We start from the raw sequence: 115,343 nt of genomic DNA on the forward strand, positions 1-115,343 counted from the left end.
GATCCGAACCCGTAGACCCTGCGCACCGACCGCAGTTCGAGTGCTGGCGTACCAGTCACCTTCACGCTCCCATCCATGTCGCGGGCACAAGTGCCCGATCCTGGAAGTCGGAGAGCGTGCGTAGCGAGTGCGACTGACTGCCACGCGGAAATCCGCTTAGGTGCCCCCGACCGTAGGAAGATTGTGTTTCGGTATGGCGCAGTTGACTGTTACGGGCGTTTTACGTCTGGCCGCGGCAAAGGCCGCAGCGGGGCGACCGCGCTGCCGTCGTACACGTGGATCTCGATCCCGAGGTCCGCCGCCGCGCGCGCCACCCAGCCGCCGAGGGCCTGCACGATCAGCTCGCTGACCAGCAGGATCGCGCGTTCGGCGGTCGGTACGGACTCCCGCAGCCAGAGCAGTTTGAACATGTCCGCCATGACCTTGTTGCGGTAGGCGGGCTTGTAGGCGCCCTGGTTGCCGACGAGTTGGACGAGGACGCGGCAGGCGGGGTCGATTCCCTCGACCTCGACGCGGCTGCCGTCGGGCAGCATCAGCGGCTTCGGGCGCAGCGGGGTGCCGAGCAGGTCGCCGAGCGCGAGCAGCATGCGGCGTTCGACGGAACCCTCGGCGAAGCGGCTCCACTCGGTGGAGGCGTCAAGGACGGTCAGGTGCACCCGCCGCATCCTAAGAAGCGTCCGTTTCCCCCGTGTTGCTTAGGGTGGACCACCATGAGAGCAGGCGGAGCGACAAGGACACCCGACGAGGGTGCGGGCACGACACGTCTGGACGGCCGGGTCGAGCGGGGCAACCGCACGCGGCGGCTGGTCCTGCGCCGTACCGTCGACATCGCCTCCGTCGAGGGCCTGGAGGCGCTGTCCGTGGGCCGGTTGGCGACCGAGTTGCGGCTCAGCAAGAGCGGGGTGTTCGCGCTCTTCGGCTCCAAGGAGGAGCTGCAACTGGCCACCGTCCGCGAGGCCGCCCGCATCTACACCGAGAAGGTCATCGGGCCCACCGCCGAACTCCCCGCCGGGGTCGGTCAGGTGTGGCGGCTGTGCGACCTGTGGCTGGAGTACTCGCGGGGGCGGGTCTTTCCGGGCGGCTGCTTCTTCTACGAGGTCGTCGCCGAGTTCGACGCCCGCTCCGGGGCGGTGCACGACGCGGTGGTCGGGGCGCAGCGCGACTGGACGGCGTTCGTGGAGGGGACGATCGCCGGGGCACGGGACGCGGGCGAGCTGCGGGCCGACACCGACATACCCCAACTCGCCTTCGAGCTGGTCGCGTTGATGGAGACGGCCAACGTGGTCTCCGTGCTGCACGACGAGGAGACCGCGTACCTCCGGGCGCGCGTCGGCATAGCGGCGCGACTGCGGGGAGCGGCCACGGATCCTTCGCGGGTGCCGCAAGTCCCGTAGCTCTCAAGGCACTTCAGTCCCTTCGGCCTGCGCGCCACTTCGGCCGAAAACAAGTAGCACGATCGTTCGCATAGTTTTAGGGTCAGGTCCCATGACTGCCACCGGAACGGACATCGTCGAGCTCGACCGGATCGCCGTGTACGAGGCCCTGCGCGTAGTGGAGTTGGCGCAGGAGGAGGACTGGGAGCGGGACACCCCCTGTGCGGGGTGGAACCTGCGGCGGCTCGTGGCGCACATGGCCGCGCAGCATCACGGGTTCGCGGCCGCCGCGCGCGGCGCGGGCCAGGACAGGGTGTACTGGCGGGAGCCGGAGGACATGGGCGAGCCGGCCCGGACCCATCGAGCGGCGGCCACGGCCGTGCTCGCCGCGTTCGCCGAACCCGGTGCCACCGAGCGGGAGTTCGCCCTGCCGGAGCTGGGCATGAGCTTCCCCGGCCGGACCGCGATCGGCTTCCACTTCATCGACTACGTCGTCCACGCCTGGGACGTCGCCGCGACGCTCGGCACAGCGCTGGACCTGTCGGACGACGTCCTGGACATCGCGCTCGTGGTGGCCCGACTGGTGCCCACGGACCCGGCCGGACGTGGCCCCGGGTTCGCCTTCGCCCCGGCGCTCGACGTACCGCCAAACGCCGGTCCGCTCGACGAGGCGCTACGGCTGCTGGGCCGGACGCCGGAGAACTGGCCGGTCAAGAGCCGCTGAACTCGCCTCCTTTGCCTGGCCTTTGAGGAAAGCTGCCCTCCCCTTGAACAAGGAGCACGTCCCGCGCGTACCTCCAGGCACTGGCCACGCGTCAACTTCTCCAACGACCAGTTGGTTCCCCCGGGAGGCTCCCTTGCGTCGTATCAACGGCACGACCGTGCTCATCGCGGCTATCTTCGCCACCACCGGCGCACTCGTGTTTCCCGTGTGGTCGTACGCCGACCGTGCGGGCACCGGTCAGGCGAACGTGGCGGCGGGCACCGTGAACACCCAGTGGGGGCCGCTGACGGCCGCCGACCGGGACCTGATCGTCCGGGTGCGGCTGGCCGGGCTGTGGGAACTGCCCGCCGGGCAGCAGGCGATCGAGCGGGCGCCCAGCGCGGCGATCAAGGAGGCCGGGGACCATCTCATCGTCGGCCACACCGACCTCGACAAGCGGGTGCGGATCGTCGCGGCCCAGCTCAATGTCGCGCTTCCGAACGTGCCGAACGAGCAACAGCAGGGCTGGCTGAACGAGATGAGCGCGGCGACCGGCGCGGAGTACGAGTACAAGTTCGTCAATCTGCTGCGGGCCGCGCACGGCAAGATCTTCCCGGCCATCGGCGCCGTACGGAACAGCACGCGCAACACCCTCGTGCGGCAGCTGGCCTCGGACACCAACCAGACCGTGCTCGACCACATCACGGTGCTGGAGAAGACCGGGCGGGTCGACTTCGACGCCATCGCCAACGGGGTCGCGAACGCCTCCACCGCCAGCCCGACCGGTCCCGCCGCGCCCGTACCCGGCCAGGTGGTGCCCTCACCACCGGCCGCCGTGGCGAGCCCGAACATCGGGACCACCTCACGGCCGTCCCCGGGCGCGCCCGGAACGGTCAACACCGGGCGACCGGATCCGGTCGACTCGAACGGAGTGCTGGGCTAGCCGGCCAGGACCCGCCCCGAACCTCAAATGTTGCTCTGAAGGTGACACGGCCGGGGTTCGGGGCCCGGCCCCGGGGCGATACCTCCGTCACACCGAACAGCGGTCTTGTGGAGTGGATGCGTTTCAACGAGGACAACGAGGACATCGAGAACGGGGACGGGCGATGGAACGACTGGGGACGGGCATCGGATGGCGGCCGGAGATGGCGGACGCCGTGGAGCACCTGCCGGGCATCGACTGGGTCGAGGCCGTGGCCGAGAACCTCTGCCCCGGCCATCTCCCCGACTCGCTGCTACGGCTGCGCGAGCGCGGCGTGACCGTGATCCCGCACGGCGTCTCCCTCGGCCTCGGCGGCGCCGACCGGCCCGACCCGGACAGGCTGACGGCCCTCGCCGAGCGGGCCGAGGCCCTCGGCTCACCGCTGGTCACCGAGCACATCGCGTTCGTCCGCGCGGGCGGCCCGCTGACCGCCTCCCCGCTCCTCGAAGCCGGCCACCTGCTCCCCGTACCACGCACCCGCGACGCCCTCGACGTGCTCTGCGAGAACGTCCGCATCGCCCAGGACGCGCTGCCCGTACCCCTCGCGGTGGAGAACATCGCCGCGCTGCTCGCCTGGCCGGGCGAAGAGATGACCGAGGGCCAGTTCCTGTACGAGCTGGCCGACCGCACCGGCGTACGCCTCCTCATCGACGTCGCCAACCTGCACACCAACCACGTCAACCGCGGCGAGGACCCGGCCAAGGCCCTCGCCGAACTCCCCGTCGAGGCCATCGCCTACGTCCATGTCGCGGGCGGCGTCGAACGCGACGGCGTCTGGCACGACAGCCACGCCCACCCCGTCCCCGCCCCGGTCCTCGACATCCTCACCGACCTGGCGTCCCGCGTCTCCCCTCCGGGAGTGCTGCTGGAGCGCGACGACAACTTCCCCGAAGCGGCCGAACTGGAGCGGGAGTTGACGTCGATTCGCGGGGCGCTGGACAGGGGGCGGCAGCGGGCGGCCGACGAGGAACAGCAGGCGCCTGCCGCGACTCCGGCAGCCGTACCGCAGGCCCCGGCACCGCGGGCCTCCGCACCGCAGACCTCCGCACCGACGGCCCCCGCCCCCGCCCGCCAGCGTCTCGCGCTCGCCCAGGCCGCCCTGCTCTCCGCGCTGGTCGCCGGTACTCCGGTGCCCGAAGGGTTCGACCGGGTGCGGCTCGGCGTGCAGGCGCGGGCGCTCGGGGCGAAGCGGGCCGACGTCGTGGCGAAGGTGGCTCCCGAACTGCCGGAGATCCTCGGGGCGGCGTACCGGCCGGCCTTCCTCGCGTACACGCACACGCACCCGATGACCGGCGGCTACCGGCGCGACGCGCTGGACTTCGCCGGGCAGCTGCTGCTCTCGGGCGGACCCGAGAACGCCGAGGTCAGGCGGGAGTTGCGGGCCTGGTGGCTGGAGCGTTCGGGACCGGCCCCGCGTTCGGCGCGGCCCGCGGTCCGGCTCGCCCGGGCCACCCGGCGGGTGCTGCTGCGCCGTTGACGGGTCGCGGTTGGGCCGGGAGGGGCCTTGGAAGGTGACAGTGACTCCAAAGTAATATTGCGGTTCCGCACGAGAAGCGCACTTACGTGCGGTGCCGTCACAGGAGGCACCCCATGCGACCGCGACCCCCCGTCAAGGGCCGAGGCATATTCAGTGGTACCGGCGTCATCATCATGGGCCTGACCGCGACCCTGGCAGCGCTGATCTTCCCGGTCTGGTCCTACGCCGACCGGTCCGGGACGACCGCTGCCAACGTGCTCAGTGACCAGACCGTGGCGACGCAGTACGGGCCGTTGTCCGCGCTGGACAAGGACTTCGTCACGCGGGTACGGCTGGCCGGGCTGTGGGAGCTGCCGGCCGGGCAGCAGGCCGAGGAGAAGGGCACCACCGCGGCCGTACGGACGGCGGGGCAGCATCTGATCGAGGGCCACACGTTCCTCGACGAGCGGGTGCGCGATGTCGCCGCGCGGCTCGGGCTGCCGCTGCCCAACCAGCCCAACGCGCAGCAACAGCAGTGGCTCGCCACCCTCAACGCGGCATCGGGCGTGGACTTCGACCGCAAGTTCGCCAACATCCTGCGCCTCGCGCACGGCAAGGTGTTCACGGTGGTCGCCCAGGTCCGGGCCACCACCCAGAACTCCCTGGTCCGCGCCCTCGCCGACGACGCCAACACGACCGTCCTGGACCACATCAAGGTCCTGGAGGCCACCGGGTACGTCGACTTCGCCGCGCTGGCCCGGGACATGGCCGCGAGCAGCACGCCCGCACCCAGCACCTCCCCGGCCGCGTCCGCGCCCTACGCCGACCCCGGCCAGGTCGTCCCGCTGACCCCGTCGGTCTCCCCGACGTACTCGCTGCCGCCACCCGCTTCCAGCCCGCCGCCGTCGACACAGCCGTAGCCGTAGAACCGTTTCGGCCGTGGGCTGTTTTCGGACAAGCGGAACGTCACAGGCAGACAACGCTCCGTCCGGATTGTGAACAAGGCATGGCGTCCTGCTGGGCCTTTGGCATAGAAACTTGGCATGTTCTGGGTCCTTCTCCTGCTCATGGCCTGGGCCGTCGCCGGCACGGCGTGCACGCGGCTGTGCCTGGCCGCCGTCAGAGCGGCGGGCGTCGACGGGGACGACGCGGGCAAGGGACACGATCTGACGCTCTACGAAGCGGCGTTCCTCTCCGGCGGTCCCGCGCGGGTCGCGGATCTGACGCTGGTCTCCATGGCGCGCCAGCACCGGCTGCTGCTCGCCCACACCGGCTGGGCGACCGTCGTGGACCCGCGCGGCCGGGACCCCATCGAGCGGTCGGTGATAGGCGCCATCGGGCCCGAGGGGCAGTCCCGGATCGCTCCGGTGCGGGCCACCGCGGCGGCCACGGACGCGGTGCGCGACGTCGCGGACCGGCTCGTCGACGCGGGTCTGGCCGTACCGGACGGGACCCGTACGACGGTCGCCTCCGGGGTACGGCAGGTGCGGGCCGCCGCGCTCGTCGTGCTGGTGCTGGGCGCGACCGCGCTGCTGACGCCGGGGGCCGAGATGCCGCGCGGGCTCGTCGCGCTCTGGTTCGCGCTGCCGCTCGCCCTCACGCTGAGCTGCCTCGCCATCGCCCGGGTCGAGGTGCACCCGTACTCGCACTGGGCCTCCCCGGCCGGTCAGCAGCTGCTCGGCACGCTGGCCCGGCACGCGGGCGGCGGCGCCGACGACCGTACGTATCTCACCTCCGTCGCCGTACGCGGCATCCGCGCGGTCGGCGAACCGGATCTGCGGGCGGCCTTCGCACACCGCGAGCAGTACCGCGAGCACTTCGACGCGTGGCGGCGCTGACCTACGCGTAGCGGCGCCGGCCTCGGCGTGAGAGCGCGCCGAGGGGGCGCACAGGGGTCATTGGGGCCGACACCGCCCGACGGTGCTTGCCTTCGCCAACCAGCGAACGAAACATCCCTTTTGTTGCAGCCGTGCTCCGAAGGGATACGCCACCATGCGAGCCGCCGCCCTGTACTCGGCCGCCGGGTCCTTGCTCCTGACCAGCCTCGCCGCCGCCCCGGCCAGCGGTGCCCCGGGCGCCGTCGAGTCGGCCGGCACCGCGCTCGCCGCCGCGCACGCCCGCGCGAAGGGCATCGACTTCGGGAAGTGCCCCGACGCGCAGGACATGCCCGGCACCATGGAGTGCGGCACGGTCTCCGTCCCGCTCGACTATGCGCACCCGGGCGGCAAGCAGATCAGACTGACCGTCAGCCGGGCCGTCGCCACCCACAAGGACCCGCACAACAGCAAGCGCAGGGTCCCCCGCCAGGGCTCCCTGGTCTACAACCCGGGCGGCCCCGGCGCCTCCGGCCTCTACTTCCCGCTCATCGGCATGCTCCCCGAGTGGAAGCGCATCGCGTCGGCCTACGACCTCGTCGGCTACGCCCCGCGCGGTGTCGACAAGTCGGCACCGCTGTCCTGCGAGGACCCCAAGCACTTCTTCAAGGCGCCCTCGCAGTCGCCCACTTACCCCTCGGAGTCGTACAAGAAGGAGCGCATCGCGGAGGCCAAGGCCTACGCGCGCGGCTGCGCCAAGCGCTCCGGCGGCAAGCTGCGGTTCTACAACTCCCTCAACAACGCCCGCGACCTGGACGTCCTGCGCGCCGCCCTCGGCGAGGACAGACTGACGTTCATGGGCGCGTCCTACGGGACCTACTTCGGGGCGCTGTACGCGACGCTGTTCCCCTCGCACGTGCGGCGGATGGTGTTCGACTCGGCGGTGAACCCGGACCCCGAGCAGGTCTGGTACCGCAACAACCTCGACCAGTCGGCCGCGTTCGAGGGCCGCTGGGCGGACTACCGCGAGTGGATCGCCCGGCACGACGACGTGTACGGGCTCGGCGACACGGCCGCGAAGGTGCTGCGCAGCTACGAGAAGGCCTCCGCACGGCTCGCCGAGAAGCCGGCGGGCGGCAAGGTGGGGCCCGCGCAGTTGCAGGGCGCGATCCTGTCGGCCGGGTACTACGACGACTACTGGCCGCACACCGCGGCGGCGCTGTCGGCCTACCTGAAGGGCAACTCCAAGCTGCTGGTGCAGCAGGCGGGGCCGACGCCCCAGGCGGCCGTCGAGGCGGAGAACGGCAACGCGGTGTACACGGCCGTCGAGTGCAACGACGCGGCCTGGCCGACCGAGTGGAGCGTCTGGGACCGGGACAACACGCGGCTCGCGCGCGTGGCTCCGTTCGAGACGTGGGACAACGTGTGGATGAATCTGCCGTGCGCGTACTGGCCCGCGCCGCGTCAGCAGCCTCTCGATGTGCGGACCGGGCCCGGTGAGTTGCCGCCGGTGCTGATCATGGCGGCCGAGCGGGATGCGGCCACTCCGTATGACGGCGCTCTCGAACTGCAACGGCGGTTGTCCGACTCGGTGCTGGTGACCGAGCGGGACGCGGGGACGCATGGGATCGCGGGTGGGGCCAACAAATGCGTCAACGGGTATCTGGACGCTTATTTGTTGGAGGGACAGCTGCCTGAGCGGCATGCGGCCTGTGCTCCGCATGCTGCGCCGAAGGCTGCGCGACCAGGCCGTGATTAGTCCGCGGGCCGGTGGGGGCTGGTCGCGCACACGCGGCGGAGCCGCATATCGACACAGCCCCGCGCCCCTGAAAAGCCACTAGGCCAGGCTTGCTACCAGCTCACCGATGTCCTTGCGGCGGCCCGTGTAGAACGGGACCTCCTCGCGGACGTGCATGCGGGCCTCCGACGCGCGCAGGTGGCGCATGAGGTCGACGATTCGGTAGAGCTCGTCGGCCTCGAAGGCCAGGAGCCATTCGTAGTCGCCCAGCGAGAAGGAGGCGACCGTGTTGGCGCGGACGTCCGGGTAGCCGCGGGCCATCTTGCCGTGGTCGGCGAGCATGCGGCGGCGGTCCTCGTCCGGGAGCAGGTACCAGTCGTAGGAGCGCACGAACGGGTACACGCTGACGTAGTTGCGCGGGGTCTCGTCGGCCAGGAAGGCCGGGATGTGCGAGCGGTTGAACTCGGCGGGGCGGTGCAGCGCCATGTTCGACCAGACCGGCTCCAGGGCGCGGCCGAGCTTGGTTCGGCGGAAGAGGTTGTACGCCTCCTGGAGCTGGTCGGCGGTCTCGGCGTGCCACCAGATCATGAGGTCGGCGTCGGCACGCAGGCCCGACACGTCGTACGTGCCGCGGACCGTGACGTCCTTCGCGGCGAGCTGGTCGAACAGCTCCTGGACCTCGTCGGCGTATCCGGCGCGGTCCTCGGGCAGTACGTCCTTCAGCTTGAAGACGGACCACAGGGTGTAGCGGATGACCTCGTTGAGGTCCTTGGCCAGCTTGCCCTTGTTCGGGATACGGCCGGACTCGGTGGTGGGGGCGTCGTCGCTCATGGGGCTATTCTCCCGCTCCGCCGGACGCGCTCGGCACCGGGTCGCCGGTCAGCCGCTCCACGGCCGCGTACGCGCTCGCGATGGTGGCCGGGATGCCCACGCCGTCGTATGCCGCGCCGCAGACCGCCAGGCCGGGCAGCTTCGCCACGTGTTCGCGGATCCGGGCCACGCGCGCGTAGTGGCCGACCGGGTACTGGGGCAGGCCGTCGGTCCAGCGGGTGACGCGGGTCTCCAGAGGCGTGGCGTCGAGGCCGGTGGCCTCGCGCAGGTCGTGGCGTGAGACGTCGACCAGGCCGGTGTCATCGCGCTCCAGGATCGCCGTCTCGCCGTAGCGGCCCACCGAGGTGCGCAGGACCAGTACGTCCGGGTTCTCGTCGGCGATCCAGCCCCACTTCTGGGAGGCGAAGGTCGATGCTTTGATCGTGCGGCCGTCGACCGGCGGCACCAAGAAGCCGCTGCCTTCCGGGAGTTCGACGTCCGCTCGGCGGTAGGCGAGGGTGACCAGGGCCATCGAGGCGTACTCGACGGCGGTCAACTCGGCTGCTGCGCCGGGTACTTCGGCCCGCAGCAGCTGTGCGGCGACCGGTGCGGGTACGGCGACGATCACGCCGTCGGCGTCGAGGACGCGGTCTCCGGCGACGACCCGCCAGCCGGCCGCTCCGCTCCGGCGCAGCTCGGTGACCGGCGTCCCGGTGAGGATCTCGGCGCCCCGCGCGCGGACCGACTCCGCGACGGCGAGCGGGAGTCGGCCCACTCCGCCCTCGATGCCCATGAAGACCGGGCCGGTCTGCTGTGCGGCGGCGGCTCGCTCCTGGATACCCCGGACGGCCTCGGTGAGGGAGTCGTGGGTCTTCGCGGCCTGGAAGAGCTGGGGGACGGCGGAGCGCATCGAGATGCGGTACGCGTCGCCCGCGTAGACCCCGCCCAGGAGGGGTTCGACGAGGCGGTCGACGACCTCGCGGCCGAGGCGGGCCGCCACGTACTCACCGACCGCCACGTCCTCGCCGACCTCCGTGCGGGGCAGGTCGACGTCGCGCTCGATGCGGTGCAGGCCCTCGTCCGAGAGGACGCCGGAGAGGGCGGAGGCGGTGCCGGGGACGCCCATGACGTGGCCCTTGGGCATCGGGCGCAGCGCACCCCGGGTCCAGAGCGAGGCGGTGGCTGTGGCTGGCGCCTGGAGGCGATCCGTGAGGCCGACCTCGCGGGCGAGCGCGACGGCCTCGGGGCGGCGGGCCAGCATCGACTCGGCGCCGAGGTCCACGCGGGCGCCCGCGATCTCGCCGGGCAGCAGCTTGCCGCCGACCCGGTCCGAGGCCTCGACGACCGTGACGCGCACGCCTGCGTCCAGCAGCCGGTGTGCGGCGGCCAGCCCGCCGATCCCGGCGCCGATGACGACGACATGCCCTGTGCCCGTACGAGTCTCCACTTCGCGCATGCCCCCAGCCTCTCAGACCCCACTGACAGTCCGACTCCGGGCCGGTGTCCGGCACGAGTCCCGACCGTGACCGCATCGGGACCGTTTCAGGCCAACGTCTCGCCGGGTCCGGGCGTCGAAGGTGCGTCAGTCGTCACGACGAACCTCGGGGGTACCCACCCATGCGCACACGACACTCCGCCCGGCCCGTCCAGGCCCTGGCCGGGCTCCTGCTGGCCTCGGCCCTCGCGCTGACCGGGTGCAGCAGCAGCTCGGACAAGTCCAGCGCGAGCGACGCGGGCGCCAAGGCCGCGGTTCCCGGCACCGCCCGGCAGGAGGGTGCCTCGGGCAGCGGCAACGCCCGGAGCACCAAGTCCGTGCCGAAGCTCACCGCGAGCAGCATCATCCGTACGGCCTCGCTGTCCGTGCGGGTCAAGGACGTACCGAAGGCCCTCGACGAGGCCCGGACCACGACGGAGAACGCGGGCGGGTTCGTCGGCAACGAGACGACCACCCGTGACGGGCAGGGGCATGAGCGCACCCGGGTGGTCCTGCGGGTGCCCACGGACAAGTACGACGAGGTCCTCGCCGATCTGGAGGGCGCGGGCAAGCTGCTCGACCGGACCGCGAAGGCGCAGGACGTCACCGACCAGGTCGTGGACGTGGAGAGCCGTATCGCCTCGCAGCGGGCCAGCGTGGCACGCGTGCGTGAACTGATGGACCGGGCCACCAAGTTGAGCGACGTGGTCGAGCTGGAGGGCGAGCTGAGCACCCGCGAGTCCGACCTCGAGGCGCTGCTCGCCCAGCAGTCCTCCCTGAAGGACCGCACCAGCCTGGCCACCATCACCCTGTCCCTGTCGCAGACCCCGGTGGCGAAGGCCGCCGCCAAGGACGACTCCCCCGGCTTCGTGGACGCGGTCGCGGGCGGCTGGCACGTCTTCGTGACGATGCTGCGCTGGCTCGCCCTGGCGCTCGGCGCGGTGCTGCCGTTCGCGGCGGTGGCGGCCCTGCTGGTCGTCGTGTGGCTGCGTCTCGTACGGCCGCGCCGGGCCGCGTCCGTGCCCGTGGCCACCGCGGTGGGACCGCTGCCGGCCGCCCCGCCGGTGCGCGAGGAGGAGCAGGGCGGACAGGACTGAAATCATCGGTCCCCGTAGCGTGTTCGCATGGACATGAGCCGTGCGAGGGGTACCCGGGAACGACTGGTCGTCATCGGAGGCGACGCCGCGGGCATGTCCGCGGCGTCGCAGGCACGCCGCCTGAAGGGGCCGGACGAGCTGGAGATCGTGGCCTTCGAGCGGGGCCACTTCACCTCGTACTCGGCGTGCGGGATCCCGTACTGGGTGGGCGGTGACGTCTCCGCTCGGGAGGAGTTGATCGCCCGTACCCCCGAGGAACACCGGGCGCGGGACATCGACCTGCGGATGCGCACCGAGGTCGTGGAGCTGGACGTCGCGGGCGGGCGGGTACGCGCGCGTGACGTCGATTCCGGGACCGAGTCCTGGACGTCGTACGACAAGCTCGTGATCGGGACCGGGGCGCGGCCGATCCGGCCGGACATGCCCGGGGTCGACGCCCCCGGAGTGCACGGGGTGCAGACGCTCGACGACGGGCAGGCGCTGCTGGACTCGCTGGCACGCACGCGTGGGCGTCGCGCGGTGGTGGTCGGGGCCGGGTACATCGGGGTCGAGATGGCGGAGGCGTTCGTCAACCGCGGGTATGACGTCACCGTCGTCAACAGGGGCAAGGAGCCGATGGCGACGCTCGACCCGGACATGGGGCGTCTGGTGCACAAGGCGATGGAGGGCCTGGGCATCACCATGGTCAACGACGCCCATGTCACCGAGCTGCGTACCGGGGACGACGGGCGGGTGCGGGCCGTGGTCACGGAGGACGCGGAGTATCCGGCGGACGTGGTGGTGCTGGGGATCGGTGTTCGGCCCGAGACGACCCTCGCCGAGGCGGCCGGGCTGCCCCTGGGGCAGCACCACGGGCTGCTGACCGACATGGCGATGCGGGTGCGCGGGCACGAGAACATCTGGGCCGGGGGCGACTGCGTCGAGGTGCTCGACCTGGTCTCCGGGCAGGAGCGGCACATCGCCCTGGGGACGCACGCCAACAAGCACGGGCAGGTCATCGGGACGAACGTGGGCGGCGGTTACGCGACCTTCCCGGGGGTGGTCGGTACGGCCGTGAGCAAGGTGTGCGATCTGGAGATCGCGCGCACCGGGCTGCGGGAGAAGGACGCCCACCGCGCGGGGCTGCGGTTCGAGGCGGTCACCATCGAGTCGACCAGCCGCGCGGGTTATTACCCGGAGGCCTCCCTCATGACGGTGAAGATGCTCGCCGAACGCCGTACCGGCCGTCTCCTGGGCGTGCAGATCGTCGGCCGGGAGGGCGCCGCGAAGCGTGTCGACATCGCGGCGGTCGCCCTCACGGCCCGTATGACGGTGGAACAGATGACGGCCCTGGACCTGGGTTACGCGCCGCCGTTCTCCCCCGTGTGGGACCCGGTCCTGGTGGCGGCCCGAAAGGCGACCGCCAAGGTCCAGGCGGGCCCGCGGTAAAGCGTTTACGCCGTCCCGTTGATGCGGTCTATGGCCTGCCGAGCCTGCTCGGCCGGGGGCCTGGCCGGCAGCGAGGACACCGACGCGCTCGGCGGCATCATCGCGGCGGGCTGCGCAGCCGCCGCGGGCTTCGCGTGGGCGCCGAGCGCGTTGGTCCGCAGCCGGTTGCTCACCGCCTCGTCCAGGGTCACCGGCCGCTGCATCTGCGCGGCCAGGCGTCCCGCTTCCTGGCCGAGCCTGGCGACGTCCTCCCAGGGGAGGCGCACCACCAGGGAGATCTCGGCCTCGCCGTCGGGCGTGGCGGTCATCTGAGGGGAAATCCGGTCGGTCATCGCCTGTTCCTCACGTCGTCCCCGCGACACGCCTTCCCCGCACCGCGGGCGGTTGAGGAGTCATACGCACAGGCGGACGGCGGTGTTCACCGGTTCGCCGCGCGGATCGGGGGCACTAATCCCTTGTGGTGATCCCCGTCCATGACGTGAACCCGGTGCGCCGCACCCCCTGGGTGACGTACGCGCTCATCGCCACGAACGTGCTCGTCTTCCTGGCCACGCCCGGAATGGCGGGTTCCGTGGCGGGTGGCAGCGACCTCTCGCAGTTGTGCCATCTCCAGGCGTTCCTGGACCACTACGCCGCTGTGCCACGGGAGTTGATCCACCATCAGATGCCGCAGCTGGTCCCGACCGGTGCCGTGCAGAACGGCCCGGGCGGCGCCGGCTGCGCGGTCGCGCCACCGGGCTACGACAAGTCGGCGTCCCTGAGTGTGTTCACCGCGATGTTCCTGCACGGCAGCTGGATCCACCTGCTGGGCAACATGCTGTTCCTGATGATCTTCGGCAACAACGTCGAGGACCGCATGGGCCACATCCGCTTCACGCTGTTCTACGTGGTGTGCGGTTACGCGGCGGGCTACGGCTTCGCGCTGCTCAACGCCGACTCGGGCGACCCGCTGATCGGTGCCTCCGGGGCGATCGCCGGTGTCCTGGGCGCCTATCTGGTGCTGTACGCGAAGGCCAGGGTGTGGGTCCTGGTGCCGTTCCTGTTCTTCCTGCCGCTGCGCCTGCCGGCCTGGCTGGTGCTGGGCTTCTGGTTCGTGCTCCAGGCGTTCTACTCGGCCGGCGAGGGCGTCTCGGAGGCCGGCACCGTGGCGTACGCGGCACACGTCGTCGGGTTTCTCGCGGGCATGCTGCTGGCCTGGCCGCTCAAGGCGGGCACTCCCCCGCCGCCGGAACCGCGCGGTCTGCTGTTCGGCAGGCGGGCGCGGCCCCGGCACACGTGGTGAGCGGGGTCAGCGGGCCGTCTCGGTGTGGACGAACTCGGTGAGCCGGGTGAGCGCGTCCGGGTCGGTGGACGGCATCACGCCGTGCCCGAGGTTGAAGATGTGGCCCTCAAGGTCCTTCGCGTCGTGCAGGACCTCGCGGGTCTTCGCCTCGACGGCCGCCGTGGAGGCGAACAGGACGGCCGGGTCGAGGTTGCCCTGGAGCGCCTTGCCGGGGCCGACCCGGCGGGCGGCCTCGTCCAGCGCGACGCGGTAGTCGACGCCGACGACGTCCGCGCCGGCCTCGCCCATGAGCTGGAGCAGCTCGCCGGTGCCGACGCCGAAGTGGATGCGGGGGACGCCGTAGCCCTCGACCGCCTTGAGGACCTTCGAGGAGGCGGGGAGGACCGAGCGGCGGTAGTCGGCGGGAGCGAGGGCGCCGGCCCAGGAGTCGAAGAGCTGGACGGCGCTGGCGCCCGCCTCGATCTGGACCTTGAGGAAGGCGGCCGTGATGTCGGCGAGGCGGTCGAGGAGGTCGGCCCACAGCTCGGGGTCGCCGTACATGATCGCCTTGGCGTTCTCGTACGTGCGGGACGGGCCGCCCTCGACGAGGTAGCTCGCGAGGGTGAACGGCGCGCCGGCGAAGCCGATGAGCGGGGTGGGGCCGAGCTCGGCGGTCAGCAGGCCGATGGCCTCCGTGACGTAGGAGACGTCCTCGGGGGTGAGGTCGCGCAGCCGGGCCAGGTCGGCGCGGGTGCGGATCGGCTTCTCGACGACCGGGCCGACGCCGGGCTTGATGTCGAGGTCGATGCCGATGGCCTTGAGCGGGACGACGATGTCGCTGAAGTAGACCGCCGCGTCCACGCCGTGCCGGCGCACCGGCTGGAGGGTGATCTCGGCGACCAGCTCGGGCCGGGTGCAGGACTCCAGCATGGGGATGCCCTCGCGCACCTTGTGGTACTCCGGCAGCGAGCGCCCGGCCTGCCGCATGAACCACACGGGTGTGTGCGGTACGGGCTCGCGCCTGCACGCCTTCATGAAGGCGGAGTCGTAAGTGGCGGTCGGCTGCTGGCCCGTGGGGCTCTGGTTGGCACTCACGGGGCAAGTCTCGCACGGCGGCAGGAGGCGATTACACGGGGTGCTGAAGGCAAGAGCGGGTGTCTAGTCCCGCACGATGCCTCCGTTCCCCTTAATCTTCCCGCATGGCTGCGGCTCAGGGACGACTGTCGGACGGCGCTGACGGAATGGACGACTCCAAGGAGGGGGACCGGGATGGGGGCGGTACGGCACCGCCGGCTTTCCAGGCCGCGGTCCAGGCCCTGCGGAACAGTCGGCTGCGACCGCAGATCGAGATCGATCCGACGCCGGCGCCACAGCGCCTGGCCCCCTTCGCGTACGCGCTGGAGGCCGCGGTCGTAGACGGCGACCAGGACCTGGCCGACGGCCGGCTGGTGCTGCTGCACGACCCGGCCGGGCATGACGCCTGGCACGGCACGTTCCGGCTGGTGACGCTGGTGCGCGCGGAGCTGGAGCCGGAGATGGCGGCGGACCCGCTGCTGCCCGACGTGTGCTGGTCATGGCTGACCGGCGCGCTCCAGACCCGCGGACTGACCTATGGCGAGCCGAGCGGCACGGTCACCCGGGCCAGCTCCCACTACTTCGGCGGCCTCTCCGAGCGCCCGTCGGCCTCCCAGATCGAGATCCGCGCCTCGTGGACGCCCCGTGAGGGACTCGGCGGTGTCCCGGACACGGCGGCGCATCTTGCCTCCTGGTGCGATCTGCTGGCCCAGGTCGCGGGCCTGCCGCCGGCGGGTCCGGGCGACGCGTCCATCGTCACGCTGCCGCAGCGCCGGGGTCCGCAGTCACGCTGAGCCTTACCGCAGGCACACCGAGGTCTTACCCGTCGCTTGCGGTGTCTTTGTCGATACGGCCACTTTCAATCACGAGTGACCCCTCGAACGAACCGTTTCGTGCACCGAACGATCGACAGCGTGTCCGAATTGCACTGATTGCTACTCACTAAATCGTGATCTTTCTCTAAAGGACCGCGGGTTTGCTGCCGAAGACGACTGTGACCTTGAAAGTCGTCCCACACCCCAGGAGGCCTGGTGTCCGTTCTCCTCGAGCAGCCCGCAAGCCTGGTCGCCTACCGCCCGAACAAGCCGACCGCCATGGTGGTCGTGGCCGACCCGCGCGTCCGCTCCACCGTCACCCGCCACCTGTGGGCGCTCGGTGTGCGCGACGTCATCGAGGCCTCGTCCGTCGCGGAGGCTCGTCCCCGCATCGGCAACCCCCGCGACATCTGTGTGGCAGACGTCCACCTTCCCGACGGCTCCGGACTCACCCTGCTCTCTGAGACCAGAGCCGCAGGCTGGCCCAACGGCCTGGCCCTGTCCGCCGCCGACGACATCGGTGCCGTGCGCAACGCCCTCGCGGGCGGCGTCAAGGGCTACGTCGTCACCGGCACCCGCACCAACGTCGGGCTCCCCACCCGACCCGGCGCCGCTCCCATCGGCTCCGCCGCCGCCCGTATGCACCGCCGCCCCCCGGGTGCCCCGAGCCACCCGGGCGGCTACCGCGAACTGTCCGGCCGTGAGGTCGAGGTCCTCCGTCTGGTCGCGGAGGGCCAGTCGAACAAGGCGATCGGCGTCTCCATGGGCCTGTCCGCACTGACCGTCAAGAGCCACCTCGCCCGCATCGCCCGCAAGCTCGGCACGGGCGACCGCGCCGGCATGGTCGCGGTGGCCCTGCGCACCGGAATCATCCACTGACCCTGTCCCGGAACCACGTCCTCCACTCCCCTGCCGAGCCGTGAACCGGATCTTTCACTTACCTGACTGGTTTACGACCCCCAGACGCCCGTCGACGGAACGTTCCGTCGGCGGGCGTTGTCCATACCCGGATACCCTTGACACGTGACCGACGCCCAAGAAACCGCAGCAGACAGCTCACTGCGAACCACCGGAGGCGCCCCTCCGGACGACGTCGAAACGGCGCCGATCCCCTTGCTCGAACCCCGGGAGGGCATTCCGCCCGTGATCGCCGACGAGGACGCCCTCGCCGAGGCGATCGCGGCCTTCGCCGCCGGCACGGGCCCCCTCGCCGTCGACGCCGAGCGCGCGTCCGGCTACCGCTACGGACAGCGCGCCTACCTGGTGCAGCTGCGCCGGGAAGGCGCGGGCACCGCGCTGATCGACCCGGTCGCCTGCCCCGACCTGTCGGGCCTGGGCGAGGCCGTCTCCGGAGTCGAGTGGGTGCTGCACGCCGCCACCCAGGACCTGCCGTGCCTGCGGGAGATAGGCATGGTGCCGACGCGGCTCTTCGACACCGAGCTGGCGGGTCGGCTCGCCGGATTCCCGCGGGTCGGCCTGGGCGCGATGGTGGAGAACGTCCTCGGTTTCGTCCTGGAGAAGGGGCACTCCGCCGTCGACTGGTCCACCCGCCCGCTGCCCGAGCCGTGGCTGCGGTACGCGGCCCTGGACGTGGAGCTCCTCGTCGACCTGCGGGACGCCCTGGAGAAGGAGCTGGACCGGCAGGGCAAGCTGGAGTGGGCCCGCCAGGAGTTCGACGCGATCGCGGCGGCACCGCCCGCCGAGCCCCGCAAGGACCCGTGGCGCCGTACGTCCGGGATGCACAAGGTACGGCGGCGCCGGCAGCTCGGTGTCGTCCGCGAGCTGTGGCAGACGCGGGACCGGATCGCGCAGCGGCGGGACGTGTCGCCGGGCAAGGTGCTGTCCGACGCGGCAATCGTGGAGGCCGCGCTGTCGCTTCCCGCGGATGTGCAGGCGCTGGCCGCGTTGAACGGGTTCGGGCACCGGATGGGGCGGCGGCAGCTGGAGCAGTGGCAGGCGGCGGTCGATCGGGCCAAGGCCCTTCCCGACTCCGCGCTGCCGCAGCCCGGGCAGCCGGTCACCGGGCCGCCGCCGCCCCGGGCCTGGGCGGACAAGGATCCCGAGGCCGCGGCTCGGTTGTCCGCGGCGCGCGCTGCGGTTTCCGCGGTTGCCGAGGGGCTCAACATGCCTCAGGAGAACCTGATCACTCCGGACACGGTTCGGCGGGTTTGCTGGGAGCCGCCGAAGAGCGTGGATGTTGAGTCCGTGGGTGCGGCGCTCGCCGGGTATGGGGCTCGGCCCTGGCAGGTGGAGCAGGTGGCGCCTGTTTTGGTGGAGGCTTTGTCCGCGAAAGCGCCGTAGCGGCTGTTGTTGTGTGGCGGGTGCGGGTCGGTTGTGACTGGTCGCGCCCGCGCGGCGGAGCCGCACATCGATGCAGCCCCGCGCCCCTGAAAGCCTGAAGCTGAAGCGGCTATATCGCGCCAAGATCCTTGAAGTCTGCGAACGGGTCACACGCGGCGGAAGCTGCTGCGAGACTCCCCCTCGATGAGCACAACTCGCGTCACCATCAAGGACGTTGCCGCCCGCGCCGGTGTGTCCAAGGGGGCGGTGTCGCTCGCCTTCAATCGCAAGCCGGGGTTGTCGGACGCGACGCGGGAGCGGATCTTCGGGGCCGCGCGGGAGCTGGGGTGGGCGCCCCATCCCACCGCGCGGTCGCTGGCCGGGGCGCGGGTGGATGTCGTAGGGCTGGCTGTGTGTCGGCCGGCGCGGCTGCTCGGGCTGGAGCCGTTCTACCTGGAGTTCGTGGCCGGGGTGGAGAGTGTGCTGGTCGAGCACTCCTGTGCGCTGCTGCTGCGGCTTGTGCGGAGTGCGGAGGACGAGGTCGGGCTTCAGGAGTCGTGGTGGCGGGCCCGGCAGGTCGGCGGGTCGATACTCGTGGATTTCCGGGCCGACGATCCCCGGGTCGAGGTGGTGCGGCGGCTGGGGCTGCCGGTGGTGGCCGTGGGGCATCCGTCGTTGACCGGAGGGCTCACCTCGGTGTGGACCGACGATGCCGGCGCCGTGACCGAGGCGGTGCGGTATCTGGCCGGACTCGGGCATCGGCGGATCGCGCGAGTCGGTGGGGTGGCGGCGCTCACGGCGATCCGGACCGCCGCCTTCGGTGCGGCGGCTCGGGCGTTGGGGCTGTCCGGGGCCCGGCAGCTGGCCACCGATCGGTCGGGGGAGGCGGGGGCGCGGGCCACGCGGTCGCTGCTGACGGGGGCGGCGGCGGAGCGGCCGACGGCCATCGTGTACGACAACGACGTCATGGCGGTGGCGGGGCTCGCGGTCGCCGCCGAGCTGGGGCTCGCCGTGCCGGCCGATGTGTCGGTGCTGGCCTGGGACGACTCCGAGTTGTGCCGGATCACGTATCCGACGCTCTCCGCGATGAGCCATGATGTGCACGGATTCGGCGCGGACGCGGCACGGACGCTGTTCGGGGTGATCACCGGGGAGGGTTCCGGTTCGCACCCCGTGCCCGCTCCGGTGCTGACCCCGCGGGGGTCGACCGGACCGCCCGGGGCGTGATCGCGAGGGTTCCGGGGTGTGACGTTCGCCGCTTGGGGCTCCGGGACTGGGCAGCCTGGTTACTCACAAGTAGCATGGTTCCTGAGCGCGCGCTCAGCGCATCGCAGCAGTGCAGATCCCGCACCCTGGAGGAGAGCCAATCGTGCCTCGTACCGTCAGGGACGTCGTCTTCGTAGACGGCGTCCGTACCCCGTTCGGCAAGGCGGGCCCGAAGGGCATCTACCACGAGACCCGGGCCGACGACCTCGTCGTGAAGGCCATCCGGGAGCTGCTGCGCCGCAACCCCGGTCTGGACCCCGCGAAGATCGACGAGGTCGCGATCGCCGCGACCACGCAGATCGGTGACCAGGGGCTGACCCTGGGGCGGACCGCGGGCATTCTCGCCGGGCTGCCGCAGTCGGTGCCCGGTTACTCGATCGACCGCATGTGCGCGGGCGCGCTGACCGCCGTCACGACCACCGCGGGCTCCATCGCCTTCGGTGCCTACGACGCCGTCATCGCCGGTGGTGTCGAGCACATGGGCCGCCACCCCATGGGCGAGGGCGTGGACCCGAACCCGCGGTTCGTGAGCGAGAAGCTGGTCGACGACTCCGCGCTGTTCATGGGCATGACGGCGGAGAACCTGCACGACCGCTACCCGCACATCACCAAGCTGCGCGCCGACGAGTACGCGGTGCGCTCGCAGGAGAAGGCCGCCAAGGCGTACGCCAACGGCAAGATCCAGCAGGACCTGGTGCCGATCTCGGTGCGCAACACCAACGAGCAGGTGGGCGAGACCGGTTGGGGTCTGGTCACCGCCGACGAGCCGATGCGTCCGGGGACCACCCTGGAGAACCTGGCCGGGCTCAAGACGCCGTTCCGGGTGCACGGCCGGGTCACCGCGGGCAACGCGGCCGGTCTCAACGACGGTGCCACCGCGTCGATCATCGCCAGCGAGGACTTCGCGCGCGAGAACAACCTGCCGGTCAAGATGCGGCTCGTGTCGTACGCCTTCGCGGGCGTCGAGCCGGAGGTCATGGGCTACGGCCCGATCCCCGCCACCGAGAAGGCGCTCGCCAAGGCGGGCCTCGGCATCGGTGACATCGGCCTCTTCGAGGTCAACGAGGCCTTCGCCGTACAGGTGTTGGCCTTCCTCGACCACTACGGCATCGCGGACGACGACGAGCGCGTCAACCAGTACGGCGGCGCGATCGCCTTCGGTCACCCGCTCGCTTCCTCGGGCGTCCGCCTGATGACGCAGCTGGCCCGCCAGTTCGAGGAGCAGCCGGGCGTCCGCTACGGCCTGACGACGATGTGCGTCGGCTTCGGCATGGGCGCGACGGTCATCTGGGAGAACCCGCACTTCGAGGGGGACAAGTGAGCACCACCACCGAGCTTCTGAAGGGTGCGGCCGAGCTGTTCCCGGACGAGGTCGTGACGTCCGCGCACGTCCGCCACCTCGAACTGCCGTACGGCGCCGGGCGGTTCGCGCTCATCACGCTGGACAACGGCTTCGACCACACCAAGCCGACCACCTTCGGCCCGGCCTCGCTGGCGAACCTGAACACCGCCATCGACCAGGTCGAGAAGGAGGCGGCGGCCGGCGAGATCGTCGGTGTCGGCATCACCGGCAAGCCGTTCGTCTTCGCCGTCGGCGCGGACCTGAAGGGCGTGGAGCTCCTCAAGAACCACGACGACGCGCTCGCCATCGGCAAGGGCGGCCACGAGGTCTTCAAGCGCCTCGCGGACATCGCGGTACCGACCTTCACGTACTACAACGGCGCGGCCATGGGCGGTGGCGTCGAGGTCGGTCTGCACTGCGAGTACCGCACGGTGTCGAAGCACATCGCGGCGTTCTCCCTGCCCGAGGTCTTCCTCGGTCTGGTCCCGGGCTGGGGCGGCTGCACGCTGCTGCCGAACCTGATCGGCGCCGAGAAGGCCGTCTCGGTGATCATCGAGAACAGCCTGAACCAGAACAAGCAGCTCAAAGGCCAGCAGGTCTTCGACCTCGGGATCGCGGACGCGCTCTTCGAGGGCGCGGACTTCCTTGAGCAGTCGCTGATCTGGACGGCGAACGTCCTCAAGGGCGACATCAAGGTCGAGCGTCCGGCGATCGACCGCGGCGAGGCCTGGGACCAGGCCGTCGCCAAGGGCCGGCTCGTCGCGGACTCCAAGGTGCACGGCGCGGCCCCGGCCGCCTACCGTGCGCTCGACATCATCGAGGCCTCGAAGAACGGCGACCTCCAGCAGGGTTACGACGCCGAGGACCTGGCGCTCGCCGACCTCATCATGGGTGGCGAACTCCGCGCCGGCATCTACGCGTTCAACCTCGTGCAGAAGCGCGGCAAGCGTCCGGCGGGCGCGCCCGACAAGTCGCTGGCCCGTCCGGTCACCAAGGTGGGTGTGGTCGGCGCCGGTCTGATGGCCTCGCAGCTCGCCCTGCTCTTCCTGCGCCGCCTCGAAGTGCCGGTCGTCCTCACGGACATCGACCAGGAGCGCGTCGACAAGGGTGTGGGCTACGTCCACGCCGAGATCGACAAGCTGCTGTCGAAGTCCCGTATCAACCAGGACAAGGCCAACCGCCTCAAGGCCCTGGTCACCGGTGTACTGGACAAGGCCGAGGGCTTCTCCGACGCCGACTTCATCATCGAGGCCGTCTTCGAGGAGATCGGCGTCAAGCAGCAGGTGTTCGCGGAGGTCGAGGCGGTCGCCCCGGCACACGCGATCCTCGCCACCAACACCTCGTCGCTGTCCGTCTCCGAGATGGCGTCGAAGCTGAAGAACCCCGAGCGGGTCGTCGGCTTCCACTTCTTCAACCCCGTCGCGATCCTTCCCCTGTTGGAGATCGTGCGCGGCGAGCAGACGGACGACGCCTCGCTCGCGACCGCTTTCGCGGTGGCCAAGAAGCTGAAGAAGACAGCGGTGTTGGTGAAGGACGCCCCGGCGTTCGTCGTCAACCGCATCCTCACCCGCTTCATGGGCGAGATCCAGAACGTCATCGACGAGGGCACCCCGGTCGCGGTCGCCGAGAAGGCCGTAGAGCCGCTCGGTCTGCCCATGTCCCCGCTGGTGCTCCTGGAGTTGGTCGGTCCGGCCATTGGTCTGCATGTCTCGGAGACCCTCAACCGGGCCTTCCCGGACCGCTTCACGGTCTCCCCGAACCTCGCGGCCGTCGTCAAGGCGGGCAAGCGCGGCTTCTACGTCTACTCCGCCGAGAACGGCTTCAAGCCCGAACTCGACCCCGAGGTCGCCGCGTTGCTCCAGCAGGGCGACTCCGTGCTGACCGAGGAGCAGGTGCGGGACCGGGTCCTGGACGCGGTGGCGCAGGAGATCGGGCTCATGCTCGACGAGGGCGTCGTCGCCGAGGCGCAGGACATCGACCTGTGCCTGATCACGGGCGCCGGCTGGCCCTTCCACCTGGGCGGCATCACGCCGTACCTGGACCGCGAGGGCGTCTCGGCGCGGGTGAACGGCAAGCCGTTCCTGGCGCCGGGTGTGGCGAGCGTTCCGGCGTAACTCCCGTCGTACGTACGTGAAGAGGGCCTCCGCTTTCGGGCGGGGGCCCTCTTCCGTTCCGTGGACTTCAGGCCGCGTCGATCCAGCGGGAAGCGGCCGGGAGGGCGCCCACCGGTCCCGCGGGGGCGAGTTGGGCCGCGGAGGCGGTGCCCAGGGCGTCGATGGCCTCGAAGACGCGCTGGCAGTTGCCGCCGCCGCGGTGCACGAAGAACTCCTCGACCCGGTACCGGTGTTGGGGTTCGACGGTGAAGCCCCGGCGGATGGCCGCGATGATCTCGTCGACGGCCTGGTCGACGGTCCGGCAGACCGGGCCGAAGCCGTCCTCGGCGAGGTTGAAGTAGCCGCGCTTGTAGTGCCGTCCGTAGAAGTCCTCCTCGTCGAAGGGGACATAGACGAGCGGGATGCCCATGTAGGCCACGTCGAAGAACACCGAGGAGTAGTCGGTGACCATCAACGAGCACTCCTTCATGGCCTGTTGGACATTGCGGGTCCGCGGGTCGGCGACCTCGACGGCGGGCGAGGAGAACTGGAACGTGTGGAGGTAGGGACGGATCTCGTAGTGCGGGAAGAACTCCAGGTCGACGCCGAAGTGGTCGAGGGCGCGGCCGAGGCGGGGGTCGGAGAGCAGGGTCTTGTAGAAGCGGTAGTACTCGGACTGGGTGAAGCCGGTCTTCGCGGGGCCGGCCGACTTCTTGTAGGAGGCGGTGACGATCCACTGGCGCCAGGTCGGCATCAGCAGGATGCGCGGCTTGTCCCGGGGTTCGCGCTCAAGGGCGTCGAAGCGCGGGAAGCCGACGGGCTGGGCGCGGTCGCCGTAGCCGGCCTCCAGGGCCATGAAGTCGCGTTCCTGGCGGCCTGCGGTGACCAGCAGGTCGTAGCTCGCGATGCGCTGGTCGGCGCCGGAGGTGACGTCGTTGTAGGTCACGCCGTGCTGGAGGAACACCCTTTGGTACTTGACCAGTTCGCCGAAGCGGTGCAGGAAGAGCGCCTTCTTGTAGCCCTCGGGGACGAGATAGGACTCGGAGTCGTAGGAGCCGATCAGTTTGGTCGCGTGCAGCAGATACGTGCGGTGCTTGAAGGAGCCCAGCTTCAGGACGTTGCCGTACGGGGCGATCTTGGCGTGGTCGGCGGAGGACGGGTCGATGACGTAGTACGCCTTGCGGCGTCTGCGGTTCTCCCGGATCCATTTGAAGAAGTGGTACGAGTTGTCCTGCGCGGTGTCGGAGCGCTCGCCGATCAGCCAGATCTCCTTGCCGTTGAGGAAGGGATACGTCAGCCAGTAGGCGAGGCGCATGCGCCAGCCGGGGTTGCGGGTGCGCAGGATGCGCAGTTCGCGGCCCGCCCGCCACATCGTGTGCCGGATGCGGGCGGCACGGCCGGCTCCGACAAGTCGTAGGTGCAGGGCGTCCTGGGCGCCGATCGTGAGCATGTACGGGTGGCGGCCGACCTTGCCCGGGCCCTTGAGGCGGTGCAGGGCGAGGCGGGCCTTCATGATCACGTTGCGGTGGCGGGTGCCGTCGGCGCGGTGCACGCGCAGCCTGAAGTCGCCGACGCCGAAGCCGCTTTCGGCGAGTTTCGCGGCGGGGATCTCCGCGTACCAGCCGGCGTACAGGTCGCGTTCGCCGCGGGCGTTGTAGAGGTCGCGGCGGTAGACCTGGGTGAGCGGCACGGTGATCTTGGTGTCGCGGACCTGGTGGACGAGTTCCAGGCGGTTGCCCATCGGGCCGCTCAGGTCCAGGCCCGGGAAGGACATACAGCCCTCCAGGACGAGGACGTCGTCGCGGGTGCGGACGCTCTCGACGACCACGTTGGGGTCCTTCACGCGGGCCGCGCTGCTCGGCAGTGTCCCGCCGGGGAAGGTGCGGTAGAAGCCGTCGTCGTCGACGTCGACCACCGGCGGGGCGGCGGCGAGTGCGGGCTCCGGGTCGCAGAACAGCGGGAAGTTGGCGGTCTTGGCCGCGTAGTGGTCGAGCTGCTGGGCGGGGCTGGTGACGAACTCGGTGAGGACGTCGTCGGGGATCTGCGCGTAGTGCCGGTGCAGGTCCGGGAACATCTCGGCGAGTTGCGAACGGCCCATCACATTGCGGGCGTTGCAGAGGAAGCCCTTGTAGGTGCGGGTGGCGTAGCGCTGGAACATGCGGCGGATCTCGGGGCGTTCGCCGGCGCCGAGGTCCAACAGGAAGTGGTTCAGGCGCAGATGGTCCCGGTAGTTGGCGGGCTTGCTCCACAGCGAGTCCATGATGGACGAGCCGTCGGGGCGGCCCCGGTACCAGTAGACGGGCCGGTCGACGATGCTGAGCGCGTTGGCACGCAGCATCGCGGGCAGGGTGAGCCAGGCGTCCTCGAAGTGCACGCCCTCGCCGAAACGCAGGCCGAGGCGGCGCAGCAGGGCGGTGGAGAAGAGCTTGTTGCAGGCCGAGCCGCTGAAGATCATGTCGGGGATCTCGGCGAAGTCCGTGACCAGGCGGTCGCCGTGGCCGAAGTACTCCTTCCACGGGCCGTAGGGCCGGTCGGGGAAGTTGACCAGGTCGCCCATGACGACCTCGGAGCCGTCGCGGTGGGCGGCCTCGACCAGGGCGGCGAGGGCGTCCTCGCCGAGGATGTCGTCGGAGTCGAGGAAGGTGACGTAGGGGGCGAGGACCTGGTCGAGGCCGGTGTTGCGGGCGTTGCCGAGGCCGCCGTTGCGCTGGTGGACGACGGTGACGTTGGCGTAGAAGCGGGCGAAGCGTTCCAGCATCCGGGGCGTCTCGTCGGTCGAGCCGTCGTTCACCAGGATGATCTGGGTGGTGGCGAAGCCGCGCTGGGCGGCGAGGGAGGCCAGGCAGTCGTCGAGGTACTTGGCCACGTTGTAGCAGGGGACGACGACCGCGAGGTCGAAGGGGGCGGTGAGCTGCCGTACCGGTGGGTGGATCCGGTCGCGCCACCACATCCAGGGGGCGTTCGGGTCGTTCTGCTCGGTCTCGAAGGTGCGGCGGCCCGCGGTGGCGGAGCGCAGGGCGAGGTTGCCGCTGACGGTGCGGTAGCCCTCGTACTGCTCGCCGTCCCGGTCGAAGGTGAGGCCCTCCAGGGCGATGTCGCGGACGTTCAGCGCGGAGCGGGAGCGGCTGCGGTTCCATTCGACGACGACCGAGACGTTCCACACGGTGCTGTCGGCGAGGTCGTCGCCGAGCAGCCGGACCAGGTCGGCGGTGCCCTCGAAGGTCACCAGGCGCTCGCCGACCGAGACCTCGGAGACCGGCACCAGGACGTCCTTCTTGGTGTGCCGGTTGCGGACGGCCAGGGAGAGGGAGACGGAGTCGGCGGCGGTGATCCGGCCGAAGCGGTTGACGAGTTCGCCGGTGTACGTCAGCTCGGTGCCCGCCACCCGCCAGGTGTCGAGCTGGGCGAAGAGCGGGAGCTGGGTCACCGGGGCGGCGGCCAGGCCGAGTTCGGTGACGTCGAGCATGCGGCGGGCGTCGGGCAGGTGCAGATGGTCGGCGGACCAGTAGACCCGGCCGTCCTCCTCCATCAGGTGGGAGGAGAACACGCTCTTGCGCTGGGTGTAGTCCAGCGTGGTGAGGGCGGCCTCGATCTCCTCGTACATCAGGAAGTAGGCGCGCACCCGGTCGACCGGGCCGCACAGGTCGAAGGCCTCCTCACCGAGGGAGAAGAGGTAGGAGCTGACGAGGTCGGCGAAGCCCTGCTGGAAGTCGGCGTCGCCCTCGGCCAGTGCGCGCATGTACAGACGCAGGTCGTGGGTGAGGAACTTGGCGTCCTTGCGGACCTTGAGCTGCCACAGGCCGCGCTCCAGCAGGAAGGCGTCGGTGGCCCGGTGGACCGCGATCCGGTCGCCGATGCTGCGCAGTTCGCCGGTGCGGCCGGTGATGGAGGTGCCGCCCTCGGGCTCCCACATCCAGCGGTAGACGGGCTCGGTGAGGACGGTGATGCCCCGGGCGAGACAGCCGGCGACGGTGGAGAAGTAGGTGTCCTCGTAGAACACGCCCTCGGGGAACCACACTCCGGAGGAGCGCAGGAACTCCACGCTGTAGAGCTTGGCTGCGGCGATCGGGTCGGAGAGCAGGAGCGGGAACTCCTCCAGGCCGGGGACCGTGCGCGCCATCGCGTAGACCTCGGGCGCCCAGGGCTCGGCGTCGCCGGTGGTCCGGTTGACGCGCAGTGCCTTGCCTGCGGTGATGTCGCTGCCGGTCTCCAGGGCGGAGGCGACCAGCCGTTCGCAGGCGCGGGGCGGGAGTTCGTCGTCCGCGTCGAGGAACATCACCCAGCGGCCGGCGGCCTGGGCGATGCCCCAGTTGCGCGGAGCGCCGACGCCGCCGCTGTTCTGCCTGCGGCGCAGCACGCGCACGCGGGGGTCGGTGCCCGCGAAGTTGGCGACGACCTCGACGGTGCCGTCGGTGGAGGCGTCGTCGACGACGATCACCTCGACCGGTTCGTAGGTCTGGTTCAGGGCCGACTGGAGGGCCTTGCCGATCGTGGTGGCCGCGTTGTACGCGGGGATGACCACGGTGACCCAGAGGTTGTCGCCGTCGTACGTCCGCTGCGTCGGGTGGTGTCCCGCGCCTGCTCTCATCAGGGGTTCTCCCGGACTCCCGGCACCGGCCGCCCGTACTGGCGGATCGGCATGGTGTCGCCGTGCGGCCGGGGGATGTGCGCGAGCCCGTGGGTCGGTTCGGAAACGTCGGACGCGTGGGGGGTGTTGGGGCGGGGGTAGGGCTGGAAGAAGGGGTCCTCCTCCGGTCCGGGCGCCCGGTAGCGCTCGTCGGCGAGCAGGGCCTCCTGCTCGGCGCGGCGCTGGCGGTGGCGGCCCCGGTGCAGCTGCGGGGCGATGGTGCCGCCCGGGTCCGCGTCGGGGTTCAGCTCCTCCATGACCCGGGTGAAGTCACGGGTGGAGAGCCAGAACTTGTACATGATGACGAGCTCGAAGGCGACCAGCAGACCGGCCGAGACCGCGGTGGTCATAAGGATCTCGCCGATCAGCGGGCCCACGATGAAGACGAACATCTGGAACTCGATGCCGCTGATCAGGTGCGGGCGCACCCTTGTGCGCAGCATCGCCCGGCGGATCCGGGTGTACCAGGGGAACTGGCCGCGGAACTGCTCGTGCAGGTCGACCACGTTCGAGGCGCCGGCCTCCGCGCGCAGGTCCTCGGTGGAGGTGTGCGGGTTCTCCCGCAGCAGGTCCTCCATGAAGACGACCTGCTTGTCCGCCGCGGCCTGCTCGGCCTCGCGCTCCGCCTGTTCGGCCTGGGCGCGGCTTCTGGTGACCTTCTCGATCTTGGTCCGCATCGACATGCGCATCTTGTAGATCTGGAGCGCGTCGACGTAGCGCAGCATGTCGAGGAAGACCACGACCAGGGCGGCCACCAGGTAGCGCTCGTCGTCCTGGGGCAGGAACTGGCCGCCCATCAGGGCGAGGGCGCAGAACAGCACGCGGATGCGGTCGAAGACGTAGTCGAGCCAGCCGCCGAAGACGGTGCCGGTGCCCTTGAGGCGGGCGAGCTTGCCGTCGATGCAGTCGAGGATGAAGCTCAGGTGGTAGAGCAGCGCCCCGATGATCAGCGACTGGCGGTCGCCCTTCAGGAAGAAGCCGCCGGCCGCGAGGCCGATGAACAGGGCGGCCCAGGTGACCCGGTTCGGGGTGATGAACCGGAACCGGGCGACCACGAGCAGCAGTCGGGTGGCGACGGGGTCGACGAGGAAGACCGTCCACCAGGCGTCTCGTTTCTTGCAGGTCAGTTTCTGGACAGCCCGCAGCGAAAGCCTGGCCATGGCCCCCCGTCATTCCTTGATCGGATCCACTAATCGCTTCACAGTTCAATCACATGAGCGACCCGAACTTTAACAACCCTTCACCTAAGAGTCGACGCGCGTTGACCTGCGATTGACCGCGACTTTGATCACAGTCGGCCCGCACAACCTTTTGCGATCTTCACAGCGGAGAACCAGGATCCGCGCCTGGTGACGCCTTCCTGCGCCCTTGTGTTCGCTGGGTGAAATCAAGCCACGGGCCGCCAGTCGCCCAGGGCGAGACCGTCCCGGTTCTCGTCCCGGCGCGCGACCAGCAGCCGTCCGCCGGGCAGCCGGACCGCCACGGCGAGCCGCCGCTCCCGGCTCACGGCCGCGGCGGGAGTGCCGTACGACGGTGCTCCGGTGTCCTGCCACCACACCCCCGTGTCGGGCCGGGCGGCCGGGTGGGCGCCCAGCGCGCAGCCGCCGTCCGCGCTCCGGCCGAGGAGCACGGAGTAGCCCCAGCCCGCCAGTTCGACGCCCCGGGCCGTGGCCGTGGGGCCGTCGGCCCCGGTGTCCGGCGCCGGGTCGTCGAGCGGGTACGCGGCCGGGGCGCCCGGCCGCCAGAAGCAGGTGCGGCCGGTGCGGGCCTCGCGGAACAGGACCGCGCCCGGCTCGGCGGCCGGCGCCAGACTGCCCGGACGTGCGGCGAACGGGAGCGTCCGGTCCTCGGTCCAGGCCCCGCCGGGTCCCGGGTACCAGCGCACCACGGCCCCGGTGTCCCGGGCCCGGGCGAACAGTTCGACCCCGCCGTGCTCGCCGGTCACCGCCACCAGTTCGTCGGCGACCCGCAGTCCGCTCAGGTGCTGCCACGGGGTCCAGGTGCCGTCGCCCGACCGGCGGCGGTGGCTGACGCTGTGCCCGAAGTTGCGCACGAACACGAAGAGGTCACCGGCCGCGTCGAACGCCGCGGCGGGAAAGCCGAGTTCACGTCCCTTGCGCCAGGCCGCCGTGTTGGGACCGCCGAGCGCGAGCCAGGGTGTGAGGGGGCGGCCGGTGCGGTACTGGGCCGCGTGCACGACCTCCACGTCCACCCCGCCGTCGGCGCGCGCGGTCCTGCGCAGCGCGAGGAGATGCGGCAGCCCGTGCGGGTCGCGGATCACCAGCAGCCCCGGCAACAGCCCCTGCCCTTCGAGGAGTTCGGGTCCGCGCCAGCGTCCGCCCGGTGTCTCCTCGTACCAGCGCACCACGCCGGCCGCCGTCGGCAGGAAGGCGGTGAGCCGGCCGTCGAAGCCTGCCGAGAGCCAGTTCACGGGCGCCGGGTGGCGCGGGCCGCCGTCCTCGCCGGGTCCCGGTGCCCGCTCGGCGCGCAGGCACTCGACGTACAACGGCCGTCCCGTCGCGGCCTGTTGGGCGCGCGCCGCGGCGAGGGCGAGGGCGGCGGTCTCGGCGTGCGCGTCCGGGACGCCGTAGGAGAGGGTGCCGGTCGTCTCGTCGAGGCCGGTGTGCACGGGGTCCGGGTCGAGGGTGTGCAGCCGGTCCGGGTCGATCGCGCGCAGCTCCGCCGCGAGCGCCGCCGAGGCGTCGCGGGCGTCGGCGTCCAGCACCCGGAGCCCGCCGTGCGTACGGCAGCCCCGGGCCTCGGCGGCGGCGAGCGCGCGGTCGAGCGCCGCCCGGCCGTCCTTGCCGCCCGGCCGCAGACAGACCACGGCGATCCGGGCGCCGGGTGCCGCCCGCTCCACCGGCGCCACCGCGTCGCGGGGTTCCGGTACGACGACGGCGACCACGTGGCCGCGGTCCTCCGGCGGCCGGGCGGCCTTGCGTGTCATGCCCTCACGTCCTTGTCGCGGTGACCGCTCACAGCGGTCTCCAGTCGCCCAGGGTCAGCCCCGGGCCGTCCAGTTGGCGGGCCAGCACGAGCCCGCGGTCCTCGGTCACGGCCAGCAGTACGACCCGGCCGTGACCGTCGCGGCCCAGCACGGGATCGCCTGCGCAGCCGGTACCGGCGTCGGTCCACCACACGCCGTTGTGCTCGTCCTCTGCGCCGCACACCCCGAGCACGACCCGGCCTCCGGTGTCACGGTGGGCGAGCACCGTACAGGGGTGGCCGTCGATCGTGGTGGCGAGCGCGGTGTGCCTGCCGTCGCCCGGGTTCCCGCCGACGGGCACCGGCCAGGCGCCGGGGCGTACGGCGACGACACCGCCGCCGACCAGGTCGGTCAGGTAGTACGTGACCCGGCCCGGCGAGGTCTCCACGCCGGTCGCGGAACCGGGCAGCGGGACCACGCCGAGATCCTGGCCGCGCTCCGGTTCCGCGCCCGGTCGCGGCTGACACCAGGTCAGGGCGCCGGTGCCGGTGGGGGCGAGGAGGTGCAGCTGCCCGGTGGAGGTGGCCACCGCCGCCGGGGTGTCCAGGACCGACGCGACCTTGAGGTCGCGCCAGGGTTCCCAGCGACCGCCCGCGCCTTCACGTCGTACGGCCAGATGGCCTTCGGCCGTGGGCGCGAGGATGTGCAGGGCGCCGGAGGTGTCGACGGCGGCGGTGGGGGTGCCCAGCTGGGCGGTGCGTTCCCGCTTGGCGTGCGGGTTGCCGACGGAGCGCCACTCGCTCAGCGGGCGGCCCGCCTGGTACTGGATCGCGTAGACCAGGTCGACGGCCGGGTGCGCGTCCCCGGTGCCCCGGACGCGGCGGCCGATGAGATGGGCGTAGCGGTTGGCGCCCTGGGCGACGGTGAGTTGGGTCACGCCCTTGACCGGCAGGACGTCCGGGCCGAGCCAGTCGGGGCCGCCGGGACGGCTCTCGGTCCAGCGCAGCACGGCGTCGTCGGTCTGCGCGTAGACGATCAGCCGGCCGTCGTGGCCGGTGAGCAGCCACGGTCCGGAGCGCACGCCGAGGTGTGCCGGGGTGCCGCCGAGGGGCCGGTCCGTGACGGCGCCGTCCACCACTGTGCCGGCCACCACCGTGCCGGCCATCAGCGGCGGGCCTCCGGGTGGCGGTGGCACCAGCCCGCCCAGGCCGAGGCGACCATCGCGCGGACGTCGTGGCGCGCGGTCCAGCCGAGTTCGGCGCGGACCCGGTCGGCCGAGGCGACGACCCGCGCCGGGTCGCCGGCCCGGCGGGGCGCGGTCACCGGCGCCGCCGCGGGGCCGTACCCGGTGACCTCGGCGATCAGCGTGATCATCTCGCGGACCGAAACCCCTTGTCCGCGGCCGATGTTGACCGTCAGGTCGCTGCCCGGCTCCCGCGCGGACAGCGCCCGCGCCGCGGCCAGGTGGGCGGAGGCGATGTCCTCGACGTGGACGAAGTCGCGTACGCAGGTGCCGTCGGGGGTGTCGTAGTCGTCGCCGAAGATCACCGGGGCGCCGCCGCGGGTCAGCTTCTCGAAGACCATCGGGACGAGGTTGGAGACGCCCGAGTCCGCGAGGTGTTCGTCGGCGGCTCCGGCGACGTTGAAGTAGCGCAGGCAGGCAGTGGTCATGCCGTGTGCCCGGCCGGCCGCGCGCACCAGCCACTCGCCGGCGAGCTTGGTCTCGCCGTAGGGGTTGACCGGGGCGCAGGGGGTGTTCTCCGTCACCAGGTCGACGTCGGGCATGCCGTACACGGCGGCCGAGGAGGAGAACAGGAAGTCCCGTACGCCGGTGTCGGCGGCGGCCTGCAACAGGGTCTGGAGGCCCTGGACGTTCTCGCGGTAGTAGTGCAGCGGCCGTTCGACCGACTCGCCGACCTGCTTCTTGGCCGCCAGGTGGACCACGCCGGTGACGCTCAGTTCGGACAGGGTGGTCCGCAGCAGTCCGGGGTCCAGCACCGTGCCCTTCACGAAGGGCACGTCGTCGGGGACGCGGGCGGGGTCGCCCGTCGAGAGGTCGTCGTAGACCGCGACGCGCTCACCTGCGGCGACCATCGCGCGGACGACGTGGAAGCCTATGAAGCCCGCACCGCCGGTTATCAGCCAAGTCATGGCGCGCATACTATTTCTTTGGCTGCTGTTTACAAATACATCACCGGTTGTGCATGATCGTGCGATCGTCCGCCCTTGGGGCGGGTTCGACCGGACAGCAGCACTGGGACCGGCCTCACCCCCCACCCGAGTCCTCACGCCACACCACCGCCCCACCGGGGCACGACCCACGAGGACTCGAAGCAGGATGAGCCATGTCTCGACGCCCCGGCACAGCGACACCGACGCGCCCGCGCGGCGCGGCGGCGGGCGAGGACGCAAACGCGGACGCACCGGCAAACGCCGTACCGGCCGCTGGATCCTGCTCTCGCTGGCCGTGCTGCTGCTCGCCGGAGCCGGTACCGCGTACTGGCTCTACAGCGGTATCGACGGCAACATCAAGGGCGTCGACATCGACAGGGCGATCGGCGACAACCGCCCGACAAAGCTGCCCACTTCGGGACAGAACATCCTGGTCCTGGGCTCCGACTCACGCGCCGGCGCCAACGCGGAGCTGAACACCGGCAAGGTCTCCGGGGCCCGTTCGGACACCGCGCTGGTGATGCACATACCCGAGGGCCGCAAGAAGGCCGTGGCGGTCAGCATCCCGCGCGACACCCTGGTGACCCGCCCCGAGTGCGTCAAGGCGAACGGCTCCACGGTCGCCTCCGCGAAGCGCGTGATGTTCAACTCCATCTACTCCCAGGTCGGTCCGGCCTGTGTGGTGAAGACCGTGGAGCAGCTGTCCGGGGTCCGCATGGACCACTACGTCGAGGTCGACTTCGCCGGCTTCAAGGACCTGGTGGACGCGATAGGCGGGGTGACCGTCACCGTCGACCAGGACATCCACGACAGCTCCAGTGGCCTGAATCTGACCAAGGGCACCCACAAGCTGGACGGCACGCGGTCTCTCCAGTTCGTCCGCACCCGGCACGGTGTCGGCGACGGCAGCGACCTCGGGCGGATAGGCCTCCAGCAGCAGTTCATGCTCGCGCTGCTCACCGAGATCAAGAAGCAGGACCTGCTGGGCAGTCCGGTCAAGGCCTACAGGATCGCCGACCAGCTGACCGCGGCGCTCACCACCGACTCCGGGCTCGCCTCGCTCACCAAGCTCGCGGAGTTCGGCCGCAGCCTCAACGGCGTCGACCCGTCAACCATGGAGACGATCATGCTGCCGGTGGCGTACGACAAGGCCGACCCGAACCGCGTGGTGGCCGCCGAGCCGCAGGCCTCGACGCTGTGGAAGGCGATCCGCAGTGACTCCACCATCCCCGACTCGGCGAAGAAGTCCCCGGCGACGGGCGGCAGTTCGTCCTGAGGGTCACACCTCCCGCCAGGCCTCCAGCGCCAGGCCCGGCTCGTCCTTCCGCCGGGTGAGAAGGAGTTGGCCGGTGGACGGGGACAACGTCGCGGCGGCGACCCGGTCGTTCTCGTCCAGAGCGAGCGAGACCTCGGCGTCCGCCGGGAGTTGGGGGCCCGACTCGGTCCACCAGGCGCCCGCCGACTCCTGCTCCGTGGGATACGCGGCGAACGCGACCCGGCCGCTGGCCGAGCGCTGGGCTAGCAACGTGCAGTCGTGGCCGTCGAGTTCGCAGCGGACGACGGAGACCGGACCGGGGCCCGCCGAGGGCAGCAGGGTGAGCGGCTTGCCGCCGGGGCGCCAGACGCAGAGGTCGCCGGAGTCGTCCGTGTAGTAGAGGGTGGTCGTCTCCGGGGAGGTGGCCAGCGCGCGGAGCGTGCCCGGTCTGATCCCGGCCTCCATCGCCTCCTCCAGGACCGGCTGCTCGCCCGGCTCCGGCTGGCGCCAGTGCAGGATCGCGCCGGGCACCGCCGCGTACAGCTCGACCCTGCCGGACTCCCCCGTCACCGCGGCCAGGTCCTCGTGGACGTCACTGCCCTTGAGGTCGCGCCAGGGATCCCAGCCGCCCTTCTCCCGCTGGGCCAGCATGCTCACCCCGCCCGCCCTGTTGCGCACGAAGAGATGGGCCCGCCCCTCCGCGTCGACCGCGACCGCCGGGACGCCGGTGCGGTCGCCCGTCCGGTCCGGGTGGCCGACCGGGGTCCAGTCGAGGGCGGTGAGCCGGGGCCGGAAGTGCGTGGAGTGGACCAGTCCGGATTCGCCGGGCACCGTGGGCCGCCAGGACACCAGGTGGGCGTAGCCGTCCGCGCCCTGCCCGATGCCGAGCAGCCCCGGGTGCAGCTTCTGGTCGCCGCCCACCGTGCGCGGGGCGCCCCAGAGGCCGTCGGGGCCGCGTTCGGCGCGGCACAGGACGGCGTCGCCCGAGGGCAGATAGACACTGAGCCGGCCGTCACGGCCGCGTAGGAGCCAGTCGCCGTTCACCGGTTCACTGTAATTGGGGCGGGTGCTTTCCGGCCGGGCGGGTCCTTTTCACGGGGCGAACGCTCCCCGCCCCCATGGGAACCTGTCCCCATGGACGAGGACACTCCCCCGCCGGACGAGGACACTCCCCTGCTCGTGATCGTCGACGGCGCGAACGTCGTCGGATCGGTGCCCGACGGCTGGTGGCGGGACCGGCGGGGCGCTGCGAAGCGACTCCGGGACCGGCTGGCGACGGACGGCGTACCTGGGCACCCGGACCCCGTGGAGATCGTCCTCGTGGTGGAGGGCGCGGCCCGTGGCGTGGAGTCCGTCCCGGGCGTACGGGTGGACTCGGCACCCGGCAGCGGGGACGACCGCATGGTCGAACTGGTCGCCGGGGCGGACGGCCGGACCTGTCTGGTGGTCACGGCGGATCGTGAACTGCGGCGCAGGGTGACGGAGTTGGGGGCGGAGGTGACGGGGCCTCGGGCGGTGCACGGTCCTGGCCCCTCTCGCTGAGTCCCGCTTGTCCCCGGGTCCACGGTGCCCGTCGGGTCGGCCCCGTGGATTCCGCCGGAGCAGGACCCACGGGGCCTATGGGGCAAGGCAGTTGGTTACGGCTTCGGGCCGGCCGGTGGCTGTGCGCCCCCGCTCGCCTCCGCCGCCTGCTGTCGGCCGAGGCGGCTGTGGGAGCGGCCGTAGAAGAAGTAGACGACGAAGCCGATCGCCATCCAGATGGCGAAGCGGAGCCAGGTCTCGGCGGGGAGGTTGAGCATCAGCCAGAGGGAGGCGAGGACCGAGAGGATGGGGAGGGCCGGGACCAGGGGGGTGCGGAAGGAGCGGGGCAGGTCGGGGCGCTTGTTCCTGAGGATGATCACGCCGATCGCGACCACGATGAAGGCGAACAGGGTGCCGATGTTGACCAGTTCGGCGAGTTCGCTGAGGCTGGTGAAGCCCGAGACGATCGCGATGACGACGCCCAGGAGGATGGTCGGGCGGTACGGGGTGCGGAAGCGCGGGTGGACGTGCGAGAAGAAGCGGGGCAGGAGGCCGTCCCGGCTCATCGCGAAGAAGACGCGGGCCTGGCCGAGGAGCAGGATCATGCACACCGTCGTCAGGCCGATGGCCGCGCCGAAGCTGATCAGGCCCGCGAACCACGGGTGTCCGGTGGCCTTGAACGCGTCCGCGAGGGGGGCGTCGATCGACAGCGAGCTGTACTTCTGCATGCCGGTGACGACGATCGACACGGCGACGTACAGCGTGGTGCAGATGATCAGTGAGCCGAGGATGCCGCGCGGGACGTCGCGCTGCGGGTTGCGGGTCTCCTCGGCCGCGGTGGCGACGACGTCGAAGCCGATGAAGGCGAAGAAGACCACGGAGGCGGCCGTGAAGATGCCCATGACGCCGAAGTTGGAGGGCGCCCAGCCGAACATCAGCTGGATGAGCGGGGCCTTGAGGTTGCCGCCCGCCTCCACGGCCTGCGACTTGGGGATGAACGGCTTGTAGTTGTCACCCTTGATGAAGAAGGCGCCCGCGACGATCACCACGAGGACGACGGCGACCTTGATGGCGACGACGACGGAGGTCACGCGCGCGGAGAGCTTCATGCCGAGGACGAGGATCGCGGTGAGGACCAGGACGAGCGCGGCGGCGAGGATGTCGAAGCCGAAGCCGTGGGCGCCGTCCCGGCCGCTGAGCGCCTCGGGCAGATGCCAGCCCGCGTTGTCCAGCAGCGAGTGGATGTAGCCGGACCAGCCGACCGCCACCACCGCCGTCCCCAGGGCGAGTTCGAGGACGAGGTCCCAGCCGATGGTCCAGGCGGGGAGTTCGCCGAGGGAGGCGTACGAGAAGGTGTACGCGGAGCCCGCCACCGGGACCGTGGAGGCGAACTCGGCGTAGCAGAGCGCCGCGAGGGCACAGACGACGCCGGCCACGACGAAGGACAGGGAGACCGCCGGGCCGGCGTTGTTCTTGGCGGCGGTGCCGGTGAGGACGAAGATGCCGGTGCCGATGACCACTCCGACGCCGAACACCGTCAGATCCAGGGCGGAGAGGGACTTTCTGAGCGCGTGCTCCGGTTCCTCGGTGTCCTGGATGGACTGTTCGACTCTCTTCGTCCGGAAGAGGGTGCTGCTCACGGGTGTACCTCCCACGCTTGGCGTCCTCGACATGATCGAGAGGGGGCGTACTGCGTATGCCCCGGCGCGAGGGGATTCACGCGAACGGGCCGCTTTCACCACTGCAAAGAGTGGTGGAAGCGGCCCGTCCGGCGGTGTGGCCGTGCCTCAGTCGCGGGCCGACTCCACCGAGTCGACCTCCGCCGTGGGCCGGTCGAAGCGGCCGTCCAGCTTCGAGACTAGGCCGGTCACCTGGCGGGCGATGTCCGGCGCGGTGAGGCCGATCTCCGTCATCACCTCGGCGCGCGAGGCGTGGTCGAGGAAGCGCGGCGGGATACCGAAGTCGCGGAGCGGAACATCCACGCCCGCGTCGCGCAGGGCCTGCGCGATCGACGAACCGACGCCGCCGACACGGGAGTTGTCCTCGACGGTGACGACCACGCGGTGCTGCTCCGCGAGCGGGGCCATGGCCTCGTCGACGGGCTTGACCCAGCGCGGGTCGACGACGGTGGTGGTGATGCCCTGCTTGTCGAGGAGGTCGGCGATCTCCAGGCACATCGGCGCAAGGGCGCCGACCGAGACCAGGAGGACGTCCGGGGCGTCGGTGCCCGGGGCGCGCAGCACGTCCATGCCGCCGATCCGGCCCACGGCCGGTACGGCCGGGCCGACCGCGCCCTTGGAGAAGCGGACCACGGTCGGCGCGTCCTTGACCTGGACGGCCTCGCGGAGCTGGGCGCGGACCTGGTCGGCGTCGCGCGGGGCGGCCAGGCGCAGGCCCGGGACGACCTGGAGGATCGACATGTCCCACATGCCGTTGTGGGAGGCGCCGTCGGTGCCGGTGACGCCGGCCCGGTCCAGTACGAAGGTCACACCGCACTTGTGGAGGGCGACATCCATGAGGACCTGGTCGAAGGCACGATTGAGGAATGTGGCGTACACCGCGAACACCGGATGCAGACCGCCCGTGGCGAGGCCCGCCGCGGAGACCGCGCCGTGCTGCTCGGCGATGCCGACGTCGTAGATGCGGTCCGGGAAGGCGTCGGCGAACTTCTTGAGGCCGACCGGCTGGAGCATGGCCGCGGTGATGGCGACGATGTCCTCACGCTCCTGCCCGAGCGCGACCATCTCGTCGCCGAAGACGGAGGTCCAGTCGGCACCGGCGGCCTTGATCGGGAGGCCGGTGTCGGGGTGGATGGGGCCGATGCCGTGGAAGCGGTCGGCCTCGTCCTGGAGGGCGGGCTGGTAGCCGCGACCCTTCTCGGTGAGGATGTGCACGATCACCGGGCCGCCGAAGCGCTTGGCGCGGGCCAGCGCGGACTCCATCGCCTCGATGTCGTGGCCGTCGATGGGGCCGACGTACTTGAGGCCGAGGTCCTCGAACATGCCCTGCGGGGCGATGAAGTCCTTCAGCCCCTTCTTCGCGCCGTGCAGCGTCTCGTAGAGGGGCTTGCCGACGACCGGGGTGCGTCCCAGGAGGTCCTTGCCGCGGGCCAGGAAGCGCTCGTAGCCGTCGGTGGTCCGCAGGGTCGCCAGGTGGTTCGCGAGGCCGCCGATGGTCGGCGCGTACGACCGCTCGTTGTCGTTGACGACGATGACGAGGGGGCGGTCCTTGGCGTCGGCGATGTTGTTCAGCGCCTCCCAGGCCATGCCTCCGGTCAGCGCGCCGTCACCGATCACGGCGACCACGTGGTCCTCGCGTTTGAGCACCTGGTTGGCCTTGGCGAGGCCGTCGGCCCAGCCGAGGACCGTGGAGGCGTGCGAGTTCTCGATGACGTCGTGCTCGGACTCGGCCTGCGAGGGGTAGCCGGAGAGGCCGCCCTTCTGCTTCAGCTTCGAGAAGTCCTGGCGGCCGGTGAGCAGCTTGTGGACGTAGGACTGGTGGCCGGTGTCCCACAGCACCCGGTCCTTCGGGGACTCGAACACGCGGTGCAGGGCGATGGTCAGCTCGACCACACCGAGGTTCGGGCCGAGGTGGCCGCCGGTCTTGGAGACGGCGTCGACGAGGAAGGTCCGGATCTCCTCGGCCAGCTGGTCCAGCTGCTCCAGGCTGAGCCGGTCCAGATCGCGCGGTCCCCTGATGCGGGTCAGCAGCGGCACCCGTGCCTCCTTGCGAGTAGAGCTGATCGAGCTGTTGCCGGGCTTGTCGAGTCTAATGTTCCGCCTTTGCGGACCGCGCCCGGGCCGTGCGTCATTCGTCACGCGATCGGCTGTACCCAAGAACAGCCTTTCCTACGACCTTTCCTGTGACATGACTGTGCCCGGTACCGCGATCGGTACCGGGCACTGGTCCGAAAGGACGCAGGTCAGCCGCGACCTGCCGCCTTCTGGCTCTTGCGGGACACGGAGTCGATGACGACCGCGCCGAGCAGAACGCCACCCGTGATCATGTACTGGATCGACGTGTTCATGTTGAGCAGGTCGAGACCGGTCTGGATCGACTGGATGACGAGCATGCCCAGGAGGGCGGACCAGACGGAGCCGCGACCGCCGAAGAGGCTCGTACCGCCGATGACCGCGGCCGCGATGGCCAGCATCAGCGTGTTGCCGCCGCCCGCGTTCAGCGTGGCGCTCTGGGTCTGACCGGCGAAGAACATACCGCCGACCGCCGCGAAGCCGCCGGAGATGGCGAACACGGTGATGCGGATCATGGACACGTTGATACCGGCACGGCGCGCGGCCTCGATGCCGCCGCCGACCGCGAAGACCTTGCGGCCGTACGGGGTACGGCGCAGCACGAAGTCCACGATCACCAGGGAGGCGAGGAAGATCACCAGCGAGTTGGAGACACCGGCCGAGGAGTTCAGCACGGCCGCGGTGACGAACGCGGCGACGGCGAGCAGGACGACCCGCAGGGCGATCTCGCTGGTGGGCCGGAAGGGCACTCCGGCGGCCTTGCGGCGGCGCTGGTCGACGAGCGAGCCGTAGGCCAGGGAGGCGGTGCCGAGGGCGGCGAGAATGTAGGCGCCGGCGATCGACTGGTCCATGAAGAACGAGCTCTGGCCGAGCAGGTGCACCGGACCCTCGTCCGGGATGTTGATGGTGCCGCTCGAACCGAGCAGCCACAGCATCAGACCGTTCCAGCCCAGGAAGCCGGCCAGTGTCACGACGAACGCCGGTACGCCGATCCTCGCGAAGAAGAAGCCGTGCAGGGCGCCGATGCCGATACCGGTGACGATGGTCAGGATCAGCGCCAGCCAGCCGTTCATCCCGTGGTTGACCACGAAGACGGCGAACAGGGTGGACGCCAGACCGCTGACCGAGCCGACGGACAGGTCGATCTCGCCGAGCAGCAGCACGAAGACCAGGCCGATGGAGAGCATGCCGGTGGCCGACAGGTAGTAGCTGATGTTGGACAGGTTGTCCGCGCTCAGGAACCGGCTGTTCTGGGACTGGAAGATGATGCCGATGACGATCAGGCCGATGACGACCGGCAGCGAGCCGAGTTCACCGCCCTTGACCTTGCGCTTGAACTCGGTGATGTAGCCCTTGAAGCCCTCTTCGCGGATCAGCAGCCGGGGGTCGACGACCGTGGCGGCGGCACTCGCGGCCGTGGGGTCGTCGGCGGGGGCCGGGGCGGTCGGTTCGACCGCGTCCTTCTTCACGGTGCCTGACGTGTCGCTCACTTTGCCGCCTCCGTGCTGCGCACCGCACGACGGGTCACGGCGTTGTCCGTGGCACCGGTGATCGCGGCGATGATCGTTTCCTGACTGGTGTCCTTCACCGGGAAGGAGCCGTTGTTCTTGCCCAGCCGCAGCACGTTGACGGTGTCCGCGACCGCCTTGACGTCGGCCATGTTGTGGCTGATGAGGATGACGCCGAGGTTGCGCTCGCGCAGCCGCTCGACCAGGTCGAGGACCTGGGCGGTCTGCTCGACGCCGAGGGCGGCGGTGGGCTCGTCGAGGATGACGACCTTGGGGTCACCGATCAGCGCGCGGGCGATGGCGACGACCTGTCGCTGGCCACCGGAGAGGCTGGCGATCGGGATCCGCACGCTCGGGATGCGGATGGAGAGGGTGCTCAGCAGTTCGCGGGAGTTCTTCTCCATCGTGACCTCGTCGATGACACCGCGGCGAAGCAGCTCACGCCCGAGGTACAGGTTGCCGACGACGTCGAGGTTGTCGCACAGCGCGAGGTCCTGGTAGACCGTCGCGACGCCGAGTCCCTGGGCGTCGTGCGGCTTGTTGATGCTGACCGGGTTGCCCTCCCATTCGATGACTCCTTCATCGATGGGGTGCACTCCGGCGATCGTCTTCACCAGGGTGGACTTTCCTGCGCCGTTGTCGCCGACCAGTGCGACCACTTCTCCGGCGTGAACCTCCAGCTCTACGTCGGTGAGGGCCTGCACCGCACCGAATCGCTTGGAGACTCCGCGCAACGCCAGCACGGGCGTAGCGGACACGTGAACCATCTCCTTCGCCGCCTGACCGGCGGGGATGCCGCGCTTGTCAAAAGACGCGGAGGGTTGTGCCTAGGCACAGATTTACAAGATGAACATGCGCGCGGCCGGTGCCAGTTGGCAACGGCTGCGTTCGCACGGGTTCCGATCGGCGCCCGCCCCACAGCGGGGTTTGAAGGTGGGGCGGACGCCGAAGGGGCTTTGTCACCGCTGGGCGGTGGTTACGACAGACCGGCCGCCTTGCACGCCGCGGCGTACTCCGAGGTGCAGATCTGCGCGACGGTGTAGAGACCGTCCTTGACGACCGTGTCCTTGATGTTGGCCTTGGTGACCGACACCGGGACGAGCAGCTGCGAGGGGACCTTGTCGCCGGAGCCGCTGGTCTGGGTCGTGGTGGCGAGCGAGGAGATGCTCTTGCCCTGTGCCAGGTCGACGGCGAGCGTCGCGGCGGCCTCGGCCTCCGGCTTGAAGGCCTTGTAGACGGTGCTGGACTGGGTACCGGCGACGATGCGCTGGATACCGGCGAGCTCCGCGTCCTGGCCCGTCAGCGGGATGCCGCTGATCTTCGCGCCCTTGAGGACGGTGGCGATGCCACCGGCCATGCCGTCGTTGGCGGAGTAGACGCCCGCGATGTTCTTGGCACCGAGCTGCGTGATGGCCGCGGACATCTTCTGCCCGGCGACGGTGTCCTTCCACAGGCCGGACTGCTCGTACGCGATGTCGACCTTGCCGTCGAGGGCCTCGTGGGCGCCCTTCTTGAACATCGCGGCGTTCGGGTCGGCGTCGTCACCGTTGATCATGACGATCTTCGACTTCGTGGTGGCCTTGGAGCCCAGCGCGGTGAGGAGCGCCTCGCCCTGGAGCTTGCCGACCTGGACGTTGTCGAAGGAGACGTAGGCCGAGACCGGGCCCTGGGCCAGACGGTCGTACGCGACGACCTTGATGCCCTTGTCGACCGCCTGCTGGATCGAGGACTTGATCGCGGCGGAGTCCTGGGCGCTGATCACGATGACCTTGACGCCCTTGGTGATCATGCTGCTGACCTGCTGGGCCTGGGTGGCCGCGCTGGCGTTGGCGTTGTTGTACTCGACGGTGCAGCCGGAGCAGAGCTCCTTGACCTTGGCCTCGAAGTACGGCTTGTCGAACTTCTCGTACCGCGTGGTGACACTGTCGGGCAGGAGCAGGCCGATCTTGGCGTTGGTACCGCCCGAGGAGCTGGAAGAGCTGCTGTCGGACTTCTTGTCGTCGCCGGCCTTGCCACAGGCGGCCAGCGAGACGGCCATCGTGGTGGCGATGACAGCAACGGCGGCACGACGCATACGCGTGTTCACTTCAGAAACCTCCCTGACGAGGCCGCGACGTTGCGGCCGAGGTGGCTGGAAGTCAACTCGGCCACGCGTGCGACGTCAAGAAGTAAATACTTAACGAGATGGCAACGGCGTCGTGCGTTCTCTAAGTGAAGACAGGTGTCGCCGCGGTCAGCGACCCGTCCAAAAGTGTCGAATCGCCCATCTCGCTGAGCGCGAGAGCGAGTGCTCCGAGCACCTCCGCACGGCCTCCAAGTGCCCCCGGGAGAACGGACAGTTGACGCGCCGCACTGGGGATCGCATAGCGGCCGACAGACTCCCTGATCGGCCCGAGCACCAGCTCACCGGCCTCGGCGAGATCGCCACCGAGGACCACTCGGCTCGGGTTCAGCAAATTGCAGAGATTGGCGACTCCACTGCCGATGTGTCGGCCGACGTCGGCGATCACCCGACGACAGCCCGGGTCTCCGTCCCGCGCCAGCCGTACGACTCCCTCCATGGTCAGATCGGTGCCGTGGCTGGGCTGGAGGAGCGGCAGCACATAGCGCGCGGCCGTGAAGGTCTCCAGGCAGCCCCGGTTTCCGCAACGGCAGACAGGGCCGGACTCATCAAGAGTAATATGCCCGATTTCTCCCGCTGTGCCACCCGGGCCCCGGTAGATCGTGCCGTTGATGACCAGTCCCGCGCCGACCCCGCTGGCGACCTTGATGTACGCCAGGTCCCTGACCCCGCGCCCACTGCCCCAGACCAGCTCACCGAGGGCGCCGAGGTTGGCGTCGTTGTCCACGTGCACCGGTACGCCCAGACGGCTGCCGAGCTCCTCGGCGGGTCTGGTGCCGGTCCAGCCCGGGAGGATGGCGGTGGAGCCCAGGGTGCCCGATTCCACGTCGATCGGCCCGGGTACTCCGAGGCCTACCCCGGCGATCTTGGAACGGTCCACTCCGGTCGCCGCGATCAGCCGGTTGACCAGCTCTTCCGCCCGGTCGAAGCCCTGTGTGGAGGAGGCGTCCACGTCGACGGGCTCGGACTCCTCGGCCAGCACCTGGTGGGCGAGATTTCCGACCGCGACGCGCAAATGCGTGTGCCCGAAGTCGACGCCGATCACGATGCCGGCGTCCCCGCTCAGCGACACGCTGCGGGCCCGGCGGCCGCCCGCCGAGGTCGGTGTGACCTCGACCGTTCCGCCGTCCTTGAGCTCGCGCACGATGTTGGAGACCGTCGCGGCGGACAGACCCGTCGTCCTCGCGATCTCCGCCTGCGTGAGCGACCCGGCCAGCCGCACCGCTCGCACGACCCGCTCTAGATTCGCTCGGTGCAGCGACGACTGCGACCCCGGAGTCTCCACGACGACCTCCTGCGCGCGGGACCGCATCGATGAGGCCCCGTCTATGTCCAACTAGTGAACTCTAAGCTGAGCCGTTCGGGTCGCCTCCCGTCAAGAGGTTGAACCGCATCGAGGGTCCAGGACACATACGTGGACACCGCTCCCGGCCTGCCGGGAGCGGTGGCGGAACGATCTCTTCCTGTCGCGTCGCCCAGGCGGGTTACTTCAGCGTCGCCGATGTCAGACCGGACTGCACCTGGCGCTGGAACGACAGGTAGACGACCAGCATCGGGATCATGGCGATCGTGACCCCCGCGAAGAGAACGGGCAGGTCGGAGGCGTAGCCCTGCTGCTGCTGGAGTTGGATGAGCCCCTGGGTGAGGACATAGCGCTCCGGGTCCGAGCCGCTCTGCGGCTGCATCAGGACCGTCGGCAGGATGAACTGGTTCCACTGGCCGAGGGTGTTGAAGATGCCGACACTGATCAGCCCGGCCTTGGCCATCGGCAACATCACTTGGAAGAACGTCCGGGTGTGCGAGGCGCCGTCGAGGATCGCCGCCTCGAAGACCGCCGTGGGCAGCGTCCGGAAGAACGCGTGCATGAAGAACACCGTGAACGGCATCGAGTAGGCGATGTAGACCAGGATCAGCCCCTGGTACGTGTTCAGCATGTCGAGCCGCTTGACCATGAAGAACAGCGGGACCAGCGCGAGGAACACCGGGAACATCGCGCCGGCGACGAAGAAGTAGTACAGCAGCCGGTTGCCCCAGAACCGGTAGCGGGCCAGCACGTACGCGGCCATCGAGCCGAACAGCATCGTCAGCGGCACCGAGAACACCAGCACGATCAGGGTGTTCAGGAAGTAGTCGCCGATGCCCTTGCTCCAGGCCCGCCGGAACACGTCGAACGACCAGTTGTGCGGCCAGCCGAAGGCCGAGTTGCCGATCTGCACGTCCGTCTTGAACGAACTGAACACCAGCCACAGCAGCGGCAGCACGATCAACAGGGCCCACAGGGCCAGGAAGCCGTGCGAGAAGACGTTCAGAACCACGCCCTCGCTGCGTGGTTCACCGGGCCGGGCGCCGGCCTTCCGGACCGACGGCTGCGGCGGGACGGTGCCGCCCGTGGGGGCGGTCTCCTTCAGGGGTGCGCTCATCGTCGTATGTCTCCCGCTCAGAACTCGATGCGCTCACGGCGGGTGGCGCGCAGCGTGACCACGGACAGGACCAGGGTGAGCAGCAGCATGACGACGCCCATCGCGCAGGCGTAGCCGCTCTTCCCGAAGTAGAGGAAGTTGCGCATCATCACGGTCGACATGACGTCGCTGCCGTGGTCGGGACCGCCTCCGTAGGCGCCCATGTTCGAGGTCATGGAGGAGACCAGGACGAACATGTCCATCGCGATGATGCCGAGGTACACCCAGGCCGTCTGGACGGTCTCCCAGAGCAGCGGCAGGGTGATCCGGAAGAAGGACTGGGAGCGGTTCGCGCCGTCGATCAGGGCGGCCTCGTAGATGTCCCGCGGAATGGACTGCATGGCCGCGGAGAAGAGCACCAGATAGAAACCGACGCCGTGCCAGACGACGACCGCCATCAGCGCCCAGAGCACCATGTTGGGCTCGTTGAGCCACTCCACCGGATTGTTGGCGTCCACCAGGTGGAGTTTGATCAGAAAACCGTTGAGCAGACCGCCGCCGTCACTGCGGTACACGGCGTTGAACAGGACCGCGAGAATCGCCAGCGACAGCACCTGCGGGAAGAAGTAGACGATTTTGTAGAACCCGCTGCCGGCGACTCCCTGTACGCCACCGGCTTTGCTGCGTCCTCCCGCGTTCACCATGAAGGCGAAGAAGAGGGCGAGCAGAATGGTGATCACGGGGATGAACACCAGGAACAGGAGGTTGTGCCAGATGGCCTCCTTGAAGACGTCGTCGTGGAGCAGCGCCCGATAGTTGTCCAGTCCGACGAACTTGAAGGTCTGTGACTCACCCTTCCAGTCGGTCAGCGAATAGCCGAACGTCTGGATGTACGGCCAGATCACGAAGATCAGATAGAGCGCCACGGGGACGAAGAGAAATCCCGCGACGAACCTGTACTGCCCTTTGCGCATTGGCGTTTCCTGCCCCTGGTGTCCCGAGCGTGATCAGGTGGTGCGATCAGGCGTTGTGATCAGGAGTGCACGTTCTTCTTGGACGCCGGGTCCTTTGCCTGCTTGTCGACGGCGGCCTGACAGCGCTTCAGCCACTCCGCGGGCTGGATGCGCTTGGCCATCAGCTCGTTGGACGCGTTCTGGATGGAGGTGTCCATCTCGCTGTACCAGTCGGGGTAGAGGTAGCGGAAGGTGTTGGCACCGGCCGCCTTGGACGCCTCGACGGTGGACTGGGTGCCCGGGCGCAGGGTGACGCTGGAGTCGACACCGTCCTTGAGGATGGTGAGGGAGTTGGCCTCCTTGGCGAAGAGCGTCGACCACTCCTTGGAGAGCATGTGGCGCATGAACTCCTGCGCGCCGGGGAGGTTCTTGGCCTTCGCCGGGATGATGAAGGGTTCGCCGGAGCCGGCCCGGATCGCCTCGAACGGCATCTTGCTGCCGGGCAGCAGCGGCATCGGCAGGAACTTCATGTCGAAGTCCGTGGGCGTCAGCTTGAGCTGCTCGTTCTCCAGCCAGGAACCACAGGTGATGAAGGCGGCCTTGTACTGGTTCCAGCGGGTCTGCGACTCGGTGTGGGTCAGGCCGTTGGTGCCGGGCATCAACAGGCCCTTCTCCACCACCTCGTAGATCGCCTCGACGCCGGCCTGCGCGGCGGCCGAGCCGACGAAGGCCTTCGGGTCGAGGTTGTCGATCGCCTTGACGGCGTCGATCCCGCCCTTCTTGGCGATGAGGTCCATGATGGCGACGTTGATGTAGTACGGGTACTTGCCCTGGTGGGCGAGACCGCCGATGCCGGCCTTCTTCGCCTGCTGGCAGACCGCGATGAACTCGTCCCAGGTCTTCGGCGGCGTCCAGCCCTTCTCCTTGAAGAGCTTGCCTGAGTACCACAGACCCCAGACCGTGTAGATGTAGTTGAGGGCGACGACCTTGCCCTCCTGGACACCCGGGTCGAGGGTGCCGGGGATCAGCAGATCGCGGACCTTCTTGGTCGGGTCGTCGATCGCGGGCGCGTCCAGTACCGCGGAGAGGTCGAGCAGCTGGCCGTTCTTGTACAGGACGTCGACCTTGATCTGCTGGGCGCCGGAGTCGTCGACGATGTCCGGCGGGTTGCCCGCGTTGAAGCGGGGCTGGAGCTTGCCGGTGATCTCCTGCGTTCCGGTGTGGGTGGAAGTGACGCCGATCTTCGTCTTGAAGTTGGCTTCCCACGCCTTCGCGTAGTCGTCGCCGTAACCGCCCTTGAAGACGACGACGTCGAGCTTGCTGCCCTTCTTCACACCGAAGGGATTCGACTTCGACGTGGTGCCCTTGGTGCTGTCGTCACTGCTGCTGTCGTCCCCGCCACCGCTGGCACAGGCGGACAGGAAACTCATCGTGGGTACGGCGATCAGGCCGAGTGCGGCCGACCGCTTGATCAGATCACGGCGGCCGACGCCATTGGAACCGTTGTTCTCGGCTGAAGTGGATCCCATGCTCAAGTCCTCGCCTTCAACAGGACTCAGGCGGTGAACCGGATCCTCCCCGGCACCGCGGTCAGGTCGAGCTTGGTCGTGCAGAGGTACTTCGTGCGTACTGCTGTGAGAGCGGTGTCGAACGCGACAGGTATAGTCCACTTCCGGCCGACAGAGCAAGATCGAATGCAGGGTAGGTTGTCGGTCTTTTCCGAAGTGAGACCTCGCGGAAATATGAAGGCCCTGTGTGTTCGATGCCGGAGAAATCCCCGCTATTGCGCTCGAATGCCGCACTCAACACCCTTGACATCCCTGGTCACTTGACTCCCTACTGTTGCTTGCGCGTCGAAATTGACAACGTTGTCCCACGTGCAGGGAGGATGCCCTCGTATGCATCACAGATGGTGGGGTCCGGCGGCCGTCTCGGTGGCCGCCGTCGCTCTGGTGGCGGGCTCGCAGGGGGCGGCCGTCGCGCTGCCCGTCAAGGCTCCCGCTCCGGCCGGGGAGTTCGCCTCCTCCTTCGAGACGGGTGATCCGGCACCGGACTGGCTGAACACCGTGGACACCGCGCCGGACGGCTCCAAGCGGGCCTCCGGCGTCGACGGGGGATACACCAGCGGTATCCCCGGCAATGTGGACGACCACGTCACGGACCTGCGGGCCAGCGGCGAGAACACCGGCGCGGGCGAGGTGAAGGAGAACCTCGTCGACGGCGAGTCCGGCACCAAGTGGCTCACCTTCGCACCCACGGGCTGGGTCGAGTTCGACCTCGACAAACCGCTCAAAATAGTGACGTACGCGCTGACTTCGGCCAACGACCACGACGAGCGCGACCCGCAGGACTGGACCCTCCAGGGGTCGACCGACGGCAAGGACTGGAAGACCGTCGACACCCGCTCCGGCGAGTCGTTCTCCGCCCGCTTCCAGACCAAGTCGTACGACCTCGCCGAGCCCGCCGAGTACCAGCACTTCCGGCTGGACGTGAGCAGGAACAACGGCGGCGACATCCTTCAGCTCGCCGACGTCCAGTTCTCCACCGGCTCCACGACCGCCCCGATCCCCGAGGACATGCTCTCGCTGGTCGACCGCGGCCCCAGCGGCTCCCCCACCGCCAAGGCGGGCGCCGGCTTCACCGGGACGCGCGCGCTGCGCTACGCGGGCCGTCATACGGCGACGGGGCGGGCGTACTCGTACAACAAGGTCTTCGACGTGGACGTGGCCGTCGGCCGCGACACCGAGCTGTCGTACAGGATCTTCCCGCAGATGGCCGACGGCGACCTCGACTACGACGCCACGAACGTCTCCGTCGACCTCGCCTTCACCGACGGCACCTATCTCAGCGGCCTCGGCGCGGCGGACTCGCACGGCTTCGCGCTCTCCCCGCAGGGGCAGGGCGCGGCGAAGATCCTCTACGTCAACCAGTGGAACAACGTCCTCTCGCGGATCGGTTCGGTCGCGGCCGGCAAGACCGTCGACCGCATCCTGCTGGCCTACGACTCCCCGAGCGGGCCGGCGAAGTTCCGCGGCTGGCTCGACGACGTGAGCATCAAGAGCGTCGCGCCCGAGAAGCCGAAGGCGCATCTGTCCGACTACGCGCTCACCACCCGCGGCACCAACTCCAGCGGCAGCTTCTCGCGCGGCAACAACTTCCCCGCCACCGCGCTGCCGCACGGCTTCAACTTCTGGACCCCGGTGACGAACTCGTCGTCGCTGAGCTGGCTCTACGACTACGCGCGGGCGAACAACGACGCCAACCTGCCGACGCTCCAGGCGCTCAGCCTGAGCCATGAGCCGAGCCCCTGGATGGGCGACCGGCAGACCTTCCAGGTGATGCCCTCGGCGGCCTCGGGCACGCCCAACACCGACCCGAACGCACGGGAGTTGGCGTTCCGGCACGAGAACGAGACGGCCCGCCCGTACTACTACGGCGTCACGTTCGAGAACGGTCTCAAGGCCGAGATGGCCCCGACCGACCACGCGGCCTCGCTGCGCTTCACCTACCCCGGCGACGACGCGAGCGTCATCTTCGACAACGTCACCGAGCAGGCCGGCCTGACCCTCGACAAGACCGACGGGACCGTCACCGGCTACTCGGACGTCAAGTCCGGTCTGTCCACGGGCGCCACGCGCCTCTTCGTGTACGGCGTGTTCGACGCGCCGGTGACGGACGGCTCGTCCACCGGGGTCAAGGGCTATCTGCGGTTCAAGGCGGGCGCCGACCACACGGTCACCCTGCGCCTGGCCACCTCGCTGATCAGCGTCGACCAGGCGAAGGCCAACCTGAGCCAGGAGATCCCGGACGGCACCTCCTTCGACACGGTCAAGGACCAGGCCCAAAAGGTGTGGGACAAGCTGCTCGGCAAGGTCGAGGTGGAGGGCGCGACCCCCGACCAGCTGACCACGCTGTACTCCAGCATGTACCGGCTGTACCTGTACCCCAACTCCGGCTTCGAGAAGGTCGGTTCGACCTACCAGTACGCCTCGCCCTTCTCCCCGATGCCGAGCCAGGACACCCCGACGCACACCGGCGCGAAGATCGTCGACGGCAAGGTGTACGTCAACAACGGCTTCTGGGACACCTATCGGACCACCTGGCCCGCCTACTCACTCCTGACGCCCGGTCAGGCGGGCGAGATGGTCGACGGGTTCGTGCAGCAGTACAAGGACGGCGGCTGGACCTCGCGCTGGTCCTCCCCCGGCTACGCGGACCTGATGACCGGCACCTCCTCGGACGTCGCGTTCGCGGACGCGTACGTCAAGGGCGTGCGGTTCGACGCCGAGTCGGCCTACGACGCGGCCGTCAAGAACGCCACTGTCGTGCCGCCCTCCTCGGGCGTCGGCCGCAAGGGCATGACCACCTCGCCCTTCCTCGGCTACACGAGCACCGACACCGGCGAGGGCTTCTCCTGGGCCATGGAGGGCTACAACAACGACTACGGCATCGCGCGGATGGGCCTGGCCCTCTACAAGAAGACCGGCGAGAAGCGCTACAAGGAGGAGTCCGAGTACTTCCTCAACCGCGCCCAGGACTACGTGAACCTCTTCGACCAGCAGGCCGGGTTCTTCCAGGGCAAGGACGCCAAGGGCAACTGGCGGGTGGACTCGGCGAGTTACGACCCGAAGATCTGGGGCTACGACTACACGGAGACCGACGGCTGGGGCTACGCCTTCACCGCCCCGCAGGACAGCCGCGGCCTCGCCAACCTCTACGGCGGTCAGAAGGCCCTCGGCGACAAGCTCGACGAGTACTTCGCCACCCCGGAGAAGGCCTCGTCCGCCACCGTCGGTTCCTACGGCGGCGTCATCCACGAGATGACGGAGGCGCGGGACGTCCGCATGGGCCAGTACGGCCACTCCAACCAGGTCGCCCACCACGTCACTTACATGTACGACGCGGCCGGCGAGCCCTGGAAGGCGCAGAAGGACGTGCGCGAGGTGCTGTCGCGGCTCTACACCGGCAGCGAGATCGGGCAGGGCTACCACGGCGACGAGGACAACGGCGAGCAGTCGGCCTGGTACCTCTTCTCCGCGCTCGGCTTCTACCCGCTGGTGATGGGCAGCGGCGAATACACCATCGGCTCCCCGCTGTTCACCAAGGCGACCGTCCACCTGGAGAACGGCAAGGACCTGGTCGTCAAGGCGCCGAAGAACAGCACGAAGAACGTCTACGTCCAGAGTCTGACGGTCAACGGCAAGCCCTGGACGTCGACTTCGCTCCCGCACTCGCTGCTGGAGAAGGGCGGAGTGCTGGACTTCTCGATGGGCTCCAAGCCCTCGGCGTGGGGCAGCGGCAAGAACGCGGCTCCGGTGTCGATCACCAAGAACGACAAGGTGCCCACCCCCCGCAGCGACCAACTCGCCGCCACTGGCGCCCTGTTCGACAACACGTCGGCCACGGCCGCCACGGTGACCTCGGTGGACCTGCCGGTCGCCAAGGCCGTCAAGGGCATCCAGTACACGCTGACCTCGTCGACGGACCACACGCAGGCGCCGACCGGCTGGACCCTCCAGGGCTCGGCCGACGGCACCAAGTGGAAGACGCTCGACAAGCGCTCCGGCGAGTCCTTCACCTGGGACAGGCAGACGCGCGCGTTCTCGGTCGAGTCACCTGGCTCGTACGCCCATTACCGCCTGGTCCTGGACGGCTCCTCGACGCTCGCGGAGGTGGAGCTGCTGGCCTGAGGCACCGTCACGGCACGGGGAGGCGGGGCAGCAGTCTGCGCAACGCCTCCGCGTGCTGGTGGACCCGTCTGAGCACGCCTCTTCTGGTCGACGCGAAGACGGGGACGTCCTGGGCCGGGCCGCACGCGGCGGCCTTGTACAGGTCGTCCAGCCAAGCGCCCTTCCCCCTGGTGCCGTCCGGCGCCAGGGGGATCAGCCGTGTCAGGACCTCCGACTCGGCGCCGCCCAGGAACCAGACGCGCACCATCAGATCCGCGCGCAGATAGCGCAGCCCGCCCTCTATGTCCTCCGGCGGCGCGAAGCCCTCGCCCTCGACCAGGAAAGCGAAGGCCGAACGCGCTTCGGCCCGGAACTCCTCGGGCAGCTGCGGCCGTTTACCCATCTGCGGATGCTCGCACGCGCCACTGTGCCCCCGCCACCGGAACGGACGAGGGCACACATTGTGGACGTCAGTTCACCGCAAGGGTGAACACATGGAGATCCGGGTCGTCCGGAAGTGTCACGCTCTTGATGGTCTTGCCCGTCGGTGCCGCGAACGGCTTGGTGGCGAACACATAGGTGACGACCGGGTCCTTGTCCGCACCCGCGACATTGCGGTACGTGGTCCGCGCGACGATCTCGTTGCCGTACTGCACGGTGCCGCCGCCCCCGCCGACCGTCCAGTCCGTGAAGGACAGGTCGATCACGTCGGTGCTGCCGTCGGTGTAGGTGACGGTGGCCTTCGTCTGCTGGTTGCCGTTGACCGCGCTGCCGACGAACGACAAGTCGGCTGCGGGCTGCGGGAGTTGGAGGGTCTGGCCGGCCGCCGAGACATTGTCCGGGCGCCCGTTCGGCGAGCCCGGCCAGGTGAAGCCGAGCCCGTCCACCGTGCCCGTGCCGCCCGGGGTGAGCCCGGCCGCCGCGAGCGCCTGGAGGGAGTAGCTCCAGCCGCCCCCGTCGTAGTCCGCCTCGTCGTGCTCGCCGGTGTCGTCGGAGACGCCGGTGTTGTTGTAGGCGGCGAGCAGGGTGCCGGGCGCGGCGACCGTGAGGGACACCGGCTGCTCGTACGACGTGTCGCCCGAGGTGACGGTGACCTTCACGTCGTAGAAGCCCTGCTTGACGTCGGTGGCGGCGCTCAGGGTGATGTCCTGGGAACCGTCGACGACCGTTCCCTGCGCGGGAGTCGCCGTGACTCCGGCGGGCGTCTCGACGCTGTAGCGGACCTCGGGTCCGGTGCCGCCGCTCAGGGAGAGGGCCTTGATGTTGACCTTGGTGGTGTCGCCGGGCGCGAGGGTCGCGGCGGTCGGGCCGACGCCGATCTGGTACGGCTGTTCACCGGTGCGGAAGGACGGCGGGGCATCGGCGGGGGCGCTGCCCCAGGTGCGGTTCGGGGTGGTGGAGAGGGTGTAGTCGAGGGTGCCGCCGTTCCTGACGATCGAGGAGGAGAGCCAAGGGCGGTCGCTGCTGCGGCCGTTGACCTTCAGGGACTGGATGTACGGGGCGTCGGTCGCGGCGCCGTCCGCGCGGATGGAGATCTCGTTGCCTTGGGGGCGCTTGATCTCGATGCGCTCGAACAGCGGTGAGGCCAGGGTGAGTTCGGCGCGCGAGGGGACCTGGGGGTACATGCCGAGCGCGGAGAAGACGTACCAGGACGACATCTCGCCGAGGTCGTCGTTGCCGGGGATGCCGGCGGGGTCGGTGGTCCAGAGCTGCTTCATGGCCGCCCTGACCGTCTCCTGGGTCTTGTAGGGGGCTCCCGCGTAGTCGTAGAGGTAGGGGACGTTGACGGACGGCTCGTTGTCGAGCTCGGACTTGTCGCCGCCGCTGCCCGTGAAGGCCCAACTCCCGTCCGCCTCATGGAAGAAGGAGTCGAGGCGAGCGAGGGCTTTGTCGGTGCCGCCCATGGCCGCGAACAGCCCGGCGGGGTTGTGCTGGACCATCCAGGTGTACTGGGCGGCCGTGCCCTCGACGAAGCCGTTGCCGGTGCCCGGGGTGAAGCCGGTGACCCAACTGCCGTCCGCCTTGCGGTTGGCGATGTAGCCGCCGGTCGGGTCGGCGGCGATGTCGAAGTTGTTCTGCCACCACTGGGCACGCTGGGCGAAGTCGGCCGCCGTGCTCTTCTTCCCAGCAGCCGTGGCGAGTTGGGAGAGCGCGAAGTCCGCCGTGGACATCTCCAGCGTCTCGGCGGCGCCGCCCCAGGCGTTGGAGACGGACGGCATGTAGTGCAGGTTCAAGTACTTGTCCAGGGACGGGCGTTGACCGACGGACAGCACCGGCTTGCCGGACGAGGACAGGTCCTGCGCGGTCGGGACCGTCGCCGCCCGGACGAGGGAGGCGAGGGCCCCCTTCAGGTCGAAGTCCGTGCCGCCGAAGGCCCGGATGCCGGCCAGGGCGGTGGGCGAGGGGTCGCCGTTCATGACGTGGGTGCCGCTCGCGCCGTGCAGCCAGCGGTCCCAGATCCCGCCGTTCTGCCGGGCGAGTTCGTAGAGGGACTGGGCGATGTCCGAGCCGGTGCGGGGGTTGAGGAGGGTGAGGAGCTGGACCTGGGAGCGGTAGACGTCCCAGCCGGAGAAGGTGCCGTACTGGGCTTGATGCCCTCGGCTGACCTTGTGCACCTTGCCGTCGCTGCCCGTGTAGCTGCGGTCGGCGTCGCTGATGACGTTGGGGTGCAGGAGGGAGTGGTAGAGCGCGGTGTAGAAGGTGGTGCGTTCGGTGTCGGTGCCGCCGCCGACCTTGATCGCGCCGAGCTGGTCGCGCCAGGCGCGGTGGGCCGCGTCCTCGACGGCGTCGAAGGTGCGCTTCGGCGGGTTCTCCGCCGCGAGGTTGGCCTCGGCGCCGGCCTGGCTGACGTACGAGACACCGACCTTGACGCCGACCGGGCCGGTGCCGGGCTCGAACTCGACGTAGCCGCCCGCGCCCTTGCCCGCGACGGGACGGCCGCCGTTGGTGAAGCCGCCCGTGCCGCCGGTCGCGGAGGTCGACCCCGGGGTCAGCCTGTCGTCCTGCCAGGTGCCGGTGGTCTTGAAGGCGCGGTCGAAGGTCGCGGTGAAGTACAGGGTGTAGTAGGCGCGTTGGCCCTCGGGGTCGAGGTAGCCGCAGAAGTTGCCGGAGGTGACCGAGCCGGAGACGGTACGGGTCGCCGGGTCGATGGTGACCGACGAATCGGTGGAGCCCACCTCGGAGTTGGCGGTGCGGATCAGGAGTGAGGCGGGCTTGTCGGCCGGGTAGGTGAAGCGGCCGGAGCCGGTACGGGCCGTGGCCGTGAGGTCGGCGGTGACGCCCGAGGCGAGGCCGACCTTGTAGTGGCCGGGCTCGGCGGTCTCGGTGGTGTGGCTGAAGTCGGAGGCGTAGACGGCGTCCTTGGTGTCGCTCGCCGGGGAGGAGGTGACCTCGCCGGCGTACGGGAAGAACGGGATGTCGCCGCTGCCGCCCGCGCAGCCCGTGCCGGACATGTGGGTGAGGCTGAAGCCGCGGATGCGGGTGGCGTCGTACTGGTAACCGCCCGGTGCGGCCGTGCTGGTGGCGCTGCCTCTGGTGTTCTCCGGGCTCCAGGAGAGCATGCCGAAGGGCACCACGGCGCCCGGGAAGACATTGCCGCCGTTCTTGGTGCCGATCAGCGGATCGACGTAGGCGCTGGGGTCCTTGACGAGTTGCGGCGGGGCGGCGGTGGCCGCCAGGGCGGGGGTGGCACCGCCTACCGCGAGAGCGGCGGCCAGTGCCGCGGCAGGCAATTTTCGCCCACCAAGGAGCGGCGTCCGGTGCGTGCTCTCGGCGTGCCGGCCGGAAGCCCTCGTACTGGACGTGCTTGGGCTTTCGGCCGGTGCGGCGAGTGGGGGCACCTCCCAGGCCCTTGAGGCACTGGGGGAGCGTGCCGGGCGCCGTGACGGGGCGGACATTGCCTGTCGCGGTACTGGCAGCAGGGACGTGGGACGGAAACGCATAGTGCGGCCCCTCCTCCTTCGGACGGGTCGCGCACCACAGGTCGCACAAGCCGCAGGGACAGTAACGTGCGCCACCCGTACCACGGAAGAGCGCGTGGGCCGGCGAGGGCGCGCGCGTCGGCCACTCGGACGGCGTCCGCAGGCCAACTGGGTTGACATCGTTGTCCGTTGGCGCGGTAGAGTCGTATGCAGACCATTAGACAACGTTGTCGCATCGCAGCGTCGCCCAAGCCACGCACCACCCGGGTGGGCTCATCCCCCATCGCCCATCCGGCTCGCGGACCCGGTGGCCCCCGTCCACCGGGTCCGCCCCGAGCAAGGGGTCAACCGACCTGGCAGGGAAGGGCAGTTGCCGGGTCACCTCCGTCGCCGTTCACGACGTAGCCGAAGGTGGTGCTCTGTCCCGGACTCAGCGAACCGTTCCAGTCGGCGTTGTGGACCATCACGTCCTGGCCGGTGTAGGTCGGGTTGCCGTTCCAGAGGCTGGTGACCGACTGGCCGCCCGGGAGCGTCCAGTCGACCATCCAGCCGAGCATCGGGACGTCGCCGGAGTTGGTGACGGTCACCTCGGACTGGTAGCCGCCGGGCCAGCTGCCCGTCGTGCGGCGGGTGGCCGAACAGACCCCGGGTACCGGGTCGGTGGGGTTGCCCGGGTCGTGAATACCCGTCACTTCGCCGTTGCCGCCGTCGAATACGACGTCGGAGCAGGAGTAGAAGGTCTCGGTGCTGTCCGAGCGCTGCCACACCATGTAGATGATGTGCCGCCCCGACTTGTTCGCCGGAAGCTGCCCGGTCCAGGAGTAGTTGGCCTCGACCGTGCCGGGAGTGCCGTTGAGCGGCGGGTGGTCGACCGTGAGGAACGGGGTGGCCTCCATGTCGTCCCAGGTGAGCGTCTTCGTCGGGTCGAAGCCGTCCTTGGTGATGTAGACGTAGAACCAACCCGGGTGCGCCGCCCAGGCGTTGTACGAGAAGTCGACCGTCGCGCCCGAGGTGAGGTGGGTGAGCGGCCAGTCGTCGCGCGGGAGGTCGAAGCCGGTGAAGTTGGGGTTGCCGCCGCTGCACAGCTGACCGTCCGGCACGAAGCCGCGGGTGCGGCCGGCGCCGTCGGAACGCAGCACGGAGAACCAGTTGTAGAACGGCGTTGTGCCGCTTACCTGTTGGGCCGCCTTGCACGCCGGGTTGATCGGTTTGATCTCGCCGGTGGTGGTCAGCGCGTCCTGCCAGCAGAGGAAGGTGCGGCTGCCGGGTTTCATGGGGGTGCCGTGGGCCTCCGCCCGGCCGCCGGCGGCGAGGATCAGGGCCAGGGCGGGGACGGTGGTGAGCAGGGCCAACAGGACGAGGAAGAGGGCTCGTTGGGGGGTGGGGCGCGGTAATCGGGGCTCGGTTCCCGGGATTGTCATATTCATGACAGGTCTACCTTCGCTCGGCGGTCGTGCGGAACGTGCGGAGGTGAAGGCATGGGGTGGGGCGACCCGACCGCACCCGGCGGGTTCCGGACCGCCGGGCGGGTGGGAGCGCTCCCACCCCACTGTCCGTGAAGTTAGCGCGGAGTGGGGAGGCTGTAAACGGCGGGCGGCGGTCGAAGTGGCGCCCGGGGCGGGCCCGTTCAGGAACCGAGCCCCATACGATCCCGTCATGATCGCAGTCGTCGTCACGGTCACACTGACCTTCGCCGGATACGTCGCCACGTACCTCAACGGCCTGCGGCTGGCCCAGCGGCAGGAGCGGCTCGCCCGGGTCGGTCGCCAACTCGGCGACTTCTACGGGCCGTTGTTCGCACTGACGGAAGCCAACGCCCGTACGTTCGCCGCGTTCACGGAACGCCATGCCCGGCCCGGGGGCGTCTCGCCCTTCAGCGACGGGGCGGCCCCGCCGACCGACGAGGAACTGGCCGACTGGCGGCTGTGGGTGACGACCGTGTTCCTGCCCGTCCTGCGCGAGATGCGGGAACTCGTCGTCGGCCGGGCGGATCTGCTGCGGGAGCCGGAGATGCCGTCGCTGCTGCTGGAGCTGTGCGCACACACGGCCGGGTACGAGATCACGGTCGAGCGCTGGGCGCGGGGCGACTTCTCGGAACATCTCTCGCTGGTCTGGTTCCCGGGCCCGGAGTTGGCCGCGTACGCGCGACACGGCTTCGGCGAACTGAAGCGGGAACAGGCGCGGTTGCTGGGCGGCCGCCCGGCCGACGGCAGCTGAGCGCCCCGGCCGATCCGGCCGACCGGGCTCTCGTCGCCGCAACACGCCTGAGCCTTCTCGGCGTTCAGAGGCAGGACATGGATCCGGAACTCTGGACCGAACGCAACACATCGCATCCGCCCCTGCGCTGAGTTCGGTTCCTCGATCAGCGGGAGAACCCTCCGGGAAACAGCGCTAGACCGGCGCCGTACGAGCGCGCAGCTGTGTTTCCGCGGGCGGGAGTTCGGCCGCCGGGAGTTCGATGGTGAACTCGGTGCGGCCGGGGACGCTGGTGACGTCGATGCGGCCGCCGTGGGCGCCGGTGATCGCCGTGGCGATGGCCAGGCCGAGGCCGGAGCCGCCCTCCTTGCCGCCGGAGCGGGCGCGGGAGGCGTCGGCGCGGGTGAAGCGTTCGAAGACGGTGGGGAGGAGGGCCGGGGGGATGCCGGGGCCGTCGTCGCGCACCCGGATGACTACGGTGTGGTCGGCCGTGGCCTCGACGCTCGCCGTGACCGTCGTGCCAACAGGTGTGTGCATACGCGCGTTGGCCAACAGGTTGGCCAACACCTGGTGCAGGCGGGCCTCGTCGCCGATCACCAGGGCGGGGGCGTCCAGGGAGAGGTGGAGCTGCCACTCGTGGCCGGTGCCCGCCGCGCGCGCGTCCCACACCGCCTCGGCGAGCACGGCCGCGAGGTCCACCTCGGCGGACTGAAGCGGGCGGCCCTCGTCGAGCCGGGCGAGCAGCAGCAGGTCCTCCACCAGGCCCGTCATCCGCGCCGACTCGGCGGTGACCCGGCGCCAGGCGAGCCCGGGTTCGATGCGGTCGGTGCCGCGGTTCATCAGCTCGGCGTAGCCCGCGATGGAGGCGAGCGGGGTGCGCAGTTCGTGGCTGGCGTCGGCGAGGAAGCGGCGCATGCGTTCCTCGCTGCGGCGCACCTGCTCCTCGCTGCGCTGGCGTTCGGCGAGCGAGGACTCGACGTGGTCGATCATGCGGTTGAGCGCGGCGCCGACCTGTCCTGCCTCGCTGCCCGGGTCGGTGTCCCGCTCGGGCACCCGGGTCAGCGCGGTGACCTCGCCGTGGCCGAGCGGTGAGCGGGAGACCTCGACGGCGGTGGCGGCGACCCGGCCGAGCGGCCGCAGCTGCCGTCGTACGACCGCGGCGCACAGACAGCCCGCCGCGGTCAGGCCGACGAGGGCGACGCCCGCCTCGACCGCCACCAGACCGCTGATCATGTGCTGTACGTCGTCCATCGGGAGGCCGGTGAGGACCCGGATGCCGTCGGTGTCGAGGGCCGTGAGCCGGTAGGTGCCGAGGCCGGGCACGGACCGGGTGTGCTTCGCGCTGTCGGCGGTGATGCCCGTGAGGGCCGTGCGCTGGGCGGCGGTGAGGTTCTGGGGCGGGGCGTCCTGCCTGACGACGGCCGCGGCGATGATCCTGCCGTTGGCGTCGAACCGTGCGGCGAGCGTCCCGACGGCATGGCCGTTCTCCATGAGGAACCCGAGGTCTCCGTCGAAGCTCGGGTGGTGTTCGGCCCCGCCGAGGCTGCGCTGGGCCGCGTCGCCGACCCGGTCGTCCAAGTCGCCCAGGAGATAGGCGCGTTGGACGAACACGGTGGTGAGGGTCATCGCGGTGCAGACCACCACCAGCGTGGCGCTGATGAAGAGCAGCAGGCGGGTGCGGAGTGAACGGCCGTGCAGGCGGCCTCGGTTGCGGGTCAGGAGGTTCATCTGCCGTCCTCCACGGGCCGTATGGCGTATCCCATCCCCCGGACGGTGTGGATCATCGGCGCCCGGCCCCGGTCTATCTTCCGGCGGAGGCTGGAGATGTAGACCTCGACGAGGTTGCCGCCGCCGTCAAAAGTGGTGCTCCACACGTGGTCGAGGATCTGGGCCTTGCTCAGCACCTGGCGGGGATGGTCGAGGAGCAGGGTGAGCAGGTCGAACTCCTTGGCGGTGAGCTGGATCGGCTCACCGGCGCGGCGCAGTTCGCGGGTCTCGCCGGAGAGTACGAGGTCGCCGAGGACACGTACGGAGTCGTCGGTCGGGAGCCGTTCGCTGCCCGCGCGGCGCAGCAGTCCGCGCAGCCGCAGGACGACCTCCTCCAGGGAGAAGGGCTTGGTGACGTAGTCGTCGGCACCCGCCTCCAGGCCGTCGAGACGGTGCTCGATCGCGTCGCGCGCGGTGAGCATGAGGACGGGCAGCCTCGGGTTCTCGTAGCGCAGCCGGCGCAGCACCTGGACGCCGTCGAGGTCGGGCAGCATGCCGTCGAGGACGACGGCGTGCGGGGCGCAGCCGCGGGCGATGCGCAGCGCGCTGTGCCCGTCCGGCGCGGGGTAGGGCCGCCAGCCGGCCTCGGTGACCGCGACGGAGAGCAGCTCGGTGAGCGCGGGCTCGTCGTCGACGATGAGCACACGGACGCGGCTGCTGCGGGACCCGGTGGTGCCAGTCATGTCCGGATTCTGTCCCGGCCCGCTGAGGGAATCCTGTGTTCCACCTGAGGCGCAGCCGTGCGAGCGGTTGGGTTTCCGGGAGCGGGTGAGGGACGACAGCCCTGGTCCGCCGACCGGTTTCTTCGCCAACTGCCTTGACCGAAGGGGGCGTTGGCACTCTCCGGCCACGTGATTCCCTTGAGCCGCCGTAGCCCCGGCACTCACTCTGATGGCTGGCTTCCGCTCACCGGGCGGAAGCGTTTCCGCGTTCAGGGGAGGACGTCCACCCATGCGAAGACTCCACGCCCTGTGGGCCGTGGCCTCGGCGGCCGGACTGCTCGCGGGGGCCATCACGCCCGCGACAGCCGCTGCCGGTTCCACGGTCTCCACCGACCTCACGGGCTCGAGCACCGCCCCACCGCAGACCGTCACCCTCATCACCGGCGACACCGTGACCCTCACCGTCGGACCGGACGGCAAGAACGCCGTCGACGTACGGCGCGGCAAGGGCCGCGAGTCCGCCACCTTCCTGTCGAGCGAGCAGAACGGCGAGATCAGCGTCGTGCCGGCGGACGCCATTCCGCTCATCAAGGCGGGACGCCTCGACCCGGCCCTGTTCAACGTCACCCAGCTCGTCAAGCAGGGCTACACGGACGCGAGGACCGGCTCCACGCCCGTCATCGCGACGTACAGCAAGGGCACCGAGACCCCCGAGGGCACGCGCCGGACGCTGGCTCTGCCCGGGATCGACGGCGCCGCGCTCAGCGCGAGGAAGTCCACGGCCTTCTGGTCGGACATCGCCCCGGCACTCGGCACCGCGCCCACCGCCAAGGCGGCGAAGCAGCTCGGCGACGGCATCGACAAGATCTGGCTGGACGCCAAGGTGAAGGCGTCCCTCGACGTGAGCGTGCCGCAGATCGGCGCGCCCGAGGTGTGGAAGGCGGGCTACGACGGCACGGGCGTCGAGGTCGCGGTCCTGGACACGGGCGTGGACCTCGGCCACCCGGACCTGGCCGGGAAGATCGCCGGCTCCGAGAGCTTCGTACCGGACGAGACCGTGCAGGACGGCTTCGGCCACGGCACGCATGTGGCGTCCACGATCGTCGGCTCGGGCGCGGCCTCGGGCGGGCGGTACAAGGGAGTGGCGCCGGGCGCGCAACTGCTCGTCGGCAAGGTGCTGGACAACACCGGCAGCGGCCAGGCCTCCTGGATCATCGCGGGCATGGAGTGGGCGGCGAACTCCGGCGCGAAGATCGTCTCCATGTCGCTGGGCGCCACCGCCTCCGGGCCGTCCGACGTGCTCAGTGAGACCGTCGACGACCTGTCCGCGTCCACCGGCACGTTGTTCGTGATCGCGGCCGGCAACGCGGGCCCGGGCGAGCAGACCGTGGGCACCCCGGGCATCGCCGACTCCGCGCTGACGGTGGGCGCGGTCGACAAGTCGGACAACTTGGCCTCGTTCTCCAGCCGGGGGCCGCGCATCGGCGACTACGCGGTCAAGCCGGAGATCACCGCGCCGGGCGTGAACATCACGGCGGCCCGCTCCGCCGGCACCAACATGCCCGGCAGCACGCCGGTCGACGACTACTACACGACGGCGAGCGGCACGTCGATGGCCACCCCGCATGTCGCGGGCACGGCGGCGCTGGTCGCCGAGGCGCATCCGGACTGGACGGGCGAGCAGATCAAGGAGTCCCTCGCCAGCACCGCGAAGACGAACACCGTCAACTCCGTGTTCGAGCAGGGCGACGGGCGGGTCGACGCGGTGCGGGCGGTCGAGCAGGGCGTCTTCGCGACCTCGGCGCTGAGCTTCGGCAGGTTCGAGGACGGCGACAACGGTGTCGTCGGCAAGGACATCACGTACACCAACACCACTGACAGTCCGGTGGAGTTGAAGCTCTCGTCGTCACTGACCGACCTCGCTCTGGGCGCGGACACCCTGACCGTGCCCGCGCGGGGCACCGCCGGCGTCTCCGTCGGCGTCGACCCGGCGCGGGAGGCCGTGGGCCGGTACACGGGCCATGTCACGGCAACCGCCGACGGTGGCGTCCAGGTCACCACGGGCGTCGGTTTCGAGAAGTCGCCGAAGACGTACAACCTCAAGGTGTCGCTCGTGGACCGGGAGGGCAACCCGTCCGCCGGGGCGTCGCTCTACACACTCCAGGAACTGAACGGCGCCTACCCCAACGAGTACGGCTTCCTCGGCACCGGCTGGACCTGGCAGGTACCGGCCGGCACCTACTCGATCGCGACCTGGATCCCGGACCGGGACGCGGGCGGGCTGGCCGTGGGCACGTCGATCGTCGGCAACCCGGAGATCAAGGTCGACGGGGACACCGCGGTGGTGCTCGACGCCCGCAAGGCGGTGGAGATCAAACCGAAGACGAAGGAGAACTCCGAGTTCCAGGGCTTCAGCACCAGTTGGCACCGCACCGGGCCGGCCGGTTCCTGGGGTCTCACCTACAGCCAGGGCTTCTGGACCGACCACGTCTATGTGGCGCCGACCCCGCAGGTGACCGTGGGCACCCTGGACTTCTACGCCAAGTTCCGCCTGTACGCGAAGGACTTGACGGCGAGCGTCACCGGTTCGCAGAAGACGTCGCTGTCCTCGCTCTACTACTGCCAGACGTACGACGACTTCCCGTTGAAGATCAGCGGTGAGCACACGGTCCAGGCGGTGGACGCGGGCGGCGGCACCGCGGCCGACTTCGCGGGGCTCGACGTCAAGGGCAAGGTGGCGGTGGTCGCGCTCGGCGCAACGGAGCGGGCACAGTCCGCCCTGGACAACGCGACCAAGGCCGGGGCGGGTTACCTGATCGCCTACCGCAAGACCCCCGGCTTCTGGATCGAGGCGGTGGACCGGGCGACCACCGTCCCGCTGATGATCGCCACCGGCGAGCAGGGCGCCGCGCTCGGCAGCCTGCTGAAGACCGGCAAGAAGGTCACGCTGAAGCTGAACGGCACGCCGAACAGCCCCTACGTCTACAACCTGCTCGCCGCACAGAGCGGCGCCATCACCGCGGACCAGACCTACCGTCTGGACAAGTCCAACACCGTGAAGCGGAAGGCCCGTTACTACGGCGCCACGGCCGGTGACATGGCCGCGGACACCCTGTACACCTTCCGGCCCTGGCAGCGCTTCGGCATCGAGACCAGTGTGCCGACGCAGTTGGGCACGGAACGCGACGAGTACTACTACGTCGACCCGGACACCCGCACCTGGCACGTCGTCTACCCGAAGTGGGACACGCTCAAGGGCGAGTGGAGCCCGCTGCGCACCTTCACCGAGCCGGGAACCGACCCCGCCGAGGACTGGCTGCGCCAGGTCGTCCGGCCGGGCAGCAGCACGGAGTACGGGCTCTCCACGCGCGACGGAGACAAACTCACCTTCAGGATCCCGGAGTTGGCCGACTCGACGCCGGGCCACTACGGAGCGATCGACGGCATCGACAACACCGCGCAGGGCGCGCTCTACGCGGACGGTCAACTGGTCGGCAACTCCACGCTCGGCGGCTACGGCACCTTCACCGTGGCGGCGGACAAGGCCTCGTACCGCTTCGATCTGGACGTGCAGCGCAAGGCGGCCTGGGCGAAGTACTCCACGAGCACGCACACCGAGTGGACCTTCGCCTCGGCGCACACCGACACCGCGACGGCACTGCCGCTGCTCACCGTCGGCATCGCCCCGAAGGACCTCGACCTCCTCAACCGGGCCGACGCCAAGCGGGAGTTGACGGTCTCACTGCCGGTCGCGAACCAGTCGGGGAGCGTCCGGGCGAGCAGTCTGAAGGCCTGGGTCTCCTACGACGACGGCGCGTCCTGGAAGTCGGTGCACGTCGAGAAGGGCGAAGCACGGTTCAGGCCCGCGAAGGGCGCCGCGTCGGTGTCGCTGCGCGTGCGGGCCACCGACCGGGACGGCGACGCGATCGACCAGACGGTACTGCGGGCGTTCGGCCTGAAGTGACCTGACGGGAGCGAATGGGCCGAGCCATGGTAAGGGTTCTTAACAAAGAGCCCCTACCGTGGCGAGGCATGGTGAACACGGCGCAGGATCCCGTACGACAGACCCCTGCCGCGAGCCCTTGGGCAGCGGTGGGGGTCTCCGCCTCCGACGAGCTGGTGTACCAGTCGATTCTCCATCAGCCGGACGCCGGCGCGGTCGGCTGGGCACTGCTCAGCGGGGCGACCCCGGCCGAGCTGCGCGAGGCCTGCAACCGGCTGCTCGCGCTGGGACTGCTCCAACCGCCGGACTCCATGGGCGGGTTGCGGGCGGTCGACCCTCGGGTGGCGATCCGTGCGCTGATCCGGCGGCGCGAGACGGAGTCCGAACTGCTCGCCTCCACCGCCGAGGAGATGGCCACCGCGTACGAGGCGGGGTTACTGCGCGAGGAGCCGTCCCGGCTGGTCGAGGTCGCCTCCGGCGAGGGTGCCATCGCGGCCCGCCTGGAGGAGATGTACGCCCGCGCGGAGCACGAGGTGTGCCTCTTCGACACCCCGCCCTATCTCGCCCCGCCCACATCGCAGTTGGACTCCCAGGCCGATCTGCTCAAGCGCGGGATCGTGTCACGCGGTATCTACGCGGCGAGCGGTCTGGAGGATCCGGACGTCCTGTCCCGCACCTGGAAGATGGTTGAACTCGGCGAGCAGGCCCGGGTGTTGCCGTCCGTGCCGCTCAAGTTGCTGGTGGTCGACGGTCGTCGGGCGATGCTCCCGCTGACCTCGTCGGCGGCGGGCGGCTACTGCGCGGTCGTCGTATGGCACTCGGCGGTGACCGAGGCGCTCCAGAAACTCTTCGAGCTGGCCTGGCAGCAGGCGACTCCGCTCGGCCGGCCCGCCGGGAACGCCGAACTCTCCGAGGAGGAGCAGGCGTTGACGCGACTGCTGGCGGCCGGGCTGAAGGACGAGGCGGTCGCCCGTCATCTGGGCATCAGCCTGCGCACGCTGCGGCGGCGGGTGAGCGACCTCCAGGAACGGCTGGGGGCGGCAAGTCGCTTCCAGCTCGGGATGCGGGCGGCGCAGCGGGGCTGGCTGTAGCGAAACGGCGGAGGGCCGCACCCCCGTCGCCGGGGATGCGGCCCTCAACTGGCCTGCCGGAGCCGCTAGTTGCGGATCAGGTTGCGCAGGACGTACTGGAGGATGCCGCCGTTGCGGTAGTAGTCGGCCTCGCCGGGGGTGTCGATGCGGACGACCGCGTCGAACTCCACGCCGGTGTCGGTGGTGACCTTGACCGTGGCGGGGGTGGTGCCGTCGTTCAGCTCGGTGATGCCGGAGACGGAGAAGGACTCCTCGCCGGTGAGACCGAGGGACTCGGCGGACTGGCCCGCCGGGTACTGGAGCGGGATCACGCCCATGCCGATGAGGTTCGAGCGGTGGATGCGCTCGTAGGACTCGGCGATGACGGCCTTGACGCCGAGGAGCGCGGTGCCCTTGGCGGCCCAGTCGCGGGACGAGCCGGAGCCGTACTCCTTGCCGGCCAGGATGACCAGCGGGATGCCCTGCTCGATGTAGTTGCGCGAGGCGTCGTAGATGAACGCGACGGGGGCGTCGGCCTGCGTGAAGTCACGCGTGAAGCCGCCCTCGGTGCCGGGCGCCACCTGGTTGCGCAGGCGGATGTTGGCGAAGGTGCCGCGGATCATGACCTCGTGGTTGCCCCGGCGGGAGCCGTAGGAGTTGAAGTCACGCCGCTCGATGCCGTGCTCGGTGAGGTACTTGCCGGCCGGGGTGTCGGCCTTGATGGCGCCGGCGGGCGAGATGTGGTCGGTGGTGACCGAGTCGCCGAGCTTGGCGAGGACCCGGGCGCCGGCGATGTCGGAGACCGGGGTGGTCTCCATCGTCATGCCCTCGAAGTACGGGGGCTTGCGGACGTAGGTCGACTGCGCGTCCCACTCGAAGGTGTTGCCCTCCGGGATGGGGAGCGCCTGCCACTGGGCGTCGCCCGCGAAGACGTCCTGGTAGGACTTGTTGAACATGTCCTCGCCGATGGCGTTCGCGACGACGTCGTTGACCTCGGCCTCGGTGGGCCAGATGTCTTCGAGGTAGACCGGCTTGCCGTCCTGGTCGGTGCCCAGCGCGTCGCGGGTGATGTCCACCTTCATGGAGCCCGCGAGGGCGTAGGCGACGACCAGCGGCGGGGACGCCAGGTAGTTCATCTTGACGTCCGGGTTGATCCGGCCCTCGAAGTTGCGGTTGCCGGAAAGCACCGACGTCACGGCCAGGTCGTGGTCGTTGACGGCCTTGGAGACCTCCTCCGGCAGCGGGCCGGAGTTGCCGATGCAGGTGGTGCAGCCGTAGCCGACGAGGTTGAAGCCGACCTTGTCGAGGTAGGGGGTGAGCCCCGCCTTGTCGAAGTAGTCGGTGACGACCTTGGAGCCGGGCGCGAGGGTGGTCTTGACCCAGGGCTTCCGCGTCAGGCCCTTCTCCACGGCCTTCTTCGCGACGAGCGCGGCGGCGACCATGACGTACGGGTTCGAGGTGTTGGTGCAGGAGGTGATGGCCGCGACCGTCACCGCGCCGTGGTCGATCTCGTAGGTCGAGCCGTCGGGGGCGGTGACCGTGACCGGGTTGCTCGGGACGCCGTTGGTGGCGGCCGGGGCGTCGGAGGCCGGGAAGGACTCCTTGCCCGCCTCGTCGTCGTCCGAGACGTAGTTGCGTACGTCCGACTTGAACTGCTCGGCGGCGTTCGCGAGGACGATGCGGTCCTGCGGGCGCTTCGGGCCTGCGATCGAGGGGACGACCGTGGCGAGGTCGAGCTCCAGCTTCTCGGAGAAGTCGGGCTCGGCGGCCGGGTCGAGCCAGAGGCCCTGCTCCTTGGCGTACGCCTCGACGAGCGCGACCTGCTGGGCGCTGCGGCCGGTCAGCTTCAGGTAGTTCAGGGTCTCTTCGTCGATCGGGAAGATCGCGGCGGTGGAGCCGAACTCCGGCGACATGTTGCCGATGGTGGCGCGGTTCGCGAGGGAGGTGGCGGCGACGCCCTCGCCGTAGAACTCGACGAACTTGCCGACCACGCCGTGCTTGCGCAGCATCTCGGTGATGGTCAGCACGAGGTCGGTGGCGGTGGTGCCCGGGGTGAGCTCGCCGGTCAGCTTGAAGCCGACGACGCGCGGGATGAGCATCGAGACCGGCTGGCCGAGCATCGCGGCCTCGGCCTCGATGCCGCCGACGCCCCAGCCCAGCACGCCGAGGCCGTTGACCATCGTGGTGTGCGAGTCGGTGCCGACGAGGGTGTCGGGGTACGCCTGGCCGCCCCGGACCATGACGGTGCGGGCGAGGTGCTCGATGTTGACCTGGTGGACGATGCCGGTGCCCGGGGGTACGACCTTGAACTCGTCGAACGCGGTCTGGCCCCAGCGCAGGAACTGGTAGCGCTCGCGGTTGCGGCCGTACTCCAGCTCGACGTTCTGCGCGAACGCCTCGTGGGTGCCGAACTTGTCCGCGATGACGGAGTGGTCGATGACCAGCTCGGCCGGCGCGAGGGGGTTGATCTTCGCCGGGTCGCCGCCCAGCTCCTTCACGGCCTCACGCATGGTCGCGAGGTCCACCACGCAGGGCACGCCGGTGAAGTCCTGCATGATCACACGGGCCGGCGTGAACTGGATCTCCTGCGACGGCTGGGCCTGCGAGTCCCAGGTGCCGAGGGCGCGGATGTGGTCGGCGGTGATGTTCGCGCCGTCCTCGGTGCGGAGCAGATTCTCCAGCAGGACCTTAAGGCTGTAGGGGAGCCGGGCCGAGCCCTCCACCTTGTCCAGGCGGAAGATCTCGTACGACTCGTCGCCCACCTGCAGCGTGCTGCGGGCGTCGAAGCTGTTCGCCGACACGACAGTCTCCTTCATTGATGTGCGCGTTCCCACCGCATCCTGCCGTCACGACGCCTTGGCCGATCCGCTAAGGTCAGGCTAAGTTAGGTAAGCCTTACTGCTGGGATCGGCGGAGTGTGCGGCTGCGGTGCACCTCGGCAGATATCTCGATGTCGAGATAACTCTAGTACACGGGGGCGGATTGGTCATGCCCGGCCGCCCCCACCCCCTCACAACCGGACGATCCCGTTCGCCTCCCCACCTCAATCGAACGTGCGTACGATTCAGCGAGGGCCTCGGGAGATACCCGTACGGCTCCGCACGAGGGGGTACTTTGTCCAGGATTTCGAGACGGTCTCTGCTCGCACAATCCGGAACGACGGCCGTCGGCGCGATGGTCGGCGGCGCGGCGGCAGCGCAGCCGGCCCAGGCAGCGGAGGCCGCCGCGGACACCACACCGGCCGACTTCCCCAAGGGAACGCTCTTCGCGGGGACGGCCCTCCTGGGCGACAACCCGGAGAATCCGCGGCTCACGATCAAGTTCAGCGTCGCCGCGACCGAGGCACCGCCGGAGGCCAACGACATCACGCCCACGGACCTCGCCGAGCTGCTCAACGACTTCGCCGCCGCCCGGGGCTGGCAGTCGTTCACCTTCTACGGCACCCCGGCGCCCGCCCCGCTGAACTGACGCCATATTCACGGGACTTCGGGGTACCCGGTGCGGGACGAAAGGGGGCGGGAATGCCGCTCACGTTCCGCAAGAGTTTCCGGATCCTTCCCTGGCTCCGGCTGAACATCAACAAGGGCTCCATGTCGTTCACGACGGGGGGCAAGCACGGTCCGCGCTACACGCGCAGTACGTCTGGACGTCGTACGACATCGATGGATTTGCCCGGACCCTTCGGGTGGCGCAAGACACGGACGAAGAAGGACGACTGACCGGGCGTCACCCGAATGGACCCACCAAGAGGCGCCATCTCATATCTGAGATAACCTCGGCCCCATGGCAGACGACTACCTCGTACGTATCGGCAAGCTCATCCGTGACGCCCGCCAGCACCGGGGCTGGACACAGACGCAGCTTGCCGAGGCACTCGGCACCAGTCAGAGCGCCGTCAACCGCATCGAGCGCGGCAACCAGAACATCAGCCTTGAGATGATCGCTCGAATCGGTGAAGCGCTGGACAGCGAAATCGTCTCACTGGGCTATGCCGGCCCGATGCATCTGCGGGTCGTCGGCGGTCGTCGGCTCTCCGGTGCCATCGACGTGAAGACCAGCAAGAACGCGTGCGTGGCACTGCTGTGCGCCTCGCTCCTCAACAAGGGGCGCACAGTGCTGCGCCGGGTCGCGCGGATCGAGGAGGTGTACCGCCTTCTGGAGGTACTCGGCTCGATCGGCGTCCGCACCCGCTGGATCAACGACGGCGTCGACCTGGAGATCGTGCCGCCGGCCGAGCTGGAGATGGACTCGATCGACGCGGAGGCGGCCCGCCGCACCCGCTCGATCATCATGTTCCTCGGCCCGCTGCTGCACCGCATGGACAGCTTCAAGCTGCCGTACGCGGGCGGTTGCGACCTCGGTACGCGCACCATCGAGCCGCACATGATCGCGCTGCGCCGCTTCGGCCTCGACATCGCGGCGACCGAGGGCCTCTACCACGCCCAGGTGGACCGGTCCGTCACCCTCGACCGGCCGATCGTGCTGACCGAGCGCGGCGACACCGTGACCGAGAACGCGCTGCTCGCCGCCGCCCGCCACGACGGCACCACGGTCATCCGCAACGCGTCGTCCAACTACATGGTCCAGGACCTCTGCTTCTTCCTGGAGTCGCTCGGCGTACGGGTCGAGGGCATCGGCACCACCACCCTCACCGTGCACGGCGTGCCGACCATCGACGTCGACGTCGACTACTCCCCCTCCGAGGACCCGGTCGAGGCGATGAGCCTGCTCGCCGCCGCCGTGGTGACGGAGTCGGAACTGACGGTACGACGCGTCCCGATCGAGTTCCTGGAGATCGAGCTCGCGGTCCTGGAGGAGATGGGCCTCGACCACGACCGCACCCCCGAGTACGTCGCGGACAACGGCCGTACGCGCCTGGTCGACCTCACGGTCCGGCCCTCCAAGCTGGAGGCGCCGATCGACAAGATCCACCCGATGCCGTTCCCCGGCCTGAACATCGACAACGTCCCGTTCTTCGCGGCGATCGCGGCGGTCGCGCAGGGCCAGACCCTCATCCACGACTGGGTCTACGACAACCGCGCGATCTACCTCACCGACCTCAACCGCCTCGGCGGCCGCCTCCAACTCCTCGACCCGCACCGCGTGTTGGTCGAGGGCCCGACCCGCTGGCGCGCCGCCGAGATGATGTGCCCGCCGGCCCTGCGCCCGGCCGTGGTCGTCCTGCTGGCGATGATGGCGGCGGAGGGCACGTCCGTGCTGCGGAACGTGTATGTCATCAACCGGGGTTACGAGGACCTGGCGGAGCGGCTCAACTCGATCGGGGCGCAGATCGAGATCTTCCGGGACATCTGAGGCTTCGGCCGGGGGTGCCGCCGTGCCCTTACGGGTGCGGCGGCATCGGCGGTCAGCGCGTGCTCCACTTCTGGTTGTCCTGGCCGTTGCAGTCCCAGAGTTGGAGCCGGGTGCCGTTGGCGGTTCCCTGGTCCTTGACGTCCACGCACTTGTTGGCCTGCGGATTGACCAGGTCGTTGCTGGAGTTGAGGCGGAACTGCTGGGCCGGGTTGCCGCTGCACACCGCGATCTGGATCACCGCGCCGTTCGCCGACGAGCCCCAGGCGACGTCCATGCACAGGCCCATCGAGCGAATCGTGCCGTCCGAACGGAAGTCCCACTTCTGCCAGTTCTTGCCGGTGCAGCTGTTGATCTGCAGCGGCGAACCGTCGGCACCCTTGTGGCCCACCATCTCGATGCACTTGTTGGAGGCGTGGCTGTAGATGGTGGTGCCGGGCGCGGTGGTCACCGTCTTGGTGGCCGTGACCTTGGTCGTGGACTTCTTCGAACTCCCGCCGGAGGACGCCTTCTTGGGGGCCTCGGCGGAGCTGCCCGCGATCACTCCGGAGCCGGAACCGGCACCGGCGGCCACGGCTCCCCCGCCCTTCTTCACCGTGTTGTTCTTGCCGCCGCCCACCGTGTTCGAGGCGGTCGGCTTCGGTGAGGTGGGGTCCGGGCTGGCCGAACCGTAGGCGCCGGCACCGATGTTCGCCGACGCGCTGTTCAACACGGTTCCGGCGTCGGCCACTTGCTCCGACGGCTTGTCGTCCGAACCTGACTTGCCGAGCATCCCGGACACCAGGAACGGCACGCCGACCAGCAGCGCGCCGGCTATCGCGGCGCCGGCGAGGAGCCCCCTGGAGGGGCGGCCGAAGGCGGGAGCCGCGGCGGCAACGTCCTCGCCGGTTCCGGATCCGGCCCCGGCTCCGGATTCCGACGAGGCTCCGGTGGCCGTGGCCGTGGCTGTGGCGGCCTCAGGGCCGGGGTCTGGGTCGGAAGCGGATGCGGAGGTGGGGTCCGCGTGCGTGTCGGGGTCCGCTTCCGGGCGTGCGGCTTCGTCGGTTCCGACGGCGGCTTCCGGAGTCACTCCCCCAGTGGTGGACGGGAGTTGAGCCGGTGCCGTGAGTGCCGCCTCCGCCTGTGCCGCGGTCGCCGAAACGGCGGCGGCCGTCGTCTCGCCGCTCGTCGGCGGGAGTGCCGTCGCGGTCTCGGGGGTGCCGCCCGTGGTGGTGTCCGGGGCCGGGGCGGGCTCCGTCCCGCCCGTCGCCGCCTGGTGCTGCGGGTTGTTCTTGCCGGACATGATGTTCCTTCCAGGAAAATGGTGGGGGGACGACCGGTCAGTCGTCGCCCGGGGCGGGCGGGGTGACCGAGAACCGGTTGCCGTCGAAGTACAGGGTCAGCGGGGTGCCGTCGGCCGGGCCGAACCGGTCGGTGCGGCCGTCTGGGCCGAGCACCTGGACCGGCCGGCCGGTGTTCCGTGCGACCAGGGCCGCCAGGGTGGACGTGTAGCCGAGGGTGTCGTCGGGGCGGGCCAGCACCAGGGCGAGGCGCGCGGGGTCGTCCAGTCCGGCGTCGGCCACGGTGACCGTGCCGTTCTGGAGGATCGACTGGATGCTCAACTCCGGGGTGAGGGCGCCGATTTCCGCCAGCGCCTCGGTCGGCACCGAAGTGCCCGGGGCCGGGAGTGCCGCGTCGTCGGGTGCGCCGTGAGCCGCTACGTCGGCTTGGGCCCAGGTGAGGAGGGCGGCGTGCGGGTCGCGGGCGCGGGGCCAGGTGGGGGCGGCGGTATCGGATGCTGTGGTGCCGGGGGCGGGGGCTGCGAGCAACTGGGCCAGTGAGCGGGCGAACGTCTCGGGGCCCTGCTCCCGGGACACGGCGACACGACGACGGCCCTCTTCGGGTTCCTCGTCGGTCCCGATCTCGGCCCCGATCTCGGTCCCGGTCTCGGGCCCAATCCCGGCTCCGTCCGGCCTGAACTCCGGTTCCTGGCGCGCTGCTTCAGGCTCCGCCTCGGGCTCGACCTCCGGTTCGTTCCGCGGTTCGTTCGCCGGTTCCTCCGTCGGCCGGGGCATGCGGGCCGCCGCCCGCTGTGCCTCCAGGACGGCCACGACACCGCCGAGGTCCCGTTCCGCGTGGCGCTGCCGGTCCGCCTGCCGGGCCTGCTCGGCGAGCGCGTCGGTGACCGCGGCGAGCGCGTCCCTGTCCGTGCGGTCCAACTCGTCGTGCTCCTCCGCGCCCGGCGTCCCCTCCAAATCGCCGTTCATGTCGAACCGCCGGAAGCGCACGCCCTCCCCGTCCCTCAGCGCGAGTTCGACAGGCCGCCGTAGCAGCGCGGCCGTACCGGAAGCGGCGTACAGGGCACGGGCCGTCTGGGACGGGCCGCCGTCCGTGGCCAGCCAGAGTCGGAGCATGAGGGTGGTGTCAGGCGAAAGAGCCTGCGCCGCCTCGATGCCGCCGGCCAGCAGGGTCGGAAGGTCCCGGAGCGGCACCGTGCGCCAGTCGCGCAGGACGTCGGGCGCGGGGTCGTCCCGGTCCGGGGCATCGGCCGCGCGGCCCTCCTGAGCCTGCGCATCGGCCGCCGCGCGGGTCAGGGACGCGCCGTCGTAGACGCCCGGGTCGGTGCGCGGGGCGGTGACGCCGTGGCCGAGGAGGTCGCGCTCCAGGGGGCGCAACCGGACCGTGCCGGTCACGTGCCGGGGGCCGTTCAGGCCGTGGACGGTGAGCAGAGCGTCGGCGAGGATCCTGTGGCTGGGAGTGCCGCTGGCGGGCCAGGTGGGGGCGGTGTCGGTGGGGATGGGGGCGGAGTCGGGGTCCTCGATCGGGCCGTTCGTCAACTGGCCGGTGTGGTCGTGGAGTTGCGGGCCAGACGCCGTGACGTTCTCGATGGTGCGGAGGTAACGGCTCGGGATGTGGACCGGTCCAATAGCGGTGTCGGCCATGAGGCCAGCGGTCCGAACCGCTGTGCTGTTGGGGTGGTTGCGCAACAGGAAGTCGTTGTCGCGCTGTTCGTCCGGCAGGCCCAGGTAGTGCAGGGCCTCGTGGAGAAGGTCCGCGTCCGAGTGGCCCAGGTCCAGGTGGAGTTGGTCGGCTCGGGCCGGGTCGGCGGTGTCGGTGAGGGTGATCGCCTCGGGGTGATCAGGGGCGCTGATCAGGTTGAGCGTGATGTGGAGCTGGTCGCCTGAAGTGGGCAGCTTCAGACCGGTGTTGAGGTGTGTGTCCAGCAGGCCGGTGATCCGGTCCTTGAACTGCTGGGTGAGCTCCGGGTCCGTGGTGGTGACCGGGAGGTTGAGCGTGTAGTCGCGGACCCAGGTGCCGTTGGGCGCCTGGATACGACGGATGCTCGTACGGACAAGGGTTGTGGCACCGCTGAGGACGCCCGGACGGGGCGGGCTGGACTGGTCCGCGTGCGGATCGAACCGCTCGGTCGAGTGCACGGCGGGACGGGCATGCGCGCGCAGCCCGAACCAGGAGACCTTGGACGCAGGGTCGAGGACATGCGAGGCAGGGCTGTCGTCGTCCGCGTCACGGACGGGCGCGGGACGGTAACGGCCGTCCGGCAGAAGGCTGTTGGCGTCCTCGGGACCCCGGGGCGCGTTCGACGGGGTGATGGCCGCCGGAGTCGTACCGGCGCTCGCGTCGCTGGCGCTGTAGTGGTTCAGGCCCGTGTAGTGGACCTCCAGGGCGGGCGCGTTGGTGGTCGGGCCGTAGCGCAGCAGGATGCCCCGGGGGCCGCTGGTCGCGGTGGCGCCGGTGAGCGCGTCGGGCACCGGCTGGAAGACGTGGATCGGGGTGCCGAGGGTGTCGGCGAGCAGCGGCAGCAGGGTGTCGCCGACCGGGTTCGCCCACTGGTCCGCCCAGTTGCCCACCACGGTGTCGAGGACCCCCGCCTCGCCCGGGGTGAGGGGGGCGGTGCTCCGGTGGTAGCCGGCCAGCAGCAGCGACCGGCGCTCGGCCGGGGTCATGGCGGCGAGCGCCGGCAACCCGTTCACTGCACGGAGATACGCGAACATCCGCCGGTTGCTCGGTGCGCCGCCGGCCGGTGCGGGGGGTGCGCCCGGCGCCGAGAGGGCTTGCAGATAGCGGGTCTGGAGGTCGACCGGGTCCATGTCCTCGGCCTGGGTCAGGCCCTGGATGCCGTAGTGGGTCAGTTGGCTGTCGACCCAGGTGTCGGGGCGGTTGCCCACCTCGGTCGCGAACAAGTTGCCGAGGACACCGCGGAGTTGGCCGAGCACCTGGGGCGGGAGCGGTCGGCTGCCGTCGCGGGCCGCCGCGAGCCGGGTCAGCACGAGGTTCTGGAGTCCGCGTCGCGCGGCCCGGAGATGACCGGAGTTCTGGTCGGCGGTCCCCGCGTGCTGCGCCATCGCCGTGAGGGTCTGCCGTACGGCGTTGGGCCGGGCGAGCCAGTTGTCGGTGCCCGCGTCGAGGGCCGGGTTCGCCTGCCGCAGGTGGGTGCGGACCAGGTCCGGTGCGCTGCCGATGACGGCGTAGAGAAGGCAGTTGCCGTCGCCGGGGGTCTGGACGGCGTGGCCGGTGGGGGTGACGTACGGGGAGAGCGGGTTGGCGGCCGGGGTGGTGGTGCCGGGGGGCGGGGGTGACTGGTCGAGCGGGGCCGCCTTGGCTTTGCCCTTGCCCTTGTCGGGCCCCTTGCCCATTTCGGGGCCCTTGGCCTTCTCGGAACCCTTGGCCTTGTCGAGGCTCTTCGCCTTGTCGAGGCCGGCGCTCGTGCTCGTCTGCTTGCCGGGCGTCGGCTTCTTGTTCTTGTCGGCCTTGTCGACCTTCTCGGTCTTGCCCGCCTTGCCCGCCTTGCCCGCCTTGCTGGTCTTACCGGACTTGTCGGTCTGGCCGCCGCTGGTACCGGACTTGGCCGGTCCGCTCTTCTTCGCCTGCTTCTTCGCCTGTTGCTTCGCAGCGGCCGGGGTCGGCGTGGACGCGGACGTGCCTGGGGTCGTACCCGTGGTGCCGGTCGTGGCCGTGGTGGCGGCGGGCGCGGGCGTATGGGTCTGGCTGGCGGCCGGGAGGGGGGCGGTGCGGCCGTCGGGGGTGGGCCAGCGCGGCGGGGTCGTGGCGAAGGTCGTGCGCGGTGACTGTTCGGGGCTCGGGGCACTGTCCTGGATGTCGACGGCCAGGTCCGCCAGTTCGTCGGTCGCCGCCGTCTGGTCGGCGGCGGCCTGCAACTGCGCGGTGACGGCCGCGACGACCTGCCCGTTGCGCCGCGCGACCTCCTTCTCGGCCTCGGTCACCTCGTCCTGGGCGTCGACCTCCTCCTGCCTGGCGTCCCGCAGGTTGTCGGCCTGACGCACCACGTCCGCCGCGTCCTGCTCCGCCTTCTCCACGGCCTCCTCGTGGTTCTCCTGCTCCTCGGCGATCCGCGCCGGGCCGACCTTGACGATGTGCTGCGCCTTGGCCAACTCGGCCCGCTCGGCAACGAGTTGAGCGGCGGCCTGCTGAATCGCACGGTCGGCGGCGGTGATCGCGGGGATCGTGGCCTGCACGCGGGGGTCGTCGGCGACATCGGCCGCGGGGGCGTGGGAACGCGGCGCGCCGGGAGTGGGGGTGGGCGTAGGGGTGGCGCTCGACTGCCCACCCTGCGCGGCCTGTTGGGCGGCGGCGCGCTCCGTCCGTACGGTGTGCTCGGCCTGGGTCAGCGCGGCCAGGGCCGTCTGGAGATCGTGGCGTCCCTCGGCCTCGTCCCGCACATGCTGCTGGATCGCCGACGGCAGGGTGGCGACGGTGCGTTGGGCGTCGGCGTACTCTCGCCTCATCCGCGTGACCAACGCCTCGGCCGCGCGCGCGGCCTTCTCCGACGCGGCGGCCTTCTCCGTCGCCCGCCGGTGGACGACGATCGCGTCCGCGACCGCTCGCTGCGCCTCCTGGTGCTCTTCTACGGCCGTGGTGTGCGCCCGGTTTGCCTGCTGGAGGGCGACGGTGAGGCGGGTCAGGAGCTGCGGGGTGTCGGCGAGGGTCTCGGCGGCGGTGTGCAGGATGTCGGCCTGGACGTTGAAGGCCGTCCACGCGGCGGTGAGGTCCGGGTCGTCGGTGATCAGGGCACCGTCGGGGGTGAACTCCCAGCGGCGGATGCCCTGTTGGTCCCGGGTCATCAGCTCCAGCGGACGGTTGCCGAGCAGGGCGACTCGCGAGGCGGCGTACAGGGCCTGACCGAGACGTTCGGCCTGCGGATCGTCACCGAGGGCCACCCAGAGCTGGACGCCGTCGCTGCCGGCCGGGATCGCCGAGTGCAGGCGTTCGGGCAGGGTGTGCATCTCGGCGGTGGCCCAGTCGGGGACCAGCGCGGGCAGGTCGTGGAGGTTCGGCGGCAACTCGGCCGAGGTGAGCAGACCGTGCCCGAGGAGGTCGCGTTCCTCGACGCGAAGGGTGACCGTGCCGGTGACGTGACGGGTGCCCTCCGGCCCCTTCACCAGCAGATGGGCATCGGCGTCGACGACGTAACTCCGCGTCCCGCGCGCCCCGTTGGCGGGCGCGGCGGTGCTGCCGGACTTCAGCCAGTCGCGGCGGGAGCCGGTGGTGGTGCCGCCGAAGGTGGAGGGCTGGGTCTGCCGCTGGGCGAGCGGCACGCTGATCCCGGCGATTTCGTGGTTGTCGTCGTCGCCGCTGAGGAGCTGCGTGTACGAGGTGGCGAGGGAGTGGTCGGCGCCGGCGGCCGTGCTCACCGTGTCGGTGGTGTTGTGGAGTTGGTCGAGGGTGACGTCGTCGGCCTGGGTCGAGCGGCGCGGGTTGTAGAGCGTGACCGCGATCGTCGGGGGCTGGTCGGGCGCTCCTTCGAAGGGTGCGGTGCCGGGCATCTTGCGGGTGAGGTCGGCGGCCAACCGGGGTCGGTCCAGGGCGACTTGCCCGGCCTGGATCAACTGGCCGAGCCGGACCGCCTGTCCCTCCACCGAGACGGAGGTGATCTGCGCGTGCCAGCCGCGTCCGCCGCGCGGGGCCACGTCGTTGAGGGCCGTCCCCAGATGCGCCCAGCCGTCGAAGTGGAAGGCCGGGGTCGGTCCCACCGGGTGGAACATCTGCGCGGACATGAGATACGGGCCGGGCGCCGGGAGGGCGGCCGGCCGCACCCTGTTGCGCGGGTCGGTGTCGGAGACGGCGGACGGGGGGCTCACGCGTGCCGGGCCGCCGGGCGGGGTGGTCTCGGTGCCGGTGAAGCGCAGGGTCAGCCGGGTCCGGACGGTGCTGGTGCGCGGGTTGCCCCGCTCCAGCAGGGCCTGTGTCCAGCGGCGTACGTCGCCGCCCGCGTCGGCCCAGGCGATGACACCGTTCTGGATCAGGCCGCCGATGACGTTCGGCGGCCAGTCGGCGACCAGCGCGGAGCGGACGGACAGCTCGTAGTCGTACTCCAGACCGTCGAAGTCGGCGCCGTTGTCGGTGCGCAGCCAGAAGCGGTTGTCGGCGGTGGTCGCCCGGCGAGTGGAGACACTGGTGGCCGACTGCGGAGTGAACACCGGCGCCGCACGGTCGGTCTTGCTCGGGTCCGGGCCCTGGTTCGGGCGGAGGTAACGGGTCGTCAGGGTGACCGGGAGCTGTGTCTGGCGGACCGAGGCGCGGGTGGTGGTGCGGCCGGCGGCGGTGTGCGACTGCCACTGTTCGAGGCCGGAGCCCGGGGTCGAGGAACCCAGGACGGCGGCCAGGTTCTGGGTCCGCCGGGGCACGGCCGTGACCGTGACCTCGACCAGCCGTTCGCCGCCGAAGCCGTGGTGACGGAAGTGGAAGCGGGTGGTGGCCCGGCGCGGGGTGCCGTCCGGGCCGCGCCCGGGCAGCGAGCGCAGCCCGGCGGGCGAGCTCAGCTGGGCCACCCGGCCGTGCACACCCTGCTGGTAACCGGGGTGCCCCGGAGTGACCGCGCCCGGCGCCTCCGCCTCCACCAGCGCGAGCAGCTCACGCCTGATCTGCCCGCGCCGCTCCCGCGGGTTGACCGGCCCCAGCGGGACCTGGCCGGCGGCCGGCCCGGTCGTCGGGACGGGGGCCGCGGTGGGGCGGTCGTACTCGACGACGGAGAGGACTCCGCCGAGGCCCAGTTCGCGATTACGGGTGTACGGCGCCGGGAGGGGCGCCGTCAGCGCCGGGGCGGGCGCGGGGGCGAGGCCCTGGACCGAGCCCATCCACCGTGCGTCGCGGGCGAGTTGGCCCTGGGTCATGAGGAACTGGAGGCCGTTCGGGACGTCCACCGCGAAGGTGACGGGGGCTACCGTGCCGGGCTCGCCGACGCCGTTGAGGAGCGTGCGGGAACCGGCCCGGACGGTGACGATGTAGGTGACGTCCGCGACCACCCGGTGCAGGTCGCCGCTCTCGGTGGGCGTGCGGTTGACGCCCGTACTGGCGGCGAGCGTGTCGGCGGTGTCCGTACGGGAGACATGGCCGAGCCGTGCCGAGGGGTTGAAGAGGCCCTTGTACGACTTGCCCGCGGTCTGGCTGGTGGAGACCGAACCGTCCGACTCCGGGCCGGTGTTGCCCTGCCCGGCCGCGTTCGTGGGGCCCGCGGGCCGCGACGGCGGGTTCTGGGTCAGCACCCCGCTGCCGCCGAACTGGTGCGACTTTCCCAGGGACTTGAGCTGCTGCGCGCTGTCGGTGGCGGAGACGCCGGTCTCCAGGTACTGCCGGGTGGTGTCCAGCAGGCGGGGCGTGTGTGCGACGGCCTGGATCTCCAGCGAGTACTGGCCGTCGGCGAGCGTCCCCGGCAGGCTGAGGCCCTCAACCACGTAGGAATTCTTGAACAGTTCGTGGCCATGGGCGACGAGGCTGCCCGGGGTGATCGCGGCGTGCCGGGTCTCGGCGGCGCGTGTCGTGCTGTCCCGCAACCCGTGCCCGGCGAGCGGGGAGATGCCGTCGCGCGCGGGGCGGGCGGGCGCGGGGGCCGGGGCCGTACCGGTGGCTGTCGTAGGGCCCGTGCCGGTGGTTGTCATAGGGGCCGTGCCGGTCGTCGCCGGGGCGGTGACCGGGAGGATCGGGCCGGTACCGGTGTCCGTGGTGGCGGTGGGCGCCGGTTGTACCTGGCGGCGGATTTCGGCGGCGGCCCGCTGGAAGACCGACTCGATGGCGGCGGCACCGCGCACGGTGTCGATCAGCGCGTCGTCCGGCACCCGCACCAGCTCCGGGCGCGGGACGCCGTTCGCGTCGGTGCCGTCGAGCCGGGCCATGTCCACCGGGTTGGTGGGGCGCGGCGCCCCGTCGGCCGGTGCGGTGGGCAGGGTGGGGGTGGCCGAGGGCGCCCGGGTACGGCCGTGCGGCACGGCGAGGCGCAGCGAACCGGAGACCGTCGGGGGGTGGACAACGGGGGGTGCGGGGGCGGCAGGGGCCGTACCGGTGACGGGGGCGGCAGGAGCCGTACCGGTGACGGGAGGCGTGCCGGTGGCAGGAGGCACCGGGGCGGCCGGGGTCACGACCGGGGCCGAAGTCGAGGCCGGAGCCGGTGCCGGGGCAGGGGCCGCCGCCCGGTTGATGTTCTCCCCGAACCGCTCGGTGGGCCGGTCGCCGTCGTCCGCGTACAGGTCCAGCGCCAGGTGCACCGGCACCTCGAACTCGTGGCTGTCCTGCCCGGTGGCGATGAAGAACTGGTCGTGCCCGGTGGCACCGCCCACGGTGTCGCCGTGCGTGATCTGCCGGCCGTACTGATAGTCGGCCCCGAAGCCGATCGACCCCCAGGTCCCCGTCGGCCCGCTGACACTGCCCATCGGCCCGAGGGCACCGCCGTAGGACTCGCCGCGCTGCTCGGCGTCGCTGCCCGCCATCTGCGCGAGGCCCATGACCTGGATGCCCGGCAGGACCAGGTTGTGGCTGCTGGCCTGGCCGGTGTCGCGCGTGGCGGTGAGGAGCAGCCTGACCCTGCGGACATCGGTGTCGGTGCTGTTGGGCACCTCGAAGTGCAGGGCGTGCCCGCCGTCGACCATCGCGTCCGTGGCGGCACGCAACCCGGTACGGGACCGGGCCTCGCGCAGCCGGCGCAGGTTGTTGAGCTGGGCGTGCAGCCGGATCTGGTGCTCGGGCTCATGGTCCCGTACGGCCTGCTTCAGGCGGGCGCCGATCCCGGTGGGACGCGTGGCCGTGGGGTCGGGCGGGAGAAAGCCCTCGCGGCGCAGCCAGGCCTCGGCCTCGTCGAACAGACCGTCCGTGCCGGTGACGTCGAGCGGGGCGGTGCTCAGCCCGATGCCGTCCAACCGCTCCAGCGCGTCCGGGAGTTCACGCGTCTCGGCGGCGGTCGGCGCATGCCCCGTGGCGTCCGCCTTGCTCAGGACACGTAGGTCCATGCCGTGCGCCTGAGTCAACACCGGGGCCGCCGACTCGGTGCCGTCCGGCCGGATCAGCGTGACCCGGTAGGTCACGCCGGAGGGGGTGAGGAGATGGCCCCGGTTGGTGCGGATGGCGTGCATCGTGCCGGCCGAACTGCCCGCGCTGTAGGTGTTGGTGACGGTCGCCTGCGTCTGCCCACGCAGACCGAGACTGCCGCCGATGACGCTGGACGCGTCCGGGTGACCCTCGCTGTGATCCCCGGTGAGGGCGGCGGCGCCGCTGCCGCTGACGCCGATGCCGCTGGTGTACTTCGACGAGAGGTCGACCTTCGCCGTGTTGACCAGGTGGCTCTCCAGGTTGATCTGACCCGGGGTGCTCTGCCGCAACGGGGTACTGGTCCCCGGCACGGTGACCAGATGCAGCATGCCCACCGCGTTGCCGCCAACATCCGTGATCACGGGCGAGTAGATCCCACCGTCCACCTGCATGGGCAGCGTCCCGCGCAGCACCTGCTCGGAGAGAAAGTCCGAGACCTGCCCGGCGGCGGTCTCGTCGAGATCCGCCTGGAAGGACTGGTGGACATGCTCGTACAGAGCCCTCGGGTCGATCACCGAATCGACGCCGTACAGCGGAAGATCCGCCACATCAGCCGGCACGGGCAGCGAACCCACCGCCGGATCAGCGGTCGTGAGATGCCGGGGGAACCAGATCGTCGTCGGACCGTGCGACTCTGGACCGCTCCAACCATCGGCGGCGGGAGCCGCCGTGGTCGCCGCGGTGATCGCCGGGCCGTCGACGCGCACTCGCCAGTTGGTGGTGAACTCCACCGGATCGGAAGGCTCGTTGGACCGCTGGGCCGACGTCGTCTGCACGGCCTGCGTGACGGTGGTGGCGTCGCTGGCCTGGTTGTGCGTGATGGCCGCCGTCAGCGAACCATCGATGGCCCGCACGGCGGTCGGCGCCGTGATCGGCCACGAACCGGTCCACGGCACCTGGAAGGTCCGGTACGTCCCCGACGGCTGGCTGGAGAAGTTCTCCCGCGTACCGAACCCACGCCGCTCGACATGCTTGTCCGGGTCACGCGTGTCGAATCGCCCCTGCCGCAACGACGTCCGGGCCTCGGAAAGCGTCAGCTGTACGTCGACGGTGCGATCGTTCCCGCCGACGCGGACCGTGATCCGGTAACCGCCGTTCGAGCGCAGATACGGCAGTTGAAGCGCGAGGCTCTCCCGGCTCAGGGCGTCCCGCACCTGCTCGCGCACCGACTCCGGCGGGTCGTCCGCGTCCAGCCCGAGCGCCTCAAGGACCTGACCGTGCAGACCCTCGACCACCTCGTCCGAGAACGGCTCCGCGTAGACGAGCCCGACCGCGCCGTCCGGGACCGCACCGTAGGAATTGACGTAGGTGGAAGGGAGTTGGGTGCGCGGGGGTGGCGGAGCGGTCGGAGCCTGGGAGACGGGCCAGGTGAGGGTCGTATCGGTGGGGATGGGGGTGGAGTCGGGGTCCTCGATCGGGCCGTTCGTCAACTGGCTTGCGTGGTCGTGGAGTTGGGGTCCGGCGGCGGTGACGTTCTCGATGGTCTCCAGGTAGCGCCGGGGGATGTGGACCGGTCCATTCGCGGTGTCGGCCATGAGACCGGTGGTGCGGACCGCGGTGCTGTTGGGGTGGTTGCGCAACAGGAAGTCGTTGTCGCGCTGCTCGTCCGGCAGGCCCAGGTAGTGCAGAGCCTCGTGGAGGAGATCCGCGTCCGAGTGGCCCAGGTCCAGGTGGAGCTGGTCGGCACGGGCCGGGGCGGTGGTGTCGGTGAGGGTGATCGCCTCGGGGTGGGTCGGGTCGTCGATCAGGTTCACGGTGACGTGGAGTTGGTCTCGTGAACCGGGCAGCTCCAAGCCCGAGTTGAGGTGTGTGTCCAGCAAGCGCGTAAGGCGTGACTGGAGTTGGGCGGTGAGCTCCGGGGCCGTAGCGGATACCGGAAGGTTGAGCGTGTGGTCGCGGACCCACGTCCCGTTGGGCGCCTGGATACGGCGAATCCGTGTACGGACCAGAGTCGTCGCACCGCTGAGGACACCGGGACGCGGCGGGCTGGACTGGTCCGCGTGCGGATCGAACCGCTCGGTCGAGTGCACGGCGGGACGGGCATGCGGACGCAGACCGAACCAGGATTCCTTGGGCGCGGGATCGGCGACATGCGACGCGGGCCGGTCGTCGGCGGCGCTGCGGGTCGGTGCGGGGCGGTAACGGCCGTCCGGCAGCAGGCTGTTGGCGTCCTGCGGACCACGCGGCGCGCTCGACGGAGTGATGGCCGTCGGATCGACGACGAGGTGGCCGGCGTCGGTGGCGCTGTAGTGGTTCAGGCCCGTGTAGTGGACCTCGACGACCCTGGTCGCGGTGGCCGGTCCGATGAGGGTGACGGTGTTGGTGGTGGGCGTACCGCCCGGCCGCAGTACCTCCACGGCCAGGCCCAGGGTGTCCGCGAGCAGCGGGAGGAACAACTCGCCCTGGTTGCTCTCGTATGCCTGGGACCAGTTCCCGACGGCGTTGACCGCGTGGGCCAGTTCGGCGTCGGTGAACTGTACGGGGCTCACCGTGTAGCCGTGCCGGAGCAGCGTGCGGAGCTGTGCGTCGGAGAGGTCGTCCGGTGTGGGCAGTCGGCCGGTGTCGCGCAGATACGCGAACATGTCCCGGACGCTGGGCTCCGCCGGACCGGCTGCGTTGTCCAGGGTCAGCGCCTGGGTGTAGCGCGCGTTCAGATCGCCCAGCTGCTCCGGCTCCGTCACCCCTTCGATGCCGTACTCGTGGAGGGCGGCGAGGAGTTGGGGCCGGGTCATGTGCTCCGTCTGGCCCGCGAACCACCGCACGAGTGTCTGCCGTACCTGGCCCACCACCTCGTGCGGCAGGGGGCGGTCGCCGCGGGCTTCGAACAGTCGGGCGTCGGCGAGGTTGCGCAGCCGGTCCGCCGCGACCCTCAGGTGGTGGCCGGCCCGGGGCATCGGGGAGGTGCCCGGCACCCAGTGGGTGAACTCGGTCAGTCCGGCGCGGACTTGACTCGGCCGGCTGAGCCAGGTGTACGTGTCCGGGGCCTCGTCGCGCAGTCCGGGGAGCGAGTCGCGGATGTGTTCCGGGTCGGTGCCGATGAAGGTGTAGAGCATGCAACGGCCGTCACCCCGGGTGTCGATCGCGGTGCCTCGGGCCGGGCGGACCTGGAAGGAAGGGGGGAGGGACGGGATGTGGTTGGGCTGGGGGGACGCGGGGTCGGTGTGGCTGGTGGGGTCTGTGTGACTGGTGGAGTCGGTGCCGTCCTGCGCGGGCGCCTTGCCCTTGGCCTCGCTCTTGGCCTTGGCCTCGGCCGGCGTGAGAGTGGCGGTGTCCGACTCGTCATCGGTCGTGGTGCTGTCGCCGTCGCCGGTCGGCGAGGTGTCCGGGGGCGGGTCGACGACGGTGGTCGTCGGATCGGGGGTGACCGTCGGATCGACAACAGTGGTCGTCGGGTCCGAAGCGACCGTCGGGCCTGAAACAACCGTCGGGTCTGAAACAACCGTCGTCGGATCGGCGACGGTGACCGTCGGGTCGACGACCGTCGTCGTCAGGTCGGTGTTCGGGTCCACGGGGTCGTGGTCCCCGGGGCTCTCGTTCCCGGTGATGATGGTGGTGCCGTGGTCGCCGGCGGTAGGGGTGTTGCCGGTCGAGGGCCCCGCCGCACGGGGGCGCCCGGAGCCCGGCCAGCGCGGGGCTACGGACGCCAGGGTCGACCGTGAGGTGGGCAGTGCCGAGGGGCCGTCGGCGAGCACCGGGCCGGCCGCCAGGGTCAGGGCCGTCTGCGCGTTGGCCCGGCCGAGCGCGGCGGCGTCGCGGTCGCGCAGGGCGTTGTCGATCCGCGTGTCGATCTCGTGGAGCGTCTGCTCCGCCTGCTCGTGGGTCTCGCGGGTGTCCTCGTGGACCCGGGCCGCGTCGTCCGCGCGCCTACGCGCCGTGTCGGCATCCGTGTGCGCCGTGGTGGCCGTGACCCGCGCCCCTGGAAGCCGCGTCCGCACCTCTCGCAGCGCCTCCTCGTCGCGCGCCAGCCGGGTCTCGGTCTCCCGCAGCACACTTCGGTCCTGCCCGAGCGCGGCCCGTACCCCGCGGAGATCGCTCTCCAACGTGCCGACCTGCTCGGTGAGTCGGTCGATCCGCTGCGTGGTATCAGGGTCAACGGCGGGCGTGGGGGCGGGTGTCGTAGCCGTATCGGATGTGCCGGAAGCCTCCGACGCCGACGGCTGCGTGGCGGCGAGGGCGTTGAGGACCGTCAAATCCGTTCGTACGCTGGTGAGTTGGGCGCTGAGGCGGATCTCCTCGCGCTCCCCCGCCGCGACGGCGTCCTGGAGCGGGCCGATCGTGGCACGGGCCGTGGATATCCTGCCGACCAGCTGCGTCTCGCGGTCGACGAGATCCTGGAGGCGCTGTTCGGCGAGGTCGGCCTGCTGCTCGGCGGCGGTCGCGGCCGTGTCGGTGCGGTGGACGTCGTCGGCCGCGTCGGTGAGCGCGGTGGCCGCCTCGTTCAGGGCGTCCTGCGCGTCGGGCCGCAGCCCCCGTTGCCGGCCCTCATCGAGCAGCGCCGCCGCGTGCTGCTCCTCCGCCAGGTCGAACGCGGCGGCGGCGTTCTCGAAGTCCCGCCAGGCCTGGTCCAGGGCCACGACACCCGTGCCCGGCGCCGCACCGTCCGTAGCCGTCCCCGTACCCGGCGCCCTCGTGAGCGCCCCGTCCGGGTCGAGGGACCAGATGCGCAGCCCCTCGGGGCCCCGGGTGACCAGTTCCACCGGGCGGCCGTGGCCGCGGGCGACGCGGGAGGCACCGTAGAGGGACAGGGCCAGGCGGGAGCCGTCGGGGTCGGGGCCGGTGGCGACCCAGAGCTGGTAGCCGTCGTCCGAGGTGTCGACACCGTCGGCGAGGGAGGGCTGTACGTCCCGCAGGGGGGTCGTCGCCCAGTCCTCCGGCGCGGTGTCGGTGCCCGCGGTGAGCAGGGCGGGGAGGTCGTAGACGCGCGGCAGCGGGCGGGGGTCGGTGATGCCGTGGCCGAGGGCGTCGCGCTCCTCGACGCGGATCGTGGCCGTACCGGTGACATGGCGTACGCCGTCGGGCCCTGAGACCTCGATGTGCACGTCGGCGCGGACCTCGTAGCTGCGGGTGCCGCGGCCGCCGTCGGCGGGCAGGCTGGTGCTGCCGGTCTTGAGCCAGTCGCGGCGCGCGCCGGAGACCGTGCTGCCGAAGTCACTTGCGTCGACGGGGCGTTGGAGCACCGGCGGGGTCAGGCCGACGAGGTTGCGGTCGGGGTCGTCGGCGCTGAAGACGGAAGGCAGGGACAGCCCTCCGGCGGTGTCGCCACCGGAGACCGTGCTGCTGTTCTCCGAGGTGATCCGCAGCCGGTCGATGGTGACGTCGCCGCCGTCGGTGACCGCTCTCGGGCGGTACAACGAGACGGTGAGCGTGGGCCGTTGGTCCGGCGCGTCGTGGAGCGGGTAGGCGCCCGGCATCGTCGGCAGCAGGCCGCCGACCTGACGGGGGGTGTCCAGCGAGAAGGTGCCGGCCTGGACGAGTTCGCCGAGCCGGATCGACGCGTTCTCGTCGGAGGTCGAGGCCGGCACGGAGCGCCAGCCGCTGCCGGTGGCCGGGGCCACCTGGTCGAGGGCGGTGTACAGCTGACTCCAGCCGTCGAAGCCGTAGACCGGGACCGGGCCGGTCGGCTGGAACAGGTCCGTCTCACGCAACGCCCACGGGTCGTCGGTCAGTTGACGCGGGTCGACGAGGTGGAGCGCGGGCGGTTCGGGGTCGGGCAGGGTGCGCTCGGTGGTCTCGCTGCCGGTGAAGCGCAGGCTCACCCGGGCCGGTACCCGGACCCGGCCGCCGAACTCGCCGGTGAAGGGGCGGCGCAGCCAGGCAAGGGTGGGCCCGTCGGCATCGTCCCAGGCGATGACCCCGCGCTGCACCAGCGCGCCCAGGACGTTGGGCGGCCAGTCGACGACCAGCGTGGAGCGGACCGTGGCGACCAGCTCGTAGTCCAGGTCGTCGAAGTCGGCGGCGTTGTCGGTGCGCAGCCAGTACCGGTCCTCGGCGGTGCGCCCCTGCTTGGCGACCTTGCTGGAGGTGGTGACCAGGTTCGCGGAGGGGCCCGTCCGGTCCGTGCGGTCGTCGGTGTGGGGGCGGGTGAAACGGGCGATCGGATTGAAGGTGAAGCGGTGCCGGCGGCCGACCGAGGAGGACAGCGAGCGGCCGTCCGCCGTGTGCGAACCCCATTGCTCTATACCGGACTTGTCGCCCGGCACCGCCGTACCCCGCACCGCCTCGCGCTGTACGCGGGTGCTGATGGGTCGCGCCGAGAAGGTCACCTCGACGAGCGCCGAACCGCCGAACCGGTGGTGCCGGAAACTGTAGGCGGCCTGTCCGCCGCCGCGCCCGATCAGCGCCCGCTTCCCGGCGACACCGGTGTTCTCGGCGATCAGCGCGGCGACGCCCGGCAGGTAGGAGGCGTGGCCGGGGGTGGTGGCGCCGGGGGCGTACCGGTCCACCAACTCCCTTACGTCGTGCTGGAATCGGGCGCGCTGCTCGGACTGCGGGGTCGGTGTCGGGCCGGTTCCCGGGTCGGAGAGCTCGGTGACCGAGTTGACCGTGGCCAGGCCGAGGGTGGCGTCGCGGACGTAGCGTTCGGGCAGTGACGGGCTCGTCCGCCCGGTCGTCGAGGGGGCGGGCGGCTGGGGGGTGATGGCGCCCATCCACCGTGCGTCGCGCCGGAGTTGACTCTCCGTCATCAGGAACTGGAGCCCGCGCGGCACGTCCACGGCGAGTCTGACGGTCTCTGCGGGCCCGACTCCGAAGGTGTTGGCGAGCACGTTGCGGTGTCCGGACCGTACGGTGATCACGTAGGTGACGTCGGCCGTGACCCGGTGCTGGAGGCCCGACTGGGTGGGGGTCCGGTTGGTGGCGGTGGTGCTGGTGAGGGTGTCGGGCCGGTCGGTCTTGCGGTCGTACTGGTAGCGGCCGGACGGGTTGAAGCGGGACGGCGTGGGGGCCGGGGCGGCGGGCTGCCCGTTCACGGGGGCGGGAGCCGGCGGGTTGTTCTGGGTCGCCGAGCCGCCCAGGCCGAACTGGTGTGTCTTGCTGAGGCCCTTGGACTGCTGCGCCGTGTCGGCCGCGGAGATGCCGGTCTCCAGGTACTGGTTGACGCTCTGCGTCAGCCGGGGCGTGTGGGCGACGGCCTCGATCTCGATCGCGAGCTGGCCGTCGACACCGAGCCCGGGCAGCGTCAACCCCTCCACCACATAGGTGCCGCCGAAGATCTGGTGCCCCCGGCCGACCAGCGCGCCGGGCGAGAGCGCGGTGGTCCGGGTCTCGGCGCTCACCGTGGTGGTGTCGCCGAACGAACTGCCGAACAGCGAGCTGCTCAGGAAGTCCCTGACATCACCGGCCAGCCGGGAGACGCGCCCGGGCTGCTGGGCCTGGTCGCCCTGCCCGTCCTGATTCGTGCCGGCACCGGTGACGATCTGCCGGAACGCGTCCTGGAGCGCCGCCGAACCCCGTACCACATCGATCAGCGCGTCGTCCGGGATCCGGACCACGTCCGGGTGCGGGCGCGAGACCCCGTCGTCGCCCGTGGTCGTCATGGCCAGCCGCTCGGTGTCCTGCGCCTGGACCGGCCGTACGGTGTACGGCGCATCGGTCGGCGCGGGCTGCGCGGCGTCCACGGTCCGCGCGTGCGGTACGGCCAGCCGGACCGTACCGGTGACGCCCGGCACCCCGCCGGCCTCCACGTCGCCCTCGGGGCGCGGCCCGGGCATCGCGTCACCGAACCGGACCACCGGCTCCTGGCCCGGGCCCTCGTACAGGTCGAGCGTGATGCGGGCCGGTATCGCGAACTCGTGGGTGTCCTGCCCGCTGGCGATGAAGAACTGGTCGTGGCCGAGCGTGGTGCCGGTGGTGTTGCCGAGCGACGCCTGGCCGACGTACTGGTAGTCGCCGGTGCCGGTCAGGGTCCAGGTGCCCCCGTTCGGGGTGGGCCCGGTGATCCCGGCGCCCGCGCCGAGGCCCCCGCCGTAGGTGTTGCCGAGGCGCGCGGTAGCGCCGCCCCCGCCCTGCGCCAGGCCCATGACCTGGATGTCGGGCAGCACTCGGCGGTGCTGCGGCGCGTCGCCCGCGATGTGCTGGGCGCCCAGCTCCAGCCGTACCCGGCGGCGCCCCGTGATCGAGGGGATCTCCAGGAACAGCGAGTGGCCGCCGTCCACCATGGAGTCCGTCGCGGCGCGCAGTCCGAGCGGGGAGCCCAGCTCGCGCAGCCGCCGCAGGTTGTTCAACTGGGCCTGCACGAGCTTCTCGTCGGGCAGCCGGCTCCGCCGCGGTGCGGTGCCCTCCGGCGGCGGTGCCGGTGGCAGGAAGCCGTTGTCCCGCAGCCAGGTCTCCGCGTCCGCGAACAGCGTCTCCGTACCGTCCACGCCGAGCGGCGCGGTGGACTGCCCGATCGACTCCAGCGTGGCCAGCTCGTGCGGCAGCGCGCGGACCTCGTCCTCGGCCGGCGCGTGGCCGGTGGCGTCGTCGGCGCTGAGCACCCGCAGGTCGAGCGCGTGCGTCCAACTCCCGGGCGCGTAGGTCGACATGGTGCCGTCGGGCCGGATCAGCGTGAGGGTGTACTCGACGTCGGCCTCGGTCAGCAGATGGCTGCGGTTGGTGCGCACCGCGTGCATGGTGCCCGCGGAGTTGCTGGTGCCGAACATGTTCTGCGCGGCGAGGGAGAGGGTGCCCTTGCCGTTGACGGTGCCGCCGAGGACGCCGGACGCGTTCGGGTGCCCCGCGCGGTGGTCGGCCGTCAGCGTGGGGCCGACCGTGCCGCTGAGGTTCAGCCCGCTGTTGAACGTCGTGTTCTGGTCGTTCTTGACCACGTTGACGACATGGCTCTCGAGGTTGATCTTCTTGTCGATGCTCTTGGCCACCGGGGTGTTCCGGGTGACCCGCGTGTCCAGCCGCATCATGCCGACCGCGCGTCCGTGCGCGTCGGTGAGCACCGGCGAGTACAGCCCGCCCTCGGCCTGCATCGGCAGCGTGCCCCGCAGAATCGGTTCGCTCAGGAAATCCGCGAGCTGGGCCGCCGAGGTCTCGTCCAGGTCGTCCCGGAAATTCTCCGCCGCGCCCTCGTACAACCTTCGCGGGTTCAGCACCGAGTCCACGCCGTAGACGGGCAGTTGTCGCAGTTCGGCGGGCGCGGGCAGCGCCTGGCCGTGATCCCGGTCTGCGTCCACGAGGTGCTGCGGGAACCAGACGGTGACCGTGCCGTGCTGCTCGGCCGGACTCCAGTCGCGCGCGGGATCGGGGTTCGCGACGACAACTGCCGTATCAGGGCCGTCGGTTGCGTCCGTGACCGGGGGCGGCGCGTCCACGCGCACCTGCCAGTTGTCGGTGAAGTCGTAGGCGCGGGAGGGCTCGTTGCTGCGCTGGGCGCTGGTGGTCTGCACGACCTGGGTGACGGTGGCTGAGCCGTCCGCCTGGTTGTGCGTGAAGGTCCCGCCGAGCGCGATGTCCACCCCGCGGACCGGACCCGCCTCTCCGATCGGCACCGACAGGCTCCACGGCACCGGCAGCGTCGAGAACGTGCCGGACGGCTGGGCGGAGACGATCTCCCGGGTGCCCTGCCCGCGCCGCTCCACATGCTTGTCGGGATCGCTGGTGTCGAGCGCGCCCTGCCGCACCGACGGCCGCCGGTCGCCGAGCGTCAGCCGTACGTCCACGTGCCGGTCGACGCCGTCCACGTCGAGAACGATCCGGTGACCGCCGAGGCTGCGCAGATACGGCATGTTCTGCGTGAGTTGCCGCTCCGAGAGCACGTCCCGCAGTTGCGCGTGCACGGGGTCGTCCGGATCCGGGTCCGGCCTGCCGAGCGCGGTGAGCACCTGGCGGTGCAGCCCGTCCACCAGGTCCGGCGAGAACGGCTCCATCACGACGAGCCCCACCTGGCCGTCGTGCCGCTGCCCGTACCCACCGAGGTAGGAGGTACGGCGCCCACCGCCGGGCACCAGCTCGGTCGGCGTGGTGGTGTCGCCCTCGGGGGTGGTGAGGGTGACCTCCGGGAGCGGCGGGAGAACGGGGGCGGTTTCGCTCTCCGTCTCGGTATCGGATTCGGTATCGGTGTCGCCGTCGCCGTCGCCGTCGGTGAGATCCGTCCCCGCGGGACCGGTGTACGTCGGGAGCGTGGACGTGGTGGCCACCGGGGTCGGTGTCGTGTCCGCGGTGGGCTTGACCGGGGCGGGCGGGTCCGCGCCGAGCGCGCCCTTGACCGGTCCCCGCGAACCGGTGCCCCGGGGGTCGTCGGCGGGGTCGCCGACCAGGGTGCCGATCAGGGCGAGGTGACGGGGCCTCAGCCCACCCGATGTGTACGCCGGGTCCGACGCCACGGGCGCGAACAGTGTCGGGTCGCCCATGAGGCTGGCTGTGCCGCCGCGGTGCGGGGCGGCCGAGTCGAAGCCGCTCTCGTCGCGCAGGCCGAGCTGGTGGCCGATCTCGTGGGCCAGGTCGGAGTCGGAGATGTCGGCCGGCCAGGAGTGGTGCGTGGCCGGGGTCCCGTCCGCCGGGTCGGTGAGCGTGACGTCGAGGTGCGCGCTCTCACCGGGAGCGGCCGGCACGACGGTGACGCGCAGCAGGCTCCCGTCCCCCAGCCGGTGCCCCGGGGCGTTGAACACCCGCTGCACACCGTCCGCCAGCCGCTGCTGGACGCCGTCGACCTGCGGGCCCAGGCCCGGGTTGCCGGTGAGCCGGTAGGTGACGGTGAGATCGGTGACCGGCTCACCGCCGTGCTCGAAACGCCGCACGGCGAAACCGGCCCGCACGACGTACTGCGTCCGCGTGCCGTCCGCCCCGACCGGCCGGGACACCGGGTCCACCCAGGTATGACTCCGCTCCGAGGGCGCCGCCCCGGCCCGCGCGTCCGCGTAACTGCCGGGCACCGGGGTGGCGTTGGGCGTGACGGAGGGGGTGAGGACAACGGGTTCCGGGGTGGGAGTGGGGGTTGGGGTTGGGGTTGGGGTTGGGGTGAGCGTGTTGTCCGGCACCGGATCGGCCGAGACGTCCGAGGAGGTGTGCACGGGCGCCGGCGCCGACGCGCTGGAGGGATCGCTGTCCGGGTTCGAACTGGCCGTCGAGGGCGCGCTGTTGCTGGTGGTGGTGACGGGCGTGGGGAGGTCGGTACCGGTGTGGGTGTTACTCGGAAGGGGGGTGGGATCGGTGCTGGTGGTCGTGTCCGTGCCGGTGGTGCTGTCGACGCCGGAATCGGAACTCGGGGAGACGTCGGTGCCGTGCGTGGTGTCCGGGGTGACGGTATTGTCGTCGGACGTCGTGTTCTCCGGGCGCCCCGTCGTCGTAGTACGCGGACTCCCACCGGAGTTCGAGGACGTGCCGGAACCGGCCGCCGGGCTACCCGAGTTGGTACCACTCTGGGTGGGCACACCGGACCCGGTCGTGTTCGTACTGGTACTGGTGCTCGGCGGCATGACACTCGTGCTGGGCCCATTCGCGACTGGAGCAACCGGAACATCCGGCGAAGACACCGGAGTTGAGGCGTCCGAGCTGTCCGTGTCGCCCTGCTGACCGGTCCCCCGCGCGGGATCCTCCGTGCCCTGGCCCGAGTTCGTCGTGTGCGGGCTGCCGCTGGAGTTGGAGGGCGAGCCGTTCCCTGTAGTGCTCGTGCTCGTGCTCGGCGCAACGACGCCGGTGCCGGGTCCACTCACGACCGGAACGTCCGACGAAGGCTCCGGCGTCGCCGTGTCCGAGGTGTCGGTGTCGCCCTGCTGAACTGTCCGTGCGGGCGCCGGAGTTCCGGAGCCGGTGGTGTGCGGAATGTCGCTCTGCAGGTCTCCCCCGTCGACCTTCACCTCGTCGAAGTGGGTGTCGAGGTCGGTGGAGCGGGGCGGCGGGGTGCTCGTGGAGGTGCGTTGCGGGGCGCTGGCCGTCGAGGAACTGCCGCTGTTCGAGGTCGTGTTGTTGGGGCCCGGGCCCGAGGTGGTCGTCGAGTCGTGGTCTGCGGTGGACGAGTTCGTCGACGAGCCGGTCTTCGAGGGGCCGGTGTCCGTGTCGGAGTCGGTGGTGGACTCGTTCGGGAGGTTCGCCGTGCCCAGGGTGTTCACCGGCACCGGGGTGTTGAAGTTGAACTTGTTGCCCAACGCGCCCGCGCCCTGGCCCAGGTGGCGTTCGCTCATCGAGCTGAGGCCACTGCCGAGGAAGGTGTCGAGGGAGTCGACGGGGAAGCCGAAGGCGGACGCCATGGCGAGTTCGGCGAGAGTCTCGGCGCCGCCCTCGGTGAGGAAGTGCTCGGCGTCCTCGCCGAGTTCGTGCTTCACCTTGTCGCCGAAGGTCTTCGGCTTCGGCGTGGGCGTCGGGGTCGGCGTGGGCGTGATGTGCGGGGTCGGGGTGGGTGTGGTCTTCGGGGTCGGCGTGGGGGTCGGGTTCGGCTTCGGGTTCGGCTTGGTGTTGACGTCGGGGTTGTCGAACTTCTGGTTGAACTTCTTCCCGTTGCCCGTGATGTCCTTGAACGGGTTGTGGCTGCCGAAGATGTTCTTGAGGTTGTTCTTCAGACCCTTGCCGAGGTCGGTGAGCAGACCGTGGAACAGACCGGCGAAGGCGCCGAACGCGCCGTCCTGGAGGATCTGCGACCAGTCGAAGCCATTGGGACGGCGGCCCTTGGGCGCGCCGAGCATCATGGCCAGCCGTACCGCGAAGGTGGTGAACGCCTCCTCGATCGCCTCGGTGAGGCTGGGCATCAGGTGCGTCTTCTTCATCAGCCATTCGAGCAGCGTCAGAATGGCGACCCGGCTGCGGGCCTTCGCCACCGCGGCCTGGCTGGAGGCGGAACCCCCGGTGAACGCGGACAGCACCGCGATGACCAGCAACTCGATGAGCAGCCGTACCAGTTCGGCGATGATCTGCCACTTCGACTCCATGATGTCCATGGAGGACTTGGTGCGGGACTGTCCAATGCTGTCGAGCTGGTCGGCGAAGTCCTTCAGGTAGTTGACGCCGCCGCTGTCGAGGAACATGTGCATCGCGCGCACATAGTTGTTCCCGACCTGCGGCGGCAGCGCGCGCCCGACCCCACCGGCGGTCTGCTCGATCAGGTCCGAGAGGTCACGCATGCGCCGGCCCAGCCGCTCGTACGGCTTGCCGTTGGCGTAGGCCATGTCCTCGTCGGCCTGGAGGAACTTCTCGCCGATGAGCACGAACATGAGGTTGTTCAGCTGGGGCGACGCGTGGATGGTCATCAGGGGCGGTCCGCCGCGTCAGTGCTTTCCGTTGTGCGAACCGGAGTTGGTGTCGCCCGTGTCGATGCTGGAGTCGTGGATGGCGTCGAGGACGCCGTTCTGGGTGCCGAGCACGCTCTTGAGGTTGGTGAGGGTGCCGTCGCCGATGCTGACGATGGCCTCGGAGAGGGACGAGCCGGTCGTGACGGAGCCCTCCCGCTGTTGCTTCTCCTGCGGGCGCATCTGCTTGGCGTAGCTGTCGTCGTGTCCGGGCCAGTCGGAGGTGGACGACACGTCGGTGATGAACTCGCTGATCATCTCGTTGGCCAGCCGGCTGATCTGCTCGATCTGCCGGGTGCCGGCGACGAGCGCCGGCGGGCTGGCGGAGTAGGCGTTCGACATCTTCTTCTCAGTCCTCCGGGTCTTCGCTGATCTCGTCGCGGAGCCGGCCGGCTCCGCGCCGTCGGCCGGCCTTGGGGCCCTCCAGCACTCCTGGCCCGAAGATCTTGTTCCAGTCCACGTCGAAGCCCGTGATCTCGGGTGCCTCGGGGTTGGCCTTGGTGAACGGCTCGAAGGTGGCCATGACGTGCCGGGCCATCCGGGCCCGGGCCTCCTGCACCGCTTCCAGCACGCTCGCGGCGAGCTGACCGGCGGGCATGGTGCGGTACTTGTCGTCGAGGAAGGTCAGCGCGCGCAGGTCGCCCTGTGCGCTGACGGTCGCCTCGACGGAGCGGTCCGCGGAGCGCACCGTGCTCTCGGCGTGGGCGAGTTCGCCCTCGGCGCGGGCCACCGCGGCCTCGGTGGCCTCCAGTTCGGCCATCGCCTTGGCCAGCCGCTGCTCGATCGACTCGTTGCTCATCGGGCACCTCGCACGCGGTCCCGGACGGAACGTCCCGTGTTCATCGGCCGATCACCGCCGGCGCCCCGCCCTCGTCGGTGCCCCAGACGTCCTCGTCCTCGGTGAGCCACGCGTCCCGGGCCCGGTCGCCGCTCTCCGTGGAACGGCCGTTCTGGCCCGCGCCGTTGCCGCCGGGGCCGCCCACCGGGTAGGGGGCGCTGGACGTGGTGGGCCGGGTGTAGACGACGTCCTCGTCCTCGTCCACGGAGCTCGCCCGGTTGGTGCGGCCGCGCCGGGTGGAGCCGCCCGCCGGGTCGGTGAGGACGGCGCGGGTGCGCTCGGTGTTGCCGCCCTGTCCGCCGCCCGCGCCTCCCATGCCGCCCATCCCCATCGGGTTGAGCGGGGTGCCGCCCGACGCGGCCTGCTCGCCGGTGGAGGCGGCGGCGAGGGTGCTGGTGTCGAGGGCGTCGGAGCGGAGCGCGCCGCCGGTGTAGGGCGTGCTGTCGTAGTCGTCGTAGCCGCTGTCGAGGCCCGAATCCAGGCCGCCGCCGGACGTGTTGAGGCTGCCGCCGCCGAGTCCGCCGCTGTTCAGACCGGTCGTGTTCAGGCCGCTGGTGTCGAGGCTGCTGCCGTTGTTCAGCCCGCTCGTGTCGATGCCGCTCGTGTCGATGTTGTTGCCGTTGAGGCCGCTGGTGTCGATCGAGGACGAGGGGAGGCCGCTGCCGTCGATGTCGGTGGTGGTCGTGTGGCCCGACGGGTCGGTGGTGGTGAGCGCGCCGGTGTCCGGGTTCAGCGTCTGGACGGAGCCGTCCGGGAACTTGGTGGTGAGCGTGCCGTCGTTGTTGAGCGTGGTGGTGGAGCCGTCCGGGTTGGTGAAGGTGTCGCCCGGGTTGAGGTGCGTGGTGGTGACGTGGCCCGAGGGGTCGGTGACCGAGACCTGACCGGTGTCCGGGTTGAGGGTCTCGGTCGAGCCGTCCGGGAAGTGGGTGGTCAGCGAGCCGTCCGAGTTGAGCTGGGCCGTCGAACCGTCCGGGGTGGTGAAGGAGCCGGCGGTCGGGTTGAGCTGCGACAGCGAGGTGGTGCCGTCCGGGTTGAGCGTGCTGACCTGGCCGGTGGTCGGGTCGAGGGTCTGGCTCGTGCCGTCGGGGAACTTCGTGGTGAGGGTGCCGTCGCTGTTCAGGGTGGTGGTCGAGCCGTCCGGGTTGGTGATGGTGCTGCCCGGGTTGAGCTGCGAGACCGAGGTGGTGCCGTCCGGGTTGGTGGTGGTGACCAGGCCGGTCGACGGGTCGATGGTCTGGGTGGAGCCGTCCGGGAACGTGGTGGTGAGCGTGCCGTCGCCGTTGAGCTGGGTGGTGCCCCCGGTCGGGGAGTTGAGGGTGGTCGAGCCGTCCTTGGTGGAGTTGTTGCCGTTGTTCAGGAGCGACGGGCCGAGGGTGTTCAGCGCGGCGTTGGCGAGGTCGCTGTTGTTGAGGTCGTCGAGCCCGCTGCCGACGTTGTTCAGGCTGTTGCCGAGATCGTCGTTCAGGTTGCTGAGGCTCGAGTTCAGGCCGTCGCCGATGTTGTTGAGGCTGTCGTTCAGGTTGGTGTTGAGGTTCGTGCCGAGGTTGTTGAGGCCGTCGCCGAGATTGTTGAGGTTGTCGTTCAGGCCGTCGTTGAGGTTGTTGAGGTTGTCCCCGAGGTTGTTGAGGTTGTCGTTCAGGTTGGTGTTGAGGTCGTTGAAGTTGTTGCCGAGGTCGTTCAGGTTGTCGTTGAGGTTGTTCAGGCTGTTGTTGAGGTTCTCGTTGTTCTCGTTCGCCTGATCCTCGGCGATCTCGGTCTCCTCCTTCTGGAGGACCTCGGCGAGCGTCTCGTTGTTCTTGTTCTTGACCTCTTGGGCGAAGGCGTCCTCGACATCGGCCCAGGCGTTCTTCACATTGCTGAGCGCGTCGATGGCCGGCTGCTTGAGCTTGGAGTCCGCGTGGTCCGACCAGCTCTTGACGGCGGCGTCGGCGACCTTCTGCCAGGTGGTCACCTGGGTGAGGTCGCCGTAGTCGGGGACGTTCTGCTTGAAGTCGGCGTCGGTGGAGTAGGTCGTGCCGCTGGCCTCCCCGCTGGCCCAGTCCTCCGCGAGCACATGGTTGATGTTGTTGTTGATGACCCACGAGCTGATGCCGTCGAGGATCTTCTTCACGTGGTAGTGCGGGTCGTGCTGGCCGTCCGACGCCCAGTCGGTCCACGCGGTCTGGAGGTCGGTGATCGCCTGCTTCAGCGCCTGCTGTGCGGCGGCCAGCGCGTCGCTCAGCTTCGACTTCGGGACGTAGCCGCCGAGGGTGCTGTTGGTCGCCGTGTAGTCGCTGCCGCCCAACTGGGAGACGTAGCCGTCGTAGTTGGTCTTCAGCTCGTCCAGGAGATGCCAGAAGAGGCTGGCCGCCTTGCCCTTCCAGGCCGCCTGGTCCTCGCCGAGCGAGGTCATCCACTGGTTGACGGTGTCCGAGTGGTCCTTGAAGAACTGCACCACCCGGTCGAAGGACTGCCCGGTGTTCTCGAAGGAGAGCATGTCGACGGCGTTGGCGTCGATGACCGACAGTCCGCTGTACTCGAAGCCCTGCGTCGAGTAGGGCGACGCCAGGATGTGGTCGAGGACCAGTTTGCTGCCCGAGATGTACTGCGCCATCGGCCCCGAGTCCCACTGGACGTGCGAGTACGAGCCCTCGAACGCACCGCCGCCGGTGATCTCGCCGCCGCTCCAGAGCGTGGCGCGGCCGTTCCCGTCGACGGTGACGCCGATCATCACGATCCGCGCCTTCTTCATGTCCACGCTGCTGTGCGCGCCGTCGCCGCCGGCGTCGTAGAAGGCCAGGTCGTAGTCTTCGCCGGAGTTGACCTGCCAGCCACCGATCGCCGAGTAGTCGGCCGCGGTCACCGACCTCATGTCCATGCCCTGGATGTCCATCCGGAACAGCTTGAGGTTGGCGAAGCCGTCGTTGGACGAGCTGCTCAGCTTGTTGAACAGCGTGGACCGGGCCGGAATCGTGTAGCCGGTGAAGTCGGTGACGGCCTGGGCGAAGTAGTCGTCCGGGTCGTAGTTGGCGGTCCCGGTTGTGGTTTCGGCCATGAGGCGGACTCCGCTGCGAAGGAGGAGGGGGACTGGGTGGGGGGTCCGGAGTGCGGGGCCCGGGGCTCGGCGGAAGCCGGCGGGCCACGCACCGGCCTCAGGTCGTCGAGTCGCTGCCGCTCATGTCGCCGTCGACGGTGTCGAAGATGTCCAGCAGTTTCTCGCCGTCGATCGAGTCGAGGCTGTCGCCCTGGGTCTTCAGCAGCTTGGTGATCGTCTCGTCCAGCGCGTCGTCGATGTCGTCGAAGAGCGTCTTGTGATCGGTCAGGATCTTGTCCAGTGCGGTCGCCTGTGTCTTGAGCGCCTCCACCAGCGTGCCGCCGCCGACCGGGTCCGAGCTGTCGCCGCCGTTCATCAGGCCGATGCGCAGGATCTTGGCCAGGCCCTGGGCCGAGCCCGCACCGGTCTCGGCGATCAGGTTCTTCAGTGACCGGACGCCCGCCGGGGTGTCCTTGCGGATGGCCAGCAGATCGCTGATGAAGTCGGCGATGTCGGTGTTCTTGAAGTTCTTCAGCGCGGTCGAGTCGAGGTGGGTCAGATCAGCCATGGGTGCCTCCGCGGGCGGAACGCGCCGGGGCCCGGTGCAGGGCGCGGCGACGGAACGGGAAGGAGCACGACCGCACCGGCCGCGAGGAGGCCGGCCGGTGCGGTGGAGCCGGGCGGCTCAGCGGCCGATGGTGACCTCGGACCACATCTGGCTGAGGGAGTTCTCGCTGTACTTGTAGCTGTTGGAGATCTCGTTGAGGAGCTGCGAGTGCGAGGTCAGCAGCGTCTCCATGTTCTGTACCGCGCCGTCCCAGGCTGCCTGCTTCTGGCGGTAGGTGTCGGCGTCGTTGCCGTACCAGGTCTTGGACAGCTCGCTGAGTTCGGCTTCGAGGTTGGACAGCGTCTGCGCGATCGCCTTGGTCTGCGCCACCATGTCGTCCGCGGCGTTCGACATGTGGTTGTAGCTGACGTAGATGACACCGTCGGACAGGTTGTCTGCCACAGCTTGCCTCTCTTACGCGATGGGGGGATTCGGACGTGGACGCGAGGTCAGCCGGCGAGCTGGTCGAAGGCCGACTGGGCCGCGTTGTACGCCTGGTTGATGGAGTCGTTCGAGGAACCCTGGGTCTTGTTGTGTTCCACGAGGCTCTGGTTCAGCCGGTCGATGACGTCCTCGAGGTTCTTGAGGATGACGTTGCACTGGCCGTCCCACTGCGCGAGGAGCTGGCCGTACTGGCCGCCGTCGCTGCCCTGGTAGCCGCTGCCCAGGGTGGAACGGGTGCTGTCGACGTCCTGACGGATCTTCACGATGCCGCTGAAGGCGCTCTCCAGGGCCTGGATTCCGTTCCGGGTCGAGCCTTCGCTTGACTGCTGGCCATCTCCAGCCATCGTCCCACCTTTCATCAGTCGATCTACAGTACGAGTACAACTGAGCCTAGATTGACGGAAGTTGCGACGGCAACGAACTGAGGTAGATCTGAGGTTGCCATTGGGTTCCCGTCAAATGCTTTTACTGCTAGGCAACTTGACCGGAACACGTGACTCCGCGGGTTACGGTTCTGGATCCATTCCAGTTTGGCGTGAACACGATCTCGATCGGCGAGAATTCGTCAGTTCCCTGCCGCCGGGAGCGAGTTGGAACTCACACCCGACTGCGGCGCCCCGGCCCCACCGCTCACCGGGACGCGCCCGGCGATCGCGGCGGGACCCGAACCGGTCTCGCCGGGGCCCGTCCCGCCGGTCCCGCACTGCGCCGCCGCGCCCGGTGCCTGTGCCGCCCCGCCCGAGTCCGACGCGGCGGCCCGGGCGCTCAGTTCGGGCCCGGTCGGCAGCATCGACAGCAGGGTGGACGGCACCCGTACCGGGGTCGCGCCGTCGTAGCCGAGGGCGGCGAGCGCGTTGGAGTCCGGGATGCGGTACTTCACTCCGTCGTCGCCGATCAGGAACGTGGTGTCGCCGACCGTCTCACCGGCCGCGCCCAACGCCCTTGCCAGCGTGCCGTGTCCGGGCCTGGCCACCACCGTGTCCACCGGCACGCAGGCCGCGGTGAGTGCCGTCGGGTCGGCCTGGGCCGCCGGGGAGAGCGCGGTCTCGGCGACCCGTACCGAGGTCACCCGCACCTGCCCGCCGGCCGGGTCGACCTGGGCGCACACCGACTCCCCCGCCGCGAGCGCCAGCGCGCTGGGCGGACTGTCCGGCAGCCCGGCGACCGAGGGGTCCGTCCCGGCCGTGCCCGGTGCCTGGTGGGCGCGCAGGTCGGAGACATCGATCGTGGCGACGTTCGGCGCCCCGCCGTCGTAGGCCTCCTTGCGGGTGTCCGGATCGCCGAGGAGCAGCGCCGACTGGGTGTCGGTCACCGGGTGCAGGCCGTCCTTCTGGAGGAGGTACTCCTGGTTCCCGGAGCCCGCGACCACGCGGAAGACCTGGCCGATCCGGGTGGCCCGGCCGCCCAGTTCGGGTCCCGCCGTGCCGCGGCCGTCGACCTTCGGGGTGGCCAGGTCGGGGCCGGTCACCAGGGCGTCAAGGAAGGCCGCCGAGACCGGGCGGGGGGTCACGGGCGCGTAGCCGAGGGACTCCGCCGCGCCCGAGTCCTCGTCCAGCTCCAGCCGGCTGCCCTGCCACACCAGGTACGTGTGCTTGTCCGGGCCCTTCACCACCAGCGCCGACTTCGCGCCGACCGGGTCCGTCTCCACCGGGGCGCCCGGCACGAGGGTGGTCTGCGAACCCGAGCCCGTGGAGCAGACCTCCCACGGCGAGGACTCCAACTCCCCTGTCGACGGTACGGAGTCGGGGGCGCCGGTGATGCCGACCGGCCGGCCGACCGGGGTGCCCGCGAGCGACGCCGAGCCGACCGAGGTGGTCTTCAGGTCGGAGCCGCCGATCAGCACGGCCGAGGCGTAGTTGCGCACCGGGCGCAGCCTGCCGTCGGCGTACAGGTAGCGGGCGCCGGTGTCCTTGTTGACGATCAGGGTGTCGCCGCTGCGCCAGGCGTCGTTGCCGCCCGGCTTGAGCAGCCCGAACACCAGCGCCCCGCCGCAGACCAGCACACCGACGATCACGCCGACCAGCGCACCTCTGCTGGTCCGGCCCAGCGGACTCTCCGGTGCGTCCGGGTCGGCCAGCAGCATGCCCGAGGTCAGGCGGCCCATCATGAACGTGTGCGCTTGCACCTGGTCGCGCTTCGACCGCACGTTTTCCTCCTGCTCGGTCGTTCAGGTTCTGGTCGGGTCGGGTCGGCCCTCGCGGGCGGTCAGCCGAAGATGCCGCGAAGGGTGCCGAACACGCCCAGCAGCCACAGGGTCAGCGGGAACAGGGCGATCGCCAGCAGGGAGTGCAGGATCTCCGCCGCGCGGCCCCAGTACGGGACCAGGCGCCGGCCCGGTACGGTCCACACCGCGACCGTGAGCGCCGCCGCCACCGCGAGCAGGCCGGCGACCAGCAGGGTCCGCTCGGTGCCGGACAGGCGCAGGCCCCAGCCGAACGCGAGGAGCAACAGGCCCCACGCGCCCGGGAGTACGAGCACCAGTCGCTGGGCCGTGTTGACCAGGCCCCGGCCGTGCAGGAGCAGCAGCAGCGACAGGACCAGGGCGACCAGCAGTGCCGGGAGGCTCGGGCGGCGGGCCAGGGCGACCAGGCAGGCGGACGAGAGCACGCCCGTCGCGCCGTAGAGCGCGGTCATCCACTCGCCGGCCAGCTCGGTGCGCACGGTCACGTCGGTGCCCCGGTAGGGCTCGATGCCCTCCTGCAACTGCTCCGGGGTGGTCGGCAGCGGCGGCATCCGCATCCCGGCGAACTTGAACGACAGCGAGGGCACCAGGCCCCCGAGCAGCACGGTCAGCGCGGCGATCACCCCGGCCGCCGCCGCCACGCGCACGTCGAACACGGTCATCAGAACGCCGCCCACCGCCGTCGCGAACGCCACCAGCGCCGACGCGAGGAACAGGGGCGTACGCGCCGCGGAGGCCGCGAGGGCCAGGACCGCGCCGCCCGCCCAGGCCGCCGCCGCGCCCAACAGCCGTGCCCCCAGCACCTGGTGGGCCTGCGGACCGCTCAGTTCGCCGCCCGGCACCAGCCAGCCGGCGAGCGCGAGCGCCGGTGACGCGAGCAGGCCCAGGACGACACCGGTCGCCGGGTCGTCGACCGCCCGGCTCGCGGACGCGGCCCCGGCCAGGAGCAGCAGGCCCGTCCCCACGGCGGTGGCCGCGCGCAGCGACGCCGGGGTGCCCGGGAGGGCCAGCAGGACGAGTCCGGCCAGTACCGCCACCGCGACCAGACCGCGCAGCAGCCGTCGCGCCGCCTCCGGGCTCCAGCCGTGCAGCCGGTCCCGGGTGACGGCGGCGATGCCGTCGACCAGGTCGTCGAGGCGGACTTCGGGCAACGCCTCGGTGCGCGGCCGGAGATGGAGCGCCTCGCCGTCGGTCAGATCGAGGGAGGCGAGGGTCGCCTCCTCGTCGAGCGGCCGGCCGCCGAGGCGCTGGAGTATCCAGCCGTCGTGTTCGAGACCGGTCTCCTCGGCCTCCTCCCCCGCGTATCGCAGCACCGTGGGCAGCAGGTCGGCGACCGGCACGTCGGACGGCACGGCGAGGTCGATGGTGCGGGCCGGGGCCCGCACGGTCAGATGGCACAGTCCGGTCACGGAAGTGTCGGTCATACCGGGGCTCACGTCTCCTGGACATCGAAACGGGGGCACGCGGCGCGGCGTGCGGGGTGGGGGGAACAGGGTGCTGGTGATGCGGGGGGTGACATGGACGTACAGAGTTGACGGGGTGCACACTACTGACACTCCCTACGACGCTTGTCAACGGGAGCCCCCACGAACGGTGTTGACAGCATCCTCCACCGTGAAAGTGCCGAGGCCTGATCCGGTGCACGCCCCCCACGTACCGCCGCGGTGCGCGAAGTCCGTTAGGAGCCCCAAGCGTTGAGCGTGGTCCTGTTCCGTCGTCCGGCCCGCCGTCGCGGACCCGACATGCCCGCCGGCGAGTTGGTCCTCCAGGAGCCGCCGACCCTCATGGAGACCGTCCCGGACACGTCCGCGGTGTGGACGTATCTGCCGATGGCGATGATGTCGGTCTCGATGATGATGATGTTCATGCGGTCGGGCGGTCAGTCCAGCGGCATCTTCATGTACCTCGCGCTCGGCATGATGGTGATGGCCGCGGGCGCGATGATGGTCGGTCAGGTGATGCGCAAGGCCGGCGACCGCAAGCAGCGGCTGCGCGGTGAACGCCGGGACTATCTGCGCTACTTGGCGCAGAGCCGGCGTACCGTGCAGCGGGCCGTGGTCGAGCAGCAGCTCGCCCTGGCCTGGCGGCACCCCGAGCCCCGGGTGCTGCGCACCATGGTCCGCACCACGCGGCTGTGGGAACGCCGGGTCAAGGACGACGACTTCGGCGAGGTGCGGATCGCGGTCGGCGACCAGCAGCTCGCCATGCGGCTGACTCCCGTCTCCAGCAAGCCCGTCGAGGACCTCGAACCGCTGTGCGCGCACGCGCTGCGCCGTTTCATCCGCGCCTACAGCACCGTTCCCGGCCAGCCCATCGCGCTGTATCTCCGGTCCTGGTCAAGGGTGTTGGTGCGCGGCGACCGCGACGCGAGCCGCGGGATGCTGCGCGCCGCGCTGGCCCAACTGGCCCTGTTCCACCCGCCGGAGGAGCTGTGGATCGCGGTCTGCGCCGCCGACGAGGTGCGCGGGGAGTGGGAGTGGGTGAAGTGGCTGCCGCACAACCACCACCCCCAAGAGACCGACGGCGCGGGCCCGTTGCGCATGGTGGCCTCGGCCTTCACCGATCTGGAGGACCAGCTTGGCAGCGAGTTCTCCGAGCGGCCCGCGTTCGACCCGGACGCCGTGCCCGGCCGTGACGAGCCGCTGGTGGTGGTCGTGGTGGACGGCGCGGCCGTCCCGTCCGGCCACCGCTTCGACGGGCCCGGCTACCGCAACGCGATCGTCCTCGACCTCTCCGACTCCCTCACCTGGCGGCCCGGCCGCACCACGCTGCGCCTGGACGTGACGCCGGACGCGGTCGCGCTGGTGCGCACCGACCGCAGCCGCAAGGAGCAGACCACGGTCCTGGGCCGCCCCGACCGGGTGGGTCCGGTGGCCGCCGAGTCGCTGGCCCGGCTGATCGCGCCGTACCGGATGAGCCTGTCCTCCGACGCGGTCGAACCGCTCTCGAACGACACCGAGTTGACGACCCTGCTCGGCATCGCCGACCTGCACCGGCTGGACCCCGACACGCTGTGGCGGCGGCACACCGGGTCCGGCCGGCTGCGCGTACCGGTCGCGGTCGGCGCGGACGGGCGGCCCGTGGAGCTGGACATCAAGGAGTCCGCGCAGGGCGGCATGGGCCCGCACGGCATGCTGATCGGCGCGACCGGTTCCGGCAAGTCGGAGCTGCTGCGCACCCTGGTGCTCGGTCTCGCGCTCACGAACTCTTCCGAAACACTCAACTTCGTCCTGGTGGACTTCAAGGGCGGTGCGACCTTCCTCGGCCTCGACGAACTCCCGCACACCTCCGCCGTCATCACCAACCTCGCCGACGAGGCCGCCCTGGTGGAGCGTATGCAGGACGCGCTGCACGGTGAACTCATCCGCCGCCAGGAGCTGTTGAGGTCGGCGGGCAACTACACCTCCGCCCTGGAGTACGAGAAGGCGCGGGCCGGCGGCGCCGATCTCGCCCCGCTGCCCAGCCTGTTCGTCGTCGTCGACGAGTTCAGCGAACTCCTCGCCTCGCACCGGGAGTTCATGGAGCTGTTCGTGATGATCGGCCGCCTCGGCCGGTCGCTCGGCGTGCATCTGCTGCTGGCCTCGCAGCGCCTGGACGAGGGCCGTATGCACCAGCTGGAGTCGCACCTGTCGTACCGGATCGGTCTGCGCACCTTCTCCGCGATGGAGTCCCGGGGTGTCCTCGGTGTCCCCGACGCGTACGAACTGCCGTCCCAACCGGGCAGCGGCTACCTGAAGAGCGGCATCGAGGCCCTCACCCGGTTCCGTGCCGCCTACGTCTCCGGTCCGTACCGCAGGCGCGGCGGTGCCGTCGCGCAGGCCCGGGTCGCCACGCAGGTGGTGCCCTGGTCGACCGGGTACATCGTGCCGCGCGCTCCGGCGCCGGCCGCGATCGCGGTCCCGGAGCCCGAGGCGGAGGAGAACGCCGAGAGCCTGCTCGCGGTGGCGCTCGACCGGCTGCGCGACTCAGGGCCGCCCGCGCACCGCGTGTGGCTGCCGCCGCTGGACACCGCGTCCCCGCTGGACACCCTGCTCGGCGGTCTCGCCGAGGACCCGGACCGCGGGCTGACCGCACACCGCTGGAACGGCGCCGGGAAACTCCGCGTCCCGGTCGGCCTGGTCGACAAGCCGTTCGACCAGCGCCGTGACCCGCTCGTCGTGGACCTCGCCGGGGCGGGCGGCCATGTCGCCGTCGCGGGCGGCTCGCAGAGCGGCAAGTCGACGGTGCTGCGCAGCCTCATCATGGCGCTCGCGCTCACCCACACCCCGCGCGAAGTGCAGTTCTACTGCCTGGACTTCGGCGGCGGCACGCTCTCCCAGCTCACCGGTCTGCCGCATGTCGGCGGGGTCGCGGCCCGCCTCGACACCGAGCGGATCAGCCGTACGGTCGCCGAGGTCACCGCCGTCCTCACCCAGCGCGAGCAGTTCTTCCTGGACAACGGCATCGACTCGATGTCCACCTACCGGCGCCGCCGCGCCGCCGGGGAGTTCCCCGACGAGCCGCACGGCGACATCTTCCTGGTGATCGACGGCTGGTCGGCGGTCCGGCAGAACTTCGACCAGTACATCCCGACGTTCAACCAGATCGCCACCAGCGGCCTCAACTACGGCATTCACCTGATCGTCGCGACCGCCCGCTGGCTGGAGCTCACCGCCCCGGTCCGCGACCAGTCCGCGACCCGGCTGGAGCTGCGGCTGGGCGACACGATGGACTCCGTCGTGGACATCCGCAAGGCGAGCGCGGTGCCGCAGATCCCCGGCCGGGGTCTCACCGTGGAGACCAAACTCCACTTCCTGTCCGCACTCCCCCGGGGCGACGGCTCGACCGACCCCGAGACCCTCAGCGAGGGCGTGGCGGACCTGGTGGACCGGATCGCCTCGGCCTGGCACGGGCCGCGCGCCCCGCAGGTCCGGATGCTCCCGCACCGGCTGCCCGCGGCCGAACTCGCCGAGCCCGAACTCGGCGACGGCCAGAGCCTCAAGCTGGCGCTCGGCCAGGACGAGGAGACCCTCGGCACCGTCTGGCACGACTTCTCCCGCACCCCGCACCTGGTCGCCGTCGGCGACACGGAGAGCGGCAAGACCAACCTGCTCCGGCTGGTCGCGGACTCGGTCGTCGCCCGCTACACCCCGGCCGAGGCCCGCATCCTGGTCGTGGACTACCGCCGCGGTCTGGTCGACGCGGTCCCCGAGGAGTACCGCCTCGGCCACGCGGTGGCCCTGGAGGCCCTCAAGCAACTGGTCGGCGGCTCCGCGAAGGCCCTCCGCACCCGCGTCCCGGGCCAGGAGATCACCCCGGCCCGCATGCGGCAGGCCGACTGGTGGACGGGCCCCCGCCTGTTCGTCCTCGTCGACGACTACGACATGGTCGGCGGCGGCACGGTCATGGACCACCCCTTCGCCCCGCTCTTCGAACACCTCGCCCTGGGCCACGAGTTGGGCCTGCACGTGGTGGTCGCCCGCTCGGCGACGGGCGCGGGCCGCGGCCTCAACGACCAGCTCCTGCGCCGCCTCGACGAGGTCAACACCCCCGGCATCCTGATGTCCTGCTCCCCGTCCGAGGGCTACGTCTTCGGCAACGTCAAGCCCCGGGTCCTCCCCCCGGGCCGGGCCCTCCACATCGTCCGCCGCAAGCCGTCGCTGATCCAGACGGCGCTGGCGGCGGGGGCGGAGGAGTAACGGGCGGACGAGGCAAGTCGACCGAAGGGGCGGGAGCCGACTGCTGGCTCCCGCCCCTCGGTCGTCAGTTCTCCGTGGTCCCCTGGGCGCCGACGCCGGCGGGAACCGAACTCTCCGCACTCTCCGCCGTACCTTCAGGCAGCGACGGCCTGGACGGCCGCCAGCCCAGGCGCCTGCCCCGGGGCAGCACCAGCCCCAGCCACACCACCGCGATGATCACGGCGAGGCCCGCCGAAGCCGGCCACAGGGCGCGCCGGAGCGGGCCGGCGGCCTTGTCGGCCGGGAGGTGGACAGGGGAGGCTGGGGCGGCGGCTGCCGGTGCCGAGGCGCTGGTCAGGACCGATGTGACCGCCGCGTAGGGGTCGAGGCGGGGTACGTCGGCCGGGTACGCGGAGGTGCGCAGGAGGGTCGCGGTCTGGGCGGCCGTCAGGTCCGGGTGGACGGAGCGCACGAGCGCCGCCGCCCCCGCTACGAACCCGGCGGCCAGTGACGCGCCCGAGCCGATGTAGTGGCCGTCCTGCTTCGGGCCGATGCCGACAACTCCGTCACCGGGCGCGGCGATCGAGGCACTGGACGTCGTGTACGCGCCGGTCGGCCGCTTGCCGTCCACGTCGACGTCGAGGACGGAGAGCACCCCGTCGTCGGCGGCCGGGTAGTAGTCGCGGGCGGGCGGGCTGTCCGTCGCCGAGGTCGCCGTCGCCGGGGTGTCCGGTACGGCGGCGGCGATCAGCAGAACGTCCTTCTTCGCGGCCAGCGCGACGGCCGAGCGGAGCGTGGGGGTGTTGGCCGCGAGCGCCGCCGACACCGTCACCACCTTCGCCCCGCCGTCCACCGCGGCCCGGATGCCGTCCGCGACCCGCTCCGCGGTGACCGCGCCGCGCGCGTCGCTACCGCGCACCGCGAGGATGCGCGCCTGCTGCGCCACCCCCGCGAACCGCACACCATCGGCTACGGCGGCGCCGATCAGCCCGGCCACGAAGGTGCCGTGTCCCACGCAGTCGGTCCCGGCGTCGTCGACCGCCGTGACCCGGCCCTTGAGCGCGGGTGCGGAGGCCGAGACCCCGGTGTCGACCACGCCGACGGTCACCCCGGCGCCCGAGGCGAACGGCCAGGTCCGGGTGAGCTGGAGCGAGACCTGTTCCCATGGCAGGTCGGTGGCGCGGACCGACGAACCCGCCGCGCACGCCGCGTCGGCGTCCAACCGCGTGGAAAGGACGGGGAGTCGGACCGTAGTCCCGGCCGCCGCGGCGGACCCGGCACCGAGCGCGCTCGCGGAAGCGGTCAGCAGCAGCGCCAGCGCGGCGGCAAAGGCCTTGCCGTGTGCCGTCGTCATGCCCTGGCCGCCCCGCTGGAGGAGGGAGAGGCGGGCGCCGGATCCGCGAGGTCCTCCGGGAGCAGCAGGCGCAGGTCGTCGAGGCTGGGGACGGCCAGTCTGCTGAGCCGTCCGGCCTGTCGGGTCATCATCCGCTCCAGGATCTGGCGGGCGGTGCGCGCGTTGCCGAAGGACCGGTCGCGGGGCAGCGCGTCGAAGTGCTGCCGCAGGACCGGTCCAAGTCCGGCGGCGCACTCGTACCCGAGCTGTACGGCGTGCTCGCGGACGATGGTGACCAGTTCGTCGGAGGAGTAGTCGGCGAACTCCACCCGGCGCGAGAACCGGGAGGACAGGCCCGGGTTGGAGGCGAGGAAGGTCTCCATCTCCTGGGTGTAGCCGGCGACGATGACGACCACCTTGTCGCGGTGGTCCTCCATCAGCTTCAACAGGGTGTCCACGGCCTCGCGCCCGAAGTCGGAGCCGGACGCCTCGCGCGGGGTGAGCGTGTACGCCTCGTCGACGAACAGGACGCCGCCCAGGGCCCGTTCGAAGACCTCCCGGGTCAACTGCGCAGTGTGGCCCACGTATCGGCCGACGAGATCGGCGCGGGACACCTCGACGAGCTGGCCGCGCGGCAACACGCCCAGGGAGGCGAGGAGTTCGCCGTAGAGGCGGGCCACGGTGGTCTTGCCGGTGCCGGGCGGGCCGGTGAAGACGAGGTGGTGGCTGAGGCGGGGCACCGGGAGTCCGGCGGCCTCGCGCTGCTTGGCGGTGGAGACGAGGTTGACGAGGTCGGTGACGTCCCGCTTCACGGCGTGGAGTCCGACCAGCGCGTCCAGCCTGCTGAGCGCGTCGTCGCCGGGGTCGACCGCGTTCGGTCCGTCGGCGGCGGTGCGGGCCGCCTCCTCGCTGATGTCCTGCGGCAGCAGCAGCGAGAGGTCCTGCTCGGTGACGTCGGTGAGCGCGGAGAGCCGTACGGCCTGGCGGTCCACCATCTCCTCGAACACCTGCCGTGCGGCACGGCCGTTGCCGAACCCGGCGTCCTTCGGTATTCGCTCGAAGTGCACCGCGAGCGCGTGCCGGGTCTCGTCGGCGAGCGCGTACTGGTGGCGTACGCACATGCTCTCCATGATCTCCACCAGCTCGGGCACGGAGTAGTTCTCGAACTCGACGGTGCGTGAGAAGCGGGACGCCAGACCGGGGTTGGAGCCGAGGAAGCTGCGCATCTCGTCGGAGTAGCCCGCCGCGACGACGACCACGTCCTCGCGGTGGTCCTCCATCAGCTTCAGCAGCGTGTCGACGGCCTCGCGTCCGAAGTCGGCCCCGGAACCACGGGAGTCGGAGGTGAGGGTGTACGCCTCGTCGACGAACAGGACGCCGCCCAGGGCCCGTTCGAAGGCCTCGGTGGTCTTGATGGCCGTACCGCCGATGACCTGGGCGACCAGATCGGCGCGGGAGACCTCGACGAGGTGTCCGGAGCGCAGGGCGCCCAGTTCGGCGAGGATCGTGCCGTAGAGGCGGGCGACGGTGGTCTTGCCGGTGCCGGGCGGGCCGGCGAAGACCAGGTGGCGGCTCATCGGCGGTGCGGACATGCCGAGTTGGGCGCGGCGCGCGGCCAGCTGGGTGAGGTTGACGAGGGTGCGGACCTGTTCCTTGACGTTGTCGAGGCCGATGAGGCCCTCCAGCGCGGCCATCGGTCCGTCGGGGCGGCCCGGCCCCTCCGACTCCGGTACGGTGCCCGCCGGGTCGGTGCCCTCGGCCTCGCCGAAGCCCCAGGCGTCGCGGGACTCGTTGCCGGTGCTGGTGAGGTTCTCCACGGCGAGCCGGCCGCCGGCCTTGGCCTGGACGAGGCCGCCGCCCTTGTTGTCGCGGACCGTGCAGCCCACGACCGAGACGGGTGCCTCGGACTCGACGCGGATGCCGTCGCGGTCGTTGCCGGCCGCCTCGCAGCCGTTCAGGGAGGCCCGGCCGCCGTCGCGGACCAGGAAGCCGTGCTCGGCACAGGCTGCGGTCCGCACCCGGTTGGCCGTCAACTCGCCGCCGGTGTCCACGAGTACACCGCAGCCGCCGGCCGAGACCAGCTCGCCGTCGCGGAGCGCGGCCGTCCCCTCGCCGCCGATCTCCAGTCCGGCGCCGCCGGGGTTGTTGACCCGGAATCCGGCGAGATAGACGTTGCCGCCCGCCGCGATCTCCGCGCCCGCGCCGCCCGGTGCCTCCACCGTGCAGTCCTCGACCCGGCCGCGCCCGCCGTCGCGCACGGAGACGCCGGAGCCGCCCGCGCCGGTGATGCGGGCGCGCCGCACCAGCGGGTTGGCGTTGCCGCGGATCACCACACCGGCGCCCTTGACGTCGATGATCTCCACGCGCTCCAGCTCGGCCGCCGCGTCCTCTTCGAGCAGGACGCCGTCCGACTCGCCGTCCCGGACGGTCAGCGAGGTCAGCGTGGGCGAGGAGGCGCCGGCGACCCGAAGTGCCGCCATCTGAGCGCCGGTGAGCCAGCAGTCCTCGTAGGTGCCGCGTGAACGGTCCGTCACCAGCAGGCCGTTGCCCGTGGTGCGGGCGGTGCGGCAGCGGCGCAGCACCGGGTCGCTGCCGTGCGAGACGATGATGCCGGGGCCGCTGGAGCCGGTGACCCGCACCTCCTCCAGCTCGCAGCGGGCGGAGCTGGTCACATGCACACCGATGGAGGTGTCGCGGACCACGGTCCGCAGCACCCGGATCGCGCTGCGCTCCTCAAGTGCCAGCGAGGGCTTGTCCGTTGAGGCGAGATCGCAGTCTTCTACGGACCCCTGCGCGTCGCCGTTGGCGAGTACGCCGTTGCCGCGCGCGTCCCGGATCGTGCAGCCGCGCAGGGTGGCCCGGCCGCGTTCGCCGATCACCACCCCGCTGGTGCCGAGGTGTTCGAGGGTGCAGGACTCCAGCGAGCTCTCGGTCGGCGAGGTGACGACGACGCCGGCGCCGGTGCGGTTGGAGACCCGGCACTCGCGCATCGCCAACGAGCCGGAGTTGCGGGCCAGTACGGTCGTCCACGAGGCGCCGGACAGATCGCAGCCCTGCATCGCGACCTGCCCGTGCGAGGCGTCCACGGCGGGCTGTTCCTCGTCGTGTCCCTGGACCACCAGGTCGGTCAGCATCACCGCGTCCACGCGCAGCGAGATCACGATGCCCTTGCGCGGGGCCAACCGGACGGTGCCGCGCGCCTGTTCGGCGACGATGGTCACCCGGGTGGTGACGACGAGATTCTCCTCGTACGTCCCCGGGCGCACACTCAGCACCGCGCCTCCGCGCGCCCTGGCCAGGGCCTCTCCGATCGTCCGGGCGTCCCCGGTGCCCTCCGGACAGACCGTCAGTACCTGGCGCACTCAGCTGACCTCCTCGTGTCGGCACCTGTCGGTTGCGGCCAACCCCATCATGCCGTACGGCAAATTATGTGCCGTCCCGCAACAGCCGTACCAGCGCCTCAGCTTGTGCGTGACGATTGTTAACTCCCGGGAAAGGAACCGCCGTTGGCGCACGCGCGTGTATGCGCGTGAAAGGATTGTCCATACAGGCGTACGACGAACTGCTGGGCGATTGGGGCGGACAGGGCGGATGACAGACCGAACCGGACCGACCGCGAGGAAGACGGCGGCAGAGAGCTCGGCGGCGGCCACCCCGGCCGGCGAAGCGGCGTCGGCGAACCCGGCGGCGGCATCGGCCGGGGAGACCACCACCGCGTCGCCCTCGGCGACCGGGGAATCCGCGGCGACGAGCACGGCGAGTGCGGCGGGTGAAGCACCCAAGTCCCGCTCGGGGGCGGCCGGTTCGGCCGGGACCGTCTCCGCGGAGTCCGTCGCGGCACAGCTGAGCGGTACCGCGATCCCGGCCGCGGAGACCGAGGCGCTCGCCGGTGGGAGCCGTAGGACGGCGGAACCCGACGGGCCGACCGGCCCCGAGTCCTCCTCCGCCGGAACGGCACGGAAGGAAACCGCCGAGCCCGAGGCACCCGCGATGGCGGTGGCCGCGAGCGTCCCCGAGGGGGACGGACCCACCCCCGGTGACACGGCGGCGGCGTCCGTCGGCCGCCCGGGCCGCCCGCTGCTGGCCGGTGCGGCGGTGCTCGGCGCGCTGTTGATCGCCGTACCCGGGCTGCTGATGAGCCGGGACAGGACGCCGGAGAACCACGACCGGGTCGTCGCCGACCAGGCGGGCACGATCCTCGGCGACGGCGCGACGCAGGGCGCCGGGGCATTCGCCTCGTCCAGCCCGTCCGCGCCCGCGCAGCACGCCACCCCGAAGAGCGCCACCCCGCACAAGACCTCGCCGGGGAAGTCCGGGAAGACGACCGTCGCGCAGCCGGTGAGCAAGCCGACGACCGTGAAGACGAAGAAGCCGACCGCGACGCCCAAGGCGACCAAGAAGTCCACCACGACCAAGTCCGGTACGAAGTCGGGCTCCACCACGACGTCGAGCTACCCGTCGGACGTCCGCGTCAACGCCACCCGGGTGCTGAGCGCGGGCCAGTCGATCAACGCCAACAAGGCGCGGCTGCGTATGCAGACCGACGGCAACTTCGTGCTGTACGACGAGAACAACAAGCCCCGTTGGGCCACCATGACCTTCGGCTCCAACTACCACGCGGTCTTCCAGGCGGACGGCAACCTCGTCGTCTACACGTCGTCCAACCAGCCCGTCTGGGCCAGCCAGACCGCCGGCCACAACGGCGCCTACCTCAGGCTCCAGGGCGACGGCAACATGGTGATCTACTCCGGTTCGACGGCGATCTGGGCGAGCAACACCCAGCACTGACCGGCCGAACCCGCATCCGGCCCGCCCCCGTTGAGGGTGGCGGGCCGGAGGCGTGTGGTTCCGCGCTCGCGGGTTCAGCTCTCGGTCAGGGTGATGTCCTGGTGCTGCACCGCGTGGAAGCGGGGCAGCGGCAGGCCGCCCTGCGAGGACAGTTCCATCACCGTGGCCTCGACGTGGGCCGGGCCGGGGTTCAGCGGGTCGGACGAGGGCTTGCCCGAGTTCGCCCAGCTGTGCTCCATGCCGTCGCAGACCGCACGGGTGCCGCCGATGCCGTGCCGGACCGCGGAGTCGCCCTGGGAGACGGAGGAACTGACGTAGGCCGGGCCCGAGTTGCCGAGACAGCGGTAGGTGCCGGAGAGGGTGACGGTGCCGTCCGGGGCGATGCTGCCCGTCGGGTCGACCGTCACCGTCTCGTAGGGGCCGGCGGACGCGGTCGCGGCGGGAGCGGCGGCGACCAGCAGCAGCGCGGCACCGGCCGCCGAACCGAGGACGGAACGCAGGGACATGGGAAGACCTCCTGAAGTATCCGAAGCAGAGGTGTCCACTGGTACCGGTCGAGCGGCCCGACTCCCGTGATCGTCACTCCTTCGGTGGCGAGTTGGCACCGAGCGTCGTGGAACCGTCCGAGTGTTGTCCGCGTGTTGTCACGCTTCACAGCAGCCTGTTCCGATGAGTTCGCGGCGGGGGGATGGTCTGTATATGCGATGCGGGCGGCGAAGGAGCCGCCGGAACGGATCGCATCCGACGTGGAGGTACGCCATGTGTTCCCACCAGTCCTCGTGCCCCGTGACCGACACCGACACCGCGCACGTCGTCTCCGCCCACCCCGAGCAGGGCTGGACGCTGCTGTGCGACGGTGCGATCGTCTTCGACGACAGCGGCCTGCTGCTCCCCGACGGCCGGATCGTCGCCCCGCACCGGGTACCGGCCGACCAGCTCGCCGTCGCCGCCTGACCCTTCGCACCCGACCGACCCCGCGTGATCGTCTTCCCGGACGCGCTGCCCACGGTGATCTTCGAACCGTGAAGGTTCAGCTTGCGTACCCCAGGTGACCAGCAGTGATGCTGACGACCTAAGATGATCAACGTGTCCGACCAGCATGCTCCACGGTCTCTCATCGTCACGCTCTACGGCGCGTACGGCCGCTTCGTGCCCGGCCCGGTTCCGGTCGCGGAACTGATCCGGCTCCTGGCCGCCGCCGGCGTCGACGCGCCTTCGGTGCGCTCGTCGGTGTCCCGGCTCAAACGGCGCGGGCTCCTGGTGCCCGCCCGTACCGCCCAGGGCGCCGCCGGCTACGAACTCTCGCCCGAGGCAACGCAGTTGCTCGACGACGGCGACCGGCGCATCTACGCGGCCGGCCCCTCCGGCGACGAGGGCTGGGTGCTCGCGGTGTTCTCCGTCCCCGAGTCCGAACGGCAGAAGCGGCACGTCCTGCGCTCCCGGCTGTCCGGCCTCGGCTTCGGCACCGCGGCCCCGGGCGTGTGGATCGCCCCCGCCCGCCTGTACGAGGAGACCCGGCACATCCTCGGGCGGCTGCAACTCGACCCGTACGTGGACTTCTTCCGCGGTGAGCACCTCGGCTTCGCGGCGACCGCCGACGCCGTGGCCCGCTGGTGGGACCTGACCGCGATCGCCGAGGAGCACGAGGCGTTCCTCGACCGCCACGCGCGGGTGCTGGCCGACTGGGAGCGGCGCGCGGACACCCCGCCCGAGGAGGCCTACCGCGACTACCTCCTCGCCCTGGACTCCTGGCGCCACCTCCCCTACGTCGACCCCGGCCTCCCCGCCGCCCTGCTCCCCCGGGACTGGCCGGGCATCCGCTCGGCCGAGGTGTTCCGCGGACTGCACGCACGGCTGCGGGACGCGGGGGCGGTCTTCGCGGGCATCATGAACAGTTCATGACGAACCACCGTGGCCTCTTGCGCACCACCGGTCACTCAGCTAAACCTCAGCTTCTTTAGCGGGTCCTCTCAGAGTTCTTACCTAACCTTCGACGACGTCGCTCGTCGGGTAAGAAAGAGGACTGTTGCGCATGACCACCACGGCAAGGGCTCAGGGAGCCACCGTCTGGCTCACCGGACTGCCGAGTGCGGGCAAGACGACGATCGCCCAGCATCTGAGCGACCGCCTGAGAGCCGAAGGGCATCGCGTGGAGGTCCTCGACGGCGACGAGGTACGCCGCTT

Annotated in this window: 70 protein-coding genes (2 of these 70 cut by a window edge); 30 read left to right on the forward strand and 40 right to left on the reverse strand. The window is 70.7% G+C overall.

The window, feature by feature from the left end; genetic code table 11:
- On the reverse strand, window positions 1-59 hold the 5' portion of the coding sequence (locus tag ACQHII_RS12820; protein ID WP_427919436.1) for an ABC transporter ATP-binding protein. Its footprint begins 763 nt before the window's first position; 59 of the gene's 822 nt are visible here — the first part of the coding sequence; it begins with the start codon at window positions 57-59; its stop codon lies beyond the left edge, outside the window.
- Window positions 60-209: 150 nt separating this feature from the next.
- The gene (locus ACQHII_RS12825) at window positions 210-665 is read right to left on the reverse strand and encodes a hypothetical protein (protein ID WP_427919437.1); all 456 of its coding nucleotides are present in this window, start codon (window positions 663-665) and stop codon (window positions 210-212) included.
- A gap of 45 nt (window positions 666-710) precedes the next feature.
- Between ACQHII_RS12825 and ACQHII_RS12830 the strand changes: the two genes are divergently transcribed.
- The 7 genes from ACQHII_RS12830 (at window position 711) to ACQHII_RS12860 (ending at window position 8,087) form a co-directional block, all read left to right on the forward strand.
- Window positions 711-1,394, forward strand: coding sequence for a TetR/AcrR family transcriptional regulator (locus ACQHII_RS12830; protein ID WP_427919438.1), 684 nt, complete (start codon window positions 711-713; stop codon window positions 1,392-1,394).
- A gap of 91 nt (window positions 1,395-1,485) precedes the next feature.
- A complete protein-coding gene (locus ACQHII_RS12835) occupies window positions 1,486-2,097 on the forward strand; it encodes a TIGR03086 family metal-binding protein (RefSeq protein WP_427919439.1) in 612 nt (203 codons plus the stop codon).
- 133 nt (window positions 2,098-2,230) lie between these two features.
- The gene (locus ACQHII_RS12840) at window positions 2,231-3,019 is read left to right on the forward strand and encodes a DUF4142 domain-containing protein (RefSeq protein WP_427919440.1); all 789 of its coding nucleotides are present in this window, start codon (window positions 2,231-2,233) and stop codon (window positions 3,017-3,019) included.
- Window positions 3,020-3,182: 163 nt separating this feature from the next.
- Window positions 3,183-4,535 carry a DUF692 domain-containing protein gene (locus tag ACQHII_RS12845; RefSeq protein WP_427919441.1) on the forward strand — a complete coding sequence of 451 codons (1,353 nt, stop codon included), beginning with the start codon at window positions 3,183-3,185 and terminating at the stop codon, window positions 4,533-4,535.
- Window positions 4,536-4,648: 113 nt separating this feature from the next.
- A complete protein-coding gene (locus tag ACQHII_RS12850; RefSeq protein WP_427919442.1) occupies window positions 4,649-5,434 on the forward strand; it encodes a DUF4142 domain-containing protein in 786 nt (261 codons plus the stop codon).
- Between the two features lie 123 nt (window positions 5,435-5,557).
- Complete coding sequence (locus tag ACQHII_RS12855; RefSeq protein WP_427919443.1) at window positions 5,558-6,352, forward strand: TIGR04222 domain-containing membrane protein; 795 nt, start codon at window positions 5,558-5,560, stop codon at window positions 6,350-6,352.
- 154 nt (window positions 6,353-6,506) lie between these two features.
- A complete protein-coding gene (locus ACQHII_RS12860) occupies window positions 6,507-8,087 on the forward strand; it encodes an alpha/beta hydrolase (RefSeq protein WP_427919444.1) in 1,581 nt (526 codons plus the stop codon).
- Window positions 8,088-8,165: 78 nt separating this feature from the next.
- Here the strand turns inward: ACQHII_RS12860 and hemQ are convergent, their stop codons facing one another.
- Window positions 8,166-8,897 (reverse strand): hydrogen peroxide-dependent heme synthase, encoded by a 732-nt coding sequence (hemQ, locus tag ACQHII_RS12865; protein ID WP_427919445.1) that lies wholly within the window; start codon window positions 8,895-8,897, stop codon window positions 8,166-8,168.
- 4 nt (window positions 8,898-8,901) lie between these two features.
- Window positions 8,902-10,332 (reverse strand): protoporphyrinogen oxidase, encoded by a 1,431-nt coding sequence (hemG, locus tag ACQHII_RS12870; RefSeq protein WP_427919446.1) that lies wholly within the window; start codon window positions 10,330-10,332, stop codon window positions 8,902-8,904.
- A 161-nt stretch (window positions 10,333-10,493) separates the two neighbouring features.
- Here hemG and ACQHII_RS12875 point away from each other — a divergent pair, with 161 nt between their 5' ends.
- Both ACQHII_RS12875 and ACQHII_RS12880 read left to right on the forward strand, forming a co-directional pair.
- Complete coding sequence (locus ACQHII_RS12875; protein WP_427919447.1) at window positions 10,494-11,447, forward strand: DUF4349 domain-containing protein; 954 nt, start codon at window positions 10,494-10,496, stop codon at window positions 11,445-11,447.
- Window positions 11,448-11,474: 27 nt separating this feature from the next.
- Complete coding sequence (locus tag ACQHII_RS12880; RefSeq protein WP_427919448.1) at window positions 11,475-12,875, forward strand: FAD-dependent oxidoreductase; 1,401 nt, start codon at window positions 11,475-11,477, stop codon at window positions 12,873-12,875.
- Window positions 12,876-12,880: 5 nt separating this feature from the next.
- Here ACQHII_RS12880 and ACQHII_RS12885 read toward each other — a convergent pair whose 3' ends face one another.
- Window positions 12,881-13,207, reverse strand: a complete 327-nt coding sequence (locus tag ACQHII_RS12885) for a hypothetical protein (protein ID WP_427919449.1) — start codon at window positions 13,205-13,207, stop codon at window positions 12,881-12,883.
- Between the two features lie 125 nt (window positions 13,208-13,332).
- Here ACQHII_RS12885 and ACQHII_RS12890 point away from each other — a divergent pair, with 125 nt between their 5' ends.
- Window positions 13,333-14,157: a rhomboid family intramembrane serine protease gene (locus tag ACQHII_RS12890; protein WP_427919450.1), complete on the forward strand. Its 825-nt coding sequence runs from the start codon at window positions 13,333-13,335 to the stop codon at window positions 14,155-14,157.
- Window positions 14,158-14,163: 6 nt separating this feature from the next.
- On the opposite strand, the gene hemE is transcribed toward ACQHII_RS12890, so the two are convergent.
- Window positions 14,164-15,231 carry a uroporphyrinogen decarboxylase gene (gene hemE, locus ACQHII_RS12895; RefSeq protein WP_427919451.1) on the reverse strand — a complete coding sequence of 356 codons (1,068 nt, stop codon included), beginning with the start codon at window positions 15,229-15,231 and terminating at the stop codon, window positions 14,164-14,166.
- Window positions 15,232-15,377: 146 nt separating this feature from the next.
- Here hemE and ACQHII_RS12900 point away from each other — a divergent pair, with 146 nt between their 5' ends.
- The 6 genes from ACQHII_RS12900 (at window position 15,378) to ACQHII_RS12925 (ending at window position 23,027) form a co-directional block, all read left to right on the forward strand.
- Window positions 15,378-16,004, forward strand: coding sequence for a DUF3000 domain-containing protein (locus ACQHII_RS12900; protein WP_317886530.1), 627 nt, complete (start codon window positions 15,378-15,380; stop codon window positions 16,002-16,004).
- A gap of 237 nt (window positions 16,005-16,241) precedes the next feature.
- Window positions 16,242-16,904 (forward strand): response regulator transcription factor, encoded by a 663-nt coding sequence (locus ACQHII_RS12905; RefSeq protein ID WP_019073943.1) that lies wholly within the window; start codon window positions 16,242-16,244, stop codon window positions 16,902-16,904.
- Window positions 16,905-17,048: 144 nt separating this feature from the next.
- Entirely contained in the window at window positions 17,049-18,326 is a 1,278-nt protein-coding gene (locus ACQHII_RS12910) for an HRDC domain-containing protein (RefSeq protein ID WP_427919452.1), read from the forward strand.
- Window positions 18,327-18,509: 183 nt separating this feature from the next.
- Window positions 18,510-19,532, forward strand: a complete 1,023-nt coding sequence (locus ACQHII_RS12915; protein ID WP_427919453.1) for a LacI family DNA-binding transcriptional regulator — start codon at window positions 18,510-18,512, stop codon at window positions 19,530-19,532.
- Window positions 19,533-19,674: 142 nt separating this feature from the next.
- On the forward strand, window positions 19,675-20,892 hold the full coding sequence (locus ACQHII_RS12920) for a thiolase family protein (RefSeq protein WP_427919454.1): 1,218 nt from the start codon (window positions 19,675-19,677) through the stop codon (window positions 20,890-20,892).
- Complete coding sequence (locus tag ACQHII_RS12925) at window positions 20,889-23,027, forward strand: 3-hydroxyacyl-CoA dehydrogenase NAD-binding domain-containing protein (RefSeq protein WP_427919455.1); 2,139 nt, start codon at window positions 20,889-20,891, stop codon at window positions 23,025-23,027. Before ACQHII_RS12920 ends, ACQHII_RS12925 begins: the two co-directional genes overlap by 4 nt.
- Window positions 23,028-23,094: 67 nt before the next feature.
- Here the strand turns inward: ACQHII_RS12925 and ACQHII_RS12930 are convergent, their stop codons facing one another.
- From ACQHII_RS12930 to galE, 5 genes are all read right to left on the reverse strand, one after another.
- Complete coding sequence (locus ACQHII_RS12930) at window positions 23,095-27,594, reverse strand: bifunctional glycosyltransferase/CDP-glycerol:glycerophosphate glycerophosphotransferase (RefSeq protein WP_427919456.1); 4,500 nt, start codon at window positions 27,592-27,594, stop codon at window positions 23,095-23,097.
- Window positions 27,594-28,793, reverse strand: a complete 1,200-nt coding sequence (locus tag ACQHII_RS12935) for a CDP-alcohol phosphatidyltransferase family protein (RefSeq protein WP_427919457.1) — start codon at window positions 28,791-28,793, stop codon at window positions 27,594-27,596. Before ACQHII_RS12935 ends, ACQHII_RS12930 begins: the two co-directional genes overlap by 1 nt.
- Window positions 28,794-29,020: 227 nt before the next feature.
- Entirely contained in the window at window positions 29,021-30,580 is a 1,560-nt protein-coding gene (locus tag ACQHII_RS12940; RefSeq protein ID WP_427919458.1) for a hypothetical protein, read from the reverse strand.
- Between the two features lie 28 nt (window positions 30,581-30,608).
- Window positions 30,609-31,724, reverse strand: coding sequence for a hypothetical protein (locus ACQHII_RS12945; protein WP_427919459.1), 1,116 nt, complete (start codon window positions 31,722-31,724; stop codon window positions 30,609-30,611).
- On the reverse strand, window positions 31,724-32,710 hold the full coding sequence (gene galE / locus ACQHII_RS12950; RefSeq protein WP_427919460.1) for a UDP-glucose 4-epimerase GalE: 987 nt from the start codon (window positions 32,708-32,710) through the stop codon (window positions 31,724-31,726). Before galE ends, ACQHII_RS12945 begins: the two co-directional genes overlap by 1 nt.
- Window positions 32,711-32,897: 187 nt before the next feature.
- On the opposite strand from galE, the gene ACQHII_RS12955 reads away from it, so the two are divergent.
- Window positions 32,898-34,007, forward strand: coding sequence for an LCP family protein (locus ACQHII_RS12955; RefSeq protein ID WP_427919461.1), 1,110 nt, complete (start codon window positions 32,898-32,900; stop codon window positions 34,005-34,007).
- 3 nt (window positions 34,008-34,010) lie between these two features.
- On the opposite strand, the gene ACQHII_RS12960 is transcribed toward ACQHII_RS12955, so the two are convergent.
- Window positions 34,011-35,030 carry a hypothetical protein gene (locus ACQHII_RS12960; RefSeq protein ID WP_427919462.1) on the reverse strand — a complete coding sequence of 340 codons (1,020 nt, stop codon included), beginning with the start codon at window positions 35,028-35,030 and terminating at the stop codon, window positions 34,011-34,013.
- Between the two features lie 90 nt (window positions 35,031-35,120).
- On the opposite strand from ACQHII_RS12960, the gene ACQHII_RS12965 reads away from it, so the two are divergent.
- Window positions 35,121-35,528: an NTP pyrophosphohydrolase gene (locus ACQHII_RS12965; protein WP_427919463.1), complete on the forward strand. Its 408-nt coding sequence runs from the start codon at window positions 35,121-35,123 to the stop codon at window positions 35,526-35,528.
- Between the two features lie 95 nt (window positions 35,529-35,623).
- On the opposite strand, the gene ACQHII_RS12970 is transcribed toward ACQHII_RS12965, so the two are convergent.
- The 9 genes from ACQHII_RS12970 to ngcE all read right to left on the reverse strand — a co-directional run bounded on the left by ACQHII_RS12970 (window position 35,624) and on the right by ngcE (window position 47,770).
- Window positions 35,624-37,147 carry an amino acid permease gene (locus tag ACQHII_RS12970; protein WP_427919464.1) on the reverse strand — a complete coding sequence of 508 codons (1,524 nt, stop codon included), beginning with the start codon at window positions 37,145-37,147 and terminating at the stop codon, window positions 35,624-35,626.
- Between the two features lie 147 nt (window positions 37,148-37,294).
- A complete protein-coding gene (gene dxs, locus ACQHII_RS12975; RefSeq protein WP_427919465.1) occupies window positions 37,295-39,223 on the reverse strand; it encodes a 1-deoxy-D-xylulose-5-phosphate synthase in 1,929 nt (642 codons plus the stop codon).
- 206 nt (window positions 39,224-39,429) lie between these two features.
- On the reverse strand, window positions 39,430-40,749 hold the full coding sequence (locus tag ACQHII_RS12980) for a sugar ABC transporter permease (protein ID WP_427919466.1): 1,320 nt from the start codon (window positions 40,747-40,749) through the stop codon (window positions 39,430-39,432).
- Window positions 40,746-41,534, reverse strand: coding sequence for an ATP-binding cassette domain-containing protein (locus ACQHII_RS12985; protein WP_388111288.1), 789 nt, complete (start codon window positions 41,532-41,534; stop codon window positions 40,746-40,748). Before ACQHII_RS12985 ends, ACQHII_RS12980 begins: the two co-directional genes overlap by 4 nt.
- Window positions 41,535-41,743: 209 nt before the next feature.
- Entirely contained in the window at window positions 41,744-42,841 is a 1,098-nt protein-coding gene (locus ACQHII_RS12990) for a sugar ABC transporter substrate-binding protein (protein ID WP_427925297.1), read from the reverse strand.
- A 133-nt stretch (window positions 42,842-42,974) separates the two neighbouring features.
- Complete coding sequence (locus tag ACQHII_RS12995; RefSeq protein ID WP_427919467.1) at window positions 42,975-44,174, reverse strand: ROK family transcriptional regulator; 1,200 nt, start codon at window positions 44,172-44,174, stop codon at window positions 42,975-42,977.
- Window positions 44,175-44,373: 199 nt separating this feature from the next.
- A complete protein-coding gene (locus ACQHII_RS13000) occupies window positions 44,374-45,309 on the reverse strand; it encodes a carbohydrate ABC transporter permease (RefSeq protein WP_427919468.1) in 936 nt (311 codons plus the stop codon).
- A gap of 17 nt (window positions 45,310-45,326) precedes the next feature.
- Entirely contained in the window at window positions 45,327-46,262 is a 936-nt protein-coding gene (locus ACQHII_RS13005) for a carbohydrate ABC transporter permease (RefSeq protein WP_388111284.1), read from the reverse strand.
- A 59-nt stretch (window positions 46,263-46,321) separates the two neighbouring features.
- Entirely contained in the window at window positions 46,322-47,770 is a 1,449-nt protein-coding gene (ngcE, locus tag ACQHII_RS13010) for an N-acetylglucosamine/diacetylchitobiose ABC transporter substrate-binding protein (protein WP_427919469.1), read from the reverse strand.
- A 369-nt stretch (window positions 47,771-48,139) separates the two neighbouring features.
- Between ngcE and ACQHII_RS13015 the strand changes: the two genes are divergently transcribed.
- Window positions 48,140-51,931, forward strand: a complete 3,792-nt coding sequence (locus tag ACQHII_RS13015) for a GH92 family glycosyl hydrolase (RefSeq protein ID WP_427919470.1) — start codon at window positions 48,140-48,142, stop codon at window positions 51,929-51,931.
- A 7-nt stretch (window positions 51,932-51,938) separates the two neighbouring features.
- Here the strand turns inward: ACQHII_RS13015 and ACQHII_RS13020 are convergent, their stop codons facing one another.
- The 3 genes from ACQHII_RS13020 to ACQHII_RS13030 all read right to left on the reverse strand — a co-directional run bounded on the left by ACQHII_RS13020 (window position 51,939) and on the right by ACQHII_RS13030 (window position 57,257).
- Window positions 51,939-52,313 carry a hypothetical protein gene (locus tag ACQHII_RS13020; RefSeq protein WP_427919471.1) on the reverse strand — a complete coding sequence of 125 codons (375 nt, stop codon included), beginning with the start codon at window positions 52,311-52,313 and terminating at the stop codon, window positions 51,939-51,941.
- A gap of 67 nt (window positions 52,314-52,380) precedes the next feature.
- The gene (locus ACQHII_RS13025; RefSeq protein ID WP_427919472.1) at window positions 52,381-55,641 is read right to left on the reverse strand and encodes a GH92 family glycosyl hydrolase; all 3,261 of its coding nucleotides are present in this window, start codon (window positions 55,639-55,641) and stop codon (window positions 52,381-52,383) included.
- 533 nt (window positions 55,642-56,174) lie between these two features.
- Window positions 56,175-57,257: a lytic polysaccharide monooxygenase auxiliary activity family 9 protein gene (locus ACQHII_RS13030; protein WP_427919473.1), complete on the reverse strand. Its 1,083-nt coding sequence runs from the start codon at window positions 57,255-57,257 to the stop codon at window positions 56,175-56,177.
- 229 nt (window positions 57,258-57,486) lie between these two features.
- On the opposite strand from ACQHII_RS13030, the gene ACQHII_RS13035 reads away from it, so the two are divergent.
- The gene (locus tag ACQHII_RS13035; protein ID WP_427919474.1) at window positions 57,487-58,047 is read left to right on the forward strand and encodes a hypothetical protein; all 561 of its coding nucleotides are present in this window, start codon (window positions 57,487-57,489) and stop codon (window positions 58,045-58,047) included.
- Between the two features lie 174 nt (window positions 58,048-58,221).
- Here the strand turns inward: ACQHII_RS13035 and ACQHII_RS13040 are convergent, their stop codons facing one another.
- Window positions 58,222-59,754 (reverse strand): sensor histidine kinase, encoded by a 1,533-nt coding sequence (locus tag ACQHII_RS13040; protein WP_427919475.1) that lies wholly within the window; start codon window positions 59,752-59,754, stop codon window positions 58,222-58,224.
- Window positions 59,751-60,476 carry a response regulator transcription factor gene (locus ACQHII_RS13045; protein ID WP_427919476.1) on the reverse strand — a complete coding sequence of 242 codons (726 nt, stop codon included), beginning with the start codon at window positions 60,474-60,476 and terminating at the stop codon, window positions 59,751-59,753. The genes ACQHII_RS13040 and ACQHII_RS13045 overlap by 4 nt, the downstream gene beginning before the upstream one ends.
- Before the next feature lie 268 nt (window positions 60,477-60,744).
- On the opposite strand from ACQHII_RS13045, the gene ACQHII_RS13050 reads away from it, so the two are divergent.
- Window positions 60,745-64,419 carry a S8 family serine peptidase gene (locus ACQHII_RS13050; RefSeq protein WP_427919477.1) on the forward strand — a complete coding sequence of 1,225 codons (3,675 nt, stop codon included), beginning with the start codon at window positions 60,745-60,747 and terminating at the stop codon, window positions 64,417-64,419.
- A 68-nt stretch (window positions 64,420-64,487) separates the two neighbouring features.
- Window positions 64,488-65,489: a response regulator transcription factor gene (locus ACQHII_RS13055; protein WP_427919478.1), complete on the forward strand. Its 1,002-nt coding sequence runs from the start codon at window positions 64,488-64,490 to the stop codon at window positions 65,487-65,489.
- Between the two features lie 65 nt (window positions 65,490-65,554).
- Here the strand turns inward: ACQHII_RS13055 and acnA are convergent, their stop codons facing one another.
- Window positions 65,555-68,269, reverse strand: coding sequence for an aconitate hydratase AcnA (gene acnA, locus ACQHII_RS13060; protein WP_427919479.1), 2,715 nt, complete (start codon window positions 68,267-68,269; stop codon window positions 65,555-65,557).
- Between the two features lie 313 nt (window positions 68,270-68,582).
- Here acnA and ACQHII_RS13065 point away from each other — a divergent pair, with 313 nt between their 5' ends.
- The 3 genes from ACQHII_RS13065 to ACQHII_RS13075 all read left to right on the forward strand — a co-directional run bounded on the left by ACQHII_RS13065 (window position 68,583) and on the right by ACQHII_RS13075 (window position 70,781).
- Window positions 68,583-68,936, forward strand: a complete 354-nt coding sequence (locus ACQHII_RS13065; protein WP_427919480.1) for a hypothetical protein — start codon at window positions 68,583-68,585, stop codon at window positions 68,934-68,936.
- A gap of 53 nt (window positions 68,937-68,989) precedes the next feature.
- Window positions 68,990-69,187, forward strand: coding sequence for a DUF4236 domain-containing protein (locus tag ACQHII_RS13070; protein WP_427919481.1), 198 nt, complete (start codon window positions 68,990-68,992; stop codon window positions 69,185-69,187).
- 64 nt (window positions 69,188-69,251) lie between these two features.
- A complete protein-coding gene (locus tag ACQHII_RS13075; protein WP_427919482.1) occupies window positions 69,252-70,781 on the forward strand; it encodes a helix-turn-helix domain-containing protein in 1,530 nt (509 codons plus the stop codon).
- Window positions 70,782-70,833: 52 nt separating this feature from the next.
- Here ACQHII_RS13075 and ACQHII_RS13080 read toward each other — a convergent pair whose 3' ends face one another.
- The 10 genes from ACQHII_RS13080 to eccD form a co-directional block, all read right to left on the reverse strand.
- Entirely contained in the window at window positions 70,834-72,060 is a 1,227-nt protein-coding gene (locus ACQHII_RS13080; protein ID WP_427919483.1) for a ricin-type beta-trefoil lectin domain protein, read from the reverse strand.
- Window positions 72,061-72,097: 37 nt separating this feature from the next.
- On the reverse strand, window positions 72,098-94,258 hold the full coding sequence (locus ACQHII_RS13085) for a hypothetical protein (RefSeq protein WP_427919484.1): 22,161 nt from the start codon (window positions 94,256-94,258) through the stop codon (window positions 72,098-72,100).
- Between the two features lie 18 nt (window positions 94,259-94,276).
- Window positions 94,277-94,639, reverse strand: a complete 363-nt coding sequence (locus ACQHII_RS13090) for a hypothetical protein (protein ID WP_427919485.1) — start codon at window positions 94,637-94,639, stop codon at window positions 94,277-94,279.
- A gap of 7 nt (window positions 94,640-94,646) precedes the next feature.
- Window positions 94,647-95,096: a YbaB/EbfC family nucleoid-associated protein gene (locus ACQHII_RS13095; RefSeq protein ID WP_427919486.1), complete on the reverse strand. Its 450-nt coding sequence runs from the start codon at window positions 95,094-95,096 to the stop codon at window positions 94,647-94,649.
- A 40-nt stretch (window positions 95,097-95,136) separates the two neighbouring features.
- On the reverse strand, window positions 95,137-98,169 hold the full coding sequence (locus ACQHII_RS13100) for an AAWKG family protein (RefSeq protein WP_427919487.1): 3,033 nt from the start codon (window positions 98,167-98,169) through the stop codon (window positions 95,137-95,139).
- Window positions 98,170-98,266: 97 nt separating this feature from the next.
- The gene (locus ACQHII_RS13105) at window positions 98,267-98,716 is read right to left on the reverse strand and encodes a type VII secretion system-associated protein (protein ID WP_427919488.1); all 450 of its coding nucleotides are present in this window, start codon (window positions 98,714-98,716) and stop codon (window positions 98,267-98,269) included.
- Window positions 98,717-98,833: 117 nt separating this feature from the next.
- Window positions 98,834-99,157: a WXG100 family type VII secretion target gene (locus ACQHII_RS13110; RefSeq protein ID WP_133027746.1), complete on the reverse strand. Its 324-nt coding sequence runs from the start codon at window positions 99,155-99,157 to the stop codon at window positions 98,834-98,836.
- Between the two features lie 47 nt (window positions 99,158-99,204).
- Window positions 99,205-99,543, reverse strand: coding sequence for a hypothetical protein (locus ACQHII_RS13115; protein ID WP_033285066.1), 339 nt, complete (start codon window positions 99,541-99,543; stop codon window positions 99,205-99,207).
- A gap of 221 nt (window positions 99,544-99,764) precedes the next feature.
- Complete coding sequence (gene eccB / locus ACQHII_RS13120) at window positions 99,765-101,345, reverse strand: type VII secretion protein EccB (RefSeq protein WP_427919489.1); 1,581 nt, start codon at window positions 101,343-101,345, stop codon at window positions 99,765-99,767.
- 59 nt (window positions 101,346-101,404) lie between these two features.
- Window positions 101,405-102,805 carry a type VII secretion integral membrane protein EccD gene (gene eccD, locus ACQHII_RS13125; protein WP_427919490.1) on the reverse strand — a complete coding sequence of 467 codons (1,401 nt, stop codon included), beginning with the start codon at window positions 102,803-102,805 and terminating at the stop codon, window positions 101,405-101,407.
- A 318-nt stretch (window positions 102,806-103,123) separates the two neighbouring features.
- Here eccD and eccCa point away from each other — a divergent pair, with 318 nt between their 5' ends.
- Window positions 103,124-107,059: a type VII secretion protein EccCa gene (gene eccCa / locus ACQHII_RS13130; RefSeq protein WP_427925298.1), complete on the forward strand. Its 3,936-nt coding sequence runs from the start codon at window positions 103,124-103,126 to the stop codon at window positions 107,057-107,059.
- Window positions 107,060-107,123: 64 nt separating this feature from the next.
- Here the strand turns inward: eccCa and ACQHII_RS13135 are convergent, their stop codons facing one another.
- Together ACQHII_RS13135 and ACQHII_RS13140 are read right to left on the reverse strand one after the other, a co-directional pair.
- Window positions 107,124-108,392, reverse strand: a complete 1,269-nt coding sequence (locus tag ACQHII_RS13135; RefSeq protein ID WP_427919491.1) for a S8 family serine peptidase — start codon at window positions 108,390-108,392, stop codon at window positions 107,124-107,126.
- Window positions 108,389-111,733 carry a right-handed parallel beta-helix repeat-containing protein gene (locus tag ACQHII_RS13140; RefSeq protein ID WP_427919492.1) on the reverse strand — a complete coding sequence of 1,115 codons (3,345 nt, stop codon included), beginning with the start codon at window positions 111,731-111,733 and terminating at the stop codon, window positions 108,389-108,391. The genes ACQHII_RS13135 and ACQHII_RS13140 overlap by 4 nt, the downstream gene beginning before the upstream one ends.
- A gap of 229 nt (window positions 111,734-111,962) precedes the next feature.
- On the opposite strand from ACQHII_RS13140, the gene ACQHII_RS13145 reads away from it, so the two are divergent.
- Complete coding sequence (locus ACQHII_RS13145) at window positions 111,963-113,159, forward strand: hypothetical protein (RefSeq protein ID WP_427919493.1); 1,197 nt, start codon at window positions 111,963-111,965, stop codon at window positions 113,157-113,159.
- 74 nt (window positions 113,160-113,233) lie between these two features.
- On the opposite strand, the gene ACQHII_RS13150 is transcribed toward ACQHII_RS13145, so the two are convergent.
- On the reverse strand, window positions 113,234-113,665 hold the full coding sequence (locus tag ACQHII_RS13150; protein ID WP_427919494.1) for a DUF6299 family protein: 432 nt from the start codon (window positions 113,663-113,665) through the stop codon (window positions 113,234-113,236).
- A gap of 253 nt (window positions 113,666-113,918) precedes the next feature.
- Here ACQHII_RS13150 and ACQHII_RS13155 point away from each other — a divergent pair, with 253 nt between their 5' ends.
- The 3 genes from ACQHII_RS13155 to cysC form a co-directional block, all read left to right on the forward strand.
- Entirely contained in the window at window positions 113,919-114,113 is a 195-nt protein-coding gene (locus tag ACQHII_RS13155) for a DUF5999 family protein (RefSeq protein WP_019075394.1), read from the forward strand.
- A 123-nt stretch (window positions 114,114-114,236) separates the two neighbouring features.
- Window positions 114,237-115,061, forward strand: coding sequence for a PaaX family transcriptional regulator (locus ACQHII_RS13160; protein ID WP_427919495.1), 825 nt, complete (start codon window positions 114,237-114,239; stop codon window positions 115,059-115,061).
- 130 nt (window positions 115,062-115,191) lie between these two features.
- Window positions 115,192-115,343: the beginning of an adenylyl-sulfate kinase gene (cysC, locus tag ACQHII_RS13165; protein WP_200716405.1), read on the forward strand. Its footprint extends 400 nt past the window's final position; the window shows 152 of its 552 coding nt (coding positions 1-152); its start codon is at window positions 115,192-115,194; its stop codon lies beyond the right edge, outside the window.

The sequence above is a fragment of the Streptomyces sp. cg40 genome, assembly GCF_050320165.1.
Classification (GTDB): Bacteria; Actinomycetota; Actinomycetes; order Streptomycetales; family Streptomycetaceae; genus Streptomyces; species Streptomyces hokutonensis.

Coding starts and splice junctions, on each gene's coding strand:
- ACQHII_RS13155 (WP_019075394.1), top strand. CDS start 113,919: ATGTGTTCCCACCAGTCCTCGTGCCCCGTGACCGACACCGACACCGCG.
- ACQHII_RS12945 (WP_427919459.1), bottom strand. CDS start 31,724: ATGGCCGGCACGGTGGTGGCCGGCACAGTGGTGGACGGCGCCGTCACG.
- ACQHII_RS13135 (WP_427919491.1), bottom strand. CDS start 108,392: ATGACGACGGCACACGGCAAGGCCTTTGCCGCCGCGCTGGCGCTGCTG.
- ACQHII_RS12885 (WP_427919449.1), bottom strand. CDS start 13,207: ATGACCGACCGGATTTCCCCTCAGATGACCGCCACGCCCGACGGCGAG.
- ACQHII_RS12985 (WP_388111288.1), bottom strand. CDS start 41,534: ATGGTTCACGTGTCCGCTACGCCCGTGCTGGCGTTGCGCGGAGTCTCC.
- ACQHII_RS13100 (WP_427919487.1), bottom strand. CDS start 98,169: ATGGCCGAAACCACAACCGGGACCGCCAACTACGACCCGGACGACTAC.
- ACQHII_RS12900 (WP_317886530.1), top strand. CDS start 15,378: ATGGACGACTCCAAGGAGGGGGACCGGGATGGGGGCGGTACGGCACCG.
- eccD (WP_427919490.1), bottom strand. CDS start 102,805: ATGACCGACACTTCCGTGACCGGACTGTGCCATCTGACCGTGCGGGCC.
- ACQHII_RS13070 (WP_427919481.1), top strand. CDS start 68,990: ATGCCGCTCACGTTCCGCAAGAGTTTCCGGATCCTTCCCTGGCTCCGG.
- ACQHII_RS13150 (WP_427919494.1), bottom strand. CDS start 113,665: ATGTCCCTGCGTTCCGTCCTCGGTTCGGCGGCCGGTGCCGCGCTGCTG.
- ACQHII_RS13000 (WP_427919468.1), bottom strand. CDS start 45,309: ATGAGCGCACCCCTGAAGGAGACCGCCCCCACGGGCGGCACCGTCCCG.
- ACQHII_RS12935 (WP_427919457.1), bottom strand. CDS start 28,793: ATGGCCAGGCTTTCGCTGCGGGCTGTCCAGAAACTGACCTGCAAGAAA.
- hemG (WP_427919446.1), bottom strand. CDS start 10,332: ATGCGCGAAGTGGAGACTCGTACGGGCACAGGGCATGTCGTCGTCATC.
- galE (WP_427919460.1), bottom strand. CDS start 32,710: ATGACTTGGCTGATAACCGGCGGTGCGGGCTTCATAGGCTTCCACGTC.
- hemQ (WP_427919445.1), bottom strand. CDS start 8,897: ATGAGCGACGACGCCCCCACCACCGAGTCCGGCCGTATCCCGAACAAG.
- ACQHII_RS12880 (WP_427919448.1), top strand. CDS start 11,475: ATGGACATGAGCCGTGCGAGGGGTACCCGGGAACGACTGGTCGTCATC.
- ACQHII_RS12955 (WP_427919461.1), top strand. CDS start 32,898: ATGAGCCATGTCTCGACGCCCCGGCACAGCGACACCGACGCGCCCGCG.
- ACQHII_RS13075 (WP_427919482.1), top strand. CDS start 69,252: ATGGCAGACGACTACCTCGTACGTATCGGCAAGCTCATCCGTGACGCC.
- ACQHII_RS13145 (WP_427919493.1), top strand. CDS start 111,963: ATGACAGACCGAACCGGACCGACCGCGAGGAAGACGGCGGCAGAGAGC.
- ACQHII_RS13115 (WP_033285066.1), bottom strand. CDS start 99,543: ATGGCTGGAGATGGCCAGCAGTCAAGCGAAGGCTCGACCCGGAACGGA.
- ACQHII_RS13005 (WP_388111284.1), bottom strand. CDS start 46,262: ATGCGCAAAGGGCAGTACAGGTTCGTCGCGGGATTTCTCTTCGTCCCC.
- ACQHII_RS13160 (WP_427919495.1), top strand. CDS start 114,237: ATGATCAACGTGTCCGACCAGCATGCTCCACGGTCTCTCATCGTCACG.
- ACQHII_RS13085 (WP_427919484.1), bottom strand. CDS start 94,258: ATGACCATCCACGCGTCGCCCCAGCTGAACAACCTCATGTTCGTGCTC.
- ACQHII_RS13095 (WP_427919486.1), bottom strand. CDS start 95,096: ATGAGCAACGAGTCGATCGAGCAGCGGCTGGCCAAGGCGATGGCCGAA.
- ACQHII_RS12915 (WP_427919453.1), top strand. CDS start 18,510: ATGAGCACAACTCGCGTCACCATCAAGGACGTTGCCGCCCGCGCCGGT.
- ACQHII_RS12860 (WP_427919444.1), top strand. CDS start 6,507: ATGCGAGCCGCCGCCCTGTACTCGGCCGCCGGGTCCTTGCTCCTGACC.
- ACQHII_RS12825 (WP_427919437.1), bottom strand. CDS start 665: ATGCGGCGGGTGCACCTGACCGTCCTTGACGCCTCCACCGAGTGGAGC.
- ACQHII_RS12845 (WP_427919441.1), top strand. CDS start 3,183: ATGGAACGACTGGGGACGGGCATCGGATGGCGGCCGGAGATGGCGGAC.
- ACQHII_RS13045 (WP_427919476.1), bottom strand. CDS start 60,476: ATGACTGGCACCACCGGGTCCCGCAGCAGCCGCGTCCGTGTGCTCATC.
- ACQHII_RS12850 (WP_427919442.1), top strand. CDS start 4,649: ATGCGACCGCGACCCCCCGTCAAGGGCCGAGGCATATTCAGTGGTACC.
- ACQHII_RS12830 (WP_427919438.1), top strand. CDS start 711: ATGAGAGCAGGCGGAGCGACAAGGACACCCGACGAGGGTGCGGGCACG.
- ACQHII_RS13090 (WP_427919485.1), bottom strand. CDS start 94,639: ATGTCGAACGCCTACTCCGCCAGCCCGCCGGCGCTCGTCGCCGGCACC.
- ACQHII_RS13020 (WP_427919471.1), bottom strand. CDS start 52,313: ATGGGTAAACGGCCGCAGCTGCCCGAGGAGTTCCGGGCCGAAGCGCGT.
- ACQHII_RS13015 (WP_427919470.1), top strand. CDS start 48,140: ATGCATCACAGATGGTGGGGTCCGGCGGCCGTCTCGGTGGCCGCCGTC.
- ACQHII_RS13105 (WP_427919488.1), bottom strand. CDS start 98,716: ATGGCTGATCTGACCCACCTCGACTCGACCGCGCTGAAGAACTTCAAG.
- eccCa (WP_427925298.1), top strand. CDS start 103,124: ATGCCCGCCGGCGAGTTGGTCCTCCAGGAGCCGCCGACCCTCATGGAG.
- ACQHII_RS13035 (WP_427919474.1), top strand. CDS start 57,487: ATGATCGCAGTCGTCGTCACGGTCACACTGACCTTCGCCGGATACGTC.
- ACQHII_RS12940 (WP_427919458.1), bottom strand. CDS start 30,580: ATGACACGCAAGGCCGCCCGGCCGCCGGAGGACCGCGGCCACGTGGTC.
- ACQHII_RS13050 (WP_427919477.1), top strand. CDS start 60,745: ATGCGAAGACTCCACGCCCTGTGGGCCGTGGCCTCGGCGGCCGGACTG.
- ACQHII_RS12875 (WP_427919447.1), top strand. CDS start 10,494: ATGCGCACACGACACTCCGCCCGGCCCGTCCAGGCCCTGGCCGGGCTC.
- ACQHII_RS12835 (WP_427919439.1), top strand. CDS start 1,486: ATGACTGCCACCGGAACGGACATCGTCGAGCTCGACCGGATCGCCGTG.
- ACQHII_RS13040 (WP_427919475.1), bottom strand. CDS start 59,754: ATGAACCTCCTGACCCGCAACCGAGGCCGCCTGCACGGCCGTTCACTC.
- ACQHII_RS12855 (WP_427919443.1), top strand. CDS start 5,558: ATGTTCTGGGTCCTTCTCCTGCTCATGGCCTGGGCCGTCGCCGGCACG.
- ACQHII_RS13030 (WP_427919473.1), bottom strand. CDS start 57,257: ATGAATATGACAATCCCGGGAACCGAGCCCCGATTACCGCGCCCCACC.
- ACQHII_RS12930 (WP_427919456.1), bottom strand. CDS start 27,594: ATGAGAGCAGGCGCGGGACACCACCCGACGCAGCGGACGTACGACGGC.
- ACQHII_RS12990 (WP_427925297.1), bottom strand. CDS start 42,841: ATGCGTCGTGCCGCCGTTGCTGTCATCGCCACCACGATGGCCGTCTCG.
- ACQHII_RS13080 (WP_427919483.1), bottom strand. CDS start 72,060: ATGTCCGGCAAGAACAACCCGCAGCACCAGGCGGCGACGGGCGGGACG.
- ACQHII_RS12965 (WP_427919463.1), top strand. CDS start 35,121: ATGGACGAGGACACTCCCCCGCCGGACGAGGACACTCCCCTGCTCGTG.
- ngcE (WP_427919469.1), bottom strand. CDS start 47,770: ATGGGATCCACTTCAGCCGAGAACAACGGTTCCAATGGCGTCGGCCGC.
- ACQHII_RS13055 (WP_427919478.1), top strand. CDS start 64,488: ATGGTGAACACGGCGCAGGATCCCGTACGACAGACCCCTGCCGCGAGC.